Here is a 115343-nt window from a genome sequence, read left to right on the forward strand (position 1 = left end):
ATTTCAATCGCCACGTCGAAAACACCTCCCACGACATTTACCTTCGCGTTGATCGTGTGAATCTTGTTTGCCTCCACCTTATTTTTCAATGCAGACACGTAAGTCTTTATTTCGCCATCCTCCACGATCACGAATTTCAAGCGAGCCAGAGAATCGACACAAGTCGGGAAAGCTATCGCCTGACCTTTCATCAATTCCCCGTCCTTGCTCATCGGCACTTTCAATTGTGCTTTCGTGTCTTTGGGAGTCCCGTTAAAACTCACGGATTTTGGGGAACCCAACAAAGTCACGCTTTGCAATTCCACGCTTCCTTTCAACCCGCTCACGTTGATATCCAGACGTCCCACCATACGGCTTAAAGCTGCATCGCTCGTCTTATCCTCTCCCACCGTGATCTTATCCGTACCGGAGAAAATACTACCGGGCAAAATAATATCACCGTTAGCATCCGCTTGCAACGTGACAACAACATCATCCAGTTTAGTACCCTCTGCCAACCCGCTAATCTGTTGTTTGTCAATATTGGAAAGATAAGCAAAAGTATAAGTACCCAAAGGCAATTTCACTGGAGTCACGTTAGCCAACCCGTCATATTCCTTTTGTTGCGAGAAAGTACCGTCCTCGTTAAAAATCAATAAATGCAAACCACTAATTTCCTTGCTTAACGCGTCCGCCGACAAATCAGAAGACCTGCTGCTGAACGTCAAGGCAACCTCTTTACCCGGACCTTCACCTTCGAGCTGATCTTCCCGGCATCCCGTGAACAACACGGTCGACAATACAATGAGAGTATATAATATTCTTTTCATTTCGCTATCATTTTAGATTATAAATCAGATACTTTTTCCTCACAAACCGCCTTATTTCCAGCATCCCCGGAACGAGCTATCGAGGAACCGGGCACCAACGTGATATTCAATTCCAGCTTCTTGTTGCGTTCTATACATTTCTCGGACTTGAAATCAAAATAAGACTCGTTTTTGTACTCATCATAAACAATAACCGTCCCGCTCACCACGTTTTTTGTCGGGAAACAATAACATTCGTAGCCTCCCTCAAGGTTATAAGAATCCCATTGGGGAATAATAGTATAATCATTCATCTGAATCTCGTCCAATTCAGGACGATCGAAATAAATATGCATCGCGTAAAATTCATCCTTATTCACCACATTCACGACAAGTCCCCCAACCAGACGGTTCATCACCACCGTTTCGGAAGCATTTGCACCGTCCACTCGAGCCACACCTCCAAACAATTCGGGAAGAGTATAATAATCAGATTGCAAAAACAACACTTTCTTGTCCTTATCTCTCAAAACAACATAGTTTGATTGTTCCTCTCTATCATTACCCAACACGAAAAACGTATGTTCGCCGGCATCCAAATCCCTGAACGCTATTGGTTCTCCCGCGGCAAAATAAACCGGTTCACATACTTCATCGGACTTCAAATAAGTAAGGTCATACACCGAAGCAGACATCCCTTCCTCCGGAACCACACCTTCACCGGAACGCACAGCCAACTCCAAACCTCTTTCCGGAATTTCCGTTTGCTCCATTTCACTTTTCTGGGAACAAGCCCCGAAAAGGAATAAACAAAAAACTGCAACTAGAACTTTTCTCATAATTTCGCAATTAAAATTTACACTTGTAATTCTATCTGTATCTCAATTATTTAGCAATCAACCAATAAACTAATTCATTTTGTTTAATAATGACAAAACAATGTTTCATATATTAAATATCAGATGATTACAGTCTTAAAACATATCAAAAAATGTTCAATTAATGATAACTTAATAATATCCGAAGACAGTGCGCCTAATAGAAATACAACTCCCTGTGTATGAATTTTAAAAATAAATAGATGGATAATTACAAATAATAAAAAATGTCTTATATTTGTGAATCATTAAACGAAGGTTATTTGATTCTCAATAAATTATCATATAAACTTTTATAGATAATTATAAATATCACAACATAAAAAAAAGGCCAACTAATTTGCAATAAACCAGTTGACCTTCAAAATTTATCTATAAAACTAATCGGTCACAACGATATCTTCTTCCTCTCCTTTCTCCCAATCCACTTCCGAGCCTCCCGGTCGAACAAAATCTTCCCGTTCGCCAATTTCCACGTCCTCCGAATTTCCCGTTTCCCAATCACCGGGGAACACCTCGAGCGTCACGTCGGTTTCCTTGACTTTAATCTTTTCGTCCGGCAATTCCTCCGTCTTCCCAGTTTCATCTTTCGTTTCCACCTTGTTCACGGTCGATTCGAGTTGCCCGTCACCGGAATCGCTCTCGTTCACCTCCACGTTCATGGAAACTTCCGTGTCCGGTTTGGTTTCCGCGACAACATTTATCACTTGAGCCAAAACCACCTCTTGTGAAGCATCCTTCGCGATGATATTACACTGGATATTATTATTCTCCCCGGCACTGCCACTACCGCTCCCACTCACCACCGCGATATTCATCGTCGCCGAGTAATTCTTATTCTCGTCATCCGCCCGCGAGAAACTTCTTGCCACTCCGCCTTTCGTCATGGTCACGAACACCGTTCCGGGATTCTTCCACTCCGTGTCCCCGAAAGCAAGCGTTGTCCCCACGTTGGGCACAAGCACTCCTGCCTCCGCGATTTTCCCGGAATTATCCGTCATCTGTACTTTAGTGGTCGAGAGCGTTCGTTTCACGGTAAGCTCCACTTTGACCTCCTCCTCGCCTACCGTCAACGTGTTTTTCGCGAAAAGCACATCTCCAAGCGGGGTGAAATTAGCGGCATTCTCCTTCCTCGTCAATTGAATCTTCATATCGGCAAGAGCCGTACCCACCGTTTCCCCGGAAATATTCCCATCCTCCGGCACATTCCCCACGAATGCCACCGTGTAGCTTCCCTTCTCCAATTCAACGCTCTTGATGTCCGCCACGGAATTATATTTATAATTTTTCAACAACTTCCCTGCCTGATCAAACACGTACAAACGCACGTGCGAGATAATCCCTTTCAACCCGGCATCATCCAGACTGCCGATACCGCTCTTCAAGGCAAATTCAACCTTCACGGCTCCCGCCGGATTGACCGGTTCCGGTTCAGGCTCCGGTTCAGGACTATCCCCTCCGCTACCGCCACAACCACAGAATCCCAGCGACAGCGACAACACCATGAATATATAAATCAATTTTTTCATACTATACATTTTAACGGTTACTACTCGCACGCTTCATCACTTCATATTCGTGGAATCCCTCGGTATCTCCACCGACTTTGAATGTCCTGTTACGAGAATTGCCCTCTCTCTACCGGTTCGCAATGAATACAAACGCACCAAGATCGTGCACGACGCTACACCATCCGGCATCTCAAGCACGCCCGTTAAAGTTCCATTTCCAGTCCCATAACTCGGTTCCATGTTCAACCATCCCTCTCCGTCAATAATTTCTGAACGAACCTCCCATTCCGTGTTAGAAGACACATCCAGCACAAACATATCTCCCGCCATCAAAGAACACGAATCTTTAACACTCGTTTCGAGTCTTTCTTCTTGCGCCTCCGCCTGCTCTATCGAAACGCTCTCCGTGTTACGTTGCCCGACACGCACATTCAACTGTCCGGTACACCTCCAACTTCCATACAAGGCTTCCTTCATAACCACTTTCAAAGTCGCGTTACCACGCCCTGTCAAAATTCCGGCTCCGGTAATACTATCAGCCTGAATAAATTCTCCCTGCTCCGGTATCACAGTCACGCAATCTCCATCACTCGCGAACGAACAAGTCCACTCGGAATCAGTTTTAATCTCAACCTCGTACACCCCTCCCTCAACCGGAACATTAATCCGTTCCGGGGTTACTTCCAACCATGTTCCGTCAGGGCTAAAACCCTTCGATTCAGGAGCATAAACATACAATTCACCAGCATTATATCGCTCCAACAAACCGGTAGGCAATATCCCTGTCAAGTTAGGATTACGCGGTATATCAAGATCCCGCAAACCGGTTAACCCGCTAAATGATTCCGGTATAGAAGTGATCCCGCAATCAAACAAAGTTAAATATTCTATCGAACTCATTCCTCCCAGCCAAGCCGGAAGCCCACTTTGTCCAAAAACGGGTGAATAAATCATCAGGTCTGTCAAATTCAAGTTCTTTATCGCCTCGATATCTGAAGGCGCCATCACCGCATTTGCCAATGACAAATCTTCCAAGACACTCCACTTGCTCACCAACACGGGCACTTGAATACGACTAAAACCATAAAGTCCCAATTCACGCAGAGAACCTCCCGGCAGATTCCACAACCCGTCCGGTATTTCGCAATTCGCCCCACCAACGAGGTACAACGCTTTCAACTCCGCCAATTTACCGAAATCCATCTCTATCGATGCAACACTCGCCTGTGACAATAACGGTAAATAATCATAATCGTATTCATCATCTTCTTCGTAATCCGGCACCCCCATAATCAGCACCTGCAATTGCGTCAAATCCCCGATATGAGCCGGAATTTGAGTCAACGTCTTACTCTTTACTTCCAGATATTTCAATCCGGCAGGCAATTCCGGAAGAGTCGCACTATTCACGCTAACACTCAATTCCTCGAGATTGCTCAATTCCTTTATAAAAGAGGGAATTTCTGTCAACACACCATAATACTCGCCATCCGACATATTGAAACATTTTAATGCCGTCAGTTCCTTGAAAGAAGTCGGCAAACTCCAAGCAATTGCCTGTTCTCCAGTCAACGTTCTCGCTATCGCCTTTGAAGCTGTATTTGCGGACGCCGCCGTCTTTGCGACACGGTTCCGGCTATAATCATCCTCGTAATCATCCAAATCTGAATAACCGATCCCGATAACACGTCCTTCCGCGTTCAACTCAATCTCGTACCACAAGTTAATATTATCCCCTTTCCAACTCGAGGGAATCTCAACACCAGCCGCTTGCATGGCTGCCCGTAACTCCAACACAGCAGCCTTGTCGGTTGCCGCAACATCCGGCATTTTAGGCAACACGATTACGACACAACAAGTAGTATCAATCACCACATTTTGCACGGGTGCAGGCAACGCATACAATCTATTATACGAAGAATCCTGTATTGTAATATAATCCATGGTATAATTTCCACATGCCACCCGACCGCGGGAATGCAATATGAGCGTATCTCCACTTATATCAATTCCATAATACTCCTCTCCTTTATTACCATGCACACTAAAAGAATTTTCCCTTCCCGGGTCTAAAAAGTTCATGTAAATCTCCTTCACCTGCTCCACGTTCAATGACATTGCTTCCATGACAATTTTCACCTTCAAGCTATCAATATATACTTTTTGAGTAGCTGTGATATCCTCGCTCTCCGTAGCCCCCCATTCTTCCAAACTCATCTGGATATCCACGTCAAAAACACCTCCCACGACATTCACCTTCGCGTTGATCGTGTGAATCTTGTTTGCCTCCACTTTATTCTTCAATGTAGACACGTAAGTCTTTATTTCGCCATTCTCCACGATCACAAATTCCAAGCGAGCCAGAGAATCGATACAAGTCGGGAACGCTACCGCCTGCCCCATCATCAGTTCTCCGTCCTTACTCATCGGCACTTTCAATTGTGCTTTCGTGTCTTTAGGTGTCCCGTTAAAACTTACGGATTTGGGCGAACCTAACAAAGTCACGCTTTGCAATTCCACGCCTCCTTTCAACCCACTCACGTTGACATCCAAACGTCCCACCATACGGCTCAAAGAAGCATCACTCGTCTTATCCTCCCCCACCGTGATCTTATCCGTACCGGAGAAAATGCTACCGGGTAAAATAATATCGCCGTTTGCATCCGTTTGCAACGTTACAACAATATCATCCAGACTTTCCAGTCCACTAATCTGCTCTCTGTCAATATTAGAAAGATAAGCAAATGTATAAGTTCCCAAAGGTAATTTCACAGGTGTCACATCCGCCAAACTGGCAAACTCTTTTTTTTGCGAGAAACTGCCGTCCTCGTTAAAAATCAATAGATGCAACTTATTAATTTCCTTGCTTAATGCCTCCGCCGACAAATCAGCAGACCTGCTACTGAAAGTCAAGGTAACTTCCTTTCCCGGGACTTCTCCTTCCAGTTGATCTTCCCGGCATCCCGTGAATAACACGGTTGACAATACCACGAGAGTATATAATATTTTTTTCATTTCGTTATCATTTTAGATTATAATTCTGACACTTCCTCAACACAAGTCACCGTATTCCTAACCTTCGCGGAACGGGCGATGGAAGACGCACGCTCCAAAGTAATATTCAATGTCAATTTTTGGTTCTGCTCGATACATTTCGAGGACTCGAAATCAAAATAATACGTATTTCCAAATTCATCATACGCGAATATTTCCCCTTTTACCGGAGTACTCTCGGGGAAACAATAAGCAAGCACCCCGGCTTCCAAATAATAACTATTATAATATTGCGGAACCAGCGCATAATCGCTAAACCAAATAGTATCCAGTCCCGTATACGGTCTTTTCAGATTTACCTCTACTCGTGCATACTCGTCTTTATTAAGCACATTCACAGTCAAACCACCCACCAAGCGAGTCATTTCGACCATTTCCACTTCATTAGCACCGTTCACTTTAACAACACCCCCAAGAAGTTCAGGTAACCTATAATCTTCCCATCTCAATTGAACTGTTTTCATATCATCTCCATCCAACGACACCAGACAGTTATACTCCTCTGTTTTATTTCCCAAAACAAAAAACGTATGCACCCCGGCATCTAAATCCGTAAAGGATATTTTCTCATCAACAGCAAAATACAACGGTGTACACGGCTCATTTACCCCAAGATCCGTAAGATCATAAACCGCAGCCGGTATCCCTGCGGCAATCAAACTGTCGCCGGAACGTACAGCCAGAGCCAAACCACTACCGGGAATTTCCGTCTGTTCCTCTACATCTTTTCGGGTACAAGCCCCCAAAAAGACCAAACACAAAATTGCAACTAGAACTTTTCTCATAATTTCACGATTAAATTTAAACTTGTAATTCTATCTATTTTTCAATTACTTAGTAAACACATAATCACTCGGCTTATTCCGTTCGATATGGACGGAGCAATTAATTACACTCTAACAATCAAACGATTATCTCCCCAACACACGCTCAAAAAAGGATCGTTTATTGATAATTCAGCTCGCAACACACGACGATTGTTGACAAATTCACAACTATCTGATTGTGAATTTTAAAAATAATATAGTTATCATTTACTAATAATGAAAAAAGTCTTATATTTGTACATTATTAAACGATCGTTATTTGATTTTAAACAAAACAAAGCCTGACCGTCAAAATGACAATCAGGCTCCATCAGTTCAAAACCAAGAAACTACTCCTTTATCAATTGTTCCAGTTGCATTTTCAATTTAGGATCAGAAGGTCGTTTGGCATAAGCGTCCACAATCTTACCTTCTTTATCAATAATAACAATCCGGGGAACCGCTCGAATCAGGTAACTCTTTGCCAGCGTTGATTTAAAACCGTCCGGCACATTCAAATGATACTCGGCACCTTTCTTGTCCTTCACCATCTGTTTCCAAAGTCCCACCAACTCGTTCCCCGTATCCAAAGACATCGAAACAAACACGATAGGCAGTCCTTCCAGTTCATCCGCCAATTTCTCCATGTAGGGCATCTCGGCACGACAGGGAACACAACCCGTGAACCAAAAGTCCAGCACTTGTACTTTCCCTTTAAAATCGGAAGAAGAATACTCCTTTCCCTTCACGTCGACCGCTTTAAATTCCGGTGCGGGCATTCCCCGCAAAATAGCCTCATTCGCTTCCCAGGCTGCCTGATAACGGGCTTCGATAACCGGCAATTGGGCTACTGCCATAGAATCGGTAATCAGCCGCCGCACGCTCATCATGTAATTCGGGAACTGATCCGAATACCCCTTCTGCAATGTAAAATCCAACAGATTTACCAAAAACAGGGAACGCACCTTTTCATCCTCGATCCGCTTACCGTAAATCTCCATAAAATTATCCGGCGACACTTCCAACATTCCCTCTTTTTCCATCCGCTCGAAAGCTGCCAACATGGTCTGGAACCATTTCGGTACCCGTGTAATTAGCGGATCGTCAAACTTCAAATCTTTCAGAAAATCATAATAATCATCCGGCAACCGCACGTTCTTGTTCATAAACATAGCCATCAACGCCGGACCTTCCAGCAACTGATTGTAAAACCCGTACCTGTATTTCAGCTCTTGTTGCCGAACGAACTCCCGCGGCAACCCGGATTCCCGCAACTTACCAATCACACGTTCCACTCCTTCCCCGTTCATTTTCAGCCATTCGGCAGAATACGAGTCCACCCCGTCAGCGGAGACCCCGATAAAAGCATTCTCCGCCAAAAAAGTATTCTCCGCCGCGTGATCTCCTTTAAAGGTCACCCCGTCAGCATCTTCTACAATCTCCACTCGAGAACCGGGAGTCAGGTACACGGGATAAAAAACCTGTTTCGTACTCACGTACCGGTAATACCCCGGTTCCTTCAAATCGAGCTTCAACACGCGATTCCCCAAAGAATCCGGCATCACCTTCTCATACCCGCTTTTTTCCTCCGGTTGGAAATAAATATCCCCGTCCACCGATTTCGTGAATGTCACCCTCGTTTCCGGCACATTCCCGTTCTGGCAACCGGTTCCGGCGAAAGCCAGAACCAGTAGCATGAACAACAAATTAAAATCCCATCTCATAAAGTCGTATTTTGAATCAAATCACTCGTTTCCATCGCGTTCTTCGGGAAAGGCCAGATCAATAACGGGGAATCGGGCTTCAACGTGTACGTCTTGGTCGTGATTTCTCCCGTGGTAGAATTTTTCATCACGTACTCTTTCGTCAGCGTCTCGTTAAATTCCGCGCAGAAACGACGCATATCAAAAAATCCGTTGGAAGTAAGCAACAACTCCCGTTTCCGTTCATCGCGAATCAACTGAAACGCCGCTTTTGCATCCGCTGCCTCCGAAGCCTTGTATCCTGCGGGCAAGAATCTCATTTTCCTCAACTCGTCCAGATAATACAATGCGTTCGTCTTATCATCCTTACGGGCGTAACACTCCGCAACCATCAAATACACCTCCGACAAGCGAATCCCGCCGCAATTCCATTTGATATTCTGGTTCATCATCGGCATTGCCCCGACCTCCGCCGTCGGACGCGCCGGCATCGCGTACGAGATACACATCACGTAACGCAAATCATTCGTCTTGTCATACAGATCAATAATCGGCTTACGGATATAAGAAGGGGAAGGATCAAACTGGTTCAACCCGAACTGGTACAATAAATTCTCCGGATCATCCTCCGTCCGATACATATAACTACTCCACATGGAAGGCATCATCCCGAGTATAGGATTCTCTGCCATCAATTTCGTGTATAGAGAAGGCATATCCCACAACTTGTGATAATCCGATTTCAACGCCTCCAACCCGGCAGCCAACGCCTCGTCAATCTCCCTCTTGAACAAATGTACTTTTGCCTTCAAGGCGTACCCGAAATACTTGTCCGGACGGGAAACACCTGTCGCACGTTCCGGCAGGTCGGGCAAAGCCGCCTCGATATCACGCTCGATCATCTCGTACACCTGAGCCACCGTGTACTGTTTGCTCTTCGCCTCCAAGTTCAACTCTTCATGGATAATAATCCCGTTATCGGTCGCCGCCGTGTTCTTGTCATAGAATTTGGCAAACTTATTCACCAAAAAGAAATAATTATACGCCCGCATGATCCTCGCCTGTGCCATCCCCGTCACCTTATCCGTTGCGTCCCCTTCCGAATCACCGATATTCGATATAATCACGTTGTATCGCATAATACGCTTGTAACACTTCTCGTACAAATCATCCGTCTCCATATAATCCGCGCGATTCTTCGTTTCGTCCCAGAAGAAACAAATCGCTGGCAACGGGTACTGATAAGCATCCAACGTGGGCATATTATAATTACACACCTCATCCGCCAGATACCAGAAATTTCCCATATCATAACTCGGGCTTATCTCTTCCAGCAAGCCGAGGTAATCCTCCGTGGAGTTCAACACGGATTTTCCTTTAGGCACTATATCCAGAAAATTATCACATGCAGCAAACAGCATGGTCAAACACAAACTGCCTATCGCTATATATCTTTTCATATTCTACTCCCCTTAAAAATTAATATTCAAACCGAAAACATACGTCGTCACCTGCTCCTGTGCGCGTGTCCCCTCGTTAGCGTTGAAAGCCTCCGGGTCAATTCCCTCTTTATTCTTTGCCCAATAGAACGGGTTATTCACCTGAGCCCGCACATTCACGTTCTTCAATTTCAAGGTACGTACCCACTCCTGCGGCAAAGTATAAGAAAGCCCGATATTACGACACTTGATAAACGAGGCACTCAACACGTGCACGTCGGCATATCTCCAATGCAAATCCCGATCTCTCGCTAACCCGTTCGGTCCCATCGACGGCACATTCGTGTCTGTGTTCTCCGGAGTCCAGCGTTTCGCGATATCTTTATGCATATTTCTCGTGATTTCACTATACACGGAATACAACTTCGGCACATCATTACGCAATGAATGTCCCAGATAATACACGAATTTGGCATTCAATTCCAAAGACTTCCATCTTAAATTCAGCCCTAACGCCCCGTTCCATTTCGGTGCCAATTGTCCTTTCGCCACCAAGGCATGGATATTATCCACCGCCGTGTTGGATTGCACCTCACCATTCTCGTCATACACCGAAGGATCACCCGTTTCCGTCAACCCCGCATAACGATACGCGTACACCGTCCCGTAAGTATCACCCTGCAAGTAATAGGAATACGGGTATATCAACATATCGTCCGCTACCGTTGGCGTGTAACCGATCTTCTTGATCTTATTCTTGTTATACGCAGCCGTGAACATGGTATTCAACGACCAGTCTTTCTTTTTCAACCAATCGTATGACAAACTCAACTCCATACCCGTGTTCTTCATTTCCCCGTTATTCACGGTTGCATCCGTGAACCCGTAAGACGGATCCAAAGACTTCTTCGCCAACAAATCGGAACTATATCTCCGGTACACGTCGAGAGAACCGCTTAACCGTGAAAAAAGCGAAAAATCAACACCGACATTAAAAGATGAAGTCTTCTCCCAACGCAATAATTTATTCGGCGCCACAAGGATATCCGTTATGCTCGCGTTAATCCAAAGTGAATTCATATACGCCCCCAATAAATAAGGTGACGAATTTTGATCCACGTTACCCGTTATACCGTAAGTCACGCGTAGCTTTAACAAATCAAGATAATCGACATCCTGCAAGAAAGCCTCGTTCGTCATATTCCAGCTGGCTCCCAACGACCACAAAGGTCTGTACCTGTATTTCGGGTCTGTACCGAAAAGGTCTGCCTGATCTACCCGGATACTCCCGTTCAGCGTGTAACGTCCCGCGTAAGTATACCCGGCATTAGCGTAAGCCGACACGTAGCGATGCTTCGTATCACCGGTCGAAATATATTCGCTCCGGTATTTCCTTGCCGAACTATGCAACTGCCCGATTACTCCGCTTTGGCTCAAAGTCAACCAATCCATCTGCGCGTAAGTCAGCTTGTCATTATCATACCCGTACACCTCACTCCCGGACGACCGCCAATGATCCTGCCGGATTTCACCACCGACCAACACCGTGATATCATGATCCTCCCCGATAGTTGTCTGGTAATTCGCCTGCGCCCGGAAATTATAGAACTCGCTCCGGTTATTCTCTTTCCTGATATGCCCTTCATCCGGAATATTATACTCGAAATCGCCATAACTGTTTTTAGTGGCAAACTCGTTGACCAGCTTACGCATCATGTAAGAATCCTTCTCGTCATAACGGTCTTTATCCGTGTAATTCCTCTCGTACTGGAACTTCAATCCCAAATCCAAACCTTTCATGATCTTGAAATCCGTGTGGGCGAACAGCTTCAAATAAGTATCCCGTGTGGTCTGCATATTCTGGGTAGAGGCTTCCAATTCGTTGTAACCCATAAACTTCAACCCTTCCGTTTCATTTATTTCCTGTGACAGGTAATAATTGTGGAAGTAATGATACACCAGATTCCCGTCGTCATCTTTCAATCTCTCGTAAGGCATAATTTCATTCAAACGATCCACGTCCAAATCATCTACCGACACGGATTGTTTCGTTCGGGAGAAATAAGCATTGGCACCATAAGTCAACTTAAACCACTTCGCCAAATCCATTTCGCTCTTCAAATAAACGCTAAAACGCTTGCTTTCGGTGCTTTTCACGTATTGCCCGTAATCCTGATAACGGAACGACACGAATAAATTGGAATTTTCCCCGCCTCTGGCTATCGATAAATTATAATCCTGCGTCACGGCAGTTTCCAACAACGCTTTCTGCCTTTCCTTACGATAATCGTATTTGCGCAATTCGTCCAGCTTTTGATTCAACTGCGCCTCGGTCAGATTTCCCAAAGACAACTCGTAATACAACTGCTCCACTCCCGTCAATCGCCCCGGGCTAGCCGGATCATTCTTATTACTGAAATAATCGGCAGGATTACTCTTGTACGTCGGATCGTTCAACAGGAACTCCCGCTCGAAATCAATAACATCACTGGAAGAAGCGTAATCCTGATAACTCAAACTCGGAAGTGGGTTCACGTAAAATCCGGCAGAAACATTCACATCCGTGGTCTTATCCTTGGCCTTCTTCGTCACGATCACAATCACGCCATTAGAAGCCCGCACACCGTACAACGAGGTAGCGGCGGCATCCTTCAACACGGTGAGTGACTCGATATCGTCCGGATTAATCGCACTCAAGTCAACATTTGCCACCTGTCCGTCCACCACCACGAGGGGAGTCGACTTCACGGCAAAAGACGACCGCCCGCGGATAGATATAATATCCCCGTAATTCATCAATCCCGGCGTGATACCTTCCAATTTCGTCATCAAATCGGTAGATTGCACCTGTCCCAATTTCTTGGAATTAATAATCACCGCCGAACCGGTAGACCTCTCCCGTGAAATAGTCTGGTAACCCGTGGCAACCACTTCGCCCAACATCTCGGCTTCCTCCTCCATCACCACGTTTACCGGTTTACCCGCGTCCGCGACCACCTCTTTCGTCTTCATACCCACGAAAGAGAACACCAGCGTCACGTTGCGTTCTTTCACCCGCAACTCGAAACGCCCGTCCACGTCGGTAGCCATACCTGCGGTCGTACCCTTCACCACCACGGTCACCCCCGGCAGCGGTACTCCCTGCTGATCCTTCACGACACCTTTCACCAAAAAGCCTTCATCTTTTTGACCGTCCTCTTTATAAGAAATCACGATAAACTCACCCTCGTGATTATACTTGAACGGCTTATCCTTCAATAAAATATTCAAACACTCCTCCACGTTCGTTCCCTGCAATCTAGCCGTCACCTTGTAGCGGTTCAAATCATCGTAATTGAAAATAAACTTGCAACCGGATGCCTCGCTCAATCCTTTCAGTGCTTGAGATAAAGACACGTCCTCGAAAGTCAGGTTCACTTCCCGGTTTTGTGAAACCACCGACGCCACGCTCGTGAAAATACACAAAGCGAGTACAAATTGAATAAGCATAACCTTCTTGATGATCCCGCCAATCCCGCGATTGACAGAACCATTACAGTTCCGTTTTTTCATCATAAGTAAGAATAAATTAGGTTTCTATAATCCTGTTTTTGCAATAATTACACAATCATTTGTTTCTCTCGGACACAATCAATGTACGCCCGTCCAATCTCACGTTCACCTTGTTCGTTTTCGTCAACAATCCCATGATCGTATCGATATCGCTATCCCTGCCGGACCAAAGTTCAAACTTAAGATCCTTCACGCCACTGCCAACATACACGACATCAAAATCATACCACCGCTTCAAATCGTTCACGATCACCTCCATCCGCTCATTCTCGTAGTAGAAATACCCCTCCTTCCAAGCAATATACTTGTGTACATTCACCTTCTCGATCAGAGGAGCCATTCCCTCCGCGAAATGAGCGTTCTCCCCGGGAGCCAAAGGATACTCCGAACCGTCACCCGCCTGCTTCACGGCAACTTTCCCCTCCACCAACGTCACATCCACTTGGTTGCCTGCGTACGCCTTCACGTTGAACTCCGTGCCGTACACCTTTGTCCGCACGCCCGAGGCCACCACAATAAAAGGCAGATGCCCGTCATGCGCCACGGAGAAATACCCCTCACCTCTCAATTCCACCTCACGTTTTCCGCCCGTGAACACCGTGGGAAACTTCAACTCCGACTCCGAATTTAACCACACTTCCGTCCCGTCGCTCAACACGATCCGGTACTCTCCCCCCTTCGGAACCCTCAACGTGTGGTAGTGCACCTCGACAGCCTCCGAAGTCGTGTAACTCACGCCCCGCGTACTATCATCCACCACGTTAACTCCACCTTCCACCATCACGCTCGTGCCGGACGTCGTTCCCAAAACGATTTCCCGTCCCGTTTCCGTGACCAGCACCGCTTGATTCTTTCCCGGCACAACGACATGCTGAAGCCCGGCAATCACGTCCTGCCCGATCTCCCGCGACGAGGACTCGTTCATCAACCACCAACCGCTTGCCACGAGGATAACCACGGCTGCAGCCGCGGCAGTCCAACGATAGAAAGCACGGACAGGTGACTGCATTTTCCGGTTGAATTTCTCGAATTCACTCTTCACGTCCAAAGAATCGCCGACTTCGAGCTTCAATCCCGCCTCCAGATAAAGACGACACTCCTCGTACAATTTCTTGTTCTCCGCGTGACTCAACCATTCCCGAACATACTCATCTTGCAATAACTCCGGATGATTGAGTACATTCAAGGCAAATTCCAGTTGATCATTTTTCTCGTTCGCTTCCATTTCATGTGCTTTTATACATAACACGTAAAGACCCCCGAATCATGTGGGCTAAAAATGAATAATTTTTATTTTTTAACAAATAAGACGTACAACAACACCATTTCCTCCCCGGACAATGATTCTCGTAACAACTTCATAGCCTTCGTGATATGCCACCTTACCGTGTTGATTGAAATATTCAACTCATCCCCCGCCTCCTGATATTTTTTCTTTTCAAGAAAACATTTACGAAACACCGTCGCCGTCTGCACCGGCATATTTTCTATCACGCGCATCACTTTCGCGAGCAACTCCTCGTGCTCCTCGTACTCTTCCTCCGCCTCCGGCAACGTCCGCTGGTAAGCCAAAAACTTCTCCTTGGATTTTTCCCGCCGCAAAAAATCGAGAGAACGAGAACGGGTTAAAGTATACAACAAGGGACGTAATGAAACAGAAGCATCCAACCTCGTGAAATTTTTCCAGATATACTCGTACACGTCCGTGACAATATCCTTCGCTTCCTCCTCATCCCGGACGAAACTCAAGGCATGCACGTACAAATCCTTGTAATAAGTATTGAACAAATATTCAAAAGTATCTTTGTTCTGTTTATTCATAATGTAACTTTTCTCGTTCAAAGATAGCTATTTTAACACTCCGTTCCAAATCACGCCCGTTTTCTCGCACCTTTGTCATTTGAATACCTATAACTACCCTTTTCCTACCCCTTTCCTAAAATTTTGAGCGAGTTTCGGGCGGGATTCAAGTGACTATTAGGCGGCATCGCCCACTCTTCGCCTGATGTTCGCCCACACTTAGCCCACGTTTTAACGAAATATAAGGAAATTTAAAACTCACGCGTGGCACGTCCCCTGAATCAATAATATCGCTCTCGAAAACCTATCTTATCCCTACGCGGGAGTATCACGGGCGGGTATCCCCTAATTTGAAGGAGAAAGGCAATAGCTGACTCGCCTTCACCAGCAAGGTACTCGTGCGCCCGATAAGGATTACGTCAAAATCAGCATGATAGCGCCCGACAATCTCGGACATCACCTGCCGGCAAGCCCCGCAAGGCGTGACATACTCGTCGACCTCGACACCCTTGTCCCGTGCCGCGACGGCTATGGCTTTCACCCCGGCTTCCGGGTAAGCGGAACAGGCATAAAACAAGGCGGTGCGCTCCGCGCAGAGTCCCGAGGGGTAAGCCGCATTCTCTTGATTCGTACCACGGATTACCTCCCCGTTATTCATCAAAACGGCTGCCCCGACAGCAAAACCGGAATACACGCAATAAGCATTTTCCGTGATTTCCAAGGCGGCACGACACAATTCCTCGTACCCTTCCGGGTAAGATTCCCGGTATAAGATGTAATCTATCTTTAATTCCGCTTTCTCCATTCTAATTTTTTTCGTAATTTTACCGCCAATATAAAACTTTATCACGAATCATGAGCAAGATTTACGCTATTTTATTTCTTACTTTTATATGTGTCAACATATGTGGTGCAACGAACGACAGTAGAAAAGCATTCATCAAAAAATACAAATCCATCGCCATTCAGGAAATGGATCGCACGGGAATACCTGCCAGTATCAAGCTGGCGCAAGGGATACTGGAGTCCGGTTGCGGCAAATCCCAACTGGCGGTAAACGCGAACAATCATTTCGGTATCAAATGCCACAACTGGAACGGGGCAAGTTTTATCATGGACGACGACAGCCGGAACGAGTGTTTCCGCAAATACCGGAATCCCGAGGAATCGTGGGTAGACCATAGCGAATTTCTGACCTCCCGCTCCCGGTATGCCCCATTGTTCAAACTTTCCAAAACGGATTACAAGGGTTGGGCGAAAGGACTGAAAAAGGCAGGATACGCCACGGCTCCCGATTACGCGCAGAAATTAATCAAAATCATAGAAGAAGAAGAGCTATATCAATTCGACAAACCCGGGAAAAGGCATCGTCAAAGCCCGGGCGAACTGAATTATAAACTCGGAGACACGAAGAACTACCAAAGCCGGGTGGTCTACATCAACAATATCCCTTGCATCAAGGTGCAGGAGGGCGACACGTTTGAAGGCATCTCCCAGTACTTCGGTATTCCCTTGAAACGTCTTCTGGCTTACAACGACAAAAACGAACTCTCCACGCGTAACGGCATGCACATCTTCTTGAAAAAGAAGAAAAACAAAGCTCCAAAAGGTTACACCTTCCACAAGTGCAAACCGGGTGACACGATGTACATGATTTCACAAATATACGGTATCAAACTGGCGAAATTATTACAATACAATTACATGGAGAACGGGGACAAGCCGCAACCCGGAGAAATGATCTCCTTGAGAGGGGCAGCACAACTATATTGAAAGGAGTCGTGAATAATGGAAAATACAAACGAATCATTCTTTAAACCAAACACGTTATTCGGCGGACTTATCGGCGGCAGTTTCATCATCGCCTCTTTGCTCTTCGCCTACGCGGGCAAAGGAGTAGTGGCGAACCCGCAATTCAATAATATTATCATGATGCTGACCATTTTCGGGGTTTTCATCGGGATAAAAAAATACAGGGACGACCACTTGGCGGGAATCATATCCTACGGGAAAGCCCTTTCCACCGGCATATATATCCTTGCCGTCGCGGCAGTTTGTTACGCCGTTTACACGTTTATTCTTTACTCTTCGGACTCGGAATTGCTGGCTACCTATAAAAAGGTCATGCTCACGATGATGAACGAAGTGTACAAAAACATGAATTTACAGGAATTATTCAACACGAGTTTGAGCGACCTGTTCTTTTCTCCCGTCGTGATCGCTTTTGGAGAATTGTTCAATAGAATACTGGTAGGGGCTGCATTCACTCTCTTTATAGCCGGACTGGTGAAAAGAAAGACGCCCCCGTTTAACCCTCAACAATTTTAGTCATGGATATATCTGTTGTTGTCCCGTTATATAATGAAGAAGAATCGCTCCCGGAACTCGCCGCGTGGATCGAACGGGTGATGGAAGCCAACCATTTTACTTACGAAATCATTCTGGTTGATGACGGTAGCAATGACTCTTCTTGGAAAGTGATAGAAGAGTTATCTGCAAAAGACAATCGCGTACGGGGAATCAAATTCCGCCGCAATTACGGGAAATCCGCCGCCTTGCACTGCGGGTTCGAGGACGCACAAGGCGAAGTAGTGATCACCATGGATGCGGATTTACAGGACAGCCCGGACGAGATACCGGAACTCTACCGGATGATCACGGAAGAGGATTATGACCTCGTGTCCGGCTGGAAACAGAAAAGACACGATCCAATCACGAAAACAGTCCCCACGAAACTTTTCAACGCCACTGCCCGACGCTTCTCGGGTATCAAACTGCACGACTTCAATTGCGGGCTGAAAGCCTATAAATGTGCCGTGGTGAAAAACATCGAAGTGTACGGGGAAATGCATCGCTATATTCCCATACTGGCAAAACAAGCCGGCTTTACCCGCATCGGTGAAAAAGTGGTACACCACCAAGCACGCAAGTACGGCGTTACCAAGTTCGGGTTAAACCGCTTTATAAACGGTTTCCTAGACCTGCTCACGGTAACCTTTATCACGCGTTTCGCCAAGAAACCCATGCACTTGTTCGGGGCGCTGGGCACACTGCTGTTCATCATCGGTTTCTGTGCCGCCGGGTGGATCGGTATCGAAAAACTCATGGCGCTTTCCAACGGACTCCGGGCACCGCTGGTCGCAAACAACCCGTATTTCTATATCGCGCTGACTTGCATGATTATAGGTAGCCAGCTCTTCCTAGCCGGATTTTTGGCAGAACTGGTGTCCCGAAGTGCCAGCGACAGAAATGTGTACAGAATTGAGAAAAAAATTTAAAGATTTTCCATATTTTATTTTACCTTTGGGCGTTTGTGTGCAAGATCAACTTTTTTAAATAAATAATTATGGTAGAAAAAATTCAACAAACCCTTAGAGATTCGGCAGCCATGCGCTGGACGGTTCTCTTACTCCTAGCTTTTGCCATGTTCTGTTCTTATATCTTTATGGACATTCTATCGCCCATTAAAGATTTAATGCAGTCCACCCGAGGTTGGGACTCCACTGCATTCGGAACAATGCAAGGATCGGAAACATTTTTGAATGTCTTTATCTTCTTCCTCATTTTCGCGGGAATCATCCTTGACAAAATGGGAGTTCGCTTCACGGCAATCCTTTCCGGGGTCGTGATGCTGGTCGGTGCCACCATTAACTGGTACGCCGTGACCGAAAGTTTTCAAGGTAGCGGATTAGACACTTGGTTTACCAACAACTTGAATTACATCCCCGGTTTTGACGAATTGGGTATCTCTCCTTTCTATAAAGGAATGCCCGCATCAGCGAAATTCGCGGCGGTAGGCTTCATGATCTTCGGGTGTGGTGTTGAAATGGCAGGTATCACGGTTTCTCGCGGAATCGTGAAATGGTTTAAAGGTCGCGAGATGGCTTTGGCCATGGGGTCCGAAATGGCTCTAGCCCGTCTGGGAGTAGCTTCCTGTATGATCTTCTCGCCGGTATTCGCCAAACTGGGCGGCAATATTGACGTTTCCCGTTCAGTAGCTTTCGGGGTTATCTTGCTGCTCGTTGCACTCATCATGTTCATCGTCTATTTCTTCGCTGACAAAAAACTTGATGCACAAACCGGAGAAGCGGAAGAGAAAGACGATCCATTCAAGCTCAGCGACTTGGGTAAAATCATGTCCAGCATGGGGTTCTGGTTGGTAGCCTTGCTTTGCGTACTCTACTACTCGGCAATCTTCCCCTTCCAGAAATATGCCGTGAACATGTTACAATGTAACTTGACATTCAACCCGGTAGATCCCAATTCTTTCTGGGCGACCAACACGGTGACGATTATCCAGTATTGCATCATGCTTGTCGTGGCTGCTGCCGCTTTTGCCAGCAACTTCTCGAAAACCAAAGGCATGAAGTACGGTCTGTTGGCATTAGCCGTCGTGTCATTGATTATATTCTGTTACATGGGTTACATGCGCCAGAGTGCGGAAACCATTTTTGCCGTATTCCCGTTGTTGGCAGTGGGTATCACGCCTATCTTGGGTAATTACGTGGATCACAAAGGTAAAGCAGCATCCATGCTTGTCATCGGTTCCGTTCTGCTTATCATTTGCCATCTCACTTTTGCCTTCATTTTACCCATGTTCCAAGGAAATGCCATCGGAGGTGTTGTCGTTGCCTATGTCACGATCCTCGTCCTCGGCGCCAGTTTCTCTTTGGTACCCGCCTCACTGTGGCCTAGCGTTCCGAAATTGGTGGACTCCAAAATTATCGGTAGTGCCTACGCTTTGATTTTCTGGGTTCAAAATATCGGGTTGTGGTTATTCCCCCTACTCATCGGTAAGGTATTGGATAAAACTAACCCTCAACTGGTAGCCGATTTGAAAAGCGGAATCATTACCCCCGAAGAAGCCGCAATTTCTTACAACTACACCGCTCCGCTGGTGATGTTGGCTTGCTTGGGTGGAGCCGCCCTGATTTTGGGATTCATACTAAAAGCAGTAGACAAGAAGAAAGGTCTTGGCTTGGAATTACCGAATATCCAGAAGTAAACGAATTATTCTAAATCATATATAAAGCCTTCGTCACGCGACGGAGGCTTTTTTAATGGAAAAATGTTGTCGGCAGAAAGCAATCCAAGTATTTTCTTAAATTTGCATCATATATAACTCATTATAATCATGGAAAACAGAATAACAAAACTTTTCAATATAAAATACCCGATTATTCAAGGGGGTATGGTATGGTGCAGCGGTTGGCGATTGGCTTCAGCTGTAAGTAATCACGGTGGGTTAGGACTATTGGGCGCAGGTTCTATGCACCCGGAAACTCTAGTGGAACATATTCACAAAATGAAGCAGGCGACCGATAAGCCGTGGGGGATCAACGTGCCCCTGCTTTACCCGGAAATCGACCGGCTTATAGAGATTATTATCAATGAAGGGGTAAAAATCGTATTCACCTCTGCCGGAAGCCCGAAAAAATGGACATCCCTGTTAAAATCACACGGGATCACGGTGGTACACGTGGTCAGTAGCGCCCTGTTCGCCCAAAAATGCGAGGAAGCAGGCGTGGATGCCGTGGTTGCCGAAGGATTCGAGGCGGGAGGACACAACGGACGGGAAGAAACGACGACACTGACTTTAATCCCGAATGTGGTGGAAGCCACCACCCTTCCCGTGATAGCTGCCGGGGGAATTGCCTCGGGTAAATCCATGGCGGCAGTCATGGCACTTGGTGCCGAAGGCGTACAAATCGGGACTCTTTTTGCCGTGACGACAGAATCATCCGCACACCCGACATTCAAACAACGGGTACTGAACACTGATGAGGGCGGAACGATGCTAGCGTTAAAGAAACTTGCCCCTACCCGCTTGATTAAAAACGAGTTTTTCGAGCAAGTAAAAGCGCTTGAGGATGCCGGTGCAGACGTCGCGCAATTAACCCAATTGCTAGGGAAAGGCAGAGCGAAAAAAGGTATATTCGAGGGTGATATGGTGGAAGGCGAACTCGAAATCGGACAAATCGCATCCATGCTTCATAAAGAACAAACCGTGGCGGAAATGATGCAAAACCTGATAACCGACTTCAACGACACGATGAAGAGATTCGAAAATGTAAAAATGTAAAAATGATAAAATACACCCGACACGTACTGGATAACGGCTTAACCGTTATTTGCAACACGGACACGAGTACCCCTTTTGTTTCCGTGAATATTCTTTACAAAGTAGGGGCAAAAAATGAAGATCCCAACCGTACCGGGTTCGCGCACTTGTTCGAACACCTGATGTTCGGGGGCTCAAAACATATCCCGGACTACGACACTCATGTGCAGAAAGCCGGGGGAGAGAACAACGCGTTCACGAATAACGATTACACGAATTACTATATCACGATTCCCGCATCCAATATCGAAACAGCCTTGTGGCTCGAATCCGACCGAATGTTGGCTCTCGACTTCTCGCAGAAATCACTTGACGTGCAAAGAAATGTCGTGACCGAAGAATTTAAACAACGCTATTTCAACAATCCTTACGGGGATATCTGGTTAAAATTGCGCCCGCTGGCATACAAAGTGCACCCGTACCAATGGCCCACTATCGGGAAGAACATAGACCATATTACCGGAGCCACGCTGGAAGAGGTGAAGGATTTTTTCCATCGTTTCTACGCACCTGACAACGCGATACTCAGTATCAGCGGTAATATCACGGACACGAAAGCGTTGGAACTGGTGAAGAAATGGTTCGGGGATATCGCCCCTGCCCGTTACACGAGGCAAGCCATACCCGTTGAACCGCAACAAACCGAGGAACGTCGCTTGGTTTGCGAGCATAACAAGGTACCCGCTGACGCGATTTACAAAGTTTATCACATGGGAGAACGCCGTTCGGACAACTTCTATGCCTGCGATATCATCTCGGATATTTTATCCAACGGACAATCCTCCCGCCTGTATATCAATTTAATCAAAAACGGAAAATTATTCTCGGAAATCGACGCTTATATCACCGGGGATATGGACCCCGGGTTATTCGTCTTCTCGGGAAAACTATCCGAAGACGTGGCAATCGAAGAAGCCGAAGCCGCCATACAAAACGAGATTGACCACTTTATCGAAGACCCGATCACCGAACGGGAATTACAAAAAGTAATCAACAAAACGGATGCCCGCATCTCGTACAGCGAAATAAACTACCAGAATAAATCGGCAAATCTCGCCTTCTTCGATTATCTGGGCGATATCGAACTTATCAATTCCGAGAGCGAGAGATACGCCCGAGTATCCCTCGACACGCTGAAGCAGACTGCCGGGGAATTATTCTCCCCGAACAATTGCTCCACGTTATGGTATCTCAAAGAAAAATAATATACTCATGAATAGAAATATAGAACCGCCTATTACCGAAATATCCCGCCCGACCTTGTGGGGACACCAACAAATCACACTTCCCAACGGACTGGAAATCGTGTACCTGCACGACCCGAATCAGGAAGTGTTCAAACTTGACATGGTAGTACCCGCCGGGAGTTACAATCAACCGCAACCCGTCGTGGCGTCCTCCATGCTCAACATGCTCAACGAGGGCACCCGAAAGCATACAGCCGACGAAATTGCCGAACTTTTTGATTACCACGGGGCTTACGTGGATTTCAACTGCGGGGTACACAAGTCGGAAATAAGCATGATTTCCTTGAATAAATACGCCAATGAAACGATCCGAATGGTGGCGGAAATGATACTCGAAAGCGTCTTCCCGCGAAAAGAACTGGAGATTTACATACGCAACAGAAAGCAGCAACATCTGGTAAGTATAGAGAAGACCGCTTATCTGGCACGCATGGAATTTATTTATCGCCTTTACGGGGATACGCATCCTTACGCCAATCGCTTCACGCTGGAAGACTTTGACCGGGTAACACCGGAGATATTGATGAATTTCTATAAAGAGCGTATGCAAGCCTCCCGGTGCCGGATCATGCTTTGCGGTAATATCAACGAAGGCGTCCTCTGGGAAGTCAGTGAAGCCTTCGCTCCCATGGGTAATTTGCCCTTGCCCGAAACTGAACAATTTGCCATGCATCCTTACGCACCGGGCAGGTACCACGTGTCAAAGCCCGACGCCGTGCAAACAAGCATCCGTATTGGGAAATCCGGCGTGTCCTTGCTTGACGAGGAATACACGGACTTTCAGATACTCAACATGATACTCGGCGGTTATTTTGGCTCCCGGCTGATGTCTAATATCCGGGAAGAGAAGGGTTATACTTACGGCATCGGTTCCTATAACGTCAATTTGCCTCTGGCAGCTTACTGGATGATCGCCACGGACGTCAATGCAGACCAAGCCGAGGCGACTATCGACGAGTGTATGAAAGAAATCCGACGCCTTCAAACCGAACCCGTGCCGGAAGAGGAATTACACCTCGTGAAGAGCTATTTTAACGGTGAACTGTTGCGGGAACTCGACGGCGTATTCGCCCAATCGGATGCCCTGAAACATAAACTCAATTACGGGACAGACAACTCGTTCTATTTCCGGATTATCGACCGCATCCGTACCTGCACGGCAGAAGACATCACGCGTATGGCAAACAAATACCTCCGACCGGAAGAGATGTATATTATCACGGCGGGGAGATAAAGGGAAGAGGCTGGTTGAATTGTCTTTGTCATTTTGACCAGCCTCCTCTACTACTTGTTCATTCTAGTTTAATCTGAAATTAATCGGTGCTGTATATGATACTCTCACGGGTTCTCCTCTTTGTGTCCCCGGAACCCATTTGGGCATGTTTTGCACAACTCTGATCGCTTCCTTATCTAACAAAGGATGGACAGAACGAAGAACAGTCACACCCGTAATTGTTCCATCTTTTTCAATAATAAATTGAACCGTCACCCGACCTTGGATCTTTTGTTTTTGAGCTTCCTCCGGATATTTTACATTTCTTCCCAAATATTTATTTAGATCTCCCGGGAATTGAGGCATACTTTCCACAACTTGAAAAATATCATTGGAATTTCTTATACTGGCTGTAGTCGAATCTACAGAAACCGAACGAAGATCATCTATAGCAAACACGCCATCCTGCATTTTTACAACTAATTTTTGTTCATCTTTCACATCACGAAGTTGCCCTTTCTTCCCGACATAGGAGAAAAACAATTCCGCACCGGGTTTTACGGTGATCGTAAACTCGCCTTTGTCATTTGTAAAAGTTCCGATATTAGTCCCTCGAATGACCACAATAGCATTCTTCAATGGTTTATTATCAGCATCCATCACAATTCCTTTTGCCACAATAGAATCTTTCCCAACCACGCTTGCGTACTCTCCGTTCTGTTGCACAATTGCCTGAACGTTGCTGGACAAGATCAACAGTCCCACTACCGGAAACAGCAAGGCATACTTGACCAGTCCCATTTTTGATGTTCTTTTTTTATTCATCATCATAATACGTTTTTTTAAAGGTGTCACGTTGAATTTATTAACTATTTGAGCTGCAGCCGAAGTACAAGTAAGGCGAAGAAGATGATACTGATAGGCTTTCCGGTCAAAACCAGAAGTCACAACCTGTTTATCCGCCAAAAATTCCAGATTACGTCGAATCTCCCGTTTCAATAACCACATGGCAGGATTAATCCAGAATAATGCACACAACAATTCGGAAATCATCACGTCGACAGAATGACATTGATCGACATGTGTTTTCTCGTGTGTCAGAATCTCCTGTAAATCATGGGATTCATACAGGGAGGGATTAATGAATATCCACTTGAAAAAAGAGAATGGCGTAACATGAGCTGGTAAAGCTATAACGGGAGTGGAATGACAGAGCACGCGTTCCCCTTTACCCATCAACCGGAATATAGAAAATATTTGTAATAAAATACGAATCAACAAAACGCTCGCCACCAAGCCATAACACAACCCCACGATACCCGTTACGGTAAATCGCGTTACCGCCTCATCCGGTCTCACCGTTATTTCCGGTAAGAAAACAGTCGTGTATTGAGAAACAGTTTCTTGAATGACCGCCCTCTGTTCTTCCCCGAAAGTAAAAGGAATCAACGGGTAACACAAGGACAAAACAAGAATCGTCAACAAGCAAACCCGACGGCTCGTGAAAAAGGTATCCCGACTAAACAATAGTCTATAAAAAAGATAAAACACGATAAACGCTATATTTATCTTCATCAGATAGATGAATGTTTCACTCGTGAACATGGTTTTTATTTTTATTGTTTCTCGATCAATTTGATAATCTCTTGCAGGTCTTCTGCCGAAATTTTCTGTTCTTTAGCGAAAAAGGTCACCATCTCTTTGTAAGAATTCTCGAAATAATTTCTCACGACTCCCGACATGAACTTTGTCTTGTACTCGTTTTCATCCACGAGCGGCATATACTCGTAAATATTCCCGTGCTTCTTACTTGTCAGAAATCCTTTTTTCTCCAAATTCTTCACGATTGACGCCACCGTCGTGTAAGGCGGCTTCGGTTCTTCCATCTGATTTAGAAAATCTTTTATGACTCCGTTTTTCACCTGCCAGATGATCAGCATCACTTCTTCTTCCTGATATGTCAATTTTTCCATACATCTTTCTTTTACGATTCTTTCGCAAATCTACGAATATTTCGTAATACTACAAACTTTTCGTAAAGAAAAATCACATATTATTTTTCACAAAACCATTTTTCTCCCTTCCCGTATACCTCCTAAAACGGGAAACATGAAAAGACTATTATTTATCACCGGACTATTACTCGCTATTATAATTATTCCGGTCAAAGCGCAAAGCAAAAAAGAAATTCGATTCGAGAAAGAGTTTCAGAAAACACTGGCACTTGTCAACAGTGATAAATTTATCGTGAAATTCTATATTGCCACGCCCACGGTGGAAACCCTTTTCACTCCTCCCGGAGCTGGGAACAATATTGATATTGAGCCTAAGAACAGTTACTTGTGGGTAAAAGATTCCCTCGTGGGAGTAAAAATCCCTTATTTCGGTAGCGGAGTCGTGAAATCCGGTTCACAACTGGACTCCATTTCATTCCAAAATATCTTGTTCAGCCGGACGGTGAAAGTCTATTGGGAAGGCAAGAAAAAAGCGATAGCGTACCAGCTTACCGTTATGTCCGGCGGGAACGTGTACTACTTGAACATGCACGTTCAATACGACGGAACCTGCTATCTCTATCTCAGCGACCGAAGACGCTCCCCGATCAGCTATGTCGGTCAGATAGTAAAAAGGGACTGACGAATACTACCACCTATTCGTACAGTCCCCGGCCACGCTCTCAATTCACACCGAGCATCTGATTTATCGTAAACAACATGGCTTGATAATGAGCCTTATCAGCCGGATTTGTCGTTACTATCCCTCGTTCCAGCAAAGATTTGATCTTCAATGCCGAGTCATAATAATACGTCGTTGATTCATCTATCGCATCACATGTCACGGGACTTTGCCACCCGTACCCGTAGCCAAAGCCGGACAGTCGCATTTGTTCTGCCATATAAGCCTTTCCTTCCCGTGCTTCCAATTCCGTCAACTCTTTGGAGTAACGTGCGATCGTTCCCGTTTCATCCAAACCGTAAAGACATATTTCCTGTATCGAGGGAGCATAAGCGACCTCTGCCGAGATTGCGGTCAACCCGATCTTGTTACCCCCGATAAAGGTCAAGGATTTTCCCATCATATTCACCATCGCTTTCTGCATCACCTTATCGCCGTGCGACAACTTCCGATTTCTGATAGCGGCATCCCATACTCCAACATACAAGTCATTAAAAAATTCCGCCATCGTGTAAGGATTCTTTTCCTCCAAATAAGAAGACAACGTCACGTTCATATAAATCTTCGTCAACAAATCGGCGACAGCACTATTCAACGTTGCCGACGCTTTCGAGTGTAACCCGAACTTAGAGCATACCTCCCGGTTATCCAGCCACTCGTTATTTTGCAGTTGCCCGATCACCCAAGCTACCGCGGCTTTTTGTTTGGCTTTAGGTACCGGAGTATAACGCTTGGCAGCTGTCCCGTCTTTCGCATCGTTCAAATAAATACCACCGATACAATACGCCGCATTCTGTAGATAACGGCTATACTGGCTCACGATCTGACCATACAAAACCTGACGATACTCCGCCGTTTCATCATCTTGAATCCATTTGTTGAGATTCGACAAGATATATTTCAGATTCTTGATACCGTATTCTCCGGCTTTTATAGGATCATCCCCCAAGTCTTCCTCCAAGGCACTCGGATCATAGCGACTGGCAAGCTGCTGTTTACCGAAACGATACATAGGATCGCCCGCTTTGGCATCAATCCACGATTCCAATACCCGGGTTTCCTCCTTCAAGGAAGTGCTTTCCGGAAAATAAGAATACAACCATTTGATCACAAATTCATCATAAACACCCAAGTCCGGGGGAGTCAAACGCACGCCTTTATCACCGGGTTGAGCCACGTAATTAAACCGGGCATAGTCCATGATAGAAGGTGTCGTACCGTATTCGCGGGTAAACTTAGCCGAACGTAGCGAGTCCACGGGGAATGCACTCGACGCCGCCATATTATGCATCAAACCGAGGCAATGTCCCATTTCGTGTGAAACCACGTAAGCCAATGCTTCTTTCAACACGTCGTCCGGCAATCTCTTACCTCGCACTCGCGGGTCTACCTGTGCCGTCTGGATAAAGCGCCAACTCGTCAACATCTTCACGACATCGTTATACACTAGAATAGACGCGTTCAATATTTCTCCCGTGACCGGATCAACCCACGAGGGCCCCATAGCGTTCTGCACGGCGGAAGGCACGTAGCGTATACAAGAATATTTCAAATTATCCGGGTCGAAATCCGGATTGTCCGTCGGGAAATCCTTCACTTGCACCACGTTCTTAAAACCAATTTTCTCGAAAGCCTTGTTCCATCTCATCAAACCCATACGTAAAGGTTCTTTCCACAACTCGGGAAAAAGCGGGTCCATGTAGAACACGATCGGTTTCACGGGTTCCACCGTTTCTCCCCGCTTGAATGCCTCCACATCTTTAGGCTCCAAGCGCCAACGATTGGCTAAAGTATAATACTGCAACTGATCGCCCTCGTTGGAAATCTGTTGTTTGAAAGTAAGAAATACCCCCATTCTGGCATCCGAGTAACGGGGACGCATCCGGTCTTCCGGTAATAATAACAGGGTACGGGTAGCCTTGATCGTCAAAGGACGATTGCTATACAGCATCCTTGTCAACAATTTAGCACTCACGCTATAAGAAAGCGATGATTTGATCGACACGTTATCCTCGAAAGCTTTGATATCCTCCAACGAACACAAGGAACGATTCACCGAGGCCGTGTAGGTCAACGGATAGGAACCCTCGGAAACAGGAGAAAGGGCTGCCTCACCGCCATTAAATAAAGCCGTCACATCAAAAACCACCGCCGAACTATCCGGGGAAAAAGCCAACACTTTGTATGCCTCGATAATCGGATTCACGAAATTCTGTGCCACGATCTGTTGCAAACGGGCATCTCCGGCATCATAGTTAATCCGGGCATTCACCCGCCTCATGTGCACGGTACTATCCGTCAGCGTGAAACAGATATGCATCGGGCTTTGCGGTTTATACCCGTTTATGGCTATCGTGTTATCACTTGTTTCGGTCGTGGCGGAAGCGAGCAGCATATCCCGTCCCATCACTTTCAAGGGTATCTCGAAATACAACTTTCCATCCACCTTATGCAAGGTCATAAAACCTCCTTTGGCCATTTCGTGGGCTTTTCCTTTAAAAAGCTTCTCGTATTTAGAGAGTTTCTTTACTGGGGGACGAGGTGCAGTCTTTTCCTCCTCTTTGGTTGTTTTCTTTTTATCCTCGGATGCACTGGCGTTCCGGAAACAAGAACCCACGAGCGCCACAGTGACCAACAATATCATCCATCTTTTCATAGTACTATTATTTATATTTTTCTTCTAATATTTTCTCCGTAACCAAAAGCATCGCCCGGTAGTGCGGACGTTCTTCATCCCGTACCGCGGCAACCTTTTGTTTCAACATCCTGTTGCACTCTTTCACCAGTTTATAGTAATAAATCGCCTCGTTCTCCAACACCCGGGTTTCAATCATCCGTTGCCAGCCGTAGCCATTACCGAATGCCGTCAAATCCACCTCTTCCGAAGCGAGTAAAGTGGCAGCCGAAAACTGTTTTCCCCCGATAGTAGCCACCCGAGACTGGCAAGCCCCAAGCCATTCCGTTTGCATCAATTTATCGACTAGCGTCAACTCCTTGTTTTCCATGACCGTTTTCCACACCTCATCATACACGTCCTGCATAAACTCTTCCATCGGGTAAGGATCATCAGACAAATGCGCAGACAATGCCACGTAAGATTTACGGGCGAGTAAACGGGAAATCACATTGGAACGGGTTCTCCACGAATCGGGCAAACCCAAAGAGAACTTTTCCCATAATTCCCGGTTGTCCAACCATTCACTATCTCGCAATTGCCGCATAATCCACAGCACGGCGCACTTCTGCCGCTCTCTAGCCACCGGACAGAAACGCTCTCCGGGGGTTCCCTCCTTTACCTCCGTTAAATATATCCCGCCCACGTGAACGAGAGCGCTCATCAGATAGCGCTCGTATTGCGTCACCAACGCCGAGTACAACTGCCGACGATAAGCGGCATCCGAATCATCTTCTATCCAATCCTTTAAACGTGAAACAATATACCGCAAATTCGCTATCCCGTAATCACCCGCCTTCAACACGTCATCCCCCAAATCATTTTCCAATGAAGACGGATCGTAAGCACTCATCCATTGCTGTTTCCCGAAACGATAGACCGGATTTCCCGCCTTTTCATCTATCCATGCTTCCAGCACCCGGGATTCCTCCTCGAAAGAAGCCATATCCCACAAAGGCGTGTACAACCACCGAATAATAAATTCATCATACTCACCCAAATCCGGCGGAGTTAATCGTACACCCCGATCTCCCGGTTGAGCCACGTAATTATATTGCAACCGATCCATGATCGAAGGTGTAATACCATATTTCGAGGTAAAAGAAGCCGAACGCAACGAATCGACCGGGTAAGCGTAAGAAGCAGCCAGATTATTCATCAGCCCCAGACAGTTCCCCATTTTCTGTGCTGCCATAGCTTCCAACGACTCGCCAATCACCTCGTCCGGTATCTTCTTTGCCCTCACGTTAGAGTCTATTTGTGCCGTCTGCACGAACCGATCCCGCTGAATCGCTTTTACCACGTCGTTGAATATCAATATCCGGGCATTCAATATCTCCCCCGATGACGGGTCTACCCAAAAAGGACCGACACCCTCTTCCAACGTGAAAGGAATATACCTCACACACGAGTATTTCAGGTTATCGGGATCAAAATCAGAGTCGTCCGTCGGGAAATCCCTCACTTAAATCACGTTCTTGAAACCGATCTTCTCGAAAGCCTTGTTCCATCTCAATATCCCCCTCTTGATTGGTTCTTTCCACCCTTCCGGAAAATGATTGTCCACGTACATGACGATCGGCTTCATCGGTTCCGTGAGTTCACCCCGCTTGTAAGCCTCCGCATCCCGGGGTTCGACACGCCACCGCCGGGCAAGCGAATAGGAACGTATAGCCTCACCCTCGGCCGGAATATGTTTTCGTTCCGTCAGAAACAACCCAAGACGGGAATCCGACAAACGGGGACGCATCTTATCCTCTGGCAACAACATCAATGTCCGGGTTACCTCCACGGTTACCGGCTCCTGCTTCATCACCGGAAATATAAAATAGTAAGCACTAATCGAGTAGGACAGCGAAGACCTTACCGACACGTTATCGTCAAATGCCTTGACCTCGCCCAAATGAGAATAAGCAGGCGTCATCTTTCCCGTGATCCGGAATTGCCCGGAAGCCGGAACGATCGGGGTAAGCTCCCGCACGTCCGAAATAAATAAAGATGTCACATCGAAAACAACTGCCGAACTATCCCGATTATATGCCAAAATCTTATAACCATATAGTATCGGATCACGATACCCCTGTGCCATCACTTGCCTCATCCGGGGATTATTCTCGTCTACTGTCACGGAAGTTGCCACCAGTCGCAATTGCACCGTACTGTCCTGTATCATGAAGCGCACGTGCATCCCTCCACCGGGCGCATATCCGCTCACGGCAGCCAGATTGTCACTCGTCCCGGAAGTAGCCGAGGCAAGCAACATATCCCGTCCCATCCACTTCAACGGCATCTCGAAATAAAGTTTCCCGTCCATCTTATGCAATGTCATAAAATCACCGGAAACTGTTATATATTTTTTACCTTGAAACAGTTTCTCGTATTTCCCCGGTTGCGCCGTCTCCTCTTTTTTCCGCTTCTTTCGTTCGGAAGCAGACACGGTAGAAACAGACCAAAAGCCCAGAGCAACCAAAACTATACAAGGTATTATCCACTTTCTCATAATCATCTGTTTTAATTCATTCCCGCCTGTTTACCCAAAACCTGCTTTATCATGAACAGCATCGCTTGATAATGCGTTTGCTCCTTTCCCGTGAAACTTTCCATCTTTTCCTCCAGCAAACGCTTTATTTTAAACATAGCCTCTAAATAATAAGTCGGCATCTCTTCCAACGCCCGGGTATCCACCACTCGTTGCCACCCGTACCCATTCCCGAAACGGGACAATTCATGTTGCCGTATCACGCCGATATACCGCTCCGTCATTCCCGTCGGGTCCAATCCATAACACCACGTATCCAACAACGTCGGACAATCTCCATCTGTCAAGCCAACCCGACTTCCAACCATCGTTTTCATCGGTTCCTCCGACTGTTTCACGAATAGCGATTGCAGGATCATATCTCCCGCCGTCAATTCCCGTCCCTCGATAGCACTCACCCATATCCCCGCATACAGATCATTGAAATAATCCCCGACCGGATATCCTCCCGCGAGTGAAGCCGACAAGGTAACCCGGCTACACGAGGCGATCAGTTGCTTGCCGATAATCTCTGTCAAATTCACGGACGAAGCCATTCCCAACGGGAATTTCCGTAACACAAGCGGATCATCCAACCACGCCATATCCCTCAACTGCTCGAACACCCATTTCACAGAAGCTTTTTGTATTTCAGCGGATACCGGTCGATAGCGTTTATAAAAACTTTCCTCTTTGGCGTCGGAAAGATATATTCCCCCTATATTATAGGTCACGTTCCGGATATAGCGATAGTATTGATTTACAATATGATCATACAATTGCTGACGATACTCCGCCGCCGGATCATCTTCAATCCATTCATTCAACCGGGCAAGGATATATTTCAGATTCTGTATACCGTATTCTCCCGCTTTCATGGGATCATCTCCCAAGTCCTCCTCGATTGCGGACGGATCATAACGCCCCATAAGTTGCTGTCTTCCGAAACGATACATCGGATTATCCGCTTTCTCGTCCACCCAACTTTCCAATACCTTCGCCTCGTCCCATATCGAAGTCGTCCCGTAAACAGGCGTGTACAACCACCGGATAACAAATTCGTCATACACTCCTAAATCCGGAGGTGTCAGCTTCACTCCCGCATCACCGGGCTGCGCCACGTAATTAAAGCGGGCATAGTCCATAATCGAAGGTGTCGTACCATATTTCCCCGTGAACCCGACCGAACGCAATGAATCCACGGGATAAGCACTCGATGCCGCCATATTATGCATCAGTCCCAAACAATGTCCCACCTCGTGTGCCACGACGTAACTCAACGATTCGTGTAATACCGCTTCCGACAACACCTTTCCCCGTACCGACGGGTCTACCTGTGCCGTCTGCACGAAGCGCCAGCCCCGAATCATCTCGATCACGTTATTATAAATCAATACACTCGCGTTCAATATTTCTCCGGTAGACGGGTCTACCCACGAGGGTCCCATGGCATTAGCCACCCCTGTCGGCACGTAGCGAATACAGGAATACGTCAAGTTATCGGGATCAAACGAACGATCATCCCGGGGAAAATCCCGTACTTGCATCACGTTTTTAAAACCGATCTTCTCAAAGGCACGATTCCATTTCAATACCCCTTCCCGTATCGGCTTTTTCCAAGCCTCCGGGAAAAGTGTATCCACGTAAAAAACAATAGGCTTCACGGGTTCTACCGGTTCTCCCCGTCGATAAGCCTCTTCGTCCCGAGGCTCCAAACGCCAACGATTGGCATAAGTATATCTTCCTACCTCTTCACCCCGATCCGACAGATAACGCTTTTGCGTCAGAAATACCCCTAATCTCAAATCAGAAATCCGGGGACGCATCCTCTTTTCCGGTAACAACAACAAAGTCCGGGTTACCTCCACGTTCAGCGGTTGATCTTTCACCAACGCCATCCGGTCATAAGTAACCGAATAATTATACATCAATCGTGATTTCACAGACACGTTATCTTCAAACGCCTTTAATTCCAGCACAGAAGACAGATTACCATTATAAGAAGCCGTCACCTTCATTCCCCCACTCTCGTCGGGTATCGGTGACAACTGAGGTTCTTCGTTCAAAAACATCCCCGTCATCTCGAACACCACCGCCAAACTATCCGGCGTATACGCCAATACCTTGTAAGCCGCCGCTACCGGATCACTGTAATTCTGTCGAATAATCTGTTCCATCTTCTCTTTATCCCCATCCGCGGCTATCCAAGCATTCACCTTCCTCAACTGTACCATACCGTTCTCCAACGTGAACCGGACATGCAAGGGAGTATTCTCTTTATAACCATTCGTGCATACTGTGTTATCCGTGGAAACCGTAGTCGTAGAAGCAAGTAACAACTCTCTCCCCATCAGTCGCAAAGGATATTCCAAATAAACCTTTCCGTCCATTTTATGTACCGCCATAAATTCACTGATAGCGGTTTCATATCTTTTCCCTTTAAATAATTTATCGTACTCGCTCAACTCCACCTTTACCTCCGCCTTGCCTTTCTTCTTCTTTTTCCAGAATCCGGCATCCGCGGAACAAGGGCAAGCCAACAAATACACGAACCACACACCCCATACTAACCATTTACTCATACATCTTTTTTTAATACGTCGAACCAAACACCCCTCTTTTTAAACACAAAGAGTTTTTAATTCAAGGTGTTATCTTTTGGATAACACCTTGAAAAACATCATATCAATAAAACTCAACACTATTTAAATCTGGCTTTCATATCCGCCACGACTTTCTTCATCAAGTCATACTTTCTTAATACATAAGGATAATCTTTATATTTCTCCTTGAAAGCCGCATCGTCATTCATGTACACCTCGGTCACGTAATCCATCACGTCCCGTAGCTCAGATACAGTTTGACAAGTATTTACATTATTGGTTTCTCTCCGATCAAACGACAAGAATCCGTAATTTTCCACAGGAGCCATTTTAGGAGTCGTTGCTAAAGTCAACCTAAAAGAATAGATAGAACCATTCGGATTAACTTCTTTTCTACACACATTCAGAAATGGTTCTAATTCAATCTTACAACTATCAACCAAATAAGCACCTATTTGCTCTCCCACAACTTCCATCGCCAACCGGTGTAATCCGCTTTCTTCCATATTCTTTAATTCCTTGACATGAGAAACTAAAGTAGTCATTGTACCCCTAAAGCAATTTGCTTCATATTTAGTAGCATTCGATAACGTCAAATCATTCACTAACAAAAAACAACGCGGATATAAAACAGGAGATAGCAATTCCGGCAAAATTCGTGCTTGTATAAATTTCACACCAAGCATCAAGTCATCCCGATCATCACTCAATTCATAAACTACCTTTTTTACTCCTATGTAAATCATGTTATACTCGGGATTTATCACTTCATAATACATTATCGGTTCACCGAAAACATCCATCCCTCGATTTTGACTTCCGATCGTATCCTTATAAAAAATCGGGACACCACTCTCTTTGTATACCTCATATCTTAAATGATCTAACGGATCATCCGAATCCTCAAGAATATACCAATTTTGATCAAAATACGACGGACTCAAGTCACTCTCTTTATAACAACTACCAAAAAGAAATATCCCACATATATATCCTAAAAACAATATTTTCGCTTTCATATTCGATGATTTAAAATTTCATATTTATCTTTCTGGACGAATATTATCCTTTAAAACTCCATCATTTGAAGTAAGCGCATCTTTCGGGAAAGGCAATAACCATCCTCCATCACTAGGATATTCCTCCAACACATACGTTTTCTCAAGTATGGCACTACTTCCCGTCCAAATATAATAAGGATGTTCTATCCTCGTCTTTTTCGGATACTTAGGATGTACCGCATAACGCCTTAAATCAAACCAGCGTTGTCCAGTATAGCACAATTCCCGACGACGTTCTTCTCTAATAAAATTGACTAAATTCTCCCCGGATAAATCAATCGTACCCACGTTAGTCATTCTCTTTCCACGAAGTTCTTGAAGCGTTTCAATTGCTTCCGTTGTTCTATCTAACATAGCCAAAGCCTCTGCCTTATTCAAATACACTTCAGGCAGAATTAAACTAACACTATGAACTTCAGAAGTTCCGGCTTTCATCTGTGCAAAATAACTACCTAAATAATATTTAAAGAAATGCGAATCTTTACCTGTATTAAACCGCAAATCATTATCGGCATCATAACAATTAAGCAAACTAGACGAAGCAGCTGCAGTTTCCATTGTCGATTGCACTAAAATAGGACCATAACTATTGGTAAAAATACATTCGCTTGTAGTTTGTTTCCTCCGTTGTGTATTATAAGCTGCAGCAGTCATTGTATTCAAGTCGATCAAAACCGAACCACCCGGCTTTTCTAAAATAGCATTACATTCATCCAATGCCAACTGATATTCATTCATATACAAATACGTCTTGGCAAGTAATGCCCGAGCCGCATTTTGATTAGCCCTACGAGTAGATTGCTGCACAACACCTTCCAGACAGACAATCGCATCTTTAGCATCTTTCACGATTTGCCGATAACATTCTTCCACGGAATTCCTACTAAAACCTTTATCTTCTATATAGTCAGTCAATTTAATTGGAACCCCCAAATCTATTGAAGCCGTTCCCGGATTATAAGGATGCCCCCAAAGATTCACTAAATAAAAGTAATAAAAACTTCTCAAAAAAAGTGCTTCCCCTTTTATCCGACTATAATCCTTCTCTTCTTTAAACCGTTCGACTTCTCCCAAAATCACATTAACCATACCTATACATTCATAAAGTTTATGCCAGGTCAAAGGACCTTGATAGTAATTAGGTTGATCGTCATCAAAAGGATAAGGTGTCCATTTATAAAACTCTTTTAGTACATGAAACATCACGTTCTTATTATCCTGAGGTGCTTTAGATAAAAAATGTACCACATCGTCATCCATTAAATCCAACCATAAAAAACGATACGGATCCCCGTTTGTATTTTTTTGCAAATACCCGTTTCCTATCAATAGTTCATCTAAATCCTGAGTAGAATGAACGTAACTTAAATTCTGTGATGTTTCTTCCAGAAACTCCCCACAGGAAGAAGTTACTAAAAGTAACGCTATCACGTATAAATATATCTTATTCATATTTCGATTCTTTAAAATGAAACATTTAAACTAAACGAGTAAGTCGGACGCAACGACATTGATATAGTGGAAGCACTTCCCGATTGCGTGGTCGGATCTTGTCCTTTCAGTTTCTTGTTACAGAAAGTGTGTAAGTTTGTTCCTGTCAAAGAGACATAAGCTGATTTCATATGAATTTTTTTACAAATAGCATCCGGCAAATTATAACGCAATGAAATATTTTGTATTTTCAAATAATTACCACTCACAACTCTAGCATCTGAATAATCATACATTTGCCAAATATTCTCTGCAATTTTCTTTCTATCCACAGATTCATTATATGCACCAGTAATCCACCAAGGAGATAAAGGACCTACAGTTGCCATAAAATCCGCATGTCCCAATATTCCGGGAATATTCGTATGCTCCTCATCCCCGGGTTTCCGCCAACGTTTCAAAAATTCTTTTCGTACATTTTCCATCGGACTCGGCGCTAATGTCGAATTCGAACCGGTTACATTGGGATATAATTTCAATAAACGAATTTTCGAGCCAATACTATATGATAAATTCATTGAAAGTGTAAAACGGTTGTAAGAAATACTATTCAAGATCCCTCCTTGTAGGAATGGAACTCTTGTTCCGGAATATTTCATAACTGACATATAACGTTCCTCATTCGTCATCAACTTAAATTGCTCACCATAGTCTATTGCATCATCACCCTCCCCAATGATCCGTTCTAAATTCGGGAACATCGGGCGTCCGTCTTTAGAATCCAATCCGAGGAAACGATAAGAATAAAATCCATTAATAGAACGTTTTACTGTCTGTACCGTTCCATTTAAGTAATCCTGATAAGTAATATCATCATCATCGCGAACAGTCTTATCTTTTGTTTTGACAGCTTTATCAATTAATTTATTCATCACTTGCCCTAACTGCGGATCAAACCGCCAACGGAAACCTTTGCCGTCAGCCCTCATCGTATTAATCGGTGTAAAATTCAACGAGATCTCATATCCTTGATTAACAATTGTCCCTTGATTTACAGTGTACCCTTTTACCCCATTTACCTCTGAAATACTCTTTTGCATATAGGCATCTGTAGTTTTTCGATAGTAATAAGATAACGAACCGTTTATTTTTCTCTTCAAGAATGCAAAATCAATGCTCACATTCGTGCTTGCCGTTTTCTCCCATTTCAAATCAGGATTTGGGAATTGACTTACAGAAGAATACAATTCATTGAATAGAATACTTGATCCCTCCTTCTTAATCACTAACCTAGGTGATACTTGTGGTACATTTCCTTGATAACCGAAAGAAGCACGTAAAGCCAAATCATTTATCCACGATACACCTTTCAATACATTTTCAGATAAATTCCAACGTCCCGCTATAGCCCATATCGGGAAAAATTTATCTTTTGCCCTACTTCCGAATTCGTTCGAGAAATCAGCACGAGCGTTAAAACTAAAATTATATATATTCTTATAACTATACCCAGCAGTCAGGTAAACTGAAACATCATGTGATTTTTGTGTCGTGTATTGCCCTAAAGCCGCTGTTGTTCTCAACCATTCCAAATACTTGGGATACTCGGAGAAATTAACGGACGCAACAGTTTTTCCTCGCTCCTTCATATAGCCGCGTGTCGTCTTAGCATACGTGTTATACGTGTTTGATTTAATCTCACCTCCTGCATTCACATTCAAGATATGAAATTCGTCTTTATCCAATGCTTCACGATAATCTACTTGTCCACGTACAGTATACGCATTACGATCCGTACGACTTTCTTTCAGTTCACCACCAATCGGTAAAGTACTATTCTTTTTAAAATTTACCTCCGTAGCACCATAAGATTGTTTTAAACTTCTCGAATAATAAGAATCCTCTCCATGCCATACCTCTGAATTCGAATTAGAGAAAGCGTATGACATAAGTACTCCTAATTTCAACGTAGGTAAAACTTGATAATCAACTGTAGCTTGGAATGTCAAACCATTTTGGTTTATCTCTTGCGAACTATTATCCTGGTCTTCCAATATATTTACAGGAAAATAAGTGGCACTCTCTTCACCCGGTAATGTCATCTCTTTTTTATAATACCAATAACTTCCGTCAAGATTACGTGCCGGTACGGCTCTACTTGTGTTATATGCAAATTCTGTAATTCCCACATCACTCGGAGTATATTTCTTTTTAGAAACATTGCCTTGCAAGCCAAAAGTTACAGTAAACTTATCAAAGTTACCGGAAAGATTCAAATTTGTAGTATATCCTTTATTTAACTCACCTCGCACATTACCTTCCGTATTGTTAAGACCTAATGAAGCGTAATAACGCAAAGCAGAAGAACCACCGGAAAGACTCAAGGTATGTTTATGCGAGAAAGCATCTTTCATTAATATATCAAACCAATCCGTATTCAATGTTTCATAATAACTCACTTGGCGTTCAAACTCGTCGTAAGAAATACGACCATTCATGTATTCCAAATAAGCTGCTTCATATCCTACCCAAGTATCTGTTTCAGGATAAGACATCCGTTTTTCAATAATCTCCCGCGACAAATCAATCCTCTGCTTCGAGTTCATCATATTCACACTCCTGTCATTATAACTCGGACGTTGAATAAATGAACCGGAAAGAGAATAACTCACCGTCGGCGGTCCTTGCTTACCTTTTTTGGTCGTGATCACAATTACACCGTTCGCAGCCTCTTTACCATAGATTGCGGTAGCGGAAGCATCCTTCAAGATGTCGATCTGCTCGATATCCTCCGGATTCAATCCGGAGATAGCATTACCCAGCAAGTTCACGAAATCCAAATCATTTATATCCTGAGGATCCACGTTTACCGGATCTTTCACCACAACCCCGTCCACGACCCAAAGCGGTTCCTGCGAACCCAACACGGTAGAAGTACCACGGATTCTCAAACGGGGAGCCGCACCAATCTGTCCGGTATTCTGCATAAAGATCATACCGGGGACATATCCCTCCAACATCTGGTCAATCGTCTGCAAACCGGGAGTAATGATATCTTCCGCTTTAATCGTTGTGATCGCACTGGCATTCTTGCGGGCATCCACCCTCGTGTATCCTGTGTTGATCACCACTTCCTCCAATTCCGCCACGGTTTCCCGCATCACCACGTTGATCGTGTCCTTGCCCGTGTACTTAATTTCTTGGGTTTCCATTCCGATAAACGAGTATACCAGAATCATGCCTTTGTCCGACTCGACGAAACGGATGGAATAATTCCCGTCCTTGTCCGTCGCCGTACCTAGTTGCAAACCTTTCAACTGCACGGTCACACCGGGTAACGGAAACTTTTTCTCGTCCGTAACTTTCCCTACTACCCGAATCTCTTTCTTCGCTTGCGCGACATCAGCTTTCGGGCGTATTATAATTAAATCCTTATTAAACTCGTAAACAAATCCTGTATTGGCAAAAATCCGGTTCAATACATTTTCCAGATTCTCGTTCTTTGCCTCAACGGTAAACATCCCCAATCTTTGGGTTTGTTCTGCACTAAACACGAAATAAAAACTTGTTTGCCGTTGTATCTCTTCAAACAAAGTTTTCATCGATACCTCTTTTAAACTCAAGTTCACCTTTTCCTTCTGTGCCCGCACGTTAGCGGTCAACGAGAAAGTAAAGAAAACCAATAGAAATAGACATAACTTCATAATCAGAAAAATTTTTCGTCCTATTCCCGGATAGGGGTGAGGGCATAATCGACTTTTTTTCATAAATTTGTAGATTAATCATTAATACTAGCCTTACGCATTGGTGGAACAATAACTAAGGCATACTTTCAACGGGAGGTGGTGGAACACCTTCCGTTTTTATTCCATCACTGTAATTGTTTTGTCCTTTATTATAAACGTAACTCCCATAATTTTACTTATCGCATCCAAAATCGTATCAATATCTTCGTATTTCTTCATATGCCCCGTGAAACGATGTTTTTTAACACTCTCGTTCGAGTAAAACACATCAACGTCGTACCACAACGAAAGCGTATTCATGATATGCTCCAAGCTCTCGTTCTCGAACATAAACTGCCCGTATCTCCAAGCCACGTAAGGATCTACATCCACTTTCTCCCGTTTAACAAACTCCCCGTCTGACGAAAACTCGATCAACTCGGAAGGTTCAACCCGGTACACCCGTTTTATCATACGCCCCTCTACCCCTATCGAGCCGGAAACCAAAACTGTCTGTACCCCGTTCCCGTACCGGGTATTCACGTTGAACGACGTCCCGTAAACCTCCAGTTTCGTGACATCCGTTATCACGTAAAATGGTCGCTTAACATCTTTCGCCACATCAAAATAAGCCTCTCCCGAAAGATATACCGTTCGTTCTTTTTCGTCGAACACGACCGGATATTTCAAACTCGACGCCGCGTTCAAATACACCCGCGTACCATCAGCCAGTATCACGTTATACTCTCCACCTCTCGGCGTATTCAAGCGGTTAAAACTCTTACCACTCCTTTTCTTGACCGTATCGGAATACACGATACCGCTTCCCATACTTTGTACCCTTACCCCGGATTGCGAAATATCCAAACGATCGCCCTCCATAGATTCCAAGGCAACCTCTTCCCCGTCTTCCAGTATCAGGACAGCCTTGGATGCACCCGGCACAATTGCCAGCGACACCGGCAAGTTCACCTGTTTCACCTCTCTCATCAGATTCCAAGCCAACACTCCCAACAACGGAATCATAATCACAGCCGCATATTTCATCACATGCGCAATCAAAGAACGTTTTCTGTATCCGACCTTTTTCTCGAATTGCCGCAAAGCCTTCACTCGATCCATCTTGTCCCATGCAACCTCTCTCGCCTCCAAAGCTTTCCCTTCCCGGATCTTTTCAAACATCTCTCTGTCCTCGGGATGTGTAGCCAACCATTTCTCCAACTCCTCTCTCTCGGCGGCATCCAAATCCTCGGCAAAATACCGTTGAATAAGTTCTACTATTCTGTAATTACTATTATCCATTTTCGCTTATTTTATACTTAGAACGACAACCATTCAATTTAGGGGGATCGAAAAGGCAAAAATTTAACATTTACAACCTATCTTTATACTCATTTTCTACCGGAATCTAAAAGAAGACGTCCCGCGATCATCATATAAAGCCGAGTTAAAGCCGACTCCTATCGGCTTTATTCATGGTTTATTCCCCGTGTACGCTTCCGGTAACAGACGATCGGGAATCGTTTTCGAGAAAAATCCCCTAGGTTCTCCTATTAAATTTATATTCCTCCCGCTAGAAAGCCCAACATGTAAAAAGCATCGCCCAAACGCTTCTTGAAATAGCGTATAGATTCTTTTTTTGCCGTTTTTACCGTTTCTATCGATATTCTCAACAAGCGGGCAATCTCCTCATTCTTTTTCCCTTGAAGATGTAATTTAAAAACAATTTTACGACGCTCCGGCAATTCCTCCAGCACTTTTTGGAACAAGCGATATATCTCCTCCTCGGTAATCTTTGTCGCCAGTTCCTCTTCCGTTTCGGGATGCTCCAACATATATGAAATATACTTCCCTTCCACGTTCTTGTGTTTCAAATAATCCAGACAAGCGTGTTTCACGGACGTGTAAAGAAAAGTTTTGAAACCATTGTAAGAAGTATGAACGGTCTTACTCTCCCATAAATTCACGAAAAGTTCCTGCACCAGGTCCTCGGCTATCTCCACCCGCTCAACATAACGCATGGCGAAGTAGACCAATGAATTGTAAAATTCATTAAACACCTCCCGGTAAGCTTTCGGCTCTTTCGAGTTGATCTGTCTCATAAATTGTTCATCCCAATGCAAAGCCACTTTTTCGTGTATATAAAATTAGCAATACAATAATAATACAAATAAGTCATAAAATCATTACGACAAATGTAATTTATTTACCCAATTGTTGCGAATTATGCAAAAAACAAATATGCCATCACCAAAGCTGCTATAATGCCTGCCAAATCGGCTATCAACCCGCAGGGAATGGCGTATCGGGTATTCTTGATTCCCACTGCCCCAAAATAAACAGCTATAATATAAAAGGTTGTGTCCGTGGCACCTTGAAAAGTCGAAGCCAGTCTTCCCGCGAAAGAATCCGCCCCGAAAGTGTTCATCGTATCAATCATTAATCCCCGCGCCCCGCTACCGCTTAAAGGCTTCATCAACGCTGTCGGCAAAGCGGGGATAAAATCAGCATCCAAGCCACACGCCAAACACAAACGCTCCAAACCGCCCATCAGCATATCCATTGCCCCGGCTGCCCGGAACACACCCACGGCGACAAGTATCGCCACGAGGTAAGGAATAATCTTTACCGCAATGGAAAATCCCTCTTTCGCCCCGTCGATAAAAGCATCGTATACATTAATTTTACGCCATGCCCCCATGCCGATAAAAGACACGATAATCGAAAACAAAATCACATTACTGGCTACCGTTGAGACAGTAGTGATCGTTTCTTTATCCAAACCCGAAAAGTACCAAATCAAGCCACCTACGGCCAAAGTACCTCCCCCGAGATAAGCCATTACTACCCGGTTGAACAAGTTCAATTTCTGATAAATCGCCACCGCAATCAACCCGGCAATTGTGGAAACATACGTGGCTAAAAGAATCGGGATAAATATATCCGCCGGGTTGGCTGCTCCCATCTGTGCCCGGTAGACCATCACCGACACGGGAATAATCGTCAGCCCGGAAGTATTCAACACCAAAAACATGATCTGTGCATCGGACGCCCTGTCCTTTCGCGGGTTCACCTCCTGCATCTGTTGCATTGCCCGCAATCCCACGGGCGTAGCCGCATTATCCAGTCCCAGCATATTCGCGGCTATATTCATCATGATGGAACCGTATGCCGGACTATCAGGCGGTAACTCCGGGAACAATTTCCGGAAGAAAGGACTGATCAACCATGACATCACTTTCACCGCCCCTCCTCGTTCTCCGATTTTCATGATTCCCATCCACAAAGTCAATACTCCTGTCAGACCTAACGAGATTTCAAAACCCGTTTTCGACATATCGAAAGTAGCTTTCACGATAGCAGAAAAAACTTCCGTGTCACCCATGAAGAGCAACTTGCAGAGAGCCACCAGAAATGCCGCACCAAAAAAGAATATCCAGATATAATTGAGAACCATAACACGAATTGAAAATTGAAAGTTGAAAATTGAAAATTGGAATGACTAGGGAAGCCATTTTCAACTTTCAATTCTCCATCTTCAATTGTTTAATGTTTTGCCCTGCAAGCCTTCACCGTATTTTGCAACAGGCTTACAATAGTCATCGGTCCCACGCCACCGGGAACCGGAGTTATATAAGAACATTTAGGAGCCACGTGCTCGTAATCCACGTCCCCCACGAGTTGCCAGCCGTTTTTGCTCGTTTTGGACGGCAGACGATGAATACCCACGTCTACCACCACGACTCCCTCTCTAACCATGTCTTCTTTCAAAAAATGAGGCACACCGATCGCGACAACCAAGATATCGGCTTGCAAAGTAATCTCTTTCAAATTTGCCGTGCGGCTATGGCACAGGGTTACCGTGCAATTGGCATGCTTGGACTTGCGTGACATCAATATAGCCATCGGGGTGCCGACGATATTACTTCGTCCTACCACCACGCAATGTTTTCCTTCCGTCGGTATATTATAGCGGGCTAACAACTCCACGATTCCCGCCGGAGTAGCAGGCAGATAGGTTGGTAAATCCAACACCATACGTCCCACGTTACAGGGATGAAAACCATCGACATCCTTATCCGGATTGATACGGTTCAAGACTTTCTCTTCGGAAATATGCTTCGGGAGAGGCAATTGCACGATAAACCCGTCTACATCCGGATCATCGTTCAACTTGTCTATAACTTCCAGTAACTGCTCTTCTGTAATATCATTACCGTATCTCAGTTCCGAACTTTTCATCCCAACCGCCTGACAGGCTTTCACTTTACTAGCCACGTAAGTTTCACTGGCACCGTCATTTCCTACAAGCACAGCCACCAAATGAGGAACTTTCTTTCCCTCCGCCACAAAACGAGCCACCTCGTCCGCAAGTTCCTGTTTTATTTGTGCTGCAATCTTTTTACCGTCAATAATTTCCATCTAATTAATTTTAAATTTTAGATTTTAAATTTTAAATTCTACAAGTCAATTTTAAATTTTAGATTTCAGATTTTAAACCCACAAGTCAGTTTTAGTCCCACGTGGTAATTTAAAATCTAAAATTTAAAATCTAAAATTCCTAGCGTCTCCTCATTGGCGCCTTTCCCATCATCTTACCGCCTTTGGACAACATACGCATCATCTTCTTCGATTCGTCAAATTGTTTCAAGAGGCGATTTACATCTTGAATAGTGGTTCCGCTACCCATGGCAATACGTTTTCGGCGAGAGCCGTTCAGCAATTCGGGGTTCTCGCGTTCGGCAGGAGTCATGGAGTGAATGATTGCTTCGACACCCTTGAACGCATCGTCATCAATATCCACGTCTTTCAATGCCTTGCCCACACCGGGAATCATGGATGCCAGATCCTTGATGTTACCCATTTTCTTGATCTGCTGTATCTGGCTCAGGAAGTCGTTAAAATTAAACTGGTTCTTGGCTATCTTCTTCTGCAACTTCATGGCCTCTTCAGCATCAAATTGCTCTTGTGCTTTCTCCACCAAAGAAACAATATCCCCCATACCCAAGATACGGTCTGCCATACGCTCGGGATGGAATACATCCAAGGCTTCCAGTTTCTCGCCCGTTCCGACAAACTTGATCGGTTTGTTTACAACCGTACGAATCGACAAAGCGGCACCACCGCGAGTATCACCGTCCAATTTCGTCAGTATAACCCCGTCAAAATTCAAGCGGTCATTAAACTCCTTCGCTGTGTTCACGGCATCTTGTCCGGTCATGGAATCCACCACGAAAAGGGTTTCTTCCGGTTCAATCGCTTTTTTGATTGCCGCAATCTCGTTCATCATCTGCTCGTCGATAGCAAGACGTCCGGCAGTATCGACGATAACCACGTCTTTTCCGGTAGCTCGAGCTTCTTTCACGGCGTTTTGGGCAATCTTCACGGGATCGTTATTTCCCACTTCGCTGTATACCGGCACCCCAATTTGCTCTCCCAACACTTTCAACTGCTCGATAGCAGCCGGACGGTACACGTCGCAGGCAACCAGTAAAGGATGTTTCCCCCGTTTCGTTTTCAACAGATTCGCCAATTTACCGGAAAACGTCGTTTTACCGGAACCTTGAAGACCTGACATCAAAATAATCGCAGGATTCCCTTTTATATTAATATCGACATGGGTACCGCCCATCAACCGGATCAACTCATCGTGAACAATCTTCACCATCATTTGTCCCGGCTTCACGGCAGTCAACACATTCATTCCCAAAGCCTTTTCTTTCACCGTGTTGGTAAACTCCTTCGCGATCTTATAGTTCACGTCGGCATCCAACAATGAACGTCTTACCTCCTTTAACGTTTCTGCCACGTTAATTTCGGTAATCTTTCCCTGCCCTTTTAAAATCTTAAACGATTTCTCTAACCTATCTGATAGATTCTCAAACATAATTATCAATTGAAAATTATTTCTTTACTCCTAATTTATTCATTCCCCGCAAAATTAGTATTTTTAACGGAAAACACATTGCATTTCATTTTCAATTTTCAATTTTCAATTTTCAATTACTTCCGGCTGATATTTTTTAAAACCACAAACGTTTTATCTATTAAAGAGTTATCCACCACCACGGTAAATTCGTTCGTTGAAGAAATAACTTCAGTCAGGTTGATACCCTCCCACGACAACTCTTTCATGATGCAATAATAAAAACCCGGTTGCAGGATATTTCCCTTGGGCAATTTCAACGTCACGGACGAAAGACCGTTCTGCTTGAAAATACATTGTTCCTCCTTGAAATACTCGTCCACAAGCTCCCCCATCACCTCACTCACGACAAGGTTGGTTTCAAAAACACCCTGCACCATCGTGTAGAACACTTCCTCCCGGCGGGATATGGATTTCAGTACCCGGATATGACAATCAACCAACGTGTTGGAATTTTTAAACGTGTAATCGCACAGGTTACTCCGCAAAATAATATCCCCCATGTTGTTCAGCAACTTTTTCAATTGCACCTGCTCCCGTACCTGCAGGTAAGGAGCCAATCTATTCAATGCCATCACGATCGCTCCCGCGTTAAGCGGTTTCCCCAACACGTTCTCCAATTCCGGCTGAATCTGCCTCGCCAATGCCGAAATATTAATAATCCCGGATGCCAAAGCCTCCGACAAATAAGGTTTATGTTTTATGATTCCTTCTACTGCTTGTGCTACACTCATCATGTTAATTGAAAATTGAAAGTTGAAAATTGAAAATGATTCTTTCCATAATTAATATAATTCTATCCATTCGTAAGAGTTACCCGTGTAATCCATGTAACGGACAAAATCTTCCAGTTTTATCGCTAAAGACGCGTGGTTATCGTTTGGGTGGAAGGATAACTTCTTTGCTTCCTGCAAATGTTTATCCAGAAAGACATACACGTGATGCTCCTCGTCATTCAGCAACCCGAAAGGGCTTACAGAACCGGGACGCACCCCCAAGTATTTCTCCATACGTGCTTCTGAGGCAAAGCTTAACTTCCCCTGTTTCAGCATTTTTTCTATATCATGAATCGCCATCGCATGGTCGCAATGCAAAATAATCAGATAATGCCTATTCCCCTTGTGATTCCGGAAAAACAGATTTTTACAATGCGTACTGTCCAAATTTTTCCAATACTGTTTCGCGATCTCTATTGTCGGAGCTGCAGGATGTTCCTCGTAATCATACTCTATTCCCAATGCCGCCAACGTTTCATACACTTTTTCCTGTCCAACCTTATCCATTTTAGATTTTAAATTTTAGATTTTAGATTCCGACCGCACAATTCTTACACTCTTTTTTCATCATCACTGAATCATTCCATCGGCATTCACAGAATCTTCTCATTTTTTAGTTTTTAACTTTTATCTTTCTTTCCCCTGCCACGTATCCAACTCCCTCAACCGTTTATCCAACTTCGCCGTGAACTCGAAATTTTTAATTCCCCACTTGGGAGCAATTAAATATTCCGGAGGGGACTGATTAACAAATCGCTCCAAATACACATCCGGACGTATCCGTTCAATCACCTCCACCACGAAATCCAAATATTCTTCTTGTGTATATAATTGGAATGCCGACGGATTCTCGGCGTACTCCTCCGCCATACGGGTATCTTTCACGATCTGCAACTGATGCAATTTCAACACTTGTATCGGTAACTCACACAACCGTACGGCTCCCTCCAACATAGACTCCCGGCTCTCTCCCGGCAAACCGAATATCAAATGAGCGCCAATGGCAATTCCCCGTCCCGCCGTGCCACGTATCGCCCTTTCGGAAGCCGCGAAACCATGTCCCCGGTTCACCCTTTGCAACACTTCATCGTTTACCGACTCCACCCCGTACTCCACGCAAACATAATATTCCCGGGCCAATAGTTCCAAGTAATCCAACACTTCATCATTCACCGTATCCGGTCGCGTGCCAATCACAAGCCCCGCTATCATCGGATGCGCCAAAGCCTCCTCGTACCGTTGTTTCAACACTTCCAACGGCGCATACGTGTTCGAATATACCTGAAAATAAGCTAGATATTTTTGTTTATTGTACTTGTGGCCAAAAAAACGGATACCTTCCTCGATCTGTCGGGTAATACCCTCCACGGCACGGCAATAATCAGGATTGAAACTGTCATTATTGCAAAACGAGCATCCCCCGATACCCTTACTCCCGTCCCGGTTAGGACAGGTAAATCCCCCGTCGATCGACAATTTCTGAACCCTTTCGCCAAAAAGCGTTCGGAAATAGGTCGGGTAGTCATTATATCGTTTTTGATCTCGTTCAAACATTAGTTTATCGCAATAATTAACAGCCCGCGAAAATAAACATTTATTTGTTTAGAATTTAACATCGGACACTATTTTTTATTCACGACAATCATTTTCTTTCACTTTATGAATAATAACAAACGTTCGCGTAAATTTTAACTAAAATCTTCTATTCCATTATTCAAGAAAAAAAACTATCTTTGCACCCCTAAGATAGGAATATTTAACAAAGAATGATCATATAAACAAATTCTCCTGAATGTCAGGAGGTAAACGCAAAAAATCTAACAGAACTATGAGTACGAAGTACGTTTACACCTTTGGCGACGGAAAAGCAGAAGGAAAAGCAGACATGAAAAACCTGCTTGGAGGTAAGGGCGCCAATCTTGCCGAAATGAATCTCATCGGAGTTCCTGTACCTGCAGGATTCACTATCACGACAGAAGTTTGTACCCTTTACAACCAAGAAGGACGCGACTCTGTTATCAAATTAATCGAAAATGACGTGAAAGCCGGTATCGAGGCCACCGAGAAGTTAATGAACGCCAAATTCGGATCAAAGGGAGAAGCATTCCCTCTTTTGGTTTCCGTGCGTTCGGGAGCCCGGGTATCCATGCCGGGTATGATGGACACGGTGCTTAACTTGGGTATGAATGACGACGCCGTTAAAATCGTTGCCGAGAAATCGGGTAATGCCAGATTCGCTTGGGATTCCTATCGTCGCTTCGTGCAAATGTACGGAGATGTGGTAATGGGCGTTGCTGCCGGAAAAGGAGAACACAACCCGTTCGAAGTCGAGATCGATAAATTAAAAGCAGAAAAAAATATTACCAACGACACGGACTTCACCGCCGAAGACCTGCAAGAACTGGTTCGCCGCTTCAAAGGTGTCGTTAAAGCAAAAACCGGTAAAGATTTCCCAACCTGCCCGTGGGAGCAATTATGGGGAGCAATCTGTGCCGTGTTCGACTCATGGATGACGGAACGTGCCGTCCTGTATCGTCAATTGAATCAAATCCCGGAAGAATGGGGTACTGCCGTGAACGTGCAGGCTATGGTTTACGGGAACATGGGTGACAATTCCGCTACCGGGGTTGCCTTCACTCGTGACGCCGCTACCGGAGAAGACATCTTCAACGGTGAATACTTGATCAACGCGCAAGGAGAAGACGTGGTTGCAGGTATCCGTACCCCGCAGGAAATCACGATCGAGGGCTCTCGCCGTTGGGCAAAAATGCAAAATATCTCCGAGGCAGATCGTAAATCCAAATATCCTTCATTGGAAGAGGCTATGCCGACCGCTTACGCGGAGTTGGACGCCGTTCAACAAAAACTGGAAGACTATTTCCACGACATGCAAGACCTTGAATTTACCATCCAAGACGGTAAATTATGGATGTTGCAAACCCGTAACGGGAAACGTACCGGTACTGCCATGGTAAAAATGGCCGTCGATATGTTGGCACAAGGAATGATCGACGAGAAGACCGCACTACTCCGTCTGGAAGCAGCCAAACTGGATGAATTGCTTCACCCGGTATTCGACAAAGAAGCACAATCAAAAGCAAAAGTATTAACCAAAGGATTACCCGCGTCCCCGGGTGCCGCGACAGGACGTGTCGTGTTCTTCGCCGACGAGGCAGAAGAATGGAAAGCCAAAGGAGAAAAAGTAATTCTGGTTCGTCTGGAGACCTCTCCGGAAGACTTGCGCGGTATGAACGTATCCGAAGGTATCCTTACCGCTCGCGGGGGTATGACCTCCCACGCTGCCGTGGTTGCCCGCGGTATGGGTAAATGCTGCGTATCCGGTGCCGGAGAAATCGTGGTAGACTACCACAAACGCACGTTCACAGTGAAAGGCATTACCATCAATGAAGGTGACTGGATTTCATTGAACGGCTCCACGGGAGAAGTTTACTTGGGTAAAGTGGCTACAGCAGAAGCATCTTTGGACAAGGATTTCAAGGCTATCATGGAACTGGCAGAGAAACACACGCGTATGTACGTGAGAACAAATGCCGATACTCCCCGCGACGCGCAAGTCGCTCGTGATTTCGGGGCTAGAGGTGTCGGTCTGTGCCGCACGGAACACATGTTCTTCGAAGGCGACCGTATCGACGCTATGCGCGAGATGATCCTTTCGGACACTGTCGAGGAACGCCGTATCGCATTGGCAAAAATCCTCCCGATGCAAAGAAGCGACTTCGAGGGAATCCTTGAAGCAATGGACGGATTTGGTGTTACCATTCGTTTGTTAGACCCGCCATTGCACGAGTTTACTCCCAATGAGCCGGAATCACAAAAATACATGGCAGAGAAAATGGGTATCTCTGTAGAAGTGGTAAAAGAAAAAGTAGACGCCCTACACGAGTTCAACCCGATGTTAGGTCACCGCGGTTGCCGTTTGGGTATTACCTACCCGGAAATCACCGAGATGCAGGCGCGTGCCATCATCGAAGCGGCTTGCAACCTGAAATTGAAAGGACTGAACCCGAAACCGGAAATCATGGTTCCGCTGGTTGGTACCGTGAAAGAATTGAAACAACAAACTAACATCATCCGTTGCACAGCCGACGTAGTATTCGCTGAAAAGGGCATCAAGGTAGATTATATGGTAGGAACCATGATCGAAATACCTCGCGCTGCTTTGACAGCCGATCAGATCGCCGAAGTTGCTGAGTTCTTCTCATTCGGCACGAATGACTTGACTCAGATGACATTCGGATACTCTCGTGATGACGCCGGTAAATTCTTACCCGAGTACATCAAGAAAGGTATTCTGAAAACCGATCCGTTCGCCGTACTGGATCAAGAAGGTGTTGGTCAATTAGTTCAAATGGGTGCCGAAAAAGGACGTTCAGCTAACAGCAAACTGAAACTCGGAATCTGTGGAGAGCACGGGGGAGAACCCTCTTCCGTCATCTTCTGCGACAAAGTGGGAATGGACTACGTGTCTTGTTCACCGTTCCGCGTTCCGATCGCTCGTCTGGCCGCGGCGCAGGCTGCAATTATGCACGCGAAAAAATAAATAAACACATTATTTCTGTTTAAATAAAGGAAGAGGCTGTCTAAAAAGTAAATAGACAGCCTTTTTTTCCATTTTAGAAGGTTGTTCAAAAAGTGCTTAGATGTAAGGCTCTAATTTACAAAGACAGAAACGTAATGTAAAGTTTCTCTGGGAGCGTATAAAGTACGAGACCGAATCTTTGGGAAGCAGGAACGCAGCAGATGAGTACTTTTTGGACACCTTCTTTTCTTTTTCAGTAAAATAATTACAACTCATCCCTAAAAGCCGTGCCCTCCATCTTTCAGCATGAGTTGATTACAATTTCCTTTCATCAGTTTACTTTGGTTTAAGTAAACTTTTCCCAGTGAAAAACCAATGTAATACTATTTAAAAAAGGGATTAAAGCCGGTACAAAGCCGCTTCAAAGACGTTTCAAAGACGCTCGTGAACGTCTTTGAAACGTCTTTGTATCGAAGGTGAAACGTCTTTGTTCCCTTATTACTCCCTTATCTCAACGGCTTCTTGTCGAATATTCTCCGTGCCTAAAAAAAACTACCACAACCCGGAATAAATTTATGCTTGAGTTTCTATCAAAAAATATCCCTAAAAACAACCGGGATATAGTATATGAAAAGCACTCTAAATTACCAATTTTACCGATATATAGCAATAATTTGAGATATATCTAAAAACGATCAATTAATGATACACAAAAATATAATATATTTTTAAAACAGACAAGTCATTTATTATTTTTTTCATTTCTCGCAATCAGAAACTTACATATTTTACGATAATCGACACAATGCATTTCACTGGAAAATCATTTAACGATCGTTTAATGATATTAATAATAATTTAAAACAACCCGAATCATGAAAGTGCGTGTATTTATTTTTACTCTAATAATGCTTTCATTAGCCCGCGTAGATAGCAATATCCACGCGCAAGAACGTTACCATAAAATAGACACGATGAACAATTTCGTGCTTTATTTTAGAATTGACGGGGCAACACTGGACAGTGCATACATGGGGAATAGCGAATCTCTGAAGAAATTGGATGATATCATCAAGAACAAGTTAAGCATTCCCAATCTGGACTCCATCACCATCAAGGCAGCCTCCTCACCCGACGGAAGAGAAAGTTATAACCTGCGCCTATCGGAAAAAAGGGCAGCGTACATCAAGACTTTTATCATGGAAAAATATCCCATGATAAAAAGCGAACTTATCCGTACCCGCCATACCACTGAAAACTGGGAAGATTTTACCCGTATGATCGAGGATGACAAAAATATCCCGCACCGGGAGAAAGTACTCAAAATCATTCGTTCCGATCGGGAACCGGACGCGAAAGAATGGTTAATCAAGATACTGGAGAAAGGGGAAACTTGGCGATATATCAAAAAGCACTTCCTGCCGGTGTTACGCACGGGAGCCGTTTGCGTGATTTATTACAAGCAGGAGTTCATCCCGGAGGAACCAAAAGAGGAGCTCCAAGTAGAGGAAGTAGTTACTCCTCCCGCCGAGCCGGAACCGGAGCCGGTAGCGCCACCCGTGATCATCACGAAACCCCTGTTCGCCATCAAAACGAACTTACTCTATGACGTGCTTTCAGCCGCGAACCTCGAGATAGAGGTACCCATCGGGAAACAATGGTCGGTAGCGGCGGAAGGCATATTCCCGTGGTGGAAAGCTTCGCGAGCCGACTGGACGATGCAGCTATTGGCGGGACACGCCACGGTGAAATACTGGTTCGGGGACCGCGACGCGCAAGAGGTGCTCACGGGATGGAATATAGGGCTGTACGGCGGTGTCGGGAAATACGACCTGCAATTCTTCGATAAAGACGGGGAACAAGGCGATTTCTTCGACGCGGGAATCCAAGGAGCCTACGCCCACAAGATCGGCAAATGCTTCCGCATGGAGTACAGTCTCGGCGTGGGTTACTTGCAAAGAGATAGCAAGAAATACGATAAAGCGAACAACACGATGCACGGGGACATTAAAGTTTTCAGGTATCCATGGGAAGTCAAAAGACGGCAATGGTTCGGACCCACGTCCGCGAAAATCTCACTCGTGTGGTTGTTAAACAAAAAAACAGTAAAGAAAGAAGGAGGTGTGAAATGAGAAATATAGCTTATATCGCGGGGCTTTGTTTCGCTCTTGCCTGTTCCTCTTGCGACAGAGACAGGCTGTATTACGCCACGGAAGAACAGGGGTTCGTACGCCTGAACGTCAACTGGCAGCCGGCACAACTGGAACCGAACGGGATATCGGTCTACGTGTTTGACCGCGAGAACGGGAAAGCTGTCGGCAAATGCCGGGTATGCAGTGACCCAAACACGATTGACATCGCCCTCCCCGTGGGAAAATTCGACCTGCTGCTCGTCAACAACACGGAAGAGGAGCTGGCTGCAATCAACTTCACGGACATCGATAACCTGTCAACATTCAAAGCCTGCCTGGCGGCTAACGAAGAACCGCTATACTCGAGCCTGCTCTCGAAAGCGGAAGGGACTGCCAGAAGCGCCTACCTGACGGAATGCGACATCCTCGCTAGTGCGCTAGCGAGGGAGATAGAGATCACCCCGCGAGACATCCACTATTTCAAGGAGAAACCGGCGGCAGGGACGCACGAGATAAGCCGCACCGTCGAGGTCACCCCGGAACGGCGGACGGAATTGATCGATATCGAAATCAAGGTGACGAACATCACGTCGACGGCAGGGGCGCCGCGTACCCACCTGACAGCCATGTGCGAGGGCGTGAACCTCGAAACGGCATCCAAATACGGGAACAACGTCACGCACGAGTTCGTGCTGAACAACAAACGCGTAGACCCCGACAACTACAAGGTAGGCACGATATCGAAAAAACTGATTGCATTCGGACCGGAACAGGAGAACGACGCTTGCGTCAACAGGCACCAGCTCATCATGCACTTCGTGCTGGTGAACGGGGAAACCCACACCGTCACGCTTAACGTGCACGATTTGATAGAAACGTCGCACGACGGCACTCAACGCGTTCACAAGATCAGGGCGGAAATCACTCTCCCGGAAGCTATCGGTAACGGTGAGGGAGTATTCCACCCCGACATCGAGGAGTGGGAAGAGATTGAAACGGAATTACCAATTTAAGTTTAGAATAAATATTTACTCATTTCTTAATTTGTTTTATCATGAAGAAAAACTTATTGTACGCACTAACAGCGGTAGCCATGCTTACCGGTTGTGCCAAAAGCGATGTTGTTGATTCGGAAATCAACAAAGAAAGTAACCTGATCGGGTTCTCGACCTACAAGAACATATCGAGAGGTAACCCGGTGGATAACAATACCGAATTCCTGACAAAGGACAACACGTTCGGTGTAACCGCGTTTGTCAACATCGAGGGGGGTGACTCCCCGTACATGGGAACCGCCACTGAAGGAATCAAGATTATATCCGATGGTACAAAATGGACGTACGCGAATACTTCTAATCAAGCATACTGGCCTACAGAAGCGCTTGATTTTTACGCTTACGCCCCGTATGGGAATACAGCTATCACGGCGAAAACATTCGACAAGACAAACGGCTTAACATTAACCTACACCGTGCCTGACGCGGAAACAAGCCAGGTGGATTTGATGTACGCATTGGCTATCGGGAAAACAAAAGAAGAAGGCAACACCGTAACCCTGCCATTCAAGCACGCCTTAACCCAGGTGCATTTCAAGGTCGGGACTAAAACCACGAACTTAAAAGTGGATATAGCTGAAAACGGTATCCAGATTCATAACTTGAAAAACAGTGGAAGTTTCAACACGAAAACCGAAACATGGACACTAGATGCAACAACCGCGGCATATACGGTTACTTCAGACGCAGTAACGGGAAATTATACTGATGGTACCGAAGCAAATCCCTATACCAAAATCGGAAGTGATGATAAAGCCTTGATGTTGTTACCTCAAGGATTCGTGGCAGGTGATGGAGAAAACACGGGAGCCTACCTGACAATCTCTTGCAAAATCTATCAAGTACTTGCTAATGGGGAAACCAAAGTCTACTTGCATGGTAGCGAAAGCGCATTCGCAGATGTTACAGTCGGAATCTCCAGTGCTATTTCTTACACTGAAGAAGGAGAGCAATCCACTAGTGAAATTTGGCTAAGAAACAAGAAAGTGACTTACAACTTGTTGTTCGGTGCCGGTGATGGCGTTTTATTCCCTATCGAATTCGCAACCACGGTTGAAACATGGGAAGACGCTGATGGTGGTGTCATTGAACCCAAATAAGGTACAAATATTCTACAACCCCTAGCCTAACGGCTCACCCGGTGGCGGTTGAATGTCCGCCCCCGGGTACTAGTAAAAACTCAAAAAAAGTCAAACGATGAAAAGAAGAGAATACATTTTATTGTCGGCTGCATTACTGATCGCGTTCACATCGTGCGACAAAAGCATGAACCACACGGACCCCGTCACCGAAGGTGATAAAATAGATTTTGTTGCCGCGGGAACCGGCGAACCTTTTATCTCGCCCCCCCTCGGCAGAGGTAGCGAAACAAATATCGCCACGATGCAGGACTTCGGCGTGTATGCTTACTACGCTGCCGACGGGACATTCACCACGGCGTTAAGCCCCAATTTCATGTGCAACACGCGGATAACGAAAAGCGGTGATGCGTGGGGATATACCCCGGTCATGTATTGGCCCAACAGCGGCACGGTTTCATTTTTCGCCTATTCGCCCTATGCCGCCAAGGGCGACGCTAACATCGGCTTAAGCTCCGGCTTTGCCGACGCGGGCTATCCCCGGCTGACCTACACGGTACCGGATGCGGTGAAAGCGCAACATGACCTGCTGGTGTCCGTCCCCCTGCTCGACCAAACGAAAGCGGACGTGCCCGCCGGAGGAAAACTGACTCTGGCGTTCAAGCACACGCTCGCCTGCGTGGTGTTCCAAGCCAAAATGACAGCCGCACGCGAGCTTCCGGTGAAAGTGACATCCATCACCCTCGGGCAACTGAAAAACAAAGCCGACTTCGCTTACGGCGACACCCCGGGAACATTCTCGTGGACGGCAACCGCCGACGCCGCCGACAAATCCTACACGCTCGGCATCGCCAACAGCCTATTAGCGGACACGGATATCTCTGAATCTTCCAGTTACACTTCCATCTCCCCTGCCGACTCGCGCTTGTTGCTATTACCCCAAGACATAGACGCGGGTGACGAAATCACGGTAACGGTGGTCTACACGCTTGCCGCGGGAGAAACCAAGACCGTAACCAAAACCGCCCCGCTAAGCGACCTTATAAAAAAAGAGTTGGAAGCGGGAAAACGCTATTCAATAAACATCCTCGTTTCTGCCCTGGCAGACGTCACGCTAACATGCACGGTAGAAGAGTGGACCCAAAAAACTGTTAATGTGCCCGATTTCAAATAAAAGAAGATATGAAAAAGTATATATACCTGTTATGTGTTTTGAGTTTCGTTTTAACTGCCTGCCGGGACGATAAATTCGGCTCGGAAGAAAGTAGCGGAAGCGCGGCGTTAAAATTGAAGTTCAACACCTCGAACAATATGTCGAGAGCCGTGTCGAGTGACGAGGAAGAACGACGGATACAAAATGCTTACGTGTTTATCTTCAACCAGGACGGGACAAAAGCGTTCGGACGATTTTACGACGGGATCAACCAACAGAACACGCATCAAATCGAGATAAAAGACATCCCCGCCGGAAGCGGTAAAACCATAGCCGTCATAGCCAACATCAACACGGCAATTTTCGACCTGACGACAGCAACCCTGGACGCGATAACCACGCAACCCGATTTACTGGCATTGACTTCCCGTATGCAAGACGGGTTCATCGAGAGGGGTTCCCAATTCCTGATGAGCGGAACGACAACTGCCGACTTAACCGCTAACACCACCAACCCGGTAAACGTCCCCTTGAAGAGAGTGGACGCCAAAATCCGTTTCAACGTGACGACAGCAGAGGGGGTGACCTTCACCCCGCTCGACTGGCAAGTCGTGACAGTACCCCAAGTCGTGAACGTGCTCCCGACCGAGGTGCAAGGACAATTTGAATTCGAGGGCAATTATTTCAACAGCAATTGGAACAACTTTGAAATCACGGCAACGAACACCAACACCTTCGCGTTCTACGTCCCCGAAAACAAAGTAAACCCTAGAAAAACAATTCCCCCGACGGGAATGTATGCCGAGCAATACGCGTTGCGCGAGAAACAGGAGAAAACGCCTAACGACGACGGCACCGTGACAAACGGTGCGTACGAATACGCCGACGAGAGAACCACACACGTGAAATTCAGGGGAAATATTCACTATATAATAGGTTCCGGCAAAGAAGTTTCGGCAGACGTGACGTACACCGTTCATCTCGGGGCTGTAACCGGCGTGAATGACTATAACAGCCTCCGGAATCACTTTTACACCTACAACGTGAAGATCGTGAGCGTGGATGACATTATCGTGGAAGTGGAATCAACGACACAAGAAGAACCATCCCCCGGAAGCGAGGGTGATGTTGTGCTTGCCAAAGAAGTTCTGGAATTCGATGCGCATAACGAAGTCTTCAAGACCGTTTTCCATCAAAGTGACATTGACCAGTCGCTGACGTGGAACATTTCCACCCCTTTTTCCAAAGGAGCAGAAAATGAGAATCCAAAGGACTACGAATGGATATGTTTCCGTATTAACACAAAAACAAGAACCACGTATAATGGAGACTTCGAGAAATACCAAGGGGACGACGAGGTGTACACGGATGCCGAATTAGCAGTAACCGGCAACACGCACCCGTTGGACAAATACATGGCGGACATCAACACGGGAAACGACAAGATGCTAAATATCAAACAACTGATAAACATATTAAAGGAGTGCAAACGCAGGTATACCGATAACGGCACTAACGCGGGCACCCTATTCGACAGTGCGGATGAAATCGTGTTTACCACTTTCCTGAAAGATTTCTATTACGAGGTGAATCCTGAAAACACCACGGAAACCGAGGAAAACGGGTTATGGAAAAAATTTGTCAACACGGAGAAAAGAGTACTCAATATCCTGTCTAACCTTAAATACAGCGCGGACCACATGAGTACCAAAACCACCGCCCTGTACTCCATCAGGCAGGCATCCATTCAAACCATGTACAACAAGAAAGCCACCGAAAACTTCACGGCATGGGGTACCGAAATGATACAAGACGAAAACCGCTACCAGTTCGAAACACAAAGAATAAGAACCAATCGCACGTACGATGACAAAGATAACGGTCGTGCGAACACGATCAATATGTGGATGGCAAGTTCGGGTTCAGAAGAGTGGGATACCTATATAAATTCCGCCAAGTGGGAAATGCAAGCCGCCTATAATGCCGCCAAATACAAATGTATGCGCCTTAACCGGGATATGGACGGGAACGGACGAATCGACGAGAATGAAGTGCAATGGTATCTTGCTAGTATCAACCAACTCACGGACTTGTGGATCGGAGAAAACTCCTTTGACCCTCAAGCCAGATTGTATAAACGGAGCACATGGGAGGAAAGCCTGCAATGGTATGCGAGCAGTACGGTACTTGACAAAGATGAAGAAGGTATATGGAATAAAACTTACAGGGATAATCCGGACATATTATGGTCTTCCGAGGGGTCTTCCATCGGAAAACTAACCGGAGCAGGAGCAATAGACGGTGCGATCGTTTATTACAGGTGTGTCAGAAACCTGGGTGTACCGAAAAATGCAGTCAAAGAGGTGCGACCTGACGACTTTGCCACTTACGACGAAGCAACAGGAACCATCACGCTAACCCGCTTGGATGCCAAATCCATCCGGGGATTCAAGACCACTGAGGAGCTGGAGGATCATAACGAACGTGACGTACGCGGCTACAACAAGCCCTGGAAGGCTTTCAATATACACTCGACAACACACGGAAACAATTTGAGTTGGCAAACCGTCATGGCACGCTCGGAGCCCGGAGGAAGAAACCCCGTTTGTCCCATGGGATGGCGAGTACCCAACCAAAGAGAACTGGCTCTGATGTATTCTAGAATGCCTAGAAACAGTACTTCGTGGCCATTAACAGACCATTTCGCCAAGAGCCGTTTCAGTTTCAACCCCGCAGGCGGTGACCGTATAGGCTTCTCTGTCAAAAACAAAGGAGGGGAATTCTATTTACTACATAACAAAACCGACGAGATCGGCGGCGTACGTTGCGTGCGAGATATTGACTAACAAAAGAAACAACAAGAAATGAATAAACGAGAACTTTCATCATTAGTAGCAGACCGTACCGGGCTCTCGAAGGGCGACGCCCTGAAAGCGGTACAAGCCACGATAGATTGCATCGCCGAGGCTCTGCAAACAGGACAACGAATAACGTTAATGGGATTCGGGGCGTTCTTCTCACATGAACTTCCCCCTCGCGTTACGTACAATCTTTATACCAAAGAGCGGGAACAACTAGAATCACGCAAGGTGATCAAATTCAGGCCCACCTTTCCCGACAAATAAATGCAACCAGCGAACACCGCCCCTTACCAAGGCGGTGTTCTTCATTCCCCATGCATCGCACTCTTCATGTATTCACGAGGGAATTAATAAATATCATCGGCTTGTAACTTGTCAACAATAACTTTATCTTTGCATCACCTTAAATCAAACGATATGCAACAAGATATAGAACATCCTGAAAACGAAGCGTGCTATGAAGGATTAGCCGTCAACAAGGGAATAGAACAACCGGACCCGGTGAACCCGGCAATCGCGGAAAGATTGAAACATCTAAAGAAAAAAGTCTTATCCGTGGATGATTACCTTTCCGGTATCCAGAAAGGGGATATCAACATATTAAGCCAAGCGATCACCCTCGTGGAAAGTGCCCGCGTAGATCATCAGGCAATGGCACAAGATGTCATTAACCGCTGCCTCCCGAACACGGGCAAATCCGTGCGTATCGGTATCACGGGGGTTCCCGGCGCGGGGAAAAGTACCTTTATCGAGGCTTTCGGTAAATTCCTCACCAACGAAGGACACAAAATCGCGGTACTTGCCATCGACCCCAGCAGCGAACGTTCGAAAGGAAGTATACTAGGCGACAAAACCCGCATGGAAGAATTGGCATGCGACCCTCGTGCTTATATCCGCCCTTCCCCCTCGGCAGGGTCATTAGGCGGGGTTGCCCGCAAAACCCGAGAAGCCATGCTTCTGTGCGAGGCTGCCGGATTCGATATTATACTGATTGAAACCGTGGGAGTCGGTCAGAGCGAAACAGCCGTTCATTCCATGGTCGATTTCTTTCTTCTGGTACAAATCGCCGGGGCCGGAGATGAATTGCAAGGCATCAAAAGAGGTATCATGGAAATGGCGGACAGCATCATTATCAACAAGGCAGACGGTAACAACATCACCCGTGCCGAGTTGGCAAAAGTGCAATTACAAAACGCCCTACACTTGTTCCCTCCCCACGAATCGGGAGTGGAACCCAAGGTGATGACCTGTTCCGCTTACGAGAAAACCGGAATCAAGGAAATATGGGAAAATATACTTCAATACTGTAGCGCTACCCAGCAAAACAAGTATTTCGACACGCGACGCAGCGAACAAGCCAAATATTGGATGTACGAAACCATAGACGAGCAATTAAGAAACCGTTTCTACCAAAGCCAAAAAGAACAAATCAAACAGGCTGAAGAAAAAGTATTAAGCAATGAAGAAAGTTCTTTCGCCGCTGCCTTCCGATTACTGGACAATTATTTCAAAAACGACACGAAAGAATTAAAGTAGGATATAAAAAACATTTCCTCTTTCCACCTCCCCTCTTATGAAGAGGGGAGGTTATAATCCTACCATATATATAAGATAATCAGTTGCATCGCAGCTATATTCGAATCGTTTCTTTTATAGTTCACTGGGAGATACTTCTATCATACTCCTATCATACTTCCATGAAACTCCTATTGCAGCTGAAAAATCATGATACTTCCACGAGAATTACAAAAGATTTGATATCAACCTAAACACTTGTAGCATCATTAATAATTATTACAAAATAACTGAACACGTGGGGAACTCACTAATAATAGTGTAAGAATAGTTCAAAAATCGCTTTAAACGAACGATTAATGACAGTCAAATATAGATAATTTTTGCGAGAATCCTACAAAACAGCCTATTATTATTTTATATTGGTAATCAAATACTCGCGTACTTACAACATTATTATTATCTTTTAGCAACAAGCGACAAATTGATAATTATTAATCGTTGGTTTAATGACATGGGGATGGCATGCAGCCTTTCTATTGAAAAACAGTAGAGTTCGCCTCCAAGTTGGTTGCAATTTCGTACAAAAAAGGACATGTTACATACTCACGGCATTTCATTTATAATGCCGTGGGCATGTTCTGTCAAAACAATAATTGTCTACACCCCGAAATCAGGAATCTCCGGAACGATCCGAAAGCCGTTTTCCCGGGCAACCTCACCGCAGAAATGCTCACAACCGTTTGTTATAGCGACGAAACGGGCTGCAATAGATAAATTATATTGAAAAGCTTGATCGAAAACGACCTGTGATAATGCCACGGAAGGAGCTTTGCACTCCACGATAAGATAGGGATTGGCTTGACGATCGTAACACACCACGTCAAAGCGGCGCTTCATCCCGCATACTTGTATTTCCTTCTCCACGGCGATCAATTGAGCGGGGTAATGCTTACACGCTACCAGAAAATGAATAAAATGTTGTCTTACCCATTCCTCCGGGGTCAGCACAACGTAACGCTTTCGGATAATATCGAATATCCAAATCTGTCCGTTCTGCTTCTTCACCTTGTAATCGAAAGAAGGAAGGTTCAAACTTTTCATTTTATTCCACGCTTTTAGTTGTCCGTACTTTCAAAAAACTGCTGTCCCCGTAACTCAGGAAACGGAAATCACGCGCTAACGCGTAGTCGTACACTTTCCGCCAATCCTCACCGATAGCCGCCGCAACGAGCAACAACAGGGTACTTTGCGGTTGGTGGAAATTAGTAAACATCGCCGAGATCACCCGATAAGTATAACCGGGCACGATAATAATCGTGGTCTTCGCTTTCAATAATTCCGTGTCGTGCTCGTCAAACCACGTCAACAACGCTCCCATGGCTTCCCGTACACTGTAAGATGCCGGTAAAGAATAGACTTCCCATTGTTCCAAAGAATTGAAATCATCGACTCCCGTCAACCGCTTTACCCCCATCCAGTAAAGGCTTTCCAGTGTCCGCACGGAAGTTGTTCCCACCGCGACAATCTTTTCCGGGTGATGGTACAAACGCGATATGACTTCCCGACGCACGGATATATGTTCCGTGTGCATATCATGCCCACCGATAGTTTCGCTTTTCACCGGGCGGAAAGTCCCGGCCCCCACGTGCAGTGTCAACTCTTCTATCGCGACTCCTTTCTCCCGCAAAGCATCCAGCACAGGGACACTAAAATGTAACCCGGCTGTAGGGGCAGCAACCGAACCCTCGTTCTTGGAATAAACCGTCTGGTAACGGATTTTATCATCCTCCCCGGAGTCCCGGTTCAAATAAGGGGGAATAGGTATACGCCCGCAACACTCCAGCACCTCGCTAAAACTAAGCGAAGCATCCCACGTGAACTCGACAATCACGTCGTTCTCTTCCCGTGATTTTAGCGTGGCAGCCAACCGGTAATCAACCCCGTTCACTTGATAATGGCAATATATCGTCCCCTCTTTCCATTTTTTCAGATTCCCGACCATGCACTTCCACTCGCATCGCCCGTAAGAAGCGAAACTCTGCACGTAATCGGCGGGCGAATGGGGTTCGAGGCAAAAAACCTCGATGACGGCACCCGTCGTTTTTTGAAAAAGCACACGGGCATAAATCACTTTCGTGTTATTGAATACCAGCATCATGTCCGGTTCCAGCATCGCGGGCACATCATAAAAATGCCTTTCGCCAATCTCCCCGTCCTCGTATATCAACAATTTCGAAGCCTCGCGTCGCTCCAAGGGAAACTTGGCGATACGCCCCTCCGGAAGATCATAAGTATAATCTTCAATTCGAATTTCTTTCAAATCCTCTATGCCTGCCCGAGAATTTTCAGCCGGTATTTTCTTTGTCATTCGGTAATAAAATCTTACTTTTAAGGCAACAAAAGTAAAGATAAAAGGTAAAAACTAAAAGGCAAAAACTAAAAGTTTGATGAAAACAAAGAAAGATATTGTAGACGATTGGTTACCACGTTACACGGGACGTCCGTTAAAGGACTTCTCGAAGCACATTCTGCTCACGAATTTCGATTATTACCTTGAACTGTTCGCGGAAAAATACAACGCCCCGATCTTGGGTGAAGACAAAAATATGCCCAACGTATCGTGCGACGGGATTACCATGATCAATTTCGGCATGGGGAGTCCTAACGCCGCCACCGTGTTAGACCTGCTCACGGCTATCGAACCGGAAGCCGTTCTATTCCTCGGGAAATGCGGGGGATTAAAAACCAAACACCACGTGGGAGATTACGTTCTCCCCATCGCGGCGATCAAGGGCGAAGGTACCTCGGATGATTATCTGCCGCGGGAAATACCGTCACTTCCCGCCTTCAGCATCCAGAAAGCCTGCTCGAAAGCGATCACGAGGCACGGCAAGCAATATTACACGGGAGTTATTTACACCACGAACCGACGGGTATGGGAATTTGACGAGCACTTCAAAGAGTATCTCGTGGGAACCAGAGCTCTAGGGATAGACATGGAAACAGCCACGATCTTTACAGTGGGATTTGCCAATCGCATCCCGACGGGAGCATTACTGCTGATTTCGGACAGTCCCATGATTTCGGACGGCATAAAAACCACGGAGTCGGACAAGGCGGTCACGCAAAACTTTGTCCGGGAGCATCTCGATATAGGTATCGAAACGATGAAAAATATCCGGGATAAAAATTATTCGATGAAGCACCTCATTTTTTAAAATTATATCGTACTTTCGTTGGCAAAATGAAAAATATGCTGAAAAGAATATTTTATGTGTTTTCGGGCATCGCGCTCTTGCTCTGCTCCTGCGAGGGGAAAGTAAAAGACAAACAACAAAACGAGAGTCCGGCAAGCACACGAACCGCGGTAAACGACTCTACCGCCACGGCAAAATTTGAAATAAAAGATAAATCTTTCAATTTCGGGGATATGGCGGAAGGTGAGATCGTGACACACACGTTTCATTTCAAGAACACGGGTAAAAAAAGCCTCGTGATCCTGAACGTGGAAAGCAGTTGCGGTTGCACGATTCCGAAGTACGACAAAAAACCAATCCCCCCCGGCGGAGAAGGAAAAATTGAAGTTGAATTCAACTCTTCGGGCAGATATGGTAAACAATACAAAGTAATTAATATCTTTGCAAACGTTCCGGAAAAAGTAGTGGAACTAAAAATAATTGCAAATATCAAAACTCAATAAAAAAGTAGATTTATGAACACAATTTTTATGCTGACATTACAAGAGACAGCTACCCAGGGCGGTGGCGCGAGCATGCAATTCATTTTCCTTATTCTTATCGTGGTTGTTTTCTGGTTCTTCATGATCAGACCGCAGATGAAAAGACAAAAGGAATTGAAAAAATACCGGGATGAACTAAAGAAAGGCGACAAAATCATGACGACCGGGGGAATCTTCGGGAAAATCGTGGAGATCAACGATTTCACCGTGATCATCGAGGTTGAAAGTCAAGCCAGATTAAAAGTAAGCAAGGAAGCTGTCGTGAAAGACATGACAGACGTTCCCGCGGCTAAATAGTTTATAAAGTTCATAAGGTTCATAAAGTCTCTAAAGTAACGAGATTATGAACTTTATGAACTTGTCAATTTTATAAACGATATTCCAGATGAGCGGCATCATAGACAAGATTGTCAATTTCTTTAAATCCCATCACGATCTGCATATAAAACGCAACGTGATCACTTATGGGGTTTGCCTTATTATTGCCACGGTTCTATGGTTTCTCAACACGCTGAATAAAGAGTACACCACGGAACTCACTTACCCGATAAGATACACGGATCTCCCCAAGGGTAAACTACTCGTTTCGGAGCCTCCCAAGAACATGACATTAGAAATCAGGGCGCACGGTTTCACGCTGTTGCGTTACAGCATCGGTACCTCTTTTTTACCCATCGCGATCAACGTGAGTTCGCTCCTTGAGCGCAAAGATATGCTGGAATACACGATCAGCACGGTTGACATTAAAGAGCGAATCAGCGCACAACTCAATTCCGATATCAAATTAATTAATATAAAACCGGAAACCATCACGTTCCAGTTCTCGCAATTCGGAAGCAAGAAAGTCCCTGTCATCCCGCGAGTCGATTACACGCTCAAAAGACAGTACATGTTGAAAAACGACATTTCCGTGACACCCGATCACGTGGATATCAGCGGACCTGCCACGATTCTTGATACCTTGAAAGGAGTGTACACCACGCCATTAAAACTAAAGGACTTATCCAAAGAGGTGACTAAAAGTGTTTCCTTCGAAGAAATTCCCGGAACACAAATCTCGGAGAGCGGCGCAAAAGTGAAAGTAGAAGTGGAGCGTTTCACTGAAGCCAAGAAAAAGGCAACGATAAAAGTGAAAAATTTACCGGATTCGCTATTGATTCGCCTGTTTCCCCAGAATATAGATTTCACGTTTGATATCGGGCTCAGCCGTTACGAATCGGTATCGGATACCAGTTTCTCGTTCTCGGTGGATTACGACCAGATTGCAAGCAACCCGGCAGCCCTCAAAATCAGCGTGGACAAGCAACCCGCGCATATCAAATCTCTCGTGCTCATGCCCGAATCGGTTGAATATTTAATCGAAAAGAAAAAATAAAACCATGCTTAAAATCGGATTGACAGGGGGTATCGGTAGCGGCAAATCCACTATCGCGAAGATAATCGAAATCTTGGGATATCCCGTGTACATCAGCGACCGGAGAGCCTCTTCGCTCATGAACCGGAATCAAGATATCCGGCAAGCCTTGATACAACGTTTCGGGGAGAATATCTATTTGCCCGAGGGCGGATTGAATAAACAACAACTTGCTTCTATCATCTTCAACGACAAGCGTGCCATCACGGAAGTGAACCGCGTTGTTCATCCGGTTGTAACCCAAGATTTCCGCGACTGGTGCTCGGTACAAAAGAGCAAACTGGTATTTTTCGAATCGGCAATCCTCTTCGAATCCAAGCTTGAATCTCTTTTCGATTACATTATTTTGATCTCAACGGATATGGAAACCCGCATCCGGCGAGTTGTCGCGAGGGACTCTACCAGCCGGGAGAAAGTGATGGAACGTATCAACAACCAAATGTCCGACAGCGAGAAATTGCCAAAATCGGATTTTGTCATTTACAACAATGACGACGATCGGATCGTAAAACAAATACACGATATCATTCAACAACTAAACAACCCGAATAAAAAACAATAATATATTATGGCAAAATACGGAAAATGGATAGGAGCGGGATTAGGATTCGCGATGGGAGGCCCCATAGGAGCGTTGTTCGGTTTCTTCATCGGATCGACATTTGATACCGCAACCGTGATCACGAATCAACAGCAATCACAAAACCCCGCGTCCGGTCCGACGGGCAGAGGTGATTTTCTTTTCAGCCTCGTCGTGCTGGCGACAGGCCTCATGAAAGCGGACGGGAAAGTGACAAAAGGCGAACTGGAATACGTCAAACGATTCTTCCGTGATAACTTCGGCGCGGAAGGCGAACGGGAAGCCGTGGCAATCATCAAGGATTTATTAAACAAGGAGATCGCTGTAGATCAAGTCGCCATGCAAATACGCGCGAACATGAATATCTACTCGCGTACACAATTACTGTATTTCCTGTTCGGGCTGGCAAAAGCAGACGGTAATGTATGCAACCGCGAAATAGCCTTACTGGATAGAATATCCGATCTTCTGGGCATAGACACGACCACGTATCAGTCTATCAAAGCCATGTATTACGATGATTCGGATTCGGCTTATCAAGTGCTGGGCATAACACCTTCCGCCACGGATGAAGAGGTGAAAAAAGCCTATCGACAAATGGCAAGAGAGAACCACCCGGATAAAGTCGGGTACATGGGAGAAGACATCCGCAAAGCAGCCGAGAAAAAATTTATGGCCATCAACGAGGCATACGAGAAAATCAAGAAACAACGGGGAATGTAAAACAATTGAAAATGGAGAATTGAAAGTTGAAAATGAATTTTATTCAATTCTCCTGTAATGGCACACGAGAAGCCTGCCTGCCTCGTCGTGCAGGTGCATCCCGTTTCCCTCGCAATAGCGGAACATGGAACAATCGGCACATTCTCCTTGACGAGCCCATTCCCTGTCACGGAAAGGAACAAAGCGTTCATTCCACACTTGCATGAAATCATCTCGATAAATATTACCTTGATTATAATTTGCCCGGATGCTGGGACATCCGGAAATAGAACCGTCCACTCGGACAGAAGCAACGGAGATACCCGCGTTGCAATGATAGAAATAGTCGCGGGCTTTCATTTCATATCTTCCCAGAAAACCTTCACAAGCGAAATTCAGTTGTATTTTGCCCTCTTGACGGGTAGATACAATAAAATCCAGCAACCCGGTAAATTGCTTGTCGGATAATTGTAATTCAGGAACTTCTGCGGCTCGTCCAACCGGAAATATCGTGAATATACGCCAACGCCTCACCCCTATCCCGATAAGAAAATCACGAAAAGCAGGCAACTGCTCTATATTATTTTGATTCACGCAAGTCACGACATCCCAAATAATCTCCTCCTCCCCGGTAAGCATCCGAATCGCCTCGGTCGCCCGTTGAAAACTTAGCGGGTGACAACGGAGCCAGTTGTGAGCATCTTCAAATCCATCAAGACTGACGGTGATTGAATGCATTCCGGCTTGCAATAAAGAATCCAGACGCTGACGGGAAAGATGCAAACCATTCGTCACAATTCCCCAAGGATACTCCCGCCGATACAATTCACGTCCGCAAATCTCCAGATCTTTTCGCATCAAAGGTTCCCCGCCCGTGAATATAATAAACACACGGTGCGTATCCACGTGTGGAGTAATAGAATCTATCACCCGTAAAAAATCTTCTTTCGGCATATCCGCCTGTTCGACGCATGCACGGCAATCACTCCCGCAATGCCGACAGGCAACATTACAACGCAACGTACATTCCCAAAATAAAGTACGCAGCTCGTGCGATTCCTTCTGCTGTTGCCGCTTAGCCCTAAAAGCCTCTAATCCTAAACGTTGCCGTAAACCCGGTTTATTACTCATCTGCCTTCTCTTTCAAGGTTACGGTAATCTCTTTCACTACATTTCCCCGGTTCCACTCGTTATCATTCTTATCCCGCTGTAACTCGTCACGTGTAAAAGTTACTTTTAACGTATCCGGCTCGCAGGCAGGCACTCCCGCCAGCGGGTTCACATCGTAAAATTGTAATTCATACCGCACTGTATCCGTCGGGAAATCATAAAACCTACGCCCGAAACGCCCTTCCTCGTCGGTATACAAGGTATCACGTCTTTCTTCCGTGATTATCGGGTAGTCCGGGATAAAACTCTCCGTGGCAACCTGATAGAATTCCACCTTAGGAATAACAACCCGGACACCCGGCAATGCATGCCCGGCAGAATTCTGTACTTTACCTTTAATAGAGAAGGAAGCTGTCGGGGTTCCATACATAAGAGGTATATCCTCCGGTGAATCGGCAGAACCTCCACAACCGGAAAATCCTAATACTGCCAATAAAGAAGAGAGCAGCCCACTCCAACTTTTATCTAAATAACTTTTTAAGCGTTTCATTTTCCTTACTTTTAATATTATCATTCATCCCGTTTTTCTTCCAGCACAACGGTTATATTTTTATCGGCACGTCCGAAATACCATGAATTGTCATCATCTTCACCCTTTATCAGTTCATCCCGAGAGAAACTAACCTTTAAAGTATCTGCTTGACACGCATCACAACCTTCCCGCGGGTATATATCGTAAAATCGTAATTCAAAATCCTTCCCTCCCGGGTAATCTACACGTTCCCAAAAAAATTGTCCTCTTTGGTCTGTATATAACGTATCGCCATACTCCTTTTTCACGGGCACACCTTCCACTGTATCACGAACCTCATACAAAGGTATAACAATTTGAACTCTAGGCAAGCCCTGTTTAGCACTATTTTCAACTTTTCCCTTAATAACAAAAGTGGCATGAGGAGAACCATACATAGATGCTTCATATTCTTCTTCACAAGCCGTAAATCCAAATACAACCCACAAAGAGGAAAGCAACCATTTCCAAGCACCTGTCATATAACTTTTTAATCGTTTCATATTCTCGTGTTTAAAAGTTTAACCGCAACCCCAGTTGTCCCGTAAAATTGAATGCATTCTCGGAACGAACGGTTTCAATTGTTCCCCTGTAATTAAAATAATAACACATTCCACCCTCTGCGTAGATCGAAACAAAACGGATCAGCGGATAAGCAATTCCCACGCGTGTATATGTTGTCCACAATATTCCCGGCACACGTATATCTTCATGTCCATACGAGTTTTTAAGTCGCCCTGCGACATTTACCTCTGCCAATACTCCGGCATTGAAATAACAATATGGACGTAACCAATTCGTGAGTCTATAATTTACCGAAACAGGTATCCCGATAAAATGCAGCGATTGTTTTTGAACAACCCAACTACTTGATTCATGTTTCCATTTTGAACGTAAATACGTGTATGTCAATCCGGTTTGAAAACTCCAACGTTCATTTAACGGATAAGACACAGAAAGACCTATGGATACAGGCATTAAATGTTTTACCCGAGTCGACTTTTCCGGTTCATAACGGGGTGTCGATGTTGCCCTAGACAATGGCTGTCTATCGTTATCTTCAGGAGCCGTATTGTTTCCCAAATCTTGCGACGGAGCCATATTATCTACATTATTCAAAGAAACGCCTGCCAATCCTAAATTGCCGCTTCCCACTCCAATTCGCCACTTACGTGCCTTCTTCTTTATCGAAGGAGTAACATCACAATCGGCTAATATCATCGCGGATTCGCCCTCGTGTTGCAAAGCCACCAAGTTTCTATTTATCGGACTACACGCTTGTACAAATTCCCGCAATACACTATTTTCCTTGCAAGACACCGGCTTCAATTCCCTTATTCCAGCAGCCTCCGCGACTAATACAATCTTCTTCTCGCTCGTGATTAACGGTACGGGACTCATTTTCTCGTTTTGTAACACGATAACGGGAGAAAAATTATCTTCACCCTCGTGCCACAAATATAAAATGCTCCCGCTAACCACAAGCAATAAAACCGCCGCCACGGCAACCACCCGGTACACCCGCTTATGGACAAAACGACGACGTGGAAGACGGGCGGCAATCCCTTCCCAAGCGGCTTCCGTCGGGTTATACTTCAAATCGTATAACCGCTCCCGGAAAATATCGTCAAATCGCTCTCTTTTATCCATAATCAATACATCTTTCTGATCATTTCCTGTAAACACTGTCGGGCTCTGGCATATTGTGACCGGGAAGTACCTTCCGTGATATGAAGCATCTCCCCGATTTCCTTATGCGAGAATCCTTCGATTGCAAATAAATTAAACACCGTACGGTAGCCCTCGGGCAATAACCGGATCATTTGCAACATCTCCATTTCCGTCAACGTCTCTAATACCGAAGGTATCGTATCCTCCACATCAATCTCCCCTTCTATTACTCTGGAAAAAATCCTCTCCTTACGAATCCTCTCCAATGCGCAATTGATAAATATTTTCCGCATCCACCCCTCGAAACTACCAACCGCCATATATTCATTCAATCGCGTGAAAACCTTCACGAAGCCATCCTGCAATAAATCTCCTGCCGCATCCCGATTCCCGGCATAACGGATACACACGCCCATCATTCTGGGAGCGAAATATTCATACAGAGACTTTTGTGCTTTCGGATTACCTTTCCGGCATTCCTCTATCACCCACGCTTCGTCCATTAGTCACGTTTATTATCCTTTTTCACAAGCAAGATGCACTTTTTTATCCAAACGTTGCACGAGAGTGCGAAAAAAATAAACAATTCATTGTTTTTAGTTTTAAACATTGATTCGTATTTTTGTCCCTCATTTAAACACAAAAAGAAAGCAATATGTTGAAAGAAATTTTATCCATCTCAGGAAAACCGGGATTATACAAATTAATTAGCAATACATCGAATGCTTTAATCGTAGAATCATTACTTGACGGAAAACGCTTTCCTGCTTATTCTAACGCGAAAATTATTTCTCTTGAAGATATTTCCATATACACGGAAGATGAAGACATGCCTTTAAAAGAAGTATTCAAACGAATCTACAAAAAAGAAGAAGGCAAGCCGACAATCAATCACAAGGAAGCCTCCAATGTTATCACGAATTACATTGAATCCGTCGTTCCGGAATATGATGCAGACCGGGTTTACGTGTCAGACATGCGCAAAATGATTCAATGGTACAACTTACTATTGGAGAAAAACATGCTAAACCTCGAAGAAGAAGAGGAGAAGAAAGAAGAAGAAAAATAGTTTATAAAGTTTATAAGGTTCATAAGGTTCATAAAGTTTATGAACCTTATAAACTTTAAGCCTTGCAAAGGCAACTAATTATGGCAAACGATTACTTCCAATTTAAACAGTTCACGATCCGTCAAGACAGATGCGCGATGAAAGTCGGCACAGACGGTGTTCTTTTAGGAGCGTGGGCAGACTTAACCGACACACACCGTTTGCTGGACATCGGGACCGGGACAGGACTTATAGCTATCATGGCAGCTCAACGAAACCCGGAATTACAAATAGACGCCATAGAAATCGATCCTGCCGCCTGCAAGCAAGCAAAAGAAAACGTGCAAGATTGCCCGTGGAAAGAGAGAATTCAAGTTTTCCAAGGACGGGTACAAGATTTCAAACAGGATTACCTGTATGATATCATCACGTGCAACCCGCCATTCTTTATCAACTCCACTCAAAACCCGGAACGAAGCAAAACAATGGCACGCCATTGCTCGACACTCTCGCACGAGGACATATTAAATGTTTCCGAAAAACTACTATCCCCGGAAGGAAAAATTTGTATCATCTTACCGATTCCCGAAACGGAGCATTTTATAACACTAGTGCAATCGCACAAATGGTTTATTAACAAATTTACAACAATTTGCCCAACCCCGAACAAGCCCCCGAAGCGTAAGCTCATGGAAATTTCCAAGCGACAAAAAGATATTGTAAATAAAACAATTACACTAGAAACCGAACGTCACGTTTATCACGAGAGTTACGCTCGATTAACAAAAGATTTCTATTTGAAACTCTAAATTTGATCGTGTTTTTATTGCATTTCGTTTATCAGATTTAAATCTATATACACAAAAGATTAACGAACTATTAACTATTAAATCATAGAATACCCCCTATCTTTGTAATGTAGAAAACAGATAGAAGACACAGTTTTTTTTCATAAGTTTGTATGTTTAGGTTAGTAGTTAGTAATTAAATAAGAGATCGCCCCATCGGTCTCTTATTTTTTTATTACCTTTAACCGCGTTAAAAATGCAAATCATGTTGTTGTCAAATTTATATATTATTTATGCAAACTACTGTCTCTTTAGGTATTGACATTGGCGGTACCAACATCGCTTTCGGAATCATTGATAAAAATGGGAATTGTCTGGCAGACGGATCTTTATCCACCACGGCATACAATACTCCACAAGATTTCGTTCTGGACTTACATAAAGCGGTAAAAAAAGAACTCTCCAAACTGGACGTTAAACTGGTCGGCATTGGTGTCGGTGCCCCGAATGGTAATTATTTCAACGGTACGATCGAGAATGCGGCCAATCTATCATGGAAAGGCACGATTCCCATGGTTGAATTGCTTGTAAGACAATTCAACGTACCCTCCTTTATCACGAATGACGCGAAAGCCGCGGCTATCGGGGAAATGGTGTACGGCGGGGCGAAAGGCATGAAAGATTTCGTGATTATCACGCTGGGAACCGGACTGGGTAGTGGAATCGTGGTGAACGGAAAACTCGTTTACGGGCACGACGGTCTGGCCGGTGAAGTAGGACATACGCTCGTGTGCGGCGGTGACAGGTACTGTAATTGCGGTCGTCGGGGATGTTTGGAAACCTACGCGTCCGCTACCGGAATCAAACGCACGGCTTGCGAGTTGCTCGCTCTTGAAAATACCCCCAGCACACTCCGGGACATTCCTTACACGGAAATCACGGCAAAGAAAGTATACGATGCCGCTCAAAAAGGAGATCCCATCGCTCTTGAAGCTTTCAAAATCACCGGGGAACAATTGGGCAAAGCATTGGCAAATCTGGTTGCCATAATCAGCCCGGAAGCCATATTCCTGCAAGGCGGCGTGGCAAACGCCGGTGAATGGTTGTTCAAGACCACGCAGGAACAAATGGAAGCCAATATGTTGTATGTATTCAAGCAAAAAGTAAAAATACTTCGATCGTCACTACCCACGAATGCCGCCATTTACGGGGCATCCGCGCTTGTATGGAATGAATTAAATGCCTAGAAACGAATATCATGAAAACACGACTCCTTCTACTCCTGCTTTGTTTTACCGGGTTCTTTACATCCTGTCGAAAAGAAAAAGAAACACGAGTAACGGACTACGTTGATCCATTTATCGGGACTGCCGGACAAGGACATTGCTTCCCCGGTGCGGCAGTACCTTTCGGGGGGATTCAACTGAGCCCGGATAATCCGCGCAGCGGTTGGGAGTGGTGTTCCGGCTATCATTACAGTGATAGTATCATATCCTCGTTCTCACATTCACATTTAAGCGGGACCGGAATCGGCGATTTGCAGGATATCCGACTTCTACCCGTCACAAGACGCCCGCGACCGGGAGAAAAAGCCATCGACTTCATCACTTCCGGATACGCCAAATACTCTCATGCCAACGAGACAGCCGAACCCGGATATTATAGCGTAACTTTCGACAACGGTATAAAAACCGAATTATCGGTCACCAACCGTTGTGGAATGCACGCCTATCAATACCCGTCTAATGCTATCCACGGGCTGACACTGGATTTAACCACGGCAAGAAATTGGGATCGCACGGTAATGACCTCTATCAAGAAAATCAATAACCGCACGATACAAGGCTATCGAAAATCCACCGGTTGGGCACGGGAACACAATGTCTATTTTTTCATGGAATTCTCGCAGGATGTTGACGTCTGGGCGGGTGTTGACACGTTGCAATTATTGAGAAACGGACAAAAAATCGTTTCCGATAAAGGATATGCATGGATTGATTTCGGTACGGTAACCAACAAAATATTGGTCAAAGTCAGCATTTCATCTGCAAACTGCGAGGGAGCTGCGGCAAACCTTGATCAAGAACTCCCGCACTGGAGCTTTGATAAAGTGCGCAGAGAAGCCAAGCAACAATGGAAACGGGCTTTATCGCGTATCAAAGTCGAGGGCGGCACAAAAGAGGAAACACGCACATTCTACACGGCTCTCTATCACGCATACCTTGCCCCTTATTTGTTCTCTGATGCACACGGGAATTATAAAGGACCGGACGGAGAAATTCATAGCGTGGGGAAAGAAAATCAATACACGGTATTCTCCTTGTGGGATACATTCCGGGCATCACACCCTCTCTTTACCATTACTCAAAAAGATCGGGTGAATGATATGATCAACTCTTTCATCCGGCATTACGAGATTCACGGGTTGTTACCTAACTGGGAACTAATGGGTAACGAGAGCCACTGCATGATAGGCAATCACGCCATTCCGGTTATCACGGAAGCCTATTTAAAAGGAATCCGGGGGTATGACGTGGAAAAAGCATACGAGGCGATGAAAGAAACATCCCTTTCCAAAGGACACGGACTGGAACTTTTCCGGGAATACAATTATATCCCGTGTGATCTGGAAAAAGAATCAGTATCCAAAACCCTTGAATTTGCTTATGACGACTGGTGTATCGCGCAAATGGCAAAAGCCTTGGGGAAAGAAAACGATTATCTCTTTTTCATGGAATCATCTAAAAATTACAAGAACCTCTTCGATCCTTCAACCGGATTGATGCGGGGCAAATTAGCGGACGGCAGTTGGAGAACTCCTTTCTCCCCTTTCTCGTCCACGCATCGCAACGACGATTACACGGAAGGAAATGCTTGGCAATACTCGTGGTTTGTTCCCCATGATATCGACGGCTTTATCTCTTTACACGGCGGCAAAGAAGCTTTCGCCCGAAAATTAGACAGCTTGTTCACCCTGCCTTCCGTCATCGAGGGCAGCAACGCTTCTCCCGACATCAGCGGATTAATCGGACAATACGCCCAAGGAAATGAACCTTCTCACCACGTGGCTTATTTGTTCAATTACACGGACAAACCATACAAGACTCAATACTATATAGACAAAATTCGCCGGGAACTTTACACGGATCGTCCCGACGGTCTGTGCGGTAACGAGGATTGTGGTCAAATGTCCGCGTGGTATGTATTCTCTGCCCTAGGATTCTATCCGGTCAATCCTTGTGACACCAAATACCAGTTAGGGACGCCCTTATTCAAGAAAGTAATTATCAAACTCGGGCAAGATCGCCGTTTCGTGATAAAAGCCAATAGGGAAAACGATCAATACATTTACGTGAAAAGAGTTTTATTGAACGGAGACCCCTTGGATCGCACATGGATTACGCATGATGAAATCATAAACGGCGGCGAACTGGAATTCGAATTAACGGATTCTATAATTGCCGATTAAATCTACCTTTGTCAAACCTCTTAAAGATTGAGAAACTCACATTTTCAATTTTCAATTATAATGAAGAGCATTGGAGTAATTCTGGCCGGTGGTTCCGGTCGACGATTAGGCAGCGAACTCCCGAAGCAATTTATCACCATTGCAGGGAAAACAGTATTGGCTCATACACTCGGAGTATTCGAGCAAAACGAACTTATTGACGAAATCATTATTGTTGTCCATAAAGATTACTTGAATGAAACACAAGAGATTGTTACCAAGGAAAGATTTGGCAAAGTAAGAATGATTATCCCGGGTGGCAAAGAACGTTACCATTCCACTTTAGCCGCCTTAAACGCCTATCAAGACACGAATTGCAAATTCATCATTCACGATGCCGTGCGATTATTAGTCACCCAACAAATGATCAGTGACACGATTGAGGCTCTCGACAATTGTGAAGCCTGCACGACAGCCATTCCTGCCACTGATACCATTTTGCAAAGTGATGCCACGAAACAATTCGTGAACGCCATCCCCGATCGTTCTACCCTATTTCAAGTACAAACGCCACAAGGCTTCCTAGCAAACACGTTGCGAGGAGCTTATAATAAAGCACTTACAGATCCCTGTTTTTTCAGCACGGACGATTGTGGTGTCGTGAAACGCTATTTACCGGAGATTTCTATCAAAATTATCCAAGGCTCACCTTCTAATGTTAAATTAACCTATAAAGAAGATATTTCTTTGATCGAACGATGCCTTTTAGGCTAGAAAGAGATACATTTGTCGCTGAAGATTAATAATAGACGTGCATAAATCGGCGACATGAGGATTTTTTTGGTATGTATCCTTGTAACCCTGTTTTCGTTTTCAGGCCAAGGACAAAAACGAGATGTAGTTTATAACGCATCTTTATCGGGATTCGCTTCCACACAGAAGACATTACCCTTTTGGGCTGTCAGCAATCGGCATGGACTTATGTCTAACGGGAACGGAACCTTATTGGAACTAGGGTTCTATTCCGATTTCACGAACAAACACAAGATTCAATTCGCCTATGGGGTATCCGCGGGGGGATATCTCTCCAGTCCGGGAAATAAAATTATTTTAGACCAACTTTTTGTAAGTGCCCGCTGGCGTAAACTTCGGCTCGATCTGGGCATGATTCAACCGGAAGAAGAATATAACGGTGTTTCTTCCACCAACGGGGATTTTGTCCGTTCCGGAAATTCCCGAACTTTCCCGGGTTATAACCTTAGAAGTGATTTTATAGATATTCCCGGCACAAAAGGAATCATCGCTTTCCAATTTAATTGGGCTGATTATATGATGACTGACAATAGTTACGTGAAAGATATTCGCTTGCACAACAAATCTCTTTACGTGAAAATCACCCCTCATCGCCGTTGGGAAATCATTGCCGGATTGGAACATTGGGCACAATGGGCAGGCAAACATCCCACTCTAGGAAAACAACCCGGCTCTTTCAGTGATTACGGCCGCATCATTTTTGCCGATGGCGGCGGTGCGGGAGCCACAACCAGCGATTCTATCAATGCCTTGGGAAATCATTTGGGACGGGAACATCTAAGAATTAATTATCTTGCCGATAATTACATATTATCATTTTACCACGATATCCCTTTCGAAGATGGCTCGGGGACAGATTTTCGCTCCTTCCCGGACGGAACTTATTGTTTCTATTACGGTTCAAAAAATCCGCAACAATGGATATCCGACGTCATATATGAATTCTATTATACCAAATATCAATCCGGCTCTCGCCATGACAGACCTGCAACACCGGAAGAAATAGCGAAACAAGACCCGAACAGTCATTTCTACGGGAGGAAAGTACTCGGAGGATGTGATAACTATTTTAATAATGGTGAATACGCCAACGGATGGACTCTATACGGACAAGTTATCGGCAGCCCGTTCATGACACCCGGTTTAAGCGATAACCTTACTAGAATCATCAATAACCGTATCATTGGACACCACATCGGGATAAAAGGTATGGCATGGCAAACAACTCCTTACAAATTATTACTCTCGTATTCAAAAAACTACGGGACATACGGAAACAAATTCAATAAAGATCAGTTCTCCGGTGCATTGGAAGTGACTCTTCCTTTCCGCAAATTACCGTTTACAATAGAAACAGGCTTATACAGTGACTTAGGCAAACTTTTCAAAAACAATTTCGGCTTCACGATCAAACTCAGCCGCAAAGGAAAGCTTATCAAATAGAAGGCTTTTCTTCTTGGGGAATATCGTTTTCCAATTGGGAGAACATATCCCCGTAGAAATAAAACATGGCAAGAAATATCAACATCAATGCCCGTGAATTTGCCCACGATAAAGTGACACACGAATTACTGACAACAAGAAAGACCAATAATACAGACAGGATTAAGAATGAAAACCTCTTTCTTTTAATCATTCGATAAAGTGGTGCAAAAAACAAAAAGATCATGACAGCTAAACCTACCAATCCTGCCGTAATCCAATATTGAAGGAAAGTATTATTCACATTATTAAAAACCGCAATATTCAAATCCGAAGCTTCATACCATGCCTTTATTCGGTGTTTTGTAGTTACACCTAATCCCCACAAGGCAAACTCATCCCAGTGCCTGAAACTCTCCTTTATAAACGCAAGCCGCGGAGCAACTGTTCCACCTACAAACTTCCCTTCACGTACATTTTGCACCTCAATTCCCACTTCATGTATCCGTTCTTCATATTTATTTAAATCCATCAATAAAGTTAAGCTCAACACGAAAACCAAAGCACCGCCAACAAACAAAAATTGTCGCTTGAAAGAAAGTTTTCGGAACAAATAAAAATTCATCACGATAAAACCTAACAAGAAACCCAATATAGCAGATTTAGTGACGGTAAAGGACAAAAACACCACAAGCACCCCAAACATACACAACAAAAGTCCTCTCTTTTTCCACGCTTTTTCTATTATTAGTAAGAAATAAACAACCAATGCAGAAACAGCTAAAAGCATCGCTTGAACTTCTAACCAATATTTACTCCCTAATACATATCTATTTTCTCCGAAACGATTGTTATACAAATATTCCAAGGCCTCACCCGGAGATGTAAATAGTTTGTTTCCAACCACAAGAAATAATATATATATATTTAGCAACAAGCACCCCGAACAGAAATACAAAAGGAATTTTTTAATCAAGCCGGGAGTAATCCATTCTCGCCACGTCGCAACCCACACCGGAATTAACACGAAATTAAGTATTAAAGCCTCAAACGTCCCATAACTAGGCTCCGCTATCGGATTTCCTTTCAATAATACAGCCACGGTGTGTACTATAAAATAAAGCAAAAATACAACATTCACCCCGATATACAATCGTTCCGCCAGTAAACTCTCCCACACTTTGCTTTTCCGCTTCCATAACATGAATATAACCAATATCAACAATAGGAAGTTGAAAACATTACCATACAAGGGTATAATACTTCCCAACAGGAAAGCAACAGAAAGAAAAAAATATTTCTGAAACTTCACCATCCAACTCATATTATACATTCGGCATACAAATATACAAGATATATTCTCTTTATAATATCGGGACGATAAAAAATTGGGAATATATCAACTTCTCCAAGTCAAAATAGTCAGATTCATTTCAAATAAGATCAACAGATTTGATAAATTACATCAAGAAAATATCTATAAAGCCACAACTATTCATTACCTTTGATGTCCCAGAACATATAATATGTTCTAAACCGTAGAATTTAAAATTCAATTTATTGGTATCCCCTTGGTCATGGAAAAGATACAAAAAATATGCTTTTTATCTATAGGACTCTTATTAGGAAGTCTTGCCCCATTGTATGGAAAAACATTCAATTACTTCCTACTTTCAGTTATTCTTTTTTGTGCAATTACGAACTGGAATATGTTTATACAAAATGTAAAAGAAGGAAAAGGGTATATTTTGATATTTGTAATTTATTTTTTATACATATCCTTGCAAACTTTATTCATGGAATGGAGGAGTGAAATTACAGACAAACCTTATTATGGAGTATTTGAAGATATTCTACTGAACTTCATTTTAGTTCCCGTCTATATAACTACTTTAAGGAAATGGTTAACTCCTCGTTTACTAGAGCTTTTCCTCTTATTTTTTTGTATCGGATGTTTATTAATGAACATTTATATTACCTATGACCTTCTTCAAGCAAGAGCACTTACAAACCCACGAACAGCAATAGAATTCTTGTACTCAAGTCGTTTTGGTGATAATAAATGGTCTTTCTTAGGTGGTAACTTATTCTTGGAGCCACAAACGCTATATATTGCTTTGACTGCATTAATTTCATATTTCATGATTTTCATTAAGCAACACCGTGGTATGAAAATTTTGTACGGAATAATGTTTCTTTTCCTCGTGATTTTCCTATCATTTACAGTAACGAAAGCCGGAATATTAGCTTTTTTCATAGGATTTATGATAGCGAATTTATATATCTTCAAACAAAGTTCATTACGCACACATCTCGCAATATTGGTAGGTTTATTACTGTTCATTGGAGGATTACTAGTATTTAACTCTTCAAACGAGAAATACGGAGAACGTACGGAAGAAATCATAAGAGAAGTCGAAAATGTCAAAAAAGGTATATATACTGGAGGGACAATAGCTCCTCGCATTGGTTTTATTCGAGAAAGTTTTATACATGCCGACGAATTTGCTATTTGGGGATTAGGCATATATGCAAAAAATCGTGTAAAAGATTGGTTAGTGAATTCTGATGCCGGACTTGATGTGTTTACAAATGTACACAACTCGTTTATACATTACTGGATACAAGGCGGAATCATCGGCCTCGGAATAATAATATTTCTTTTTGCAGTCCCATTTTATCGCATGTGGAAAAATAAAAGATTTTCATGCCTAATCATTTCGCTTACCACAATAATCTTTATCATGAACAATACATCTATCTTGTTAGCTTTAAACAACACGAGACTAATGATATTATTCATGTTAAGTTTATTCTATTTCTATAGTGATATTTTTGTCCAAATGGAAAAAACAATTATCACGAAATCAACGCAATCTTAAATATTTATTAGAAACAACAATTTACCATCAAGTAACAGATGTTTGTCATTCACAGTTCAATATATTTATTCCAAAAATCCAACTCTTTATTCCAGCGATGGCAACCGAACGGAAGTCTCTTGCCATTTTTACAATAAGCTATTTCCGGAAATAAATCAAATGAAAAAAACAAAGCTTCTTGCCAAGTCGGAACAAGAAATTTTTTATCCTTCGTAGCTTCCAAGCCCCAAAATACATCTTCGTTAAATTGACTACTTTTAGAAACATGCTTAAGATAATTCCGAATAACCTCTTGTTTCTCTATTGCTATTTTATAAAAAACTTCGGTCTTGCGCAAAGAAAAACCTCCATTGCCAACCCGATAAAAACATTGCTGTCGGTGTTTTATTTTTAAGAGTGAGTAAATTAAACCTCTTGTTCTCAAGAATAATTTCATAAATCCCCGTTCATACTTCAACTTGCACAACCAAGGCGCACCAATGTAATCATAATCGAGCTTACACCAATAATTCAGTTCATCTCTAAAAACAAAAGCATCCAGCTGATATATCAATATATACTTTGTATCAATAAATTGTTTATAAAATTCGGGAGTCAACATCAAACGATTATATCCGGCAATATCTGAAAAATAATGATCATCAAAATCTTGGACATGGAATTGATTTTCAAACTTATCAAGAATTGGTTCTATATCAAGACCGAACGGTTTAATGATAACCTTGGGATAATCTTTAAGAACTTGTACAAGTTGCCCTAGAGATATCATTTCATAATGATTCAAATCTATTTTATAAATCGGAATGATAATCTTTACCAAATCCTGTAAAATATGCTCTTTATTTTGCATCTCGTTAATCTTTCTGCTTATCCAATATCAATCGCACATTTTGATAAACAATTTCCGGTGTAATATTTTGAATATAACAAGCTTCATCTATCATATTATTTTCAATCTTCAGAATTACACCTAAATTAGTCTTAGGAACAACCGTTGATGTCGGACTTGTCGATAATCCCATTAGTGCTATAAATTTTGTCCCTACGGCCGAAGCAATGTGCATCGCGGCAGAGTCTATTGTAATTAATAAATCCAAATTTGCAATAGTCGTAATTAACTCTCCAACAGAAGTTTTACCCGAAAAATCTAAAAGATTATCCATATTAGCATGGTGCGCATAAGACGATTGTACAATAGCATCATTTGAATCCCCGATAAGAATCATATTATAATCTTTAAGAAGATATAACAACGCCAGAGAGTGGTCCTCTGGATATCTTCTGTATCGTTTATTCGTTCCTCCCAAATACAATCCTACGACAGCCTTATCATTATCGAAATTAAAATTTCTTTCTTGTTTATAATATAATTTTAAAGGAGGTAAATACGTAAACTTATTGTTCAAAAAAGAATTAACAAGCATTGCATATCGATTAATATAGTGCACATTACGATTCAATGGACATCTAAAGTTTAACAACATCCCCCTACCTTCACTCTGATAACCGACAATTTGTTTCACGAATGCCAGTTTGAAAATCAATGCTGAAACAAAAGTGTTAGTAAATAGAATCCCCAAGTCATATTTATTTTTATATATAACGAGTACATTTTTAAAATAATGCTTTTTTCTCTTGTCGGAAACTATAAAACTGTCAATTCGAGGATCATTCTCGAAAAGTTCCTGCAGGAAAAAAGGTCCTAGTAAAGTAATCCGAGCTTGAGGAAAAGATTGTACAACCATTTCAATAGCTGGGATCGTGTTAATAGAATCACCTATAAAATTGGGCATCCTAATAATAATTCTCTTCATTATAATATCAATAAACGTTCGTTTAATGATATTTACATGCCTCATCGAGGAATAATTATTCTAACAATATAAGTCATTGATTATGTGAAGAAAAAAAAATCTCATTATACATTTGTTTAAAGTAAAAAAATGATACATTTGCGTATTAATTAAACGAACGTTTATTTAGTGTAAACAGTATCATAAAATATGAAAAACTACGTGATTGGCTTCTATCTCGAAAAATTATACTACTCTCCGCAATTTGAACCCGTTATCAGAGAACTTATCAAACGTGAAGTTCCCTATGTCGTGATTATTCCAAAGACGAGAGATCGTGATGAGATAAACCAAAGGGAAGAATCTATCAATTATTGCAAGCAAAATAACTTCACTTATATACTTGAAGAAGAAGATTGTTTCTGTAACACGCTCGTGTTCGGGAATACTCCTCACCATATACATACACAATTCGATAAATCCGCTTTTATTAATCATGGAGTATGGGGCGGTAAGACTATGAATATCGAACCGGGACTTAATGAAGTCGATGTACGTTTCCTTGATGGCAAATTCTTGGAAGAATACTTGATCGAACTCTACCCCGAGAAAAAATCAATCTTTTATGTTTCCGGTTATTCCAAACTGGACAACTATTTCAAGTTGACAGACGATGACCGGAAAAGATTTCTTCAAGAACGCCACTTGGATACCAACAAAAAAACAATACTTTACGCCCCGACATTCTATCCCTCTTCCGTATTGAAAATGGGAAAGAAATTCCCCGAGGACTTTGCCGAATACAACATTATTTTAAAACCGCATTCGCATCTTTTCCTGCGTAAAAAATACCGGAAAGATTTGCACTTGTTACAAACATGGGCAACCTCGCCCAACGTGTATCTGGCAAATTTCAACGAAACCAATATTCTTCCGTTTCTTCATGCCGCAGACTTATTGATTTCCGATATGTCAAGTGCGGTATTTGAATTTTCGGGGGTAGGCAAACCTGCTATTATCAATATGTTTCTACACTATCGCCCGATAGACAGATTATTCCCACACAAGGTGCGCAAACGACTGGATATCTCGAAATTCTACTTGTGGGAAGTCGGGGATACCCCGAAAAACTACAAGGAAATGGTACAATATGTCCGTGAAAACTTAGCAAATCCGGACAAAAATAAAACCAAGCGAGAAGAATTATCCCGTTATGTCGTCGGAGAAGTTGACGGAAAAGTTTCCGAAAGAATAGCGGACAAACTTTTAGAACTGGCTAAAATTTAGATAAAATCGTGTATCTGTCCCGGATAGTTTTTGCCCGGGCAATAATCCGAGCGATCTCATCACTCGAAAAGTGAAGGTCATGCTCCAATTCGTCTGTGATCTTCATTCGGTCAAAGAATAGCCGCAATTTCTCGAAGTCATCATCATCTTGGCGATAATCCCGTTCTAACAACAAATGCCCCCAAGCCACTTGCAACCCGTGTAAAGTCGTTCGCATCGGGTAAAGATCATCAATCGCATGACTGACCAGATGTTCCCCACCACTCGCCGGACGTGAACTATTCGCCAATACCATCGCCAATCCCGAAATCACCAGTCCATTCGCCAGATCCCCGATAAACCGATTCGTTCCGATATCGTCTATCGTGTAAGACATCACGGAATTACCACTGAGAGTTGCCAAAGTCAAAGCGAAATTATTAATATATTCGCCTTTTTCCGCATTCGCCAATCTCCAATCCTTCACGGCACTGGCATTAGACACCAAATCCCCCACCCCTGCCAATAACAATTTTCTAGGCGATCTCCTTATAATCTCAATATCCGCTATAATACCTAACGGAGCCTTTACCCCGAAACTTTGCTTTTTCCCGTTTTGAACAAGCCGAGCGATTGGTGAATAAATGGCATCGTTTGACAACGTGGAAGGTGCTGTAATATAACTTAGATTCAAGTCGTTCGAAATCATTTTCACGGCATCAATAACACTTCCGCCCCCGAAAGCAACCAAAAGTGCATCCTTATTTGTGATATTTCCCATCACCTTGCGGGCTTCTTCATAAGAACCGCCTTGAATAAGCATGATCTCATCAAACGATAATTGCTCTATCTGCTGTTTGTAAAGTTCTTTCAACTCCGGGGAGGTCACTAAAATTTTCTCCTTGAAAAAAATATGATTACGCTGCAATATCTCATCCATATGAATGAAAATATTCTCCCCGATCTCAAGAACTATGGGTACATTTATAATTTTAGAATACATTATTTCGTGCTTCTTATCTTTTCAACCAATTCCGACGTGCTTATTCCTTTCGTGTAAGGTAAATACACCATCTCCACATGATGCTCTTCCAGAAATTCCGGTGTCACCCGAATCTGTTTCAGATACCCCTCTCCATCCCAATCATCACCATGCACGATAACATTAATCCCGTATTTCTTGATATATTCTTTATTATCGTATTCCCGAATGATAAAAGCCTCGTCCACGTAACGACACGCTTTCACGACTTCCAGTCGATCATGCTCGGACAAAAAAGGCCTGCGTTTGTAAGAAGCAACCATATCATCTCCATTAATAGCCACGATCAAACGATCACCTAACGCCCTCGCGCGTCTTAGCAACTCGACATGACCGAAATGAAACAGGTCGAAAACCCCTATCACGTATACATTCTTCATATTATTCATTTTACTTACCACAATTACGGCACCAAAGATAATGAATAATACGGTATCTAAATATCCTTCATCATTTTTCTTAACATGGAATCCAACCGCCCCCACACCTGATCTTCGGTAAGACGATCGAATATCTCTTTATCCGAAAGCATACCCCTTTCCGATTCAGGCATAAAATCCAAAGGACTCACCCCTTGATAGCGTTCGTCACGGGAAGGCAGCCACTTTTGCATGTTCACCCAAGGCGGGTATATAGCCAGACCGGGAACTCCGCAAGCCTGCGCCATATGACGAGGACCGCCTTCATTCCCGAAAAAGAAATCAGATAACGAGATCATGGCTACCAACTTCCGCAATGTATCAGCTTCCACGTTCACGAAGATATGCTTGTCCTGTCCCATTTCATCAAATAAACTTAAAGCATCCGCTTTCTCTTCTTTCGAGTAATTAAAAATCAATTGAGCATCGTATTTCCAGACCAAACGGGACAACACTTCCTTCATCTTCCGGATATCCCACTTTTTATCCACCACGCGGGTAAAAGGGGTACATAATATAACCAAACGGGAAAAATCAATCCCTTGCTCGATCATGTATCTTTTAAATTCTTCCTTTTCTCCTTCCGTTACTTGCAAACGAAAATCCGCATCATACACCAAAGGTGCTTCTTTCTCCAGCGGCTTAACCAACAACAAATTACGGGATACTTCATCCAAACTTTCATCTTGATGATTCCTTATCCGGTAATTATGAAAGAAAAGATTATAATATTTCCGCGTACCGATACGATATTTTGTTCCCGGAGAGAGAATACTAAACCATAATGTTTTCAACGTGGAGCGAGTATCTACGATCACGTCATAATGTTCTTCGCGCATCAACCGGAAGACTTTCTTCACGTACGTGAAAAAATGATCGTTTTCCCGACTGGAAAACGTGATTACCCGGTCAACATCCGGGTGATCTTGAAATAAAGGTTCCAGATAATCATTCACGACATAATGGATCTCCGCCTCAGGAAAACTCTTCCTTATCGTGCTGCATATCACAACAGATAACACGGCATCGCCTATCCGCCGGAAGCGAATCACCAAAACTTTTCTTACACGCATCGTGAAATCTCTTTTCCATATAATACAGGATTCAATTCCGGATCGTTATACATTTTCATCTGCTTGTAAACTTTCATGTATTTTCTCCCGGCTTCAATATCCTCCAGTAACAGATCGATTGCAACAATCAAATCACGTTTCTGTTCCAATAATATATGCATTTTATTCTCACATCTACGCACGTGCCCTTGACTCACGTCTACCCGTTGCGTTTCCTGTTCCATGTGATATATCTTCAAACACAAAATAGATAAACGGTCTAAAGCCCAAGCCGGACTTTCCGTGTTTATCGTGGCATGAGGCAACAAGATCACATTTTCATACTTCTTCCAAAAATATTCATCCAGCAACTCCACCAAATCCGTACGTTTTTGATTCGACTCGTCAATTCGACGCTTGATTTGCAATGCAAATTCAGGCTCAATATCCGGATCGCGTATGATATCCTCCAAGTGCCATTGAATAGCATCAACCCAATTCTTTTGGAACAGATAATACTCTATAGATTCTAACTTGTATGGATTCTTGATGTCGGCATCCGTGCTATCAGCCACATGATAACACAAGGTTGCCCTCTCAAAAATTTGATAACTTAATTCTGCAAATACCATGTCCCGCTCTTTATGGTTTGTTACATTTACAAATATAGCAAAAAGTATTCCAATTTTGAACAATAAAACACACGATTAGATATTTAACAAATCGAATCTTCGGATTTTACTATTCCAAAATTTGTCCGGACATGTTTTAAACACACGGTATCCTTCCGAATCTTTTTATTTTTTCGCAAGGCACTCTCATTCACATAGCCCCGTGCATGATCCAGATGCAAGCAAATAGCCGAATAACGTATTTGCAATCCCCGGATTCCGGCATTTACCAATCTTTCCCCGAACTCCCGATCCTCTCCGCCATACTCCATTCTCTCGTCAAAACCATTCACCCGGATAATATCCTCCCGCCAGCCGGAAGCGTTGCCCCCGTTCCATGTAGCCTTCGTTGTTGTCAAGAAATTCAAGAGAAAGGCTTTAAAAGAAGAACGAGTCAATTTATTATTACGGAAAGAATTTCTCATCCCATGCTGTTTTAGCCAGCGGATATTAAAACAAGCCTGTGACTCGATATCCCGCAAATGTATCTCACGGGAAGTATCCATCGACAACCTGCGACACCCACCTGAAAGGAAGTACCCTTTCTTCCTGAATTTCATGTGCTTCTCGATAAAATCATTCCTCGGGATACAATCTCCATCAGTAAAAACCAAATAATCCGTACTCGCCGCCAAAATCGCTTTATTCAATATTTCACATTTTCGGAATCCTCTATCCTCATGCCACACGTGCTTTAGCGGGTAAGATAGCCGGGGAGTCAACCGTTCCAATACTTCCCGCGTAGCTTTACCGGATCCATCATCCGCGACAATCAACTCAAATTCTTTAAAACTTTGTATATTATATCCCCATAATACTTTTTCTAACCATTCCGGCTGATTATAAGTAGAAACAATAACAGAAACCTGCATTTTCAACACCATATTTTAGTTTAAAAAAATGATCGTTATTTAATTTTCCTCCAAGGCATACGACCACAATTCCATGATATTATGATAGTAACTGATTACTAGCACAAAAAAATAAAAATGGTTTGTAGGAGATACTCCAAAAATTAGTTACTTTTGGCTATCATTAAAGGATCGTTTATTGATATCTATTTATAAACAAACCGGACGAATAAAAAAGTCTAAGATATATTTATTGTATTGATGAAGAAAGAAATAACTTACCTCGACCGTAATGAATACAATTACGGACCGGCACCCGAAATCGGCGAAGTGCTGAAAAACTTTGATCCGAATAAATTATGCTTCTACACCCGCATTTACGACGAGGGTAAAAAAAGCATTCTATCCGATTACATCTCTGAATTGTACGGGATTCCGGAAAAACAAGTAATCCTAGGATACGGGGGTGAAGACATTCTGAAACAAGTGGTACACTGTTTCTTGGCTGGCGGTACGAAACAAAAAACGCTGCTTATTCCTAAGTTCTCGTGGTGGTACTACAAATCCATCGCCGACGAAGTAAACGGAAGAACCATTTTTTACCCGTTGTTCGAGGAAGGCAACACTTTCAAGTACGATATTCAAAGTATTCGCGAATCGGTAGAAAAAGAAAAGCCGGAAATGGTGCTTATGGCATCCCCCAATAACCCGACGGGCAACTCTTTGACAAAGGAAGAATTACATGAGATACTTTCTTTCATTCCCCGTGAAACGGTGATCGTGATTGACGAAGCTTACGCTTCTTTCGCGAACAAGGATACCAGCTATATCAAACCGTTGATTGAAGAATTCCCGAATCTTTTGATAATCCGCACGCTATCCAAATTTTACGGACTGCCGGGTTTACGTCTTGGATTCGCTTTCATGGGCGCAGACTTATCCGTGTTCTTGAACTATAGTACGAAATATCTCGGCTACAACCGAATCACGGAAGAAATTGGAGTTGCCGTGTTCAAGGCAAGTGACTACTATCAACATATAGCAGACTTGATGGCAGAAGACCGGGAATTATACATGAAAGAATTAAACGTGCTCGACGGCTTCAAAGTGTATAAATCAGAAGCCAACTTTATTCTTGTGAAATATCCTATTGCCATGAAAGCTAAACTTCAAGAAGCCTTAAAAGCAAAAGGATTGATTGTCAAATTCATGAACGAGGAAGACATCAATACCCATATGCGTATCACCTTGGGAACTCAAAAACAGAATCGCTTGGTCATAGATACGATCAAAGAAGTTATGCTAAATTCTAAATAATTCCATATACAGAACCACATGACAGACCGGTCATGTGGTTCTGTTTTTTAAAGAAACGTATGAAAGCTGTTATCCTCGCCGCGGGAATTGCTTCCCGATTACGCCCTCTCACGAACGACCGCCCGAAATGTTTGCTAAAAATCGGCAATCGCACCCTACTGCAAAGAGCTATCGACGGTCTGTTAGTCAACGGTATCGATGAAATTGTGATTGTCACGGGCTATTTAAAAGAGATGATCGAAAATTTCGTGCAAACGACCTATCCGAATCTCCCCGTGAGATTCATTTACAATGAAGTCTACGCGTCAACCAACAATATATACTCGTTATGGTTGGCAAAACCGGAAGTTCTGCAAGAAAAAGAAATCATCCTGCTGGACAGTGATATTCTGTACGACCCGCGTATGATCAAAACTTTACAGGACGCCCCGTATAATGACTGTCTGGCATTAGACAGCCATAAACTGGGCGAGGAAGAAATCAAAGTCATCGTGAACGAGAAGAATCAAATCACGGAGATCAGCAAAACCTGTTCCATCGAGAAAGCTATCGGCGAATCTATCGGTATCGAAAAAATATCGAACGCTTATCTTTCAGCTCTCTACACGGAATTGGAACAAATGATCGTAAACGAGGGACTGGATAATGTATTCTACGAACTTGCTTTCGAACGCCTGATCACGCGAGGACACTATTTTTATCCCGTGGACACGAGTAACTATTTCTCCATGGAACTCGACACCGTGGAAGATTTTCAAGACGCTATCAATCGAATACCTAAACATCTACAGTAATGCGCATCGTATTATTCTGTGAGCAAAAATACGCCATCAATATTCTGCAACCTATCGAGGCAGAGGCAAACAGAGAAGGGGGACACTCCATTTTGTGGTTTGTTCAAGAAAAAAACATCCCCGAATTTCCGTTAAAGGACGAAGTAAAATGGACAAACAGCATCCAAGAGATTTATGATTTCTCCCCCGAAGCTATCTTTGTCCCCTGCAATATCGTGCCTTATTACCTGCCGGGAGTGAAAATACAAATATTCCACGGTTACGCGACTGAAAAGAAAGACCATTGGGTCATACGCCGCTATTTCGACACGTATTTTACCCAAGGTCCCTTATTCACGAAAGGCTTCACCGCTCTTGCCAAGAAATACAAGGATTTCGAAGTCGTGGAAACAGGCTGGCCTCGTCAAGATTGGATTTACGAAAATCTTCATACTTTCGATGCCGAGAAAAAAGCGTTGCTGGAAAAACACGGTAAAAACAAACTCGTGCTGTATGCCCCGACTTTTTCACCGTCACTGACCTCGCTGCCTTTCATCAAAGAAGGGTTAGTAAAATTGGCAAAAGAGAAAGACGTGCTATTAATCTTGAAATTCCACCCCTTGACAAAAGCCGAGTGGATGCAGGAGTACAAAGAGCTTGCCGCGCAACACGACAATATGCTTTGGGTAGAAGATCACAATATCACGAAATACCAGATCATGTCCGACGTGATGATCAGCGATACCTCTTCCACCGTTTACGAGTTTCTACTACTGGATAAACCGGTTATCACCTACAAGACCATAGCGAAAGACATCTATTGGCTAGACATACAAAACCCGGAAGAACTCCCCGAGGCTTTGGAAAAAGTATTACACGACGAAGAATATATCGCCAAACGCAAATGGATCATTGAAAATTACGATCCCTATCTCGACGGCAAAGTCGGACATCGGATGCTTGAAGCCGCACGGGATTATATCGCTCGCCACGGGGTGCCAGCAAAACGGAAATTAAATCTTTGGCGAAAATACACGAGTATCAAGAAATTCGGGAAAATTAAGAGGGCATAAAACGCACTCTAGTCCATAAAGTCCGTAAAGTCTATAAAGTCAGAAGGTCAAAAATATACCCGGGAACAATCCAAATCATTTTTTTTCGACTTTAGGAACTGGAGGTTCGACCTTATGGACTTTACGGACCTTACAGACTAGAGGGTGCGTTAGAACGCACCTTATTTCTTTTCTCTTTCCGCTTACGCACCCGTTCATCATGAGCATGAGTCCATTCCTTGAGCAAACGAATCATCTCCTTGGAATCCGAATGAGTCAAACGGGCATATTCATCCGCGATAATCTCTATCATATCATCCGTAGCATTCAACCGATAGAAATTCTTTAACCCCACGAATGGAGATATATGCATGAATTTCACCCGATTCAAATCAACCAAGCTAAATTCCATACCATTACTCGTGCGCTTTATTAACGTGTTGCCCGGGGAATGATCCACGAAATAGACTGATTGTGAATGAAAATAATGTGTAAATCGGGTAAACTCTCTCAATATAAATTCCAGATCAGCCGGACGTTTCTCCCGCAAATCCCGAAACAAATAATCATAGTCCACCTGCAAAGAAATATAATAACTCCGGGTAACACCCCACGCGTTCCGTTTCACGATATACGCCACCGGTTCGGGCGTCCCGATACCTTTTTCCCGGAACAAATTGGCATATTCATAAGAACGTTGAGCCTTTCCTTTCCGGATATACGCGTAAGCAAATTGGTTGATTACATTCGGCACCTTGAATGATTTCACATTCACACGCACCCCTTCTACATCCAGTATTTTGATTACATTCCGGTTATCCTCGATCACCTCCCCCTCCACCTCGAATCGACGGGGAATATCAAGAATGGCTTTCTCCAGTGATTTGTATTTCGGGTTGATCCGGTAATCCATTACTTTATCCGCTCGTAATTAATAAAGGTGTAATCAAACTCGTTCTTCTCGTCCGCCTCGTGAGCTTCCCGGAATACTTCTTTCCATTGATTCGGATCCACAGAAGGAATTAACGTATCCCCCTCGCACTCCTGATGCACGACAGTAAGATACAATCGATCCGCCTTACCCCACAATTCCTTGTAAATAGTACCTCCTCCGGTCACGAAAACCTCATCTTCCCCCTTTGTCAATTCCAAAGCCTCCTCCACACTCCGAACGACCTCACAACCTTCCGCTTTATAATCCGGGTTCCGTGAAATCACGATATTTCTCCGGTTAGGCAATGCCTTCCCCACGGACTCGTAAGTCTTGCGTCCCATCAAAATCGTGTGTCCCGTTGTCAACGCTTTAAAACGTTTCAAATCAGCCGACAACCTCCACACCAACCCATTATCCCTACCGATAACATTATTCTCTGCCGCAGCTACTATAATTGATAAAACCATTCTAATTTTACATTTTAAATTTACGATTTTCTCCCACTAACCCATTTTTAACCGTAAATGATTTCATTTTCAATTTTCCACTTTCAATTTTCAATTAAACAGATATCGCCCCCTTTATATGCGGATGCGGATCATAGCCTTGCAACTCGAAATCCTCGTATTGAAAGTCAAAGATACTTTTCACCTCCGGGTTGATTACCATACGGGGCAAACGACGAGGTTCACGCGATAATTGCAATTTTACCTGTTCAATATGATTCAAATAAATATGAGTATCACCCAACGTATGCACGAACTCACCGGGCTTCAAACCGCAAACCTGTGCGATCATCATGGTCAGCAGGGCATAAGAAGCGATATTAAAAGGTACCCCCAAAAATGTATCCGCACTCCGTTGATAGAGTTGACAGGAAAGCTTACCGTCCGCCACAAAAAATTGAAACAAGGCATGACAAGGCGGCAATGCCATGTTCTCGATATCTCCAGCATTCCATGCACTAACGATCAGCCGCCGCGAATCAGGCGTATTCTTTATTCCTTCCACGACTTGCGTGATCTGATCCAAGAAAGTTCCGTCAGCTTTAGGCCATGAACGCCATTGATAACCGTAGATATGTCCCAAATCTCCGTTCTCGTCAGCCCATTCATTCCAAATCTTCACGCCATGTTCTTGCAAATACTTCACGTTCGTGTCGCCTTGCAGGAACCACAGCAATTCGTATATAATAGATTTCAAGTGTAATTTCTTCGTGGTCAACAAGGGGAAACCCTCTTCCAAGTTGAAACGCATCTGGTGTCCGAACACGTTGATAGTCCCCGTACCCGTGCGGTCTTCTTTTACAGTCCCCTCTTTCAAAATTCTATCCAACAAATCTAAGTACTGCTTCATAATAATTGAAAATTGAAAATTGAAAATTGAAAATGCACATTCCAACTTTCAATCGGATGATTGAACAAAGATAGCTTTTAATTTTAGATTTTAGATTTCAGATTTCAGATTTTCTTATCACCATCAACCCATGCCGAATAGGAAGTAATAGATTTTCCACCCGGGGGTCAGCTTGTATCATATCGTTAAAATCCAGAATACCTTTCGTTTGGGCATCCGGTTTCACATTAGGATCGGCGACTTTACCATCCCACAACACGTCATCAGCAATGATTAACCCTCCCACCCGGACTTTATCAAATACCAGACGATAATATTCCGAGTATTCCCTTTTATCCGCGTCAATAAACACCAAATCAAAAGTTTCATTCAGACGGGGAATAATCTCGCAAGCATCTCCCACGTGAAAAACGACACGTTCCTGCAAGCCGCTTTTCTCGATAAACCCTCGTGTGAAATCCTCCAATTCGTCATTCACGTCAATCGTATGCACCACGCCCCCTTCCGCCAAACCGTATGCCATAGAAATCGCCGCATACCCCGTGTAAGTCCCGATCTCCAACACCCTCCGGGCACCGAGCATCTTGCACATCATCTTCAGAAATTGCCCTTGCAGGTTTCCCGACAACATTCTCGGGCGCAACACTTGCAGATGAGTCGCACGGGACAACTCAGCCAACACGTCGCTCTCCGGTTCGCTGTGTGCCAAAATATATTGCTCCAATTCTGCGTTCAGTTCCAACATACAACCTCCTATTTATATAATAAAATCGATTGCTTTTCTATATCAAATATGTCTTTCGCCACTTGCAACAATACTTCCGACGTAATCTCATCCACTTGGGTGTAAATATCTTCCAGACTGTCCACCTTATCATAGATCAGAAAACTCTTTCCGATAGACAACATCAGATTCTCGTAATTCTCGGAAGAAATAGCCAACTGTCCTACCATTTGCGCCTTCGCACGCTTCAATTGCACGGGTCCCAACTTCTCCTCGTACAAAGAGCGCATCTCCTTCTTGCACAAACTCAAGCACCATTCCGCGTGCTCCGGGTCGCACCCGAAATAGATCATAGCGATCCCCGTGTCCGAGTAAGGCGTATAGGAAGCCTCGATATTATAGGCAAGCCCGTGGCGTTCCCGTATATTCAAATTAAGACGAGTGTTCATTCCCGCCCCACCCAACAGATTGATCAGTAAAGACAATGCCAACCGATTATCCTGCGTGTAATCATAAGCGATATTCCCGATAATACAATGACACTGGTGCGTATCCTTGTCCAACTCCACGAACCGGGGAGTATAAATTTCAGGCTTTACCCGTGTCTGCAAGGAAGGACCGCTCTCGTAACCGGCAAAATACTTCTCCACCAAACGCACCAACTTGTCAAAGGCAATATCTCCCACCGAACTGATCACCATGCGATTCGGGAAATAATTCCGTCGCACGAAATCAAGTACCATTTCACGGGATATTTGTTCCACGGAAGCCTCGTCACCCAAGATATTCCGCCCGATCGGGTAACCGGAATAAACCAGCTCCTCGAAATCATCGAAAATCAATTCCCCGGGATTATCCTTGTACGAGTTAATCTCATCCAGCACGACATCTTTCTCCTTCTCGATCTCCTTCTCCGGAAAAACGGAATGAAACACGATATCCGCAAACAACTCCAACGCCCGCTCGTAATCTTTCGCCATAAACGTGGCATACACGCAGGTATCCTCTTTGGTCGTGTACGCGTTCAACTCGCCCCCCACGTCTTCCAGACGGCTCAATATATGATAGGCTTTTCGCTTCTCTGTTCCCTTGAAAATAACGTGCTCGATAAAATGAGCCATCCCGAACTCCCCCGCCTGTTCATCCCGGCTTCCCACGTTAATAATCAGCCCGCAATAGGCGGCTTTATTCGGAACATAATTATGGATCAAGCGCAATCCATTTGGAAATATATGTGTTTGATACATTTTACTGAATAAAAAGACTTCCCCCCGACATATTCAAATTCACTCTTCCCGAAAACTTCTTATCGCCGACAAAACCTGTTTCCAAAACAGCATTTTTATTCGTCGTCGGTTTGGTTTCCAAAACAACACCTTGCGGTAACTCAACTTTCAAATTCTTATTCCTGTTGATTTCAAGCGCATACCCGCACCCCTCCATGAAAGTCAAACCCACCTTTGTTGAAGAACTCTTTACCTCTACCGAAGAGAATGAAAGATTGATATTCCTCACGTTCAATTCTCCCCAACGCGTATCCATCCATAGGCTACCGCCGATATCCTGCACCTCGTATTTCGTGTAAAAAGAATTCCCGCTCAAATTCTCGATCATCCCCAAGTAACAAGTACCCCCGGAAGTCTTCAGCGTGAGATTATTCGCTTCCATCAACTGCAACCCCGTGGAATTACAATCCAATTTCATATCCGTACCCTCACCAATCTTTACCTTACAGGATTTGAATTCACCATTAAACACGGCTACTTTCTCCACTTCAAATTCCCCCTTGGATTGCTTCACAGAAAACTCGCCACCCAACACCGTGTTTGCCTTAAAATTTCCCGACACGATCTCTACACTCAAATCTCCCGTGAAATCGCTCATAGAGATGCCGCCATCCGTACTTAATAAACGCACCTTCTTTCCTTTCGGAACTTTAATATGATAATCCACGCTAACCGTAACGCCGGAGAACGTCTGTTTCAAACTCATATCCTTTTTAAACACGGTTTCCACGTTCAATGCCGCTCCCCGTTCCTTGGCTGTTATCGCGATATACTCAAGTATTTCATCCACCTTGGCTTTATTCTTTGCCTCCACCCACACGCTCGCGGTAATAGCAAACTCCTCTCCTTCCTGACGTATATCGATATTCCCGTAACGATTGGACACGATCAATTCATTAAAGGAAGCCGCCGGAAAACTCTGTTTAAATTCCTTGGTTCCCTCTTCTGCCCGTGCGTTCAGGACAAACAAAACAGCTATCGTGATAAATAATATTCTCTTCATTCTATTGTGATTAATCAAACATCTTTTCTTCATTCTCTTCTATCGCCTTGTATTTCGCCGCCAGATAAGCAATCATCCGGCTAAACGATTCCATAGCCATGGCCGTCTGCGAATTTATCTCTTTTTTTTGTAAACGCAACATCAAATGTCCATAAAGAGCATGAAGTGCCAATTCCACGTCGGACACCTCTTCCGGTAAGTTAGTTTTCCGGCGGTAATCCAACAAATTGTTCGCGGTCATCATGAACAATTGCTTGTATTTCATATCTTGCGATTCATGCAACAGGTAGTAATGCAACTCCGTCAATTCATTCACCATATTCTTGACTACTTGTAGATGCCCTCCTTTTACCACCTCTTCCCTCTTCATCATCTCAATCAAGTTATCATACCACTCCCTGATCTCCTTCCGGGTGTCCTCATCTACTTGAAACTGGCTGACCACATTCCGTTCCACTTGCCGAATATCCATCTGCATCGCTCTCAGCATATCCTCCAACTGCCACATATACAAAATATATTCAGCCACATTACTCTTTCTTTTTTCCCGCGCAACTAACATACTAATTTGGGATTTTAGATTTTAGATTTTAGATTGCATATCTCACAAACGCAATTTAAAATTTAAAATCTACAATTTAAAATTCTTTAAGTTTATCAATCAACCTGCGATCCCGTTTTGTCGGGCGTCCCGTTCCTCTATCACGAGCCTCGAATTGCATGTGAGTACCTCGCAGGATATCCAACCTTTCCTGTGGAGTGGTTTCTTCCACGAAATCGACTGCCAATTGTGCAGACATCCGTTTATCCGTTACTTGCTTCACCAGATATTCCCTTTCAATCGGGGGGACCCGCACCTTTACCGTGTCCCCGACTTTCACTTCACGAGAAGCCTTCACGTGCGCATCCCCGATAGACACGTGTCCCTTTCCACAAGCCTCGGCAGCCAATGAACGGGTCTTGAAAATCCGGACTGCCCATAACCATTTATCTATTCTAACCTTCTCCACTGTCTATATCTTTAAATTACAATACTCAAGTTGTAAACTTACGATTTAAAATCGTAAATCTTAAATCTCAAATCGTAAATTATTAAACAGACTCATCGTTTTATCCACCCCGATAAAAACAAAATTTTCAATCACCTCGCCACAATGTTTTAACATGGCAGGCAATCGCTCTTCCTCTCCATCGCTCCATTCCCCCAACACGTAATCCACCTGTCTTCCCTTGGGAAAATTGTCACCGATGCCAAACCGCAAACGGGTATACGCCTGTGTTCCCAACAATTGGTTGATACTCTTCAACCCGTTATGCCCCCCGTCACTACCTTTACTTCTCAAGCGTATTGTTCCGAAAGGCAAGGCCAAATCATCGACAACTACAAAAAGATTCGATAAATCAATCTTCTCCTTCTGCATCCAGTAACTCACGGCTTTCCCGCTAAGGTTCATGTACGTATTCGGCTTCAACAGTATCAGAGTCCGCCCCTTCAACTTCACCGTGGCTACTGCCCCGTAACGCATATCTTCAAAAACAGCATTGGACGCCTTAGCAAAGGCGTCCAACACTCTAAATCCGATGTTATGTCGTGTATTCTGGTATTCGGGACCAATGTTCCCTAATCCCACAATAAGATATTTCATCTTTCTACTTTTTCAAACGACTATTGAGCGCTTTGTGCAGCCCTTGCAGCTCTTGTCAATTTCACTTGAGCGACAACAACACTCTTCGCGTTCACGATATCAATACCTTCGATATGGATATCCTGTACCTTGATAGCTTTACCGACACCCAATGAAGTAACGTCAAGCGTAATTTCATCCGGCACAGCTTTCGGAAGAGCCTTCACTTTCAACTTACGGGTAATCAATGCCAATTTACCTCCGGCTTGAACTCCGGCAGCATGTCCCGTCGTCTTAACAGGCACTTCAATTACCACCGGTTTATCCTCAAACGTCTGGTAAAAATCAATGTGTAATACTTTATCAGATACCGGGTGGAATTGAATATCTCTCATCACAGCATCATAAGACTTACCGTCAAGAACGAGATTCACCAAATACACGTTAGGAGTATAGAGAAGTTTCTTTAAATCCCGCTCTTTTACAGCGAAATGAACGTTAGACTCACCACCGTAAAGAACACACGGAACTTTTTCTTCGTTTCTTACTGCTTTAGTAGCTTTCTTACCTACGTCGCTTCTTACTTCTCCTTTTAATTCAAATACTTGCATATTACTAAAATTGTTGTGCTACTCAAACACGGATTGTTGCCCCGGGGTTCTAAGCCATATCCGCGTTCCCATTACACGTTTAAAATTCCCCCGTACTCTAAAATGCGCCGCAAAGGTATAAAATATTTCTCGAAACCACAACTCAAATCAGGGCAAAAGCGTTGAAGCGCTTTTGCCCTCGCCCCCCCTATGACCTTATGAACTTTACTGACCTTATAGACCTTATGGACTATTCCATTTTACAATGGGTATAAATAAGGGAAAATAACCCTTTTTATCCTGAAAAAAATTTTTTGTTTCAATTATAGATTATATTTTTGCGGCATTATTAACAAAAAAAAATTTTAGAAATGGCTTACGTAATAACTGATGATTGTATTTCTTGTGGAGCATGTGAACCAGAATGCCCGGTAGGAGCAATCTCTATGGGTGATGACCACTACCAAATCAATGCTGATGAATGTATCTCATGCGGGGCTTGCGCTGGCGTTTGTCCTGTAGGAGCTCCGAAAGAAGCTTAATCATCATAAAAAAGGAAAATCAATGGCTGCGTCAAAATTGATGCAGCCATTTTTGTATCATAGCCTAAAGAGAACCCACCGTAATCCTACCCAAGAAATACCGTAATCCTACCCTATCTCCGGTCTTGCTCCGTTCTTCCCCCGGCGTTCCTATTATCTCCAATATAGAAACACCGGAATTAATACAAAGCAACATCGGCAACATGTACTTATTACCCTAGTTCTTGGGTAGGATTACAGTGGGTTCTCTATAAGATTACACGACATCTACCGACAACCTATCGTATTAGGTTTACCTCCTCTTGCCCTTTACCCGTGTACAACCAAATCCATGCGCACGTCCAACTCATCGACAGGCACTTCCTCCACGAACTGGAAATCGAAACAAATACCGACCTTCTTTGCCGCGCGAGTTTCTTTCAATATCTTGTCATAGTATCCCCGTCCCCGCCCCAAGCGGTTTCCTTGCCGGTCAAAAGCGACACCCGGCACGACAATCATATCAATGGAATCGTAATCCGTGTACAATTCTCCCACGGGTTCCAGTATCCCGAAGGACTCTCCCGCTTTCAAAGATTCCATACCCTCGAACACCCGCAATTCAAGAACATCCCCTTTCACGCAAGGAAGCAAAATTCTCTTCTCGCCCGCCCACTTGACCACGTAATCATGAGTAAACACCTCGTCATCCATCGACCAATACGCCAAAAGGGTATGCGCCTCCTTAAAAAAAACATTTTGTTCCAGTTCATTCCAAATCGGACGGGACATCTCGACCTTCTGTTCCGGGGAATATTGATTTTTTAAAACCTTTATCTGCTTACGCAACTCTTTTTTATCCATTATCAACAAACTTCATGAATAACTTATTTATTATCTTGTGCAAAATTCGTACTTTTGCGACAAATAACAAAGTGAGCTGCCAAAGAGTTATCATTTTAATTTATCAACCATCCCCACGAGGGATATAACGTGCAGGATACAATGAAAATAGCAATACCTCAAATAAACTATCATATCGGCGACATCTCCAAAAACAGGGACCTTATCATTGCCGCCATACAAAAAGCGAAATCAAAAAAAGCAGACCTGGTCGTGTTTCCCGAACACGCGATATGCGGTGCATACCCGCAAGACCTGTTCGAGAAAGAATATTTCGTGAATGAATGTCGCATCAGTATCGAAAAAATTGCCGGACAATGTACAAATATCGCCGCTCTAGTGGGTTGCCCCAATCTCGACTTGGAAGACGGGGTACTTTACAACGCCATGTTCTTCATGTATGACCGTGAAGTACGGGGCGGTGTCAACAAAACCGTGCTAAGCGACTACGATATTTTTGACGAGAGCCGCTATTTTATCGCGGACGAATCGAATTCTCCCTTGCGGTACATGAATCAAAACATCCGTGTCCTTTTCGACGAATACGAATCAAACGTCATCGAAAAGACCGACACGCTAATCCTTCACGTGGGCCCCACACCGTTCACCACAGAAAGCTATGCCTATCGCAAAGAAGTATTCTCTTCCATCGCCCGGGAGCACAAATGCCCCGTGATAGCGTTAAATCACACGGGAGCCAACAGCTCTATCATATTCGACGGGAACACTCTCGTTTTCAACAAAAAAGGCGTACTTGTAACCAAAGGAGCCGCCTTTGATGAAGATTTCATACTCATCGATACCAACGCTTTGGAAAACCTCGCCCCGGTAAAAGAGGCTGCACGGGATTCTATCGCACTGATTCATGACGCTCTCGTGTCGGGCATCAAGGATTTCTTCCGTAAAAACGGGTTCAGCAAAGCCGTTTTAGGTCTTTCCGGCGGAATTGATTCCGCTCTCGTTGCCGCGTTAGCAGTCGAGGCACTCGGGAAAGAAAACGTGTTAGGCATACTGATGCCTTCCCGCTTCTCAACCGACCATTCCGTGAAGGATGCCGTCGATTTGGCGAGGAATCTGGGAATAGCACATGAAACTCTCGCGATAAAAGAGATATACGACGCATTCCTTTCCACCTTGCAACCCGTCTTTAAAGACGCACCGTTCAACGTGGCGGAAGAAAACCTGCAAGCCCGTATCCGGGGAACACTCGTGATGGCAATCTCCAATAAATTCGGGCATATTTTGCTCAACACCTCGAACAAAAGCGAGGCTGCTGTTGGCTACGGCACCTTGTACGGGGATATGTGCGGTTCTCTTTCCGTGTTAGGCGACGTGTATAAAACCGAAGTGTACAAACTGTCCCGATATATCAACCGGGAACGGGAACTCATACCCGAAAACACCATCACAAAAGCCCCCTCGGCAGAACTCCATCCCGATCAAAAAGATCAAGACTCGCTCCCCGAGTATGATATTCTGGACGCGATTCTAAAATTATACATCGAAGACAATCAATCCAAGCAAGATATCATCAAACAAGGATTCGCCCCTGCGCTCGTGGAGAAGACTCTCGCGCTGGTAAATCGCAACGAATACAAGCGGACACAGTGTCCCCCGATCCTCAAGGTAAGCAAGAAATCCTTCGGAAGCGGGCGTCGGATGCCACTCACAGCTAAATTGTAAACGACAGACAAAGAACAAGCCATGAGAACGATTAAAGACAAAGAATTACATAAAAAATATTGCAACATTTGCATTGACAGTCCCAACTCTCTTTTTGCCAATCTTGACGAAAGCAGTAAAAGTATCATTCGCCAGACCACCATTTGCAAAATGTACCGGAAAGGCGATCTGATATACGAGGAAGGCAATAAACCTTTCGGGTTGCTTTGTCTTATCACCGGAAAAGCCAAGATCATGAAAAAAGGAATCGCCGGCAGGGAACAAATCGTTCGCATGGCAAAGCCCGTGGGTTTCATCGGCTATCGGGCTTTCTTCGCCGAGGAAAACCATATTGCCTCGGCTGAAGCCCTTGAAGATTCTATCGTCTGTATCATGAAAACCGAACTGGTATTCGGTATCGTGCGCAGCAACTCGGATGTTGCCATGAACGTTATCCGGGCACTTGCCACGGACTTGGGATTCTCCAACCGTCGCACGGTAACCCTCACCCAAAAGCACATCCGCGGACGTCTGGCAGAAGCCCTACTCGTGCTGAAAGATACCTACGGGTTCGAGGATGACAACAGCACGTTAAAAATCTGCCTCTCGCGGGAAGATATCGCCAACTTGTCGAACATGACCACCTCCAATGCCATCCGCACGCTATCCAACTTTGCCTCGGAAGGTATCGTGGAACTCTCCGGCAAGCAAATCAAGATCACGGACATGGACGCCCTAGAGAAAGTGAGCGAGATGGGATAAACACCGGTTAACCGTTTCGTACTCGAAGCCCCGGCTCAGGGCAAAACGAATGAGTTTAGCTTTTCGCTTATAAGGATCCTCGTCCTTTATACTCTTGTTCTTCTGACGCAATAACTCCATACAGGTGGCATCCGTATCTTCCTCCGGTAACGCGGCAAGCGCTTGCCCAATAACACTATCTGCAACTTGTTTCCGGCGCAGCATTTGTGCGATCTTCAGTTTTCCCCAGCGATTAAAACGGAACTTATCCCGGGCATAGGCCTCGGCAAAACGGGTATCATCCAAAAATCTATTCTTCACCAGAAATGCCATAATCTCCGCGATATCTTTCTCCGGCAACTCCCAACGCCGCAATTTAGCCAACACGTCAGCACTGCAATATTCTTTCTTACTGCATTGCCCCGCCACTATATTTAAAGCCTTCTTCGCGTCCACTTAATCAAATTTAAAATCGTAAATCATTGAATCACTTCGTCCATTTCGCTTTTATCATCCTGTCCCTGTCATGAATATCTTTCCGTAACTCCACTTCCCGGTATCCCATACCCGAAAGTAAATCGATCATCTCTTTCCCGAAAGCCTCATTGATCTCGAAAAACAGGAGTCCTCCGGATTTCAAATGCGAACGCCCGAATTCCGCTATTACCCGATAAAATACCAACGGGTCTTCATCCGCCACGAAAAGCGCCCGATGCGGCTCATACCCCAACACCCGCTCATGCATCAAAGCTTTCTCCGAAACTCGCACGTAAGGAGGATTACTCACGATGACGTCAAAATCCGGCCAATCCCACGTTTCATGCCGCAAAATATCCCTTTCATAGAAATGCACCTCTACCCCGTTTATCCGGGCATTCTCTCTCGCCTGACGGATTGCCTCCGCGGAAATATCCGCACCATGCAACTCCAATCCCTGTATCATTTTACCCAAGGTTATAATAATACATCCGCTTCCGGTTCCCACGTCGAGTACCTTGGCTCCCGCGCGTAAACCACTTCCAGCAACCCACATCACCAACTCCTCCGTCTCGGGACGCGGAATCAACGTTTCGTTATTCAACTGAATATCAACACCCAAAAACTCTGTTTCTCCCAACACGTACTGAACCGGTTTGTTTGTCTTCAATTCCGCCACCATCGCCACAAAATTATCAACAAACCTTTTCTCCAATAATTCGTATTTATTAAGATGTATTTCTATATTTGTACAATGCAACATCTTACAAAAAAGATGTGAACACAAATATTTTATTTCATGCTCATTGTAGGTATCTTTTAGTTCCTGTAATGCGTATTGCTGTAAATTAAACATCGTATTCATAAAACAAAGATACGGTTTAATTGAAAATTGAAAATTGAAAATTGAAAATTAATTTGGCGAACTGGGTAAACATAGTGGCGGACGTGGGTGTCGTGTTATATATATTGGCTATTTTGGCTATCATTTACACGATTATACTGGAAAACAGAAATCCGGTACGTACTCTGGCGTGGATACTCGTGCTCGTGCTCGCACCCGGTTTCGGGTTATTGTTCTATATCTATTTCGGCATGAACTATCGCAAGGTCAAGATGTTCTCCATGAAAGGATTAGGTGACTTCAAGTGGTTGCAGTACATGAGCGAAGACCAAAAACAACGCATCCAGAAAGCCGAACTACTAAAGAAAGCCGACATGGAAGCCGTGAAGCCCTTGATGACCTTGCTCCTCAATAACAGCAAAGCACTTCTCTCCCGCAACAACACGGCAGAGATTCTGAACAACGGGGAAGAAACTTTCGGTTCTATTTTCAAAGCCATAGCCAAAGCTAAAAAATACATCCATCTTGAATATTATATCATCGAGAAAGGAGAACTCGGCGACAAATTGAAGAGCCTCTTAATCCAAAAAGCGAAAGAAGGCGTTGAGGTCAGAGTGATTTTCGACGACGTGGGTTCATGGCAATTACCCAAAAGCTATATCCGTGAAATGCGGGAAGCAGGCATACAGGTTTACCCGTTCCTTCCCGTGCGTTTTCCCTTGTTCACCAACAAGGCAAACTACCGCAATCACCGCAAGATCATCGTCATTGACGGTGACACCGGATTCATCGGCGGTCTGAACTTCGCGGACCGTTACCTGTACGGGTTACCCGGCATCGGAATCTGGCGCGACACCCATCTGAAAGTCAAAGGAGAAGCCGTTACCTCGCTTCAAGTCGTGTTCCTTTTCGACTGGTATTTCGTGCGGCAGGAACTTCTACTGAACAAGGCGGAATACCTCCCGAACAAAAAGGCGGACGGCAACGTGGTGATTCAAACCGTGGCTTCCGGGCCCGACAGCGACTGGACTTCCATCCAACAGGCTTATTTCACGCTTATCAACATGGCGAAAAAATACGTTTTCATCTCCACACCTTATTTCATGCCGGGGGAAACTACCATCAACTCGCTGAAAACCGCCGCCATGAGTGGAGTCGATGTCCGTATCATGATACCGTACAAATCGGATTCCCTGCTGACCTACTGGTGCACCCGTTCCTATATCGAAGAACTGCTGGAAGCCGGCGTCCGGGTATTCCAGTATCGCAAAGGATTCAACCATAGTAAAGTAATCGTCATGGACGGCCTCGTGTCCACCGTCGGTACCGCCAACATGGACATCCGCAGCTTCGAGCAAAACTTCGAGGTCAACCTCATCCTCTACGACCGTAACGTCAGTCGCCAACTCGGCTCCGACTTCCTCAACGACTTGAAAGAAAGCCACGAAGTCAGCCTCCATCAATGGAAATTCCGTCCCAAAAGAGATAAAATCCGCGAATCCCTCGCCCGCCTTTTCGCACCGTTGCTGTAAAAACGGAAAACCTCATTCTACTTTTACCCATTTCACGGCATCGGCAATAATAAAATTCTCCGGCTCACCCCGATCGCTCAAGGTCACCTCCGTTTCCCCCGCGGGGAGATTGAATTTACCCAAAGACACCCATCCTCGCTGACGACCATCGATAGTCAAAACGATTTCTTCTTCTTCCCCTCCGCACTCAACCGTGTAATAATACGGGATTGGAGTCCTCTCATTTCGATACGTATAATGAGCCAACGCAAATATCTCGTACTTACCGGCTTCTTCAAGTCGGGTTTTCCACGCGGCTTTACAACGCCCGTCCCCTCCCGGTTTAAAATACACGCTACGCAAAGTATCCCCGTAATACGAATTTCCGATAGCACGCAACCATTCATCCGGGTTCTTATCCCTCCAAAACATTGACCGGGAAACAGGCTTCTCCGGATTGGCAAATAACCTCTTCAACCATTTTTTCGGCAAATCCGTCACGAAAAAGTCCGGTGATTCATTATCCACGATAATCTCACCGTCATTCTCTTCAAAATCATCTATCCCGATAGAAAACACCCCGCGACAAGAATCTTTTGTCATCCCGTATTTATATAATCCCCACCCATTACTTTGAGCAGCACTGATTTCTATATATCTCGGCAAATTCCGTGACATCCCCATACTGATATACATCGCACGTCCCCACGTCATAGGCAATCGTACCAGTTTACATTCACCCGGATTCAACAAAACATTGAAATAATCGACACCATACCCACTTTTATTACACATAACGGTCACGTTACCCGCGACGTCGCCCAAATTCCGAATCTTAAATTCCCCTATACATTTTTCTACTACATCATCACTGTATATCAGCACCTTCTCGTCTTTAACCTGATATATCACGTTCGGACGTACCGAGAAATACCATTGCTCCAGGCTCTCGCTTAAGTTTATCCCCAGCGAATCCCGTATCTCGGACAAGAACCGCTCCAAGGGAACCACTCCCGTGTGCTTCCGCCAAAAATTGTCAATAACTTTTTCCACCCTTTCACCGGACGCGTTTCGAACCATCAAATGAAACAGTTCTTCCGCCTTTATACTCAAAATTTGCCGCCACAGCCAATCATTCATATTTTTATCTCGAACAGCCATCTCCAAGCTATGCGTCTGTATATAATTCCACACGAGTATCTCCCGTTCGTCCATCGAACGATTAACTTCCCGATAAGCACTCCTGAACTCTTGAATCCAAGTATGGTAAATCTGGTCGAACACGGGGAAACGCTCCGAATGTATATATATTGCCGGTTTGACCAAAAGATCTTCATAATCACTCAACAAACTTTCCTCTTGAATCCGGGCAGGAGCACGAAAAACATGCCCGTTTATAAACGGGTTCCACCTCCTAGCCTGCCCAAGAGAAGATATTATCGAACTAAACATCACTTCTTCGAGCTTCTTTTCGCTATTATACGACGATTCCGCCCCTCTCTTCAAAAAATATCGTTTATGAGCGGCAGGAGCCGGCAATCTAATTTCTTTCGTCCCCCGTTCCGGCAAAAACAACATCCCGGGTTGCACCAAGCCACTTCGGTTCTCAGCCTGATGTCGAAAAGAAGTTGCCGATAAAGGAATTTCCGTCAATATTAAACGACTCTCCGGGGAATAACACCAATCGAACCTGTTCAGTCTTTGTAAAACACTATTAGCAGCATATTCAGAACCCCTCGAACCTTTTAAATATCTTTCCAACTCTTGTGCAACAGCCCGCTTGCCCAATCGGGAAAAAAACTTCGGGACAACATCTTCTTCCCGAAAATTATACAACTCTACCTTAAAACCGCTCAATTGTACCGTTCTGCAACGATAATCCCCCCCGCACAAGCTAATTCTTTCCAACGGACGGGGAGTGTGAAATTTCAATGTATCGCGAACGAGACTTCGCTCTCCTTGCGACAAAACCACCCGTTGCCGGGGAGCAATCACGTTCAACCGGAAACTCGTGTAATCCGTCTTCACCAATCTTTCGCTTCGAGGCTCCCGCACCACCGCTTCCGGATACCAACCACACTCCGGAAGCAACCACAAAAAACGATCACTCACGGCCGCGTACCGACTTCCGAAACAAAACAACGAATGTTCGCGCCTCGTATCATAATACAAGGCGTCGGGAACATACAAGTAAGCATACCTCTCGTCAATCATCCCGTGATACTCCAACCGCAATTTCACGCTATCACCGGCTCCAAGCTGCCGTTCCACCGACAACACTTGGTTATCCCGCAAAAAAGGCAACTCCTTCCCGTTCTCTTCCACGCGAGTCACCCGCAATCCCGGATTCAGAAACACTACCGGACGGGACTGTGCATCTTTCCCGGCATTGCACAATACCATCTCGCTCTCCATCGTCAAAAATTCCCCATCCTGCCGCACCGTTATAGCATGATTCGACACACGGCAAGTTGCAGCATCCCGGTAACGGTCATAACTTCGGCGATACGCTTCGCGCACCGCATCCGTTCGCCAAAACTCACTTAACCTCACGCCACCTGCCAATATCCCGAAGCAGAGAAGGACCACTCCTACCCGTCCTAATACCTTACTACCACCCAGTCTGTCCGGCAGCCTTTTCATCAATAAAACACCCAAGAACATAAACCCTACTCCTCCTGCCAAGAAAGACAGCCGATGCAATAGATACCCTCCTAATCCCGGGTGTCCGGTCACACCCGAGAAAAGATTGGGCAATGCACTTCCCGAAAAATCCAACGCCCCATGACAAAAACCGGGCAACACGGTCAAGGAAGCGTACCACAACGCCACTCCTGTAAATATCACCAATCCCCTGTTCCTGACCATGAAAGCCAAAAACACATAGAACCCCATACAAAACACGAGAGTAGGCAGCGTATACGTGAAAAAATAAAACAAGTACAACAAGGGGTTGCATGGAGATTCACTGGCAACAAGATTTATAAACAAACAAAGAATGGCAGACAGTCCCCCTAAACAAAGAAAAACCATCATACCCCCGATTGTCTTTCCGATAAAATAATCACCGTTATCCACCGGGCGGCAATGAATACACTCGACAACGCCCCACCGATCTTCCCGGCGAGGCAGATCTATCACCACAAAAACAACAAAAAGCGTCTGCACGATATTGAACAAATAAGCATTCACAAAAGGCATATAAGAACTCATTGCCATCATATACCAATCCCCAAGATTAAAATCGCTCTGCCATTTGATTTGCAAAAAAGTAATCCCAATTAATACGAGTACCGCTAAAAAGCGAAACACAAATCCCCGGCTCACCACCAACGCCTCGTAACGGGCAACGATGCCAATATCAAGCAGTTTCATACTCTAACTGTTTACACGTTCAATAATCTTAATTCCTCAGGCTTCACTGCTTCCACCCCATGACGCCACGATAATAAATTACTTTCCGGTTCATTACCCCGACTATCCGTCTGACAACTAAACATTCGATCAGGACGAGCCACTCCTAAACGTATATCCCGGAAAATAATAGCTTCAGGATTTTGTCCTTTCGGAAGTGTATCTACCTCTATATAGATTATTTCTATGTTCAAATCATCTCCGCTTACAGAAATTTCATATTCCCCGGAGACTATAAATGTCATTTGAATACAACCGGGACTAACTTCTATCCGAAAATCCGCCTCTTGTTGCCCATATTTGAACGGTACAAAACTTTCCAATCGCCAATAAATCGGATGCACTTTTTCTCCGGTTTTCCCGATGATCACACTTGCAGAACACCAATCTCCCTCATGCACTTGATACCCAAAAGCATTACTTACCATCATCCCGAACATCATCGTCAGGACGAACATTCCTTTAAAAATAATCGTTTTCATAACCGTCATTTTAAATTAATACAAACGCTGGCGCAAATCTCTCACTGTTGTAAATTTACAAAAAATAAATAATATATCTTTCATTCACAACAATATTTATGCATATTCACACGTAAATAGTATACATCATCCCTATATCCAAGGGAAATTCCAAGGTAACCACTGAATGATAAACGCTTACTCTCCCGTCATACATAAATTAAACTCTCGACAAAACCGTTCCCACTCGGTTGTATCTTGGTCATTACCCGGCTATAACTCGGCTTTAATCCCTTATTTCCCAATTACTACCCCGGTATTTCCCCAGCACAAAAGTAACACACGCGACCGGACAGGACATCACGGGACAAAAATGTATATTCATATCAAATCATCATTTCTCTAAATTTTCCATTCTAAAATCTAAAATCTAAAACCTAAAATCCGTAGCTTTGTTGGTGTATTTTCAATTTTCAATTATGAAAGAGATTGCCGACATCATAGAAGGAGAATTACGACAAGGTATTCCGGTCGAAATCACGGAATACAGCATTGACAGCCGTTCTATCATCACCCCGGAGCATACGCTGTTCTTTGCACTAAAAGGGAATAACCACAACGGTCACGATTACATACAAACGCTTTACTCTGATGGAATAAGGGCTTTCGTTATCAGTGAATACCGGGCAGAATTCGACCATCTTCCGGAAGCGAATTTCATCCTAGTTAAAGATGTCCTGACTGCCCTACAACAACTGGCTGCCTTTCATCGCCAACAATCACGGGCGGAAGTGATCGGTATCACGGGAAGTAACGGCAAAACTGTCGTGAAAGAGTGGTTATATCAATTATTGGCTAACGACCACGCCGTGTATCGCAGTCCCCGGAGTTACAACTCGCAAGTCGGCGTGCCGCTCTCTTTGCTGGGAATCGACACGAAAGCAGACATCGCCATTATCGAGGCAGGTATATCCCAAAAGGGAGAAATGCAACGACTCCAACATATGATTCGTCCGGATATCGGGATATTCACGCATCTGGGTGATGCCCACGACGAGAATTTCTCTTCCCGGGAAGAGAAACTGGCAGAAAAAGCCCGCCTGTTCACCACGTGCCGGTGGGTGATCGGACAAGCGGGAAATGTCATGCAATTCATCCGCACACAAGTACCAACCACCACTTCATTCTTCACGTGGAGCGAAGAAATTGAAGCCGACGTACAGGTGCAGACCGTGAATATTGCTCTCGACCACCGGGAAGTAAAAGTTACACACGGGCAACAGTCGTTCACTCTCGACATCCCGTTCGCCGACATCGCGTCATTCGAGAACTGCATGAACGCGGTCTGCGTTTTACTGCTGAAAAAATACGCCCCCGAAATCATCGTTTCCCGGGTAGCTCAACTTTCGGCAATAGCCATGCGCCTTGAAATCAAGGAAGGCATCAATAATTGTACGCTCGTGAATGACTACTATAACTCGGATCCTTCCTCGTTTCAGTTAGCCTTAAACATTCTGGCTACACAAGACACCTCGAAAGAACGGGTAGTCATCCTTTCCGATTTCATGGATTCCGGCAAAGAAGCCGACGATTTATATCCTTCCATTGCCGAAACGCTACGACAAGCCAATGTTTCACTATTTATCGGTATCGGGAAACATTTAAGTGACCACCGCCATGACTTCGCCCCCAATTCCCGCTTTTACGAGGACACGGAACATTTCCTGCGCCAAGAAGAACGGGAGAATTTCAAAGATCAGGTCATTCTGATTAAGGGGGCACGGGTATTCCAATTCGAGTTTATCGCCGGATTCCTGCAAAAACAATCCCACGGTACGATACTGGAAGTCGATCTGGACGCCATGGTTCATAACCTGAATCATTTCCGTTCCCTGACCGACGCGCACATCGCCGTCATGGTGAAAGCGTTCTCGTACGGAAGCGGCTCCCGGGAAATTGCCTCTCTATTGCAATACCATCGAGTGGACTATCTCATGGTGGCATTCGCGGACGAGGGCATTGAATTACGTGCCGCAGGAATTACCATTCCCATCGCCGTGATGAATCCCGAGCGGGAGGCGTTCGATAATATGGTCATGTTCAACCTCGAACCGGAAATATATGCCTTGGATATTCTTGAAGACTTCAACCGTTCACTGGCAAAACACGGCATCAAACGTTTTCCCGTGCATATCAAACTGAACACGGGCATGAACCGCTCCGGTTTTGACGAGAGAGATTTACCCCGGTTGTTAGACTTCTTCCGCTCGGAACGCTCCGTCTATATCCGGTCGATCTTCTCGCACCTCGCCGGAAGTGACGAAACGATACACGACAAATTCACGCTCGGTCAAATCCAGTTATTCGAGCGTATGACGGAACATATACAAGCCCGATTCGATTACAAGATATGGCGTCATATCTTGAACTCCGCAGGTATCGAACGTTTTCCGCAATACCATTTTGACATGGTGCGCCTCGGCATCGGACTACACGGGATCAGTGCCACCAATGCCCCCCTCCAACCCGTGAGCAGTTTCAAGACATACATCTCCTCTATCCGGGAAGTACCGGAAGGACAATCCATCGGGTACGGTCGTAAAAGCTTTACCACCCGTCCCTCCCGTATCGCGGTCATTACCGTGGGATACGCCGACGGTCTGAACCGCCACTTGAGCAATCGTGTCGGACACGTCTTCGTGAAAGGGAAACGGGTACCCATCATCGGGAATATCTGTATGGATACCTGCATGATCGACGTCACCGACACGGATGCCACCATCGGTGATGAAGTGGAAATATTCGGGAAACACATCCCCGTCACCGAATTGGCAGAACAACTGGGAACCATCCCTTATGAAATTCTCACGGGTATTTCCCACCGCGTAAAACGGGTATATTACAAGGAATAAAAACAAAACCCTTCCCAATGTTCTCTTTTAGAACCGGGAAGGGTTTTCCGCTGCATGTTTACGAGAAACTATTATTTTTCATAACGATCTCCCAAATGGTCGATCAATACAATATCCAATTCTGACCCTCGCACTTCACGAGCGATAATCTTTCCTTCTTTATCAAGGATCAAACAGAAAGGGACTCCATTCACTTTATATTTTGTTACCACGTCACCCGACCATCCCTTATTATCATTCAACTGTATCCATTTCATACCTTCCTCTTGAAGAGCCTTTTTCCAATCTTTATCCCGTTCATCAATCGAAACACTGATCATATTCAACCCGTCATTCCCCTTTCCATAGACATCGTACACGTGGCGCAAGTGAGGTATTTCTCCCCGACAGGGACCGCACCAAGAAGCCCAAAACTCCACCATATTGTATTGCCCGGGCTTCACGTAATCGGACAACTTCACCTCCTTGCCGTTCTCGTCCAACAAGTTAATATCCGTGTATTTCTCTCCAATAGCTGTAGGATAGAGAGTCTCAACGAACTCTTTCAATTGCTTGTACGCCGGAGTTTCATGCAAGGAAGCATCAATAATTGCCAACAAATTATCCATATCCGCTTTCGAGAGAGTCCCGCCAAATACTATATTTTGTGCGACATCTACCGCCACGGGCGAATTAGAATGGGTTTTCACAAAATTCATCTGCATTTGTTCCATTCCCTTTTGAGCATCCTGCATCTCCCGCACCAAAGCGATTCCCTCGCGGGTGTTAAACACGCCGTCGAGAGCCGGGAGATGGTAAACCTTCAAGTACTTATTCCATGCTTCATTATGCTTTACCCCGTACGGCTCCAATTCTTTCTGGAAGCCCATATACAAATCATGCGCAGGAGAACCGGTAATAGTCACCATTCCTTTCACTTTCCTCTTGAAACTCAATCTTGAAGGCAAAGAATCAATAGAGGGGCTATCGTAGCGAATATTCGTATTATCTATGAAGATATCCGTTCCACGTAAATCTTTCTCATAATCCTCTTTCAATTCAGGCGACAGATCAATCCATAACTGATAACGCACAGGAACATCCACTTTCCCTTTCAATACAAATTTACCATCTTTCACCACGGCAGAATCCACCGGGGTATCCCAATCATATAAATATGCCTTTATCCCGTCAGGAGTTCCCGGTACTGAACCGGAAATTCGGTAACCAACCTCTTGTTGACATGCAACAAACAAACCTAAACAAATAATCCCATACAGTATTTTCATTCCATTCATTTTTCAAATTTATTACTTAAAAATTCCATCAATATATTGATCTTCTGTATCTTATTTCTCATTTGCAACAACATTACCGTATTTGTTTTAAATCAAAAATAGGAAAACCCGTTCTTGCATCTAGTCAATAGTTACCGTTAACCAGGATTTGCCAAAAGTTTCCAAGTCAAGCTTCAAATTCTCTTTATAGTACTTTATCGTTAAATCATATTTCAATTTAACCAATGGATAATTATCCAATGCATTTTGTCTTTCCTCTAAAGGATTATTAACAATCCACGTCGCATAAGTTGTCATATCAAGAAACTGATATTTATCGGAGCCGGATTTAATCATTCCAAAAGGATCCACAAAACCATTGCTCATGAGAAAATCCATATTCAAATCACCATCTTCCGTGAACAGATTATCAAATACTTCTGATTGCTCCTCGTCCGTTGTATAATCATATAAATATTTTCCGGCACTTACATTTGCAAATTCACTCGGCACAGGCAAATAGTTATGAAAATATGTTGATGTCCTCGTTTCAAAATAAGCAGAAGTTATACTATATTTCCACAAATCCAATTGCTCTCCGATTTCATCAGTCATATCCCCCCAATAAATAATTCCCTGTTGAGCTTCATCCGTGTAAGCAATAGTCAATGGCCAAGGAAGATAATAGTCGTCTTGCACAAGATTACACTTTACCAAAACATGGCGTTTAGAAATACTTTTTGCTAAATCCTCCGGCAAAAGATCGAGAAACTTTATCATTAACTTCAAAAAAGATTCCGAAGTCATCTCGTCCGCAGCCTGCATCGGATAAATATCCGGGTTATAATATTCGGCATAA

At 44.3% G+C, this 115343-nt stretch carries 98 protein-coding genes (2 of these 98 cut by a window edge); 38 read left to right on the top strand and 60 right to left on the bottom strand.

Going from position 1 to position 115343, the window contains the following annotated elements; genetic code table 11:
- The 11 genes from H8S64_RS18435 to cdd all read right to left on the bottom strand — a co-directional run.
- Positions 1-809 carry the 5' portion of a FimB/Mfa2 family fimbrial subunit gene (locus tag H8S64_RS18435; RefSeq protein ID WP_186978080.1) on the bottom strand. 2092 nt of this gene lie to the left of the window's left edge, so 809 of the gene's 2901 nt are visible here — the first part of the coding sequence; it begins with the start codon at positions 807-809; the stop codon falls past the left edge of the window.
- 17 nt (positions 810-826) lie between these two features.
- On the bottom strand, positions 827-1627 hold the full coding sequence (locus H8S64_RS18440; RefSeq protein WP_186978081.1) for a hypothetical protein: 801 nt from the start codon (positions 1625-1627) through the stop codon (positions 827-829).
- Between the two features lie 419 nt (positions 1628-2046).
- Positions 2047-3195 (bottom strand): FimB/Mfa2 family fimbrial subunit, encoded by a 1149-nt coding sequence (locus tag H8S64_RS18445; protein ID WP_186978083.1) that lies wholly within the window; start codon positions 3193-3195, stop codon positions 2047-2049.
- A 36-nt stretch (positions 3196-3231) separates the two neighbouring features.
- Positions 3232-6192, bottom strand: a complete 2961-nt coding sequence (locus H8S64_RS18450; protein ID WP_186978085.1) for a FimB/Mfa2 family fimbrial subunit — start codon at positions 6190-6192, stop codon at positions 3232-3234.
- Between the two features lie 17 nt (positions 6193-6209).
- A complete protein-coding gene (locus H8S64_RS18455; RefSeq protein WP_186978087.1) occupies positions 6210-7016 on the bottom strand; it encodes a hypothetical protein in 807 nt (268 codons plus the stop codon).
- A 371-nt stretch (positions 7017-7387) separates the two neighbouring features.
- Positions 7388-8761: a TlpA family protein disulfide reductase gene (locus tag H8S64_RS18460; RefSeq protein WP_186978089.1), complete on the bottom strand. Its 1374-nt coding sequence runs from the start codon at positions 8759-8761 to the stop codon at positions 7388-7390.
- Positions 8758-10200 carry a RagB/SusD family nutrient uptake outer membrane protein gene (locus H8S64_RS18465; protein WP_186978091.1) on the bottom strand — a complete coding sequence of 481 codons (1443 nt, stop codon included), beginning with the start codon at positions 10198-10200 and terminating at the stop codon, positions 8758-8760. Before H8S64_RS18465 ends, H8S64_RS18460 begins: the two co-directional genes overlap by 4 nt.
- A 12-nt stretch (positions 10201-10212) precedes the next feature.
- The gene (locus H8S64_RS18470) at positions 10213-13734 is read right to left on the bottom strand and encodes a SusC/RagA family TonB-linked outer membrane protein (RefSeq protein WP_186978093.1); all 3522 of its coding nucleotides are present in this window, start codon (positions 13732-13734) and stop codon (positions 10213-10215) included.
- 52 nt (positions 13735-13786) lie between these two features.
- Positions 13787-14956: a FecR family protein gene (locus H8S64_RS18475; protein WP_186978096.1), complete on the bottom strand. Its 1170-nt coding sequence runs from the start codon at positions 14954-14956 to the stop codon at positions 13787-13789.
- 65 nt (positions 14957-15021) lie between these two features.
- Positions 15022-15552: a sigma-70 family RNA polymerase sigma factor gene (locus H8S64_RS18480; RefSeq protein ID WP_186978098.1), complete on the bottom strand. Its 531-nt coding sequence runs from the start codon at positions 15550-15552 to the stop codon at positions 15022-15024.
- 307 nt (positions 15553-15859) lie between these two features.
- On the bottom strand, positions 15860-16336 hold the full coding sequence (cdd, locus tag H8S64_RS18485; RefSeq protein WP_186978100.1) for a cytidine deaminase: 477 nt from the start codon (positions 16334-16336) through the stop codon (positions 15860-15862).
- 50 nt (positions 16337-16386) lie between these two features.
- On the opposite strand from cdd, the gene H8S64_RS18490 reads away from it, so the two are divergent.
- From H8S64_RS18490 to H8S64_RS18520, 7 genes are all read left to right on the top strand, one after another.
- Positions 16387-17304 (top strand): glucosaminidase domain-containing protein, encoded by a 918-nt coding sequence (locus H8S64_RS18490; protein ID WP_099294060.1) that lies wholly within the window; start codon positions 16387-16389, stop codon positions 17302-17304.
- Positions 17305-17319: 15 nt separating this feature from the next.
- Positions 17320-17859: a DUF4199 domain-containing protein gene (locus H8S64_RS18495; protein ID WP_186978102.1), complete on the top strand. Its 540-nt coding sequence runs from the start codon at positions 17320-17322 to the stop codon at positions 17857-17859.
- 2 nt (positions 17860-17861) lie between these two features.
- On the top strand, positions 17862-18809 hold the full coding sequence (locus tag H8S64_RS18500; protein ID WP_099294064.1) for a glycosyltransferase family 2 protein: 948 nt from the start codon (positions 17862-17864) through the stop codon (positions 18807-18809).
- 68 nt (positions 18810-18877) lie between these two features.
- Positions 18878-20536 carry an MFS transporter gene (locus H8S64_RS18505; protein ID WP_186978104.1) on the top strand — a complete coding sequence of 553 codons (1659 nt, stop codon included), beginning with the start codon at positions 18878-18880 and terminating at the stop codon, positions 20534-20536.
- A 129-nt stretch (positions 20537-20665) separates the two neighbouring features.
- Entirely contained in the window at positions 20666-21613 is a 948-nt protein-coding gene (locus H8S64_RS18510; RefSeq protein WP_186978106.1) for an NAD(P)H-dependent flavin oxidoreductase, read from the top strand.
- Between the two features lie 2 nt (positions 21614-21615).
- Entirely contained in the window at positions 21616-22857 is a 1242-nt protein-coding gene (locus H8S64_RS18515; protein ID WP_186978108.1) for a M16 family metallopeptidase, read from the top strand.
- A 7-nt stretch (positions 22858-22864) separates the two neighbouring features.
- Positions 22865-24133: a M16 family metallopeptidase gene (locus tag H8S64_RS18520; RefSeq protein WP_186978110.1), complete on the top strand. Its 1269-nt coding sequence runs from the start codon at positions 22865-22867 to the stop codon at positions 24131-24133.
- 63 nt (positions 24134-24196) lie between these two features.
- Here H8S64_RS18520 and H8S64_RS18525 read toward each other — a convergent pair whose 3' ends face one another.
- Together H8S64_RS18525 and H8S64_RS18530 are read right to left on the bottom strand one after the other, a co-directional pair.
- The gene (locus H8S64_RS18525) at positions 24197-25717 is read right to left on the bottom strand and encodes a M56 family metallopeptidase (RefSeq protein ID WP_186978112.1); all 1521 of its coding nucleotides are present in this window, start codon (positions 25715-25717) and stop codon (positions 24197-24199) included.
- An 11-nt stretch (positions 25718-25728) separates the two neighbouring features.
- On the bottom strand, positions 25729-26085 hold the full coding sequence (locus H8S64_RS18530; protein ID WP_099294076.1) for a BlaI/MecI/CopY family transcriptional regulator: 357 nt from the start codon (positions 26083-26085) through the stop codon (positions 25729-25731).
- Positions 26086-26221: 136 nt separating this feature from the next.
- On the opposite strand from H8S64_RS18530, the gene H8S64_RS18535 reads away from it, so the two are divergent.
- Positions 26222-26749 (top strand): DUF4251 domain-containing protein, encoded by a 528-nt coding sequence (locus tag H8S64_RS18535; RefSeq protein WP_099294078.1) that lies wholly within the window; start codon positions 26222-26224, stop codon positions 26747-26749.
- A 40-nt stretch (positions 26750-26789) separates the two neighbouring features.
- On the opposite strand, the gene H8S64_RS18540 is transcribed toward H8S64_RS18535, so the two are convergent.
- The 15 genes from H8S64_RS18540 to mnmL all read right to left on the bottom strand — a co-directional run bounded on the left by H8S64_RS18540 (position 26790) and on the right by mnmL (position 49056).
- Positions 26790-29444, bottom strand: a complete 2655-nt coding sequence (locus H8S64_RS18540; RefSeq protein WP_186978114.1) for a zinc-dependent metalloprotease — start codon at positions 29442-29444, stop codon at positions 26790-26792.
- A gap of 7 nt (positions 29445-29451) precedes the next feature.
- Positions 29452-30927 carry a zinc-dependent metalloprotease gene (locus tag H8S64_RS22630; RefSeq protein WP_366482959.1) on the bottom strand — a complete coding sequence of 492 codons (1476 nt, stop codon included), beginning with the start codon at positions 30925-30927 and terminating at the stop codon, positions 29452-29454.
- Complete coding sequence (locus tag H8S64_RS22635) at positions 30928-31962, bottom strand: DUF5117 and DUF5118 domain-containing protein (protein WP_255469608.1); 1035 nt, start codon at positions 31960-31962, stop codon at positions 30928-30930. It abuts the gene before it with no gap.
- 11 nt (positions 31963-31973) lie between these two features.
- Positions 31974-34562, bottom strand: coding sequence for a zinc-dependent metalloprotease (locus H8S64_RS18550; RefSeq protein WP_186978116.1), 2589 nt, complete (start codon positions 34560-34562; stop codon positions 31974-31976).
- A gap of 119 nt (positions 34563-34681) precedes the next feature.
- Positions 34682-35602, bottom strand: coding sequence for a hypothetical protein (locus H8S64_RS18555; RefSeq protein ID WP_186978118.1), 921 nt, complete (start codon positions 35600-35602; stop codon positions 34682-34684).
- Positions 35603-35626: 24 nt separating this feature from the next.
- Positions 35627-37096, bottom strand: a complete 1470-nt coding sequence (locus H8S64_RS18560; protein WP_186978120.1) for a RagB/SusD family nutrient uptake outer membrane protein — start codon at positions 37094-37096, stop codon at positions 35627-35629.
- 11 nt (positions 37097-37107) lie between these two features.
- Complete coding sequence (locus tag H8S64_RS18565; RefSeq protein WP_255469609.1) at positions 37108-40779, bottom strand: SusC/RagA family TonB-linked outer membrane protein; 3672 nt, start codon at positions 40777-40779, stop codon at positions 37108-37110.
- A gap of 159 nt (positions 40780-40938) precedes the next feature.
- Positions 40939-42102 (bottom strand): FecR family protein, encoded by a 1164-nt coding sequence (locus tag H8S64_RS18570; RefSeq protein ID WP_186978123.1) that lies wholly within the window; start codon positions 42100-42102, stop codon positions 40939-40941.
- Positions 42103-42359: 257 nt separating this feature from the next.
- The gene (locus tag H8S64_RS18575; RefSeq protein WP_186978124.1) at positions 42360-42902 is read right to left on the bottom strand and encodes an RNA polymerase sigma-70 factor; all 543 of its coding nucleotides are present in this window, start codon (positions 42900-42902) and stop codon (positions 42360-42362) included.
- Positions 42903-43024: 122 nt separating this feature from the next.
- Positions 43025-44257 (bottom strand): nucleoside recognition domain-containing protein, encoded by a 1233-nt coding sequence (locus H8S64_RS18580; protein WP_186978125.1) that lies wholly within the window; start codon positions 44255-44257, stop codon positions 43025-43027.
- 89 nt (positions 44258-44346) lie between these two features.
- On the bottom strand, positions 44347-45222 hold the full coding sequence (folD, locus tag H8S64_RS18585) for a bifunctional methylenetetrahydrofolate dehydrogenase/methenyltetrahydrofolate cyclohydrolase FolD (protein ID WP_186978126.1): 876 nt from the start codon (positions 45220-45222) through the stop codon (positions 44347-44349).
- A gap of 139 nt (positions 45223-45361) precedes the next feature.
- On the bottom strand, positions 45362-46687 hold the full coding sequence (gene ffh, locus H8S64_RS18590; protein ID WP_099294100.1) for a signal recognition particle protein: 1326 nt from the start codon (positions 46685-46687) through the stop codon (positions 45362-45364).
- Positions 46688-46803: 116 nt separating this feature from the next.
- Positions 46804-47463, bottom strand: coding sequence for an aspartate kinase (locus H8S64_RS18595; RefSeq protein WP_099294102.1), 660 nt, complete (start codon positions 47461-47463; stop codon positions 46804-46806).
- A 48-nt stretch (positions 47464-47511) separates the two neighbouring features.
- Complete coding sequence (locus tag H8S64_RS18600; protein ID WP_099294104.1) at positions 47512-48009, bottom strand: prolyl-tRNA synthetase associated domain-containing protein; 498 nt, start codon at positions 48007-48009, stop codon at positions 47512-47514.
- A 120-nt stretch (positions 48010-48129) separates the two neighbouring features.
- Positions 48130-49056, bottom strand: coding sequence for a tRNA modification radical SAM protein MnmL/YtqA (gene mnmL / locus H8S64_RS18605; protein WP_186978127.1), 927 nt, complete (start codon positions 49054-49056; stop codon positions 48130-48132).
- A gap of 274 nt (positions 49057-49330) precedes the next feature.
- Here mnmL and ppdK point away from each other — a divergent pair, with 274 nt between their 5' ends.
- The 8 genes from ppdK to meaB all read left to right on the top strand — a co-directional run bounded on the left by ppdK (position 49331) and on the right by meaB (position 61858).
- Positions 49331-52063 (top strand): pyruvate, phosphate dikinase, encoded by a 2733-nt coding sequence (gene ppdK, locus H8S64_RS18610; protein WP_186978128.1) that lies wholly within the window; start codon positions 49331-49333, stop codon positions 52061-52063.
- A gap of 854 nt (positions 52064-52917) precedes the next feature.
- A complete protein-coding gene (locus H8S64_RS18615) occupies positions 52918-54174 on the top strand; it encodes a DUF3575 domain-containing protein (RefSeq protein ID WP_255469610.1) in 1257 nt (418 codons plus the stop codon).
- Positions 54171-55187 carry a DUF5119 domain-containing protein gene (locus tag H8S64_RS18620; protein WP_186978129.1) on the top strand — a complete coding sequence of 339 codons (1017 nt, stop codon included), beginning with the start codon at positions 54171-54173 and terminating at the stop codon, positions 55185-55187. The genes H8S64_RS18615 and H8S64_RS18620 overlap by 4 nt, the downstream gene beginning before the upstream one ends.
- 41 nt (positions 55188-55228) lie before the next feature.
- Complete coding sequence (locus H8S64_RS18625) at positions 55229-56329, top strand: fimbrillin family protein (protein WP_186978131.1); 1101 nt, start codon at positions 55229-55231, stop codon at positions 56327-56329.
- 97 nt (positions 56330-56426) lie between these two features.
- Positions 56427-57482, top strand: a complete 1056-nt coding sequence (locus H8S64_RS18630; protein WP_186978133.1) for a fimbrillin family protein — start codon at positions 56427-56429, stop codon at positions 57480-57482.
- Between the two features lie 8 nt (positions 57483-57490).
- Entirely contained in the window at positions 57491-60307 is a 2817-nt protein-coding gene (locus tag H8S64_RS18635; protein ID WP_186978135.1) for a fimbrial protein, read from the top strand.
- Positions 60308-60325: 18 nt separating this feature from the next.
- Positions 60326-60586 (top strand): HU family DNA-binding protein, encoded by a 261-nt coding sequence (locus tag H8S64_RS18640; RefSeq protein ID WP_186978138.1) that lies wholly within the window; start codon positions 60326-60328, stop codon positions 60584-60586.
- A 153-nt stretch (positions 60587-60739) separates the two neighbouring features.
- Positions 60740-61858, top strand: coding sequence for a methylmalonyl Co-A mutase-associated GTPase MeaB (gene meaB / locus H8S64_RS18645; RefSeq protein WP_222621212.1), 1119 nt, complete (start codon positions 60740-60742; stop codon positions 61856-61858).
- 639 nt (positions 61859-62497) lie between these two features.
- Here the strand turns inward: meaB and H8S64_RS18650 are convergent.
- A complete protein-coding gene (locus H8S64_RS18650; protein WP_186978140.1) occupies positions 62498-62941 on the bottom strand; it encodes a type I restriction enzyme HsdR N-terminal domain-containing protein in 444 nt (147 codons plus the stop codon).
- Position 62942: 1 nt separating this feature from the next.
- Positions 62943-64208, bottom strand: a complete 1266-nt coding sequence (locus H8S64_RS18655; RefSeq protein WP_186978142.1) for an S-adenosylmethionine:tRNA ribosyltransferase-isomerase — start codon at positions 64206-64208, stop codon at positions 62943-62945.
- A gap of 79 nt (positions 64209-64287) precedes the next feature.
- Between H8S64_RS18655 and H8S64_RS18660 the strand changes: the two genes are divergently transcribed.
- The 6 genes from H8S64_RS18660 (at position 64288) to H8S64_RS18685 (ending at position 68296) form a co-directional block, all read left to right on the top strand.
- Positions 64288-65058: an AMP nucleosidase gene (locus H8S64_RS18660; protein WP_099294142.1), complete on the top strand. Its 771-nt coding sequence runs from the start codon at positions 64288-64290 to the stop codon at positions 65056-65058.
- Positions 65059-65093: 35 nt separating this feature from the next.
- The gene (locus H8S64_RS18665) at positions 65094-65540 is read left to right on the top strand and encodes a DUF1573 domain-containing protein (RefSeq protein ID WP_099294761.1); all 447 of its coding nucleotides are present in this window, start codon (positions 65094-65096) and stop codon (positions 65538-65540) included.
- Positions 65541-65552: 12 nt separating this feature from the next.
- A complete protein-coding gene (gene yajC, locus H8S64_RS18670; protein ID WP_099294143.1) occupies positions 65553-65876 on the top strand; it encodes a preprotein translocase subunit YajC in 324 nt (107 codons plus the stop codon).
- Positions 65877-65964: 88 nt separating this feature from the next.
- Complete coding sequence (locus tag H8S64_RS18675) at positions 65965-66954, top strand: CdaR family protein (RefSeq protein ID WP_099294144.1); 990 nt, start codon at positions 65965-65967, stop codon at positions 66952-66954.
- 4 nt (positions 66955-66958) lie between these two features.
- Positions 66959-67555 (top strand): dephospho-CoA kinase, encoded by a 597-nt coding sequence (gene coaE, locus H8S64_RS18680; protein ID WP_186978144.1) that lies wholly within the window; start codon positions 66959-66961, stop codon positions 67553-67555.
- Positions 67556-67561: 6 nt separating this feature from the next.
- Positions 67562-68296, top strand: coding sequence for a TerB family tellurite resistance protein (locus tag H8S64_RS18685; RefSeq protein ID WP_186978147.1), 735 nt, complete (start codon positions 67562-67564; stop codon positions 68294-68296).
- A 39-nt stretch (positions 68297-68335) separates the two neighbouring features.
- On the opposite strand, the gene H8S64_RS18690 is transcribed toward H8S64_RS18685, so the two are convergent.
- From H8S64_RS18690 to H8S64_RS18710, 5 genes are read right to left on the bottom strand one after another with little or no spacing between them, the layout of a single operon-like run.
- Positions 68336-69406: a TIGR04133 family radical SAM/SPASM protein gene (locus H8S64_RS18690; RefSeq protein WP_099294150.1), complete on the bottom strand. Its 1071-nt coding sequence runs from the start codon at positions 69404-69406 to the stop codon at positions 68336-68338.
- Positions 69399-69935, bottom strand: a complete 537-nt coding sequence (locus H8S64_RS18695; RefSeq protein ID WP_176555154.1) for a radical SAM-associated putative lipoprotein — start codon at positions 69933-69935, stop codon at positions 69399-69401. Before H8S64_RS18695 ends, H8S64_RS18690 begins: the two co-directional genes overlap by 8 nt.
- A gap of 20 nt (positions 69936-69955) precedes the next feature.
- Positions 69956-70459, bottom strand: coding sequence for a radical SAM-associated putative lipoprotein (locus H8S64_RS18700; protein WP_099294154.1), 504 nt, complete (start codon positions 70457-70459; stop codon positions 69956-69958).
- 10 nt (positions 70460-70469) lie between these two features.
- Positions 70470-71606 (bottom strand): porin family protein, encoded by a 1137-nt coding sequence (locus tag H8S64_RS18705; protein WP_186978149.1) that lies wholly within the window; start codon positions 71604-71606, stop codon positions 70470-70472.
- A 2-nt stretch (positions 71607-71608) separates the two neighbouring features.
- On the bottom strand, positions 71609-72130 hold the full coding sequence (locus H8S64_RS18710) for an RNA polymerase sigma factor (RefSeq protein WP_186978151.1): 522 nt from the start codon (positions 72128-72130) through the stop codon (positions 71609-71611).
- 152 nt (positions 72131-72282) lie between these two features.
- Here H8S64_RS18710 and H8S64_RS18715 point away from each other — a divergent pair, with 152 nt between their 5' ends.
- The 6 genes from H8S64_RS18715 to H8S64_RS18740 all read left to right on the top strand — a co-directional run bounded on the left by H8S64_RS18715 (position 72283) and on the right by H8S64_RS18740 (position 79167).
- Entirely contained in the window at positions 72283-72696 is a 414-nt protein-coding gene (locus H8S64_RS18715; RefSeq protein WP_186978153.1) for a DUF5606 family protein, read from the top strand.
- Between the two features lie 80 nt (positions 72697-72776).
- A complete protein-coding gene (locus H8S64_RS18720) occupies positions 72777-73484 on the top strand; it encodes a tRNA1(Val) (adenine(37)-N6)-methyltransferase (protein WP_186978155.1) in 708 nt (235 codons plus the stop codon).
- 272 nt (positions 73485-73756) lie between these two features.
- Complete coding sequence (locus tag H8S64_RS18725) at positions 73757-74710, top strand: ROK family protein (RefSeq protein ID WP_099294164.1); 954 nt, start codon at positions 73757-73759, stop codon at positions 74708-74710.
- Positions 74711-74721: 11 nt separating this feature from the next.
- Positions 74722-76932, top strand: a complete 2211-nt coding sequence (locus tag H8S64_RS18730; protein WP_186978157.1) for a GH92 family glycosyl hydrolase — start codon at positions 74722-74724, stop codon at positions 76930-76932.
- 60 nt (positions 76933-76992) lie between these two features.
- Complete coding sequence (ispD, locus tag H8S64_RS18735) at positions 76993-77685, top strand: 2-C-methyl-D-erythritol 4-phosphate cytidylyltransferase (protein WP_186978159.1); 693 nt, start codon at positions 76993-76995, stop codon at positions 77683-77685.
- 54 nt (positions 77686-77739) lie between these two features.
- A complete protein-coding gene (locus tag H8S64_RS18740) occupies positions 77740-79167 on the top strand; it encodes a capsule assembly Wzi family protein (protein WP_255469612.1) in 1428 nt (475 codons plus the stop codon).
- Here the strand turns inward: H8S64_RS18740 and H8S64_RS18745 are convergent.
- On the bottom strand, positions 79160-80461 hold the full coding sequence (locus H8S64_RS18745) for an O-antigen ligase family protein (protein WP_255469613.1): 1302 nt from the start codon (positions 80459-80461) through the stop codon (positions 79160-79162). The two genes, H8S64_RS18740 and H8S64_RS18745, sit on opposite strands and share 8 nt — an antisense overlap.
- Positions 80462-80723: 262 nt before the next feature.
- On the opposite strand from H8S64_RS18745, the gene H8S64_RS18750 reads away from it, so the two are divergent.
- Positions 80724-82028, top strand: coding sequence for an O-antigen ligase family protein (locus H8S64_RS18750; protein ID WP_186978163.1), 1305 nt, complete (start codon positions 80724-80726; stop codon positions 82026-82028).
- A gap of 49 nt (positions 82029-82077) precedes the next feature.
- On the opposite strand, the gene H8S64_RS18755 is transcribed toward H8S64_RS18750, so the two are convergent.
- Together H8S64_RS18755 and H8S64_RS18760 are read right to left on the bottom strand one after the other, a co-directional pair.
- Entirely contained in the window at positions 82078-82878 is an 801-nt protein-coding gene (locus H8S64_RS18755; RefSeq protein ID WP_186978165.1) for a DUF5672 family protein, read from the bottom strand.
- A 4-nt stretch (positions 82879-82882) separates the two neighbouring features.
- Positions 82883-83842 (bottom strand): glycosyltransferase family 9 protein, encoded by a 960-nt coding sequence (locus tag H8S64_RS18760; protein ID WP_186978167.1) that lies wholly within the window; start codon positions 83840-83842, stop codon positions 82883-82885.
- A 189-nt stretch (positions 83843-84031) separates the two neighbouring features.
- Between H8S64_RS18760 and H8S64_RS18765 the strand changes: the two genes are divergently transcribed.
- A complete protein-coding gene (locus tag H8S64_RS18765) occupies positions 84032-85108 on the top strand; it encodes a CDP-glycerol glycerophosphotransferase family protein (RefSeq protein WP_186978169.1) in 1077 nt (358 codons plus the stop codon).
- Here the strand turns inward: H8S64_RS18765 and H8S64_RS18770 are convergent.
- From H8S64_RS18770 to H8S64_RS18790, 5 genes are all read right to left on the bottom strand, one after another.
- A complete protein-coding gene (locus tag H8S64_RS18770) occupies positions 85098-86090 on the bottom strand; it encodes an iron-containing alcohol dehydrogenase (protein WP_186978171.1) in 993 nt (330 codons plus the stop codon). The two genes, H8S64_RS18765 and H8S64_RS18770, sit on opposite strands and share 11 nt — an antisense overlap.
- Complete coding sequence (locus H8S64_RS18775) at positions 86090-86509, bottom strand: FAD synthase family protein (protein WP_099294185.1); 420 nt, start codon at positions 86507-86509, stop codon at positions 86090-86092. Before H8S64_RS18775 ends, H8S64_RS18770 begins: the two co-directional genes overlap by 1 nt.
- A gap of 56 nt (positions 86510-86565) precedes the next feature.
- Positions 86566-87621 (bottom strand): glycosyltransferase family 9 protein, encoded by a 1056-nt coding sequence (locus tag H8S64_RS18780; RefSeq protein WP_186978173.1) that lies wholly within the window; start codon positions 87619-87621, stop codon positions 86566-86568.
- Entirely contained in the window at positions 87612-88232 is a 621-nt protein-coding gene (locus tag H8S64_RS18785) for a DUF4254 domain-containing protein (RefSeq protein WP_186978175.1), read from the bottom strand. Before H8S64_RS18785 ends, H8S64_RS18780 begins: the two co-directional genes overlap by 10 nt.
- An 83-nt stretch (positions 88233-88315) precedes the next feature.
- The gene (locus tag H8S64_RS18790; RefSeq protein WP_222621213.1) at positions 88316-89155 is read right to left on the bottom strand and encodes a glycosyltransferase family 2 protein; all 840 of its coding nucleotides are present in this window, start codon (positions 89153-89155) and stop codon (positions 88316-88318) included.
- 228 nt (positions 89156-89383) lie between these two features.
- Between H8S64_RS18790 and H8S64_RS18795 the strand changes: the two genes are divergently transcribed.
- From H8S64_RS18795 to H8S64_RS18805, 3 genes are read left to right on the top strand one after another with little or no spacing between them, the layout of a single operon-like run.
- Complete coding sequence (locus H8S64_RS18795; protein ID WP_186978177.1) at positions 89384-90439, top strand: pyridoxal phosphate-dependent aminotransferase; 1056 nt, start codon at positions 89384-89386, stop codon at positions 90437-90439.
- A gap of 59 nt (positions 90440-90498) precedes the next feature.
- Positions 90499-91233: a phosphocholine cytidylyltransferase family protein gene (locus H8S64_RS18800; protein ID WP_186978179.1), complete on the top strand. Its 735-nt coding sequence runs from the start codon at positions 90499-90501 to the stop codon at positions 91231-91233.
- On the top strand, positions 91233-92285 hold the full coding sequence (locus tag H8S64_RS18805; RefSeq protein ID WP_099294191.1) for a CDP-glycerol glycerophosphotransferase family protein: 1053 nt from the start codon (positions 91233-91235) through the stop codon (positions 92283-92285). Before H8S64_RS18800 ends, H8S64_RS18805 begins: the two co-directional genes overlap by 1 nt.
- A gap of 130 nt (positions 92286-92415) precedes the next feature.
- On the opposite strand, the gene H8S64_RS18810 is transcribed toward H8S64_RS18805, so the two are convergent.
- From H8S64_RS18810 to H8S64_RS18855, 10 genes are all read right to left on the bottom strand, one after another.
- The gene (locus H8S64_RS18810) at positions 92416-93177 is read right to left on the bottom strand and encodes a Kdo domain containing protein (protein ID WP_186978182.1); all 762 of its coding nucleotides are present in this window, start codon (positions 93175-93177) and stop codon (positions 92416-92418) included.
- Positions 93177-93665 (bottom strand): dihydrofolate reductase, encoded by a 489-nt coding sequence (locus H8S64_RS18815; protein ID WP_186978184.1) that lies wholly within the window; start codon positions 93663-93665, stop codon positions 93177-93179. The genes H8S64_RS18810 and H8S64_RS18815 overlap by 1 nt, the downstream gene beginning before the upstream one ends.
- A gap of 94 nt (positions 93666-93759) precedes the next feature.
- Positions 93760-94554, bottom strand: coding sequence for a thymidylate synthase (locus tag H8S64_RS18820; RefSeq protein WP_186978186.1), 795 nt, complete (start codon positions 94552-94554; stop codon positions 93760-93762).
- Between the two features lie 97 nt (positions 94555-94651).
- A complete protein-coding gene (locus H8S64_RS18825) occupies positions 94652-95299 on the bottom strand; it encodes an O-methyltransferase (RefSeq protein ID WP_186978188.1) in 648 nt (215 codons plus the stop codon).
- An 8-nt stretch (positions 95300-95307) separates the two neighbouring features.
- Complete coding sequence (locus H8S64_RS18830) at positions 95308-96489, bottom strand: M16 family metallopeptidase (RefSeq protein WP_255469615.1); 1182 nt, start codon at positions 96487-96489, stop codon at positions 95308-95310.
- Between the two features lie 37 nt (positions 96490-96526).
- Positions 96527-97567, bottom strand: coding sequence for a DUF4097 family beta strand repeat-containing protein (locus tag H8S64_RS18835; protein WP_186978192.1), 1041 nt, complete (start codon positions 97565-97567; stop codon positions 96527-96529).
- Between the two features lie 10 nt (positions 97568-97577).
- On the bottom strand, positions 97578-98129 hold the full coding sequence (locus H8S64_RS18840; protein ID WP_186978194.1) for a DUF4924 family protein: 552 nt from the start codon (positions 98127-98129) through the stop codon (positions 97578-97580).
- Between the two features lie 76 nt (positions 98130-98205).
- Complete coding sequence (locus H8S64_RS18845; protein ID WP_186978196.1) at positions 98206-98577, bottom strand: RNA-binding S4 domain-containing protein; 372 nt, start codon at positions 98575-98577, stop codon at positions 98206-98208.
- Between the two features lie 60 nt (positions 98578-98637).
- Entirely contained in the window at positions 98638-99213 is a 576-nt protein-coding gene (pth, locus tag H8S64_RS18850; RefSeq protein WP_186978198.1) for an aminoacyl-tRNA hydrolase, read from the bottom strand.
- Between the two features lie 20 nt (positions 99214-99233).
- Positions 99234-99803 (bottom strand): 50S ribosomal protein L25/general stress protein Ctc, encoded by a 570-nt coding sequence (locus H8S64_RS18855; RefSeq protein WP_186978200.1) that lies wholly within the window; start codon positions 99801-99803, stop codon positions 99234-99236.
- A gap of 350 nt (positions 99804-100153) precedes the next feature.
- Here H8S64_RS18855 and fdxA point away from each other — a divergent pair, with 350 nt between their 5' ends.
- Positions 100154-100324, top strand: a complete 171-nt coding sequence (gene fdxA, locus H8S64_RS18860) for a 4Fe-4S ferredoxin (protein WP_186978203.1) — start codon at positions 100154-100156, stop codon at positions 100322-100324.
- 309 nt (positions 100325-100633) lie between these two features.
- Here the strand turns inward: fdxA and H8S64_RS18865 are convergent, their stop codons facing one another.
- Positions 100634-101167 carry a 5-formyltetrahydrofolate cyclo-ligase gene (locus H8S64_RS18865; protein ID WP_186978205.1) on the bottom strand — a complete coding sequence of 178 codons (534 nt, stop codon included), beginning with the start codon at positions 101165-101167 and terminating at the stop codon, positions 100634-100636.
- A gap of 141 nt (positions 101168-101308) precedes the next feature.
- Between H8S64_RS18865 and H8S64_RS18870 the strand changes: the two genes are divergently transcribed.
- Positions 101309-102889, top strand: coding sequence for an NAD+ synthase (locus H8S64_RS18870; protein WP_186978207.1), 1581 nt, complete (start codon positions 101309-101311; stop codon positions 102887-102889).
- Between the two features lie 21 nt (positions 102890-102910).
- Complete coding sequence (locus H8S64_RS18875) at positions 102911-103630, top strand: Crp/Fnr family transcriptional regulator (protein WP_186978209.1); 720 nt, start codon at positions 102911-102913, stop codon at positions 103628-103630.
- On the opposite strand, the gene H8S64_RS18880 is transcribed toward H8S64_RS18875, so the two are convergent.
- Together H8S64_RS18880 and prmC are read right to left on the bottom strand one after the other, a co-directional pair.
- A complete protein-coding gene (locus tag H8S64_RS18880; protein WP_186978211.1) occupies positions 103604-104065 on the bottom strand; it encodes a regulatory protein RecX in 462 nt (153 codons plus the stop codon). The two genes, H8S64_RS18875 and H8S64_RS18880, sit on opposite strands and share 27 nt — an antisense overlap.
- A gap of 31 nt (positions 104066-104096) precedes the next feature.
- The gene (gene prmC, locus H8S64_RS18885) at positions 104097-104951 is read right to left on the bottom strand and encodes a peptide chain release factor N(5)-glutamine methyltransferase (RefSeq protein ID WP_186978213.1); all 855 of its coding nucleotides are present in this window, start codon (positions 104949-104951) and stop codon (positions 104097-104099) included.
- A 41-nt stretch (positions 104952-104992) separates the two neighbouring features.
- Here prmC and cls point away from each other — a divergent pair, with 41 nt between their 5' ends.
- Positions 104993-106462 (top strand): cardiolipin synthase, encoded by a 1470-nt coding sequence (cls, locus tag H8S64_RS18890; protein WP_186978215.1) that lies wholly within the window; start codon positions 104993-104995, stop codon positions 106460-106462.
- 12 nt (positions 106463-106474) lie between these two features.
- On the opposite strand, the gene H8S64_RS18895 is transcribed toward cls, so the two are convergent.
- Positions 106475-109816, bottom strand: a complete 3342-nt coding sequence (locus H8S64_RS18895) for a golvesin C-terminal-like domain-containing protein (protein WP_186978217.1) — start codon at positions 109814-109816, stop codon at positions 106475-106477.
- Between the two features lie 11 nt (positions 109817-109827).
- Positions 109828-110337 carry a hypothetical protein gene (locus H8S64_RS18900; RefSeq protein ID WP_186978219.1) on the bottom strand — a complete coding sequence of 170 codons (510 nt, stop codon included), beginning with the start codon at positions 110335-110337 and terminating at the stop codon, positions 109828-109830.
- 458 nt (positions 110338-110795) lie between these two features.
- Between H8S64_RS18900 and H8S64_RS18905 the strand changes: the two genes are divergently transcribed.
- Positions 110796-113228 carry a bifunctional UDP-N-acetylmuramoyl-tripeptide:D-alanyl-D-alanine ligase/alanine racemase gene (locus H8S64_RS18905; RefSeq protein WP_186978221.1) on the top strand — a complete coding sequence of 811 codons (2433 nt, stop codon included), beginning with the start codon at positions 110796-110798 and terminating at the stop codon, positions 113226-113228.
- A 71-nt stretch (positions 113229-113299) separates the two neighbouring features.
- Here the strand turns inward: H8S64_RS18905 and H8S64_RS18910 are convergent, their stop codons facing one another.
- Together H8S64_RS18910 and H8S64_RS18915 are read right to left on the bottom strand one after the other, a co-directional pair.
- Positions 113300-114496, bottom strand: a complete 1197-nt coding sequence (locus tag H8S64_RS18910; protein ID WP_186978223.1) for a TlpA disulfide reductase family protein — start codon at positions 114494-114496, stop codon at positions 113300-113302.
- A 129-nt stretch (positions 114497-114625) separates the two neighbouring features.
- Positions 114626-115343 carry the 3' portion of a hypothetical protein gene (locus H8S64_RS18915; protein ID WP_186978225.1) on the bottom strand. It continues 248 nt past the right edge of the window, so 718 of the gene's 966 nt are visible here — the last part of the coding sequence; the start codon falls outside the window, past its right edge; the stop codon is at positions 114626-114628.

Source organism: Butyricimonas hominis (assembly GCF_014287455.1).
GTDB classification, from domain to species: Bacteria; Bacteroidota; Bacteroidia; order Bacteroidales; family Marinifilaceae; genus Butyricimonas; species Butyricimonas muris.

Excerpts from the sequence above, each read along its gene's own strand:
- H8S64_RS18440 (WP_186978081.1), bottom strand. The coding sequence starts at position 1,627 with ATGAGAAAAGTTCTAGTTGCAGTTTTTTGTTTATTCCTTTTCGGGGCT.
- H8S64_RS18445 (WP_186978083.1), bottom strand. The coding sequence starts at position 3,195 with ATGAAAAAATTGATTTATATATTCATGGTGTTGTCGCTGTCGCTGGGA.
- H8S64_RS18450 (WP_186978085.1), bottom strand. The coding sequence starts at position 6,192 with ATGAAAAAAATATTATATACTCTCGTGGTATTGTCAACCGTGTTATTC.
- H8S64_RS18455 (WP_186978087.1), bottom strand. The coding sequence starts at position 7,016 with ATGAGAAAAGTTCTAGTTGCAATTTTGTGTTTGGTCTTTTTGGGGGCT.
- H8S64_RS18460 (WP_186978089.1), bottom strand. The coding sequence starts at position 8,761 with ATGAGATGGGATTTTAATTTGTTGTTCATGCTACTGGTTCTGGCTTTC.
- H8S64_RS18465 (WP_186978091.1), bottom strand. The coding sequence starts at position 10,200 with ATGAAAAGATATATAGCGATAGGCAGTTTGTGTTTGACCATGCTGTTT.
- H8S64_RS18470 (WP_186978093.1), bottom strand. The coding sequence starts at position 13,734 with ATGATGAAAAAACGGAACTGTAATGGTTCTGTCAATCGCGGGATTGGC.
- H8S64_RS18475 (WP_186978096.1), bottom strand. The coding sequence starts at position 14,956 with ATGGAAGCGAACGAGAAAAATGATCAACTGGAATTTGCCTTGAATGTA.
- H8S64_RS18480 (WP_186978098.1), bottom strand. The coding sequence starts at position 15,552 with ATGAATAAACAGAACAAAGATACTTTTGAATATTTGTTCAATACTTAT.
- cdd (WP_186978100.1), bottom strand. The coding sequence starts at position 16,336 with ATGGAGAAAGCGGAATTAAAGATAGATTACATCTTATACCGGGAATCT.
- H8S64_RS18490 (WP_099294060.1), top strand. The coding sequence starts at position 16,387 with ATGAGCAAGATTTACGCTATTTTATTTCTTACTTTTATATGTGTCAAC.
- H8S64_RS18495 (WP_186978102.1), top strand. The coding sequence starts at position 17,320 with ATGGAAAATACAAACGAATCATTCTTTAAACCAAACACGTTATTCGGC.
- H8S64_RS18500 (WP_099294064.1), top strand. The coding sequence starts at position 17,862 with ATGGATATATCTGTTGTTGTCCCGTTATATAATGAAGAAGAATCGCTC.
- H8S64_RS18505 (WP_186978104.1), top strand. The coding sequence starts at position 18,878 with ATGGTAGAAAAAATTCAACAAACCCTTAGAGATTCGGCAGCCATGCGC.
- H8S64_RS18510 (WP_186978106.1), top strand. The coding sequence starts at position 20,666 with ATGGAAAACAGAATAACAAAACTTTTCAATATAAAATACCCGATTATT.
- H8S64_RS18515 (WP_186978108.1), top strand. The coding sequence starts at position 21,616 with ATGATAAAATACACCCGACACGTACTGGATAACGGCTTAACCGTTATT.
- H8S64_RS18520 (WP_186978110.1), top strand. The coding sequence starts at position 22,865 with ATGAATAGAAATATAGAACCGCCTATTACCGAAATATCCCGCCCGACC.
- H8S64_RS18525 (WP_186978112.1), bottom strand. The coding sequence starts at position 25,717 with ATGTTCACGAGTGAAACATTCATCTATCTGATGAAGATAAATATAGCG.
- H8S64_RS18530 (WP_099294076.1), bottom strand. The coding sequence starts at position 26,085 with ATGGAAAAATTGACATATCAGGAAGAAGAAGTGATGCTGATCATCTGG.
- H8S64_RS18535 (WP_099294078.1), top strand. The coding sequence starts at position 26,222 with ATGAAAAGACTATTATTTATCACCGGACTATTACTCGCTATTATAATT.
- H8S64_RS18540 (WP_186978114.1), bottom strand. The coding sequence starts at position 29,444 with ATGAAAAGATGGATGATATTGTTGGTCACTGTGGCGCTCGTGGGTTCT.
- H8S64_RS22635 (WP_255469608.1), bottom strand. The coding sequence starts at position 31,962 with ATGAGAAAGTGGATAATACCTTGTATAGTTTTGGTTGCTCTGGGCTTT.
- H8S64_RS18550 (WP_186978116.1), bottom strand. The coding sequence starts at position 34,562 with ATGAGTAAATGGTTAGTATGGGGTGTGTGGTTCGTGTATTTGTTGGCT.
- H8S64_RS18555 (WP_186978118.1), bottom strand. The coding sequence starts at position 35,602 with ATGAAAGCGAAAATATTGTTTTTAGGATATATATGTGGGATATTTCTT.
- H8S64_RS18560 (WP_186978120.1), bottom strand. The coding sequence starts at position 37,096 with ATGAATAAGATATATTTATACGTGATAGCGTTACTTTTAGTAACTTCT.
- H8S64_RS18565 (WP_255469609.1), bottom strand. The coding sequence starts at position 40,779 with ATGAAGTTATGTCTATTTCTATTGGTTTTCTTTACTTTCTCGTTGACC.
- H8S64_RS18570 (WP_186978123.1), bottom strand. The coding sequence starts at position 42,102 with ATGGATAATAGTAATTACAGAATAGTAGAACTTATTCAACGGTATTTT.
- H8S64_RS18575 (WP_186978124.1), bottom strand. The coding sequence starts at position 42,902 with ATGAGACAGATCAACTCGAAAGAGCCGAAAGCTTACCGGGAGGTGTTT.
- H8S64_RS18580 (WP_186978125.1), bottom strand. The coding sequence starts at position 44,257 with ATGGTTCTCAATTATATCTGGATATTCTTTTTTGGTGCGGCATTTCTG.
- folD (WP_186978126.1), bottom strand. The coding sequence starts at position 45,222 with ATGGAAATTATTGACGGTAAAAAGATTGCAGCACAAATAAAACAGGAA.
- ffh (WP_099294100.1), bottom strand. The coding sequence starts at position 46,687 with ATGTTTGAGAATCTATCAGATAGGTTAGAGAAATCGTTTAAGATTTTA.
- H8S64_RS18595 (WP_099294102.1), bottom strand. The coding sequence starts at position 47,463 with ATGATGAGTGTAGCACAAGCAGTAGAAGGAATCATAAAACATAAACCT.
- H8S64_RS18600 (WP_099294104.1), bottom strand. The coding sequence starts at position 48,009 with ATGGATAAGGTTGGACAGGAAAAAGTGTATGAAACGTTGGCGGCATTG.
- mnmL (WP_186978127.1), bottom strand. The coding sequence starts at position 49,056 with ATGTTTGAACGAGATCAAAAACGATATAATGACTACCCGACCTATTTC.
- ppdK (WP_186978128.1), top strand. The coding sequence starts at position 49,331 with ATGAGTACGAAGTACGTTTACACCTTTGGCGACGGAAAAGCAGAAGGA.
- H8S64_RS18615 (WP_255469610.1), top strand. The coding sequence starts at position 52,918 with ATGAAAGTGCGTGTATTTATTTTTACTCTAATAATGCTTTCATTAGCC.
- H8S64_RS18620 (WP_186978129.1), top strand. The coding sequence starts at position 54,171 with ATGAGAAATATAGCTTATATCGCGGGGCTTTGTTTCGCTCTTGCCTGT.
- H8S64_RS18625 (WP_186978131.1), top strand. The coding sequence starts at position 55,229 with ATGAAGAAAAACTTATTGTACGCACTAACAGCGGTAGCCATGCTTACC.
- H8S64_RS18630 (WP_186978133.1), top strand. The coding sequence starts at position 56,427 with ATGAAAAGAAGAGAATACATTTTATTGTCGGCTGCATTACTGATCGCG.
- H8S64_RS18635 (WP_186978135.1), top strand. The coding sequence starts at position 57,491 with ATGAAAAAGTATATATACCTGTTATGTGTTTTGAGTTTCGTTTTAACT.
- H8S64_RS18640 (WP_186978138.1), top strand. The coding sequence starts at position 60,326 with ATGAATAAACGAGAACTTTCATCATTAGTAGCAGACCGTACCGGGCTC.
- meaB (WP_222621212.1), top strand. The coding sequence starts at position 60,740 with ATGCAACAAGATATAGAACATCCTGAAAACGAAGCGTGCTATGAAGGA.
- H8S64_RS18650 (WP_186978140.1), bottom strand. The coding sequence starts at position 62,941 with ATGAAAAGTTTGAACCTTCCTTCTTTCGATTACAAGGTGAAGAAGCAG.
- H8S64_RS18655 (WP_186978142.1), bottom strand. The coding sequence starts at position 64,208 with ATGACAAAGAAAATACCGGCTGAAAATTCTCGGGCAGGCATAGAGGAT.
- H8S64_RS18660 (WP_099294142.1), top strand. The coding sequence starts at position 64,288 with ATGAAAACAAAGAAAGATATTGTAGACGATTGGTTACCACGTTACACG.
- H8S64_RS18665 (WP_099294761.1), top strand. The coding sequence starts at position 65,094 with ATGCTGAAAAGAATATTTTATGTGTTTTCGGGCATCGCGCTCTTGCTC.
- yajC (WP_099294143.1), top strand. The coding sequence starts at position 65,553 with ATGAACACAATTTTTATGCTGACATTACAAGAGACAGCTACCCAGGGC.
- H8S64_RS18675 (WP_099294144.1), top strand. The coding sequence starts at position 65,965 with ATGAGCGGCATCATAGACAAGATTGTCAATTTCTTTAAATCCCATCAC.
- coaE (WP_186978144.1), top strand. The coding sequence starts at position 66,959 with ATGCTTAAAATCGGATTGACAGGGGGTATCGGTAGCGGCAAATCCACT.
- H8S64_RS18685 (WP_186978147.1), top strand. The coding sequence starts at position 67,562 with ATGGCAAAATACGGAAAATGGATAGGAGCGGGATTAGGATTCGCGATG.
- H8S64_RS18690 (WP_099294150.1), bottom strand. The coding sequence starts at position 69,406 with ATGAGTAATAAACCGGGTTTACGGCAACGTTTAGGATTAGAGGCTTTT.
- H8S64_RS18695 (WP_176555154.1), bottom strand. The coding sequence starts at position 69,935 with ATGAAACGCTTAAAAAGTTATTTAGATAAAAGTTGGAGTGGGCTGCTC.
- H8S64_RS18700 (WP_099294154.1), bottom strand. The coding sequence starts at position 70,459 with ATGAAACGATTAAAAAGTTATATGACAGGTGCTTGGAAATGGTTGCTT.
- H8S64_RS18705 (WP_186978149.1), bottom strand. The coding sequence starts at position 71,606 with ATGGATAAAAGAGAGCGATTTGACGATATTTTCCGGGAGCGGTTATAC.
- H8S64_RS18710 (WP_186978151.1), bottom strand. The coding sequence starts at position 72,130 with ATGGACGAAGCGTGGGTGATAGAGGAATGCCGGAAAGGTAATCCGAAA.
- H8S64_RS18715 (WP_186978153.1), top strand. The coding sequence starts at position 72,283 with ATGTTGAAAGAAATTTTATCCATCTCAGGAAAACCGGGATTATACAAA.
- H8S64_RS18720 (WP_186978155.1), top strand. The coding sequence starts at position 72,777 with ATGGCAAACGATTACTTCCAATTTAAACAGTTCACGATCCGTCAAGAC.
- H8S64_RS18725 (WP_099294164.1), top strand. The coding sequence starts at position 73,757 with ATGCAAACTACTGTCTCTTTAGGTATTGACATTGGCGGTACCAACATC.
- H8S64_RS18730 (WP_186978157.1), top strand. The coding sequence starts at position 74,722 with ATGAAAACACGACTCCTTCTACTCCTGCTTTGTTTTACCGGGTTCTTT.
- ispD (WP_186978159.1), top strand. The coding sequence starts at position 76,993 with ATGAAGAGCATTGGAGTAATTCTGGCCGGTGGTTCCGGTCGACGATTA.
- H8S64_RS18740 (WP_255469612.1), top strand. The coding sequence starts at position 77,740 with ATGAGGATTTTTTTGGTATGTATCCTTGTAACCCTGTTTTCGTTTTCA.
- H8S64_RS18745 (WP_255469613.1), bottom strand. The coding sequence starts at position 80,461 with ATGGTGAAGTTTCAGAAATATTTTTTTCTTTCTGTTGCTTTCCTGTTG.
- H8S64_RS18750 (WP_186978163.1), top strand. The coding sequence starts at position 80,724 with ATGGAAAAGATACAAAAAATATGCTTTTTATCTATAGGACTCTTATTA.
- H8S64_RS18755 (WP_186978165.1), bottom strand. The coding sequence starts at position 82,878 with ATGCAAAATAAAGAGCATATTTTACAGGATTTGGTAAAGATTATCATT.
- H8S64_RS18760 (WP_186978167.1), bottom strand. The coding sequence starts at position 83,842 with ATGAAGAGAATTATTATTAGGATGCCCAATTTTATAGGTGATTCTATT.
- H8S64_RS18765 (WP_186978169.1), top strand. The coding sequence starts at position 84,032 with ATGAAAAACTACGTGATTGGCTTCTATCTCGAAAAATTATACTACTCT.
- H8S64_RS18770 (WP_186978171.1), bottom strand. The coding sequence starts at position 86,090 with ATGTATTCTAAAATTATAAATGTACCCATAGTTCTTGAGATCGGGGAG.
- H8S64_RS18775 (WP_099294185.1), bottom strand. The coding sequence starts at position 86,509 with ATGAAGAATGTATACGTGATAGGGGTTTTCGACCTGTTTCATTTCGGT.
- H8S64_RS18780 (WP_186978173.1), bottom strand. The coding sequence starts at position 87,621 with ATGCGTGTAAGAAAAGTTTTGGTGATTCGCTTCCGGCGGATAGGCGAT.
- H8S64_RS18785 (WP_186978175.1), bottom strand. The coding sequence starts at position 88,232 with ATGGTATTTGCAGAATTAAGTTATCAAATTTTTGAGAGGGCAACCTTG.
- H8S64_RS18790 (WP_222621213.1), bottom strand. The coding sequence starts at position 89,155 with ATGGTGTTGAAAATGCAGGTTTCTGTTATTGTTTCTACTTATAATCAG.
- H8S64_RS18795 (WP_186978177.1), top strand. The coding sequence starts at position 89,384 with ATGAAGAAAGAAATAACTTACCTCGACCGTAATGAATACAATTACGGA.
- H8S64_RS18800 (WP_186978179.1), top strand. The coding sequence starts at position 90,499 with ATGAAAGCTGTTATCCTCGCCGCGGGAATTGCTTCCCGATTACGCCCT.
- H8S64_RS18805 (WP_099294191.1), top strand. The coding sequence starts at position 91,233 with ATGCGCATCGTATTATTCTGTGAGCAAAAATACGCCATCAATATTCTG.
- H8S64_RS18810 (WP_186978182.1), bottom strand. The coding sequence starts at position 93,177 with ATGGATTACCGGATCAACCCGAAATACAAATCACTGGAGAAAGCCATT.
- H8S64_RS18815 (WP_186978184.1), bottom strand. The coding sequence starts at position 93,665 with ATGGTTTTATCAATTATAGTAGCTGCGGCAGAGAATAATGTTATCGGT.
- H8S64_RS18820 (WP_186978186.1), bottom strand. The coding sequence starts at position 94,554 with ATGAAGCAGTACTTAGATTTGTTGGATAGAATTTTGAAAGAGGGGACT.
- H8S64_RS18825 (WP_186978188.1), bottom strand. The coding sequence starts at position 95,299 with ATGTTGGAACTGAACGCAGAATTGGAGCAATATATTTTGGCACACAGC.
- H8S64_RS18835 (WP_186978192.1), bottom strand. The coding sequence starts at position 97,567 with ATGAAGAGAATATTATTTATCACGATAGCTGTTTTGTTTGTCCTGAAC.
- H8S64_RS18840 (WP_186978194.1), bottom strand. The coding sequence starts at position 98,129 with ATGTTAGTTGCGCGGGAAAAAAGAAAGAGTAATGTGGCTGAATATATT.
- pth (WP_186978198.1), bottom strand. The coding sequence starts at position 99,213 with ATGAAATATCTTATTGTGGGATTAGGGAACATTGGTCCCGAATACCAG.
- H8S64_RS18855 (WP_186978200.1), bottom strand. The coding sequence starts at position 99,803 with ATGCAAGTATTTGAATTAAAAGGAGAAGTAAGAAGCGACGTAGGTAAG.
- fdxA (WP_186978203.1), top strand. The coding sequence starts at position 100,154 with ATGGCTTACGTAATAACTGATGATTGTATTTCTTGTGGAGCATGTGAA.
- H8S64_RS18865 (WP_186978205.1), bottom strand. The coding sequence starts at position 101,167 with ATGGATAAAAAAGAGTTGCGTAAGCAGATAAAGGTTTTAAAAAATCAA.
- H8S64_RS18870 (WP_186978207.1), top strand. The coding sequence starts at position 101,309 with ATGAAAATAGCAATACCTCAAATAAACTATCATATCGGCGACATCTCC.
- H8S64_RS18875 (WP_186978209.1), top strand. The coding sequence starts at position 102,911 with ATGAGAACGATTAAAGACAAAGAATTACATAAAAAATATTGCAACATT.
- prmC (WP_186978213.1), bottom strand. The coding sequence starts at position 104,951 with ATGAATACGATGTTTAATTTACAGCAATACGCATTACAGGAACTAAAA.
- H8S64_RS18895 (WP_186978217.1), bottom strand. The coding sequence starts at position 109,816 with ATGAAACTGCTTGATATTGGCATCGTTGCCCGTTACGAGGCGTTGGTG.
- H8S64_RS18900 (WP_186978219.1), bottom strand. The coding sequence starts at position 110,337 with ATGAAAACGATTATTTTTAAAGGAATGTTCGTCCTGACGATGATGTTC.
- H8S64_RS18905 (WP_186978221.1), top strand. The coding sequence starts at position 110,796 with ATGAAAGAGATTGCCGACATCATAGAAGGAGAATTACGACAAGGTATT.
- H8S64_RS18910 (WP_186978223.1), bottom strand. The coding sequence starts at position 114,496 with ATGAAAATACTGTATGGGATTATTTGTTTAGGTTTGTTTGTTGCATGT.